The sequence below is a fragment of the Aliivibrio sifiae genome (genome assembly GCF_002954705.1).
Taxonomy (GTDB): Bacteria; Pseudomonadota; Gammaproteobacteria; order Enterobacterales; family Vibrionaceae; genus Aliivibrio; species Aliivibrio sifiae_A.
Genome location: NZ_MSCO01000002.1, coordinates 99,856 through 210,930 on the forward strand (window position 1 = coordinate 99,856; position 111,075 = coordinate 210,930).

83 protein-coding genes, 4 pseudogenes and 1 riboswitch are annotated in these 111,075 nt (G+C 37.4%); of the genes and pseudogenes, 48 read left to right on the forward strand and 39 right to left on the reverse strand.

Going from position 1 to position 111,075, the window contains the following annotated elements; genetic code table 11:
* Positions 1–589 precede the first annotated feature (589 nt).
* Positions 590–2,869, forward strand: coding sequence for a hypothetical protein (locus BTO22_RS11560; RefSeq protein ID WP_105055663.1), 2,280 nt, complete (start codon positions 590–592; stop codon positions 2,867–2,869).
* 209 nt (positions 2,870–3,078) lie between these two features.
* Here the strand turns inward: BTO22_RS11560 and BTO22_RS11565 are convergent.
* Positions 3,079–3,858: pseudogene (locus BTO22_RS11565) on the reverse strand (ISAs1 family transposase).
* A gap of 483 nt (positions 3,859–4,341) precedes the next feature.
* On the opposite strand from BTO22_RS11565, the gene BTO22_RS11570 reads away from it, so the two are divergent.
* The 5 genes from BTO22_RS11570 to BTO22_RS11590 are packed head-to-tail and all read left to right on the forward strand — an operon-like array spanning position 4,342 to position 8,578.
* Positions 4,342–5,109, forward strand: coding sequence for a 1-(5-phosphoribosyl)-5-[(5-phosphoribosylamino)methylideneamino] imidazole-4-carboxamide isomerase (locus BTO22_RS11570; protein WP_105055664.1), 768 nt, complete (start codon positions 4,342–4,344; stop codon positions 5,107–5,109).
* On the forward strand, positions 5,099–6,133 hold the full coding sequence (locus tag BTO22_RS11575; RefSeq protein ID WP_105055665.1) for a hypothetical protein: 1,035 nt from the start codon (positions 5,099–5,101) through the stop codon (positions 6,131–6,133). The genes BTO22_RS11570 and BTO22_RS11575 overlap by 11 nt, the downstream gene beginning before the upstream one ends.
* Before the next feature lie 44 nt (positions 6,134–6,177).
* The gene (locus tag BTO22_RS11580; RefSeq protein WP_105055666.1) at positions 6,178–6,858 is read left to right on the forward strand and encodes an HAD family hydrolase; all 681 of its coding nucleotides are present in this window, start codon (positions 6,178–6,180) and stop codon (positions 6,856–6,858) included.
* Positions 6,840–8,150 carry an adenylosuccinate synthetase gene (locus BTO22_RS11585; RefSeq protein WP_105055667.1) on the forward strand — a complete coding sequence of 437 codons (1,311 nt, stop codon included), beginning with the start codon at positions 6,840–6,842 and terminating at the stop codon, positions 8,148–8,150. Before BTO22_RS11580 ends, BTO22_RS11585 begins: the two co-directional genes overlap by 19 nt.
* Positions 8,147–8,578: an NUDIX domain-containing protein gene (locus tag BTO22_RS11590; RefSeq protein WP_105055668.1), complete on the forward strand. Its 432-nt coding sequence runs from the start codon at positions 8,147–8,149 to the stop codon at positions 8,576–8,578. The genes BTO22_RS11585 and BTO22_RS11590 overlap by 4 nt, the downstream gene beginning before the upstream one ends.
* Positions 8,579–8,598: 20 nt before the next feature.
* Here the strand turns inward: BTO22_RS11590 and BTO22_RS11595 are convergent, their stop codons facing one another.
* From BTO22_RS11595 to BTO22_RS11605, 4 genes are all read right to left on the reverse strand, one after another.
* Positions 8,599–9,018 carry a transposase domain-containing protein gene (locus BTO22_RS11595; RefSeq protein WP_258132569.1) on the reverse strand — a complete coding sequence of 140 codons (420 nt, stop codon included), beginning with the start codon at positions 9,016–9,018 and terminating at the stop codon, positions 8,599–8,601.
* A 119-nt stretch (positions 9,019–9,137) separates the two neighbouring features.
* The gene (locus tag BTO22_RS11600) at positions 9,138–9,686 is read right to left on the reverse strand and encodes a disulfide bond formation protein B (protein WP_105055669.1); all 549 of its coding nucleotides are present in this window, start codon (positions 9,684–9,686) and stop codon (positions 9,138–9,140) included.
* 8 nt (positions 9,687–9,694) lie between these two features.
* A complete protein-coding gene (locus BTO22_RS20080; RefSeq protein ID WP_219843872.1) occupies positions 9,695–9,850 on the reverse strand; it encodes a DUF5993 family protein in 156 nt (51 codons plus the stop codon).
* A 499-nt stretch (positions 9,851–10,349) separates the two neighbouring features.
* Positions 10,350–10,823 carry a hypothetical protein gene (locus BTO22_RS11605; protein WP_105055670.1) on the reverse strand — a complete coding sequence of 158 codons (474 nt, stop codon included), beginning with the start codon at positions 10,821–10,823 and terminating at the stop codon, positions 10,350–10,352.
* A gap of 394 nt (positions 10,824–11,217) precedes the next feature.
* On the opposite strand from BTO22_RS11605, the gene speF reads away from it, so the two are divergent.
* On the forward strand, positions 11,218–13,410 hold the full coding sequence (speF, locus tag BTO22_RS11610) for an ornithine decarboxylase SpeF (RefSeq protein WP_105055671.1): 2,193 nt from the start codon (positions 11,218–11,220) through the stop codon (positions 13,408–13,410).
* A 53-nt stretch (positions 13,411–13,463) separates the two neighbouring features.
* On the forward strand, positions 13,464–14,789 hold the full coding sequence (gene potE, locus BTO22_RS11615; protein ID WP_105055672.1) for a putrescine-ornithine antiporter: 1,326 nt from the start codon (positions 13,464–13,466) through the stop codon (positions 14,787–14,789).
* Positions 14,790–14,940: 151 nt separating this feature from the next.
* Here the strand turns inward: potE and BTO22_RS11620 are convergent, their stop codons facing one another.
* Both BTO22_RS11620 and BTO22_RS11625 read right to left on the reverse strand, forming a co-directional pair.
* Positions 14,941–15,552 (reverse strand): toxin-antitoxin system YwqK family antitoxin, encoded by a 612-nt coding sequence (locus tag BTO22_RS11620; RefSeq protein WP_105055673.1) that lies wholly within the window; start codon positions 15,550–15,552, stop codon positions 14,941–14,943.
* A gap of 212 nt (positions 15,553–15,764) precedes the next feature.
* Positions 15,765–16,634, reverse strand: coding sequence for a LysR family transcriptional regulator (locus BTO22_RS11625; RefSeq protein ID WP_105055674.1), 870 nt, complete (start codon positions 16,632–16,634; stop codon positions 15,765–15,767).
* Between the two features lie 113 nt (positions 16,635–16,747).
* Between BTO22_RS11625 and BTO22_RS11630 the strand changes: the two genes are divergently transcribed.
* Entirely contained in the window at positions 16,748–17,941 is a 1,194-nt protein-coding gene (locus tag BTO22_RS11630; protein WP_258132570.1) for an MFS transporter, read from the forward strand.
* A 9-nt stretch (positions 17,942–17,950) separates the two neighbouring features.
* On the opposite strand, the gene BTO22_RS11635 is transcribed toward BTO22_RS11630, so the two are convergent.
* The 3 genes from BTO22_RS11635 to BTO22_RS11645 form a co-directional block, all read right to left on the reverse strand.
* Entirely contained in the window at positions 17,951–19,537 is a 1,587-nt protein-coding gene (locus BTO22_RS11635; protein ID WP_105055676.1) for a diguanylate cyclase domain-containing protein, read from the reverse strand.
* A 340-nt stretch (positions 19,538–19,877) separates the two neighbouring features.
* The gene (locus BTO22_RS11640) at positions 19,878–20,429 is read right to left on the reverse strand and encodes a cobalamin adenosyltransferase (protein ID WP_105055677.1); all 552 of its coding nucleotides are present in this window, start codon (positions 20,427–20,429) and stop codon (positions 19,878–19,880) included.
* 53 nt (positions 20,430–20,482) lie between these two features.
* Positions 20,483–21,070 carry a hypothetical protein gene (locus tag BTO22_RS11645; protein ID WP_105055678.1) on the reverse strand — a complete coding sequence of 196 codons (588 nt, stop codon included), beginning with the start codon at positions 21,068–21,070 and terminating at the stop codon, positions 20,483–20,485.
* 278 nt (positions 21,071–21,348) lie between these two features.
* On the opposite strand from BTO22_RS11645, the gene BTO22_RS11650 reads away from it, so the two are divergent.
* From BTO22_RS11650 to BTO22_RS11660, 3 genes are read left to right on the forward strand one after another with little or no spacing between them, the layout of a single operon-like run.
* Positions 21,349–22,266 (forward strand): ABC transporter substrate-binding protein, encoded by a 918-nt coding sequence (locus BTO22_RS11650; RefSeq protein WP_105055679.1) that lies wholly within the window; start codon positions 21,349–21,351, stop codon positions 22,264–22,266.
* Positions 22,266–23,306, forward strand: a complete 1,041-nt coding sequence (locus BTO22_RS11655; protein WP_105055680.1) for a FecCD family ABC transporter permease — start codon at positions 22,266–22,268, stop codon at positions 23,304–23,306. Before BTO22_RS11650 ends, BTO22_RS11655 begins: the two co-directional genes overlap by 1 nt.
* Complete coding sequence (locus BTO22_RS11660) at positions 23,303–24,100, forward strand: ABC transporter ATP-binding protein (RefSeq protein WP_258132571.1); 798 nt, start codon at positions 23,303–23,305, stop codon at positions 24,098–24,100. Before BTO22_RS11655 ends, BTO22_RS11660 begins: the two co-directional genes overlap by 4 nt.
* Positions 24,101–24,182: 82 nt before the next feature.
* Here the strand turns inward: BTO22_RS11660 and BTO22_RS11665 are convergent, their stop codons facing one another.
* The 3 genes from BTO22_RS11665 to BTO22_RS11675 form a co-directional block, all read right to left on the reverse strand.
* On the reverse strand, positions 24,183–25,553 hold the full coding sequence (locus BTO22_RS11665; protein WP_061004115.1) for an L-serine ammonia-lyase: 1,371 nt from the start codon (positions 25,551–25,553) through the stop codon (positions 24,183–24,185).
* A 224-nt stretch (positions 25,554–25,777) separates the two neighbouring features.
* A complete protein-coding gene (gene nfsA / locus BTO22_RS11670) occupies positions 25,778–26,500 on the reverse strand; it encodes an oxygen-insensitive NADPH nitroreductase (protein WP_146107536.1) in 723 nt (240 codons plus the stop codon).
* A 140-nt stretch (positions 26,501–26,640) separates the two neighbouring features.
* On the reverse strand, positions 26,641–28,407 hold the full coding sequence (locus BTO22_RS11675; RefSeq protein WP_105055682.1) for a sodium:solute symporter family transporter: 1,767 nt from the start codon (positions 28,405–28,407) through the stop codon (positions 26,641–26,643).
* Positions 28,408–28,633: 226 nt separating this feature from the next.
* Between BTO22_RS11675 and BTO22_RS19980 the strand changes: the two genes are divergently transcribed.
* Positions 28,634–28,798, forward strand: coding sequence for a hypothetical protein (locus BTO22_RS19980; RefSeq protein WP_181044635.1), 165 nt, complete (start codon positions 28,634–28,636; stop codon positions 28,796–28,798).
* On the opposite strand, the gene BTO22_RS11680 is transcribed toward BTO22_RS19980, so the two are convergent.
* From BTO22_RS11680 to BTO22_RS11690, 3 genes are all read right to left on the reverse strand, one after another.
* A complete protein-coding gene (locus BTO22_RS11680) occupies positions 28,795–29,418 on the reverse strand; it encodes a bifunctional 4-hydroxy-2-oxoglutarate aldolase/2-dehydro-3-deoxy-phosphogluconate aldolase (protein WP_060993235.1) in 624 nt (207 codons plus the stop codon). The genes BTO22_RS19980 and BTO22_RS11680 overlap by 4 nt on opposite strands.
* A gap of 76 nt (positions 29,419–29,494) precedes the next feature.
* Complete coding sequence (locus tag BTO22_RS11685; protein ID WP_105055683.1) at positions 29,495–30,433, reverse strand: sugar kinase; 939 nt, start codon at positions 30,431–30,433, stop codon at positions 29,495–29,497.
* A 34-nt stretch (positions 30,434–30,467) separates the two neighbouring features.
* Positions 30,468–30,803, reverse strand: coding sequence for a cupin domain-containing protein (locus tag BTO22_RS11690; protein ID WP_017019726.1), 336 nt, complete (start codon positions 30,801–30,803; stop codon positions 30,468–30,470).
* Between the two features lie 338 nt (positions 30,804–31,141).
* On the opposite strand from BTO22_RS11690, the gene BTO22_RS11695 reads away from it, so the two are divergent.
* The 4 genes from BTO22_RS11695 (at position 31,142) to BTO22_RS11710 (ending at position 38,300) form a co-directional block, all read left to right on the forward strand.
* Positions 31,142–33,310: a heparinase II/III domain-containing protein gene (locus BTO22_RS11695; RefSeq protein WP_105055684.1), complete on the forward strand. Its 2,169-nt coding sequence runs from the start codon at positions 31,142–31,144 to the stop codon at positions 33,308–33,310.
* Position 33,311: 1 nt separating this feature from the next.
* Complete coding sequence (locus BTO22_RS11700) at positions 33,312–35,462, forward strand: heparinase II/III domain-containing protein (protein ID WP_105055685.1); 2,151 nt, start codon at positions 33,312–33,314, stop codon at positions 35,460–35,462.
* 443 nt (positions 35,463–35,905) lie between these two features.
* Positions 35,906–36,787 (forward strand): NAD(P)-dependent oxidoreductase, encoded by an 882-nt coding sequence (locus BTO22_RS11705; protein WP_061004126.1) that lies wholly within the window; start codon positions 35,906–35,908, stop codon positions 36,785–36,787.
* Positions 36,788–37,265: 478 nt separating this feature from the next.
* The gene (locus BTO22_RS11710; RefSeq protein ID WP_105055686.1) at positions 37,266–38,300 is read left to right on the forward strand and encodes a polysaccharide lyase family 7 protein; all 1,035 of its coding nucleotides are present in this window, start codon (positions 37,266–37,268) and stop codon (positions 38,298–38,300) included.
* A gap of 171 nt (positions 38,301–38,471) precedes the next feature.
* On the opposite strand, the gene BTO22_RS11715 is transcribed toward BTO22_RS11710, so the two are convergent.
* Positions 38,472–40,067: a hypothetical protein gene (locus tag BTO22_RS11715; RefSeq protein WP_105055687.1), complete on the reverse strand. Its 1,596-nt coding sequence runs from the start codon at positions 40,065–40,067 to the stop codon at positions 38,472–38,474.
* Between the two features lie 376 nt (positions 40,068–40,443).
* On the opposite strand from BTO22_RS11715, the gene BTO22_RS11720 reads away from it, so the two are divergent.
* From BTO22_RS11720 to BTO22_RS11735, 4 genes are read left to right on the forward strand one after another with little or no spacing between them, the layout of a single operon-like run.
* Positions 40,444–41,685 carry an efflux RND transporter periplasmic adaptor subunit gene (locus BTO22_RS11720; protein ID WP_105055688.1) on the forward strand — a complete coding sequence of 414 codons (1,242 nt, stop codon included), beginning with the start codon at positions 40,444–40,446 and terminating at the stop codon, positions 41,683–41,685.
* A 2-nt stretch (positions 41,686–41,687) separates the two neighbouring features.
* A complete protein-coding gene (locus tag BTO22_RS11725) occupies positions 41,688–43,709 on the forward strand; it encodes a MacB family efflux pump subunit (protein ID WP_105055689.1) in 2,022 nt (673 codons plus the stop codon).
* 46 nt (positions 43,710–43,755) lie between these two features.
* Positions 43,756–45,186, forward strand: coding sequence for an ATP-binding protein (locus BTO22_RS11730; protein WP_105056550.1), 1,431 nt, complete (start codon positions 43,756–43,758; stop codon positions 45,184–45,186).
* A 22-nt stretch (positions 45,187–45,208) separates the two neighbouring features.
* Positions 45,209–45,907 carry a response regulator gene (locus BTO22_RS11735; protein WP_105055690.1) on the forward strand — a complete coding sequence of 233 codons (699 nt, stop codon included), beginning with the start codon at positions 45,209–45,211 and terminating at the stop codon, positions 45,905–45,907.
* A 73-nt stretch (positions 45,908–45,980) separates the two neighbouring features.
* Here the strand turns inward: BTO22_RS11735 and BTO22_RS11740 are convergent, their stop codons facing one another.
* A complete protein-coding gene (locus BTO22_RS11740) occupies positions 45,981–47,270 on the reverse strand; it encodes an MATE family efflux transporter (protein WP_061029092.1) in 1,290 nt (429 codons plus the stop codon).
* A gap of 123 nt (positions 47,271–47,393) precedes the next feature.
* Complete coding sequence (locus BTO22_RS11745; RefSeq protein ID WP_061004141.1) at positions 47,394–48,113, reverse strand: FadR/GntR family transcriptional regulator; 720 nt, start codon at positions 48,111–48,113, stop codon at positions 47,394–47,396.
* Between the two features lie 404 nt (positions 48,114–48,517).
* On the opposite strand from BTO22_RS11745, the gene BTO22_RS11750 reads away from it, so the two are divergent.
* From BTO22_RS11750 to BTO22_RS11760, 3 genes are all read left to right on the forward strand, one after another.
* Positions 48,518–49,228, forward strand: coding sequence for a FadR/GntR family transcriptional regulator (locus tag BTO22_RS11750; protein WP_105055691.1), 711 nt, complete (start codon positions 48,518–48,520; stop codon positions 49,226–49,228).
* A gap of 117 nt (positions 49,229–49,345) precedes the next feature.
* Complete coding sequence (locus tag BTO22_RS11755; RefSeq protein ID WP_105055692.1) at positions 49,346–51,211, forward strand: DUF294 nucleotidyltransferase-like domain-containing protein; 1,866 nt, start codon at positions 49,346–49,348, stop codon at positions 51,209–51,211.
* Positions 51,211–51,927 carry a 3'-5' exonuclease gene (locus BTO22_RS11760; protein ID WP_061004145.1) on the forward strand — a complete coding sequence of 239 codons (717 nt, stop codon included), beginning with the start codon at positions 51,211–51,213 and terminating at the stop codon, positions 51,925–51,927. Before BTO22_RS11755 ends, BTO22_RS11760 begins: the two co-directional genes overlap by 1 nt.
* A gap of 267 nt (positions 51,928–52,194) precedes the next feature.
* Here BTO22_RS11760 and BTO22_RS11765 read toward each other — a convergent pair whose 3' ends face one another.
* Together BTO22_RS11765 and BTO22_RS11770 are read right to left on the reverse strand one after the other, a co-directional pair.
* Positions 52,195–52,872 (reverse strand): oligogalacturonate-specific porin KdgM family protein, encoded by a 678-nt coding sequence (locus tag BTO22_RS11765; protein ID WP_060993246.1) that lies wholly within the window; start codon positions 52,870–52,872, stop codon positions 52,195–52,197.
* A 41-nt stretch (positions 52,873–52,913) separates the two neighbouring features.
* Positions 52,914–54,176, reverse strand: a complete 1,263-nt coding sequence (locus tag BTO22_RS11770; RefSeq protein WP_060993247.1) for an alginate lyase family protein — start codon at positions 54,174–54,176, stop codon at positions 52,914–52,916.
* Positions 54,177–54,971: 795 nt separating this feature from the next.
* Between BTO22_RS11770 and BTO22_RS11775 the strand changes: the two genes are divergently transcribed.
* Together BTO22_RS11775 and BTO22_RS11780 are read left to right on the forward strand one after the other, a co-directional pair.
* On the forward strand, positions 54,972–56,744 hold the full coding sequence (locus BTO22_RS11775; RefSeq protein WP_105055693.1) for a sodium:solute symporter family transporter: 1,773 nt from the start codon (positions 54,972–54,974) through the stop codon (positions 56,742–56,744).
* A gap of 438 nt (positions 56,745–57,182) precedes the next feature.
* Positions 57,183–58,943, forward strand: coding sequence for a sodium:solute symporter family transporter (locus tag BTO22_RS11780; RefSeq protein WP_105055694.1), 1,761 nt, complete (start codon positions 57,183–57,185; stop codon positions 58,941–58,943).
* 85 nt (positions 58,944–59,028) lie between these two features.
* On the opposite strand, the gene BTO22_RS11785 is transcribed toward BTO22_RS11780, so the two are convergent.
* Positions 59,029–59,586: a TMEM165/GDT1 family protein gene (locus BTO22_RS11785; RefSeq protein WP_181044636.1), complete on the reverse strand. Its 558-nt coding sequence runs from the start codon at positions 59,584–59,586 to the stop codon at positions 59,029–59,031.
* Positions 59,587–59,679: 93 nt separating this feature from the next.
* A riboswitch (yybP-ykoY riboswitch) is annotated at positions 59,680–59,805 on the reverse strand.
* Positions 59,806–59,964: 159 nt separating this feature from the next.
* Between BTO22_RS11785 and BTO22_RS11790 the strand changes: the two genes are divergently transcribed.
* Positions 59,965–60,891, forward strand: coding sequence for a LysR family transcriptional regulator (locus tag BTO22_RS11790; protein ID WP_105055696.1), 927 nt, complete (start codon positions 59,965–59,967; stop codon positions 60,889–60,891).
* Between the two features lie 61 nt (positions 60,892–60,952).
* Positions 60,953–61,717, forward strand: a complete 765-nt coding sequence (locus tag BTO22_RS11795; protein ID WP_105055697.1) for a class I SAM-dependent methyltransferase — start codon at positions 60,953–60,955, stop codon at positions 61,715–61,717.
* 60 nt (positions 61,718–61,777) lie between these two features.
* On the opposite strand, the gene BTO22_RS11800 is transcribed toward BTO22_RS11795, so the two are convergent.
* The 3 genes from BTO22_RS11800 to BTO22_RS11810 form a co-directional block, all read right to left on the reverse strand.
* On the reverse strand, positions 61,778–63,208 hold the full coding sequence (locus tag BTO22_RS11800; protein WP_061029102.1) for a 6-phospho-beta-glucosidase: 1,431 nt from the start codon (positions 63,206–63,208) through the stop codon (positions 61,778–61,780).
* Positions 63,209–63,282: 74 nt separating this feature from the next.
* Positions 63,283–64,746, reverse strand: coding sequence for a PTS cellobiose/arbutin/salicin transporter subunit IIBC (gene ascF / locus BTO22_RS11805; protein ID WP_105055698.1), 1,464 nt, complete (start codon positions 64,744–64,746; stop codon positions 63,283–63,285).
* A 112-nt stretch (positions 64,747–64,858) separates the two neighbouring features.
* Positions 64,859–65,473 carry a bifunctional 4-hydroxy-2-oxoglutarate aldolase/2-dehydro-3-deoxy-phosphogluconate aldolase gene (locus BTO22_RS11810; RefSeq protein ID WP_060993255.1) on the reverse strand — a complete coding sequence of 205 codons (615 nt, stop codon included), beginning with the start codon at positions 65,471–65,473 and terminating at the stop codon, positions 64,859–64,861.
* Between the two features lie 153 nt (positions 65,474–65,626).
* On the opposite strand from BTO22_RS11810, the gene BTO22_RS11815 reads away from it, so the two are divergent.
* Complete coding sequence (locus BTO22_RS11815) at positions 65,627–66,181, forward strand: gluconokinase (RefSeq protein WP_105055699.1); 555 nt, start codon at positions 65,627–65,629, stop codon at positions 66,179–66,181.
* On the forward strand, positions 66,178–67,974 hold the full coding sequence (gene edd / locus BTO22_RS11820) for a phosphogluconate dehydratase (RefSeq protein ID WP_105055700.1): 1,797 nt from the start codon (positions 66,178–66,180) through the stop codon (positions 67,972–67,974). Before BTO22_RS11815 ends, edd begins: the two co-directional genes overlap by 4 nt.
* A gap of 55 nt (positions 67,975–68,029) precedes the next feature.
* On the opposite strand, the gene BTO22_RS11825 is transcribed toward edd, so the two are convergent.
* From BTO22_RS11825 to BTO22_RS11840, 4 genes and pseudogenes are all read right to left on the reverse strand, one after another.
* Positions 68,030–69,037, reverse strand: a complete 1,008-nt coding sequence (locus tag BTO22_RS11825) for a substrate-binding domain-containing protein (protein ID WP_105055701.1) — start codon at positions 69,035–69,037, stop codon at positions 68,030–68,032.
* A 66-nt stretch (positions 69,038–69,103) separates the two neighbouring features.
* Entirely contained in the window at positions 69,104–70,015 is a 912-nt protein-coding gene (locus tag BTO22_RS11830) for a YjjW family glycine radical enzyme activase (protein ID WP_105055702.1), read from the reverse strand.
* A gap of 12 nt (positions 70,016–70,027) precedes the next feature.
* Entirely contained in the window at positions 70,028–71,554 is a 1,527-nt protein-coding gene (locus tag BTO22_RS11835) for a YjjI family glycine radical enzyme (protein ID WP_105055703.1), read from the reverse strand.
* A gap of 140 nt (positions 71,555–71,694) precedes the next feature.
* Positions 71,695–72,887: pseudogene (locus BTO22_RS11840) on the reverse strand (ISL3 family transposase).
* Between the two features lie 289 nt (positions 72,888–73,176).
* Between BTO22_RS11840 and BTO22_RS11845 the strand changes: the two are divergent.
* The 4 genes from BTO22_RS11845 (at position 73,177) to BTO22_RS11860 (ending at position 80,965) form a co-directional block, all read left to right on the forward strand.
* Positions 73,177–74,784 carry a hypothetical protein gene (locus BTO22_RS11845; protein WP_105055704.1) on the forward strand — a complete coding sequence of 536 codons (1,608 nt, stop codon included), beginning with the start codon at positions 73,177–73,179 and terminating at the stop codon, positions 74,782–74,784.
* Positions 74,785–74,876: 92 nt separating this feature from the next.
* Positions 74,877–76,070, forward strand: a complete 1,194-nt coding sequence (locus BTO22_RS11850; RefSeq protein ID WP_105055705.1) for an RHS repeat-associated core domain-containing protein — start codon at positions 74,877–74,879, stop codon at positions 76,068–76,070.
* Between the two features lie 83 nt (positions 76,071–76,153).
* The gene (locus BTO22_RS11855; RefSeq protein ID WP_105055706.1) at positions 76,154–79,867 is read left to right on the forward strand and encodes a hypothetical protein; all 3,714 of its coding nucleotides are present in this window, start codon (positions 76,154–76,156) and stop codon (positions 79,865–79,867) included.
* Between the two features lie 357 nt (positions 79,868–80,224).
* Positions 80,225–80,965: an IS6 family transposase gene (locus tag BTO22_RS11860; protein WP_105055707.1), complete on the forward strand. Its 741-nt coding sequence runs from the start codon at positions 80,225–80,227 to the stop codon at positions 80,963–80,965.
* 265 nt (positions 80,966–81,230) lie between these two features.
* On the opposite strand, the gene BTO22_RS11865 is transcribed toward BTO22_RS11860, so the two are convergent.
* The 5 genes from BTO22_RS11865 to dsrO all read right to left on the reverse strand — a co-directional run bounded on the left by BTO22_RS11865 (position 81,231) and on the right by dsrO (position 88,048).
* Complete coding sequence (locus BTO22_RS11865) at positions 81,231–82,274, reverse strand: c-type cytochrome (RefSeq protein ID WP_105055708.1); 1,044 nt, start codon at positions 82,272–82,274, stop codon at positions 81,231–81,233.
* An 11-nt stretch (positions 82,275–82,285) separates the two neighbouring features.
* Positions 82,286–82,906, reverse strand: a complete 621-nt coding sequence (locus BTO22_RS11870; RefSeq protein ID WP_105056551.1) for a c-type cytochrome — start codon at positions 82,904–82,906, stop codon at positions 82,286–82,288.
* A 195-nt stretch (positions 82,907–83,101) separates the two neighbouring features.
* Complete coding sequence (locus BTO22_RS11875) at positions 83,102–86,194, reverse strand: tetrathionate reductase subunit A (protein ID WP_105055709.1); 3,093 nt, start codon at positions 86,192–86,194, stop codon at positions 83,102–83,104.
* A gap of 10 nt (positions 86,195–86,204) precedes the next feature.
* A complete protein-coding gene (gene nrfD, locus BTO22_RS11880; RefSeq protein WP_105055710.1) occupies positions 86,205–87,275 on the reverse strand; it encodes an NrfD/PsrC family molybdoenzyme membrane anchor subunit in 1,071 nt (356 codons plus the stop codon).
* A complete protein-coding gene (gene dsrO / locus BTO22_RS11885; protein WP_105055711.1) occupies positions 87,272–88,048 on the reverse strand; it encodes a sulfate reduction electron transfer complex DsrMKJOP subunit DsrO in 777 nt (258 codons plus the stop codon). Before dsrO ends, nrfD begins: the two co-directional genes overlap by 4 nt.
* A 191-nt stretch (positions 88,049–88,239) precedes the next feature.
* Here dsrO and BTO22_RS11890 point away from each other — a divergent pair, with 191 nt between their 5' ends.
* The 4 genes from BTO22_RS11890 (at position 88,240) to BTO22_RS11905 (ending at position 93,954) form a co-directional block, all read left to right on the forward strand.
* Positions 88,240–90,069 (forward strand): sensor histidine kinase, encoded by a 1,830-nt coding sequence (locus BTO22_RS11890; protein WP_258132575.1) that lies wholly within the window; start codon positions 88,240–88,242, stop codon positions 90,067–90,069.
* Positions 90,070–90,090: 21 nt separating this feature from the next.
* Positions 90,091–90,690 carry a response regulator transcription factor gene (locus tag BTO22_RS11895; protein ID WP_105055712.1) on the forward strand — a complete coding sequence of 200 codons (600 nt, stop codon included), beginning with the start codon at positions 90,091–90,093 and terminating at the stop codon, positions 90,688–90,690.
* A 136-nt stretch (positions 90,691–90,826) separates the two neighbouring features.
* The gene (locus BTO22_RS11900; RefSeq protein ID WP_105055713.1) at positions 90,827–91,990 is read left to right on the forward strand and encodes a sugar ABC transporter substrate-binding protein; all 1,164 of its coding nucleotides are present in this window, start codon (positions 90,827–90,829) and stop codon (positions 91,988–91,990) included.
* Positions 91,987–93,954, forward strand: coding sequence for a GGDEF domain-containing protein (locus BTO22_RS11905; protein WP_105055714.1), 1,968 nt, complete (start codon positions 91,987–91,989; stop codon positions 93,952–93,954). The genes BTO22_RS11900 and BTO22_RS11905 overlap by 4 nt, the downstream gene beginning before the upstream one ends.
* 72 nt (positions 93,955–94,026) lie before the next feature.
* Here BTO22_RS11905 and BTO22_RS11910 read toward each other — a convergent pair whose 3' ends face one another.
* Entirely contained in the window at positions 94,027–94,917 is an 891-nt protein-coding gene (locus tag BTO22_RS11910) for a LysR family transcriptional regulator (protein ID WP_105055715.1), read from the reverse strand.
* A 141-nt stretch (positions 94,918–95,058) separates the two neighbouring features.
* On the opposite strand from BTO22_RS11910, the gene BTO22_RS11915 reads away from it, so the two are divergent.
* Positions 95,059–95,505 (forward strand): DoxX family protein, encoded by a 447-nt coding sequence (locus BTO22_RS11915; RefSeq protein ID WP_105055716.1) that lies wholly within the window; start codon positions 95,059–95,061, stop codon positions 95,503–95,505.
* 259 nt (positions 95,506–95,764) lie between these two features.
* Positions 95,765–97,627 carry a methyl-accepting chemotaxis protein gene (locus BTO22_RS20195; protein WP_258132576.1) on the forward strand — a complete coding sequence of 621 codons (1,863 nt, stop codon included), beginning with the start codon at positions 95,765–95,767 and terminating at the stop codon, positions 97,625–97,627.
* Positions 97,628–97,708: 81 nt separating this feature from the next.
* Here BTO22_RS20195 and BTO22_RS11925 read toward each other — a convergent pair whose 3' ends face one another.
* Positions 97,709–98,242, reverse strand: a complete 534-nt coding sequence (locus tag BTO22_RS11925) for a DUF3332 family protein (RefSeq protein ID WP_105055718.1) — start codon at positions 98,240–98,242, stop codon at positions 97,709–97,711.
* A gap of 237 nt (positions 98,243–98,479) precedes the next feature.
* Between BTO22_RS11925 and BTO22_RS11930 the strand changes: the two genes are divergently transcribed.
* From BTO22_RS11930 to BTO22_RS11945, 4 genes are all read left to right on the forward strand, one after another.
* Entirely contained in the window at positions 98,480–99,502 is a 1,023-nt protein-coding gene (locus BTO22_RS11930) for a response regulator (RefSeq protein WP_105055719.1), read from the forward strand.
* 10 nt (positions 99,503–99,512) lie between these two features.
* Positions 99,513–103,973, forward strand: a complete 4,461-nt coding sequence (locus BTO22_RS11935) for an ATP-binding protein (protein ID WP_105055720.1) — start codon at positions 99,513–99,515, stop codon at positions 103,971–103,973.
* Between the two features lie 291 nt (positions 103,974–104,264).
* Positions 104,265–105,002: a glycerophosphodiester phosphodiesterase family protein gene (locus tag BTO22_RS11940; RefSeq protein WP_060992761.1), complete on the forward strand. Its 738-nt coding sequence runs from the start codon at positions 104,265–104,267 to the stop codon at positions 105,000–105,002.
* Between the two features lie 38 nt (positions 105,003–105,040).
* Complete coding sequence (locus tag BTO22_RS11945) at positions 105,041–106,339, forward strand: MFS transporter (protein ID WP_105055721.1); 1,299 nt, start codon at positions 105,041–105,043, stop codon at positions 106,337–106,339.
* Between the two features lie 97 nt (positions 106,340–106,436).
* Here the strand turns inward: BTO22_RS11945 and yidA are convergent, their stop codons facing one another.
* Positions 106,437–107,246: a sugar-phosphatase gene (gene yidA, locus BTO22_RS11950; protein ID WP_181044637.1), complete on the reverse strand. Its 810-nt coding sequence runs from the start codon at positions 107,244–107,246 to the stop codon at positions 106,437–106,439.
* A gap of 100 nt (positions 107,247–107,346) precedes the next feature.
* Between yidA and BTO22_RS11955 the strand changes: the two genes are divergently transcribed.
* On the forward strand, positions 107,347–108,024 hold the full coding sequence (locus BTO22_RS11955) for a tRNA (adenine(22)-N(1))-methyltransferase (RefSeq protein ID WP_105055723.1): 678 nt from the start codon (positions 107,347–107,349) through the stop codon (positions 108,022–108,024).
* Positions 108,025–108,179: 155 nt separating this feature from the next.
* Complete coding sequence (locus BTO22_RS19990; RefSeq protein ID WP_181044638.1) at positions 108,180–108,329, forward strand: hypothetical protein; 150 nt, start codon at positions 108,180–108,182, stop codon at positions 108,327–108,329.
* A 211-nt stretch (positions 108,330–108,540) separates the two neighbouring features.
* Here BTO22_RS19990 and BTO22_RS11960 read toward each other — a convergent pair whose 3' ends face one another.
* Complete coding sequence (locus BTO22_RS11960) at positions 108,541–109,482, reverse strand: YeiH family protein (protein ID WP_181044639.1); 942 nt, start codon at positions 109,480–109,482, stop codon at positions 108,541–108,543.
* Between the two features lie 281 nt (positions 109,483–109,763).
* On the opposite strand from BTO22_RS11960, the gene BTO22_RS20200 reads away from it, so the two are divergent.
* Together BTO22_RS20200 and BTO22_RS11970 are read left to right on the forward strand one after the other, a co-directional pair.
* On the forward strand, positions 109,764–109,922 hold the full coding sequence (locus BTO22_RS20200) for a hypothetical protein (RefSeq protein WP_258132577.1): 159 nt from the start codon (positions 109,764–109,766) through the stop codon (positions 109,920–109,922).
* Positions 109,923–110,285: 363 nt separating this feature from the next.
* A pseudogene (locus BTO22_RS11970) lies at positions 110,286–110,418 on the forward strand (IS6 family transposase); the annotation flags it as partial.
* A 224-nt stretch (positions 110,419–110,642) separates the two neighbouring features.
* Here BTO22_RS11970 and BTO22_RS11975 read toward each other — a convergent pair.
* A pseudogene (locus BTO22_RS11975) lies at positions 110,643–111,075 on the reverse strand (hypothetical protein); the annotation flags it as partial.

The following is a 111,075-nucleotide window of genomic DNA, read 5'->3' on the forward strand; positions in this document are numbered from 1 at the left end:
TACACTTAATAAATAAAAATTATCTGTTATAAAACTTTAGGAGTTTATGTCAAGATGCTTCATATATCTACCTGTAAAATAAGGCATCTTTGGCGCAGTATTATGTATTTACTAGATTTATTAAGGCAGTTATTATTAACTAATGCCGATCAGTTAGTCACTTTATTGAGTAATTATGCACTATTTATTCAATGTCTAATAGATATGGCAAAGTACCCGTTAAGAGAGTGAAAGATAGATACAACAAGGGCTCCAGAATGATTGTAATAAATTCGTCTGAAGCCCTTGTTTTTATTGATGTTCGCTTAACTGACTGGCATTAGTTATTATTAACCTTTTTCTTGATTTTTCCAATTACCAATACGCGCTTCGATTTAGGGAGAGTCATATTACAATTAGTTTAGGTCTGATTTTTACATTAGAGTTAATGGTTATATTTAATTAAATGGAAAAGAGGTAACGCTTGCCGTGTATTGGCAGAGAGCTGATTTACTAAACCCGTTAAACATATCATGCATTTATTTAGGTCATTAAATTGTCACATATCTAATCGTATATTATGTGCGGGCTTTAAGTTTAGGTAAGTGAAATGAGACTAAAATTAGTAATGAGTTTATTTTTTATAGCCTTACCAGTATTTGGTAATTTGAGTAGCTATCATTATTCAATAGAGAATTATCAGTCATATTTATATTCTCGTAATATAGATATGAATGACTTTCTCGTCGATTTTGGGAATAAACTTGATTTAAGTGATGAATTTGTTCAGGTGGAAAGAGTGGCTCAAAATGCAGTCTCTAAACCAGCCCAAAGCTCAGCATTTAAAGCGGCAGCAACCAGTTTTAAAACGACAAACTCTATGGTAGGGGCATTAAAAGACACAAGTGAAGGCTCTCTACTTATCCTAGAGCAATTAAATTCGGATGTTTATCAAGAATACAAACAGGCTCTTTCTTTTCTTCCTGAGAACCAACGAGCTAGTGCATCAGAAATGCTTGATCGACTTAGGGCGGCTGAAGATAAATTTAAAAGGGCTAAAGTTAGCGCTGAAGAGGCGAAGATTACAGGAAAAAAACTGTTTAAACTTCAACGAATAGAACAAAATACTATGCCTTTACTTCACAGTTGGAAGTCAGAATCTTTAAATGTAAAGAGTGAACTAACCTCTGCTTTTGAAGAGCTTAAGGATATTAAAAAACAACATGCTCAATTACAGAAATCATTGTCTGTAGCAGCAAGAGGGGAAAAAAATACATTACGATTAAAGTCGTTAATGAAAAGTATGAAAATGCTAAAAGGGATTACTGCTTCATTAGGCGCATTAGGTGATGTTATGTCAACGGTAACCGCAATTGTTGACGCTGTTGATCCAAAGGAGAGTCGAGTTAACATCTCAGGTTCATCTGATAATGATGATTTAATACAAGCAAGTAACCGAGCGATAAATTTAAATACGGCAATGGTTGAGTATTATGTTGAAACGGCAAAATTGCGTACAGAAGCTATCTATCGATTAAACGATCGCTTAAGTAACCCAAGTATACGATGGCTTAATTTAGTCTATCTAATTGAAGAGGCGCATGCTCTTTATGGCGATGGGGATTGGCCAATTTTTGGGGCTGGAAGTTCGAGTCAATTTACTTCTGTTTCTATCAATTTTGCAGATGTTAATATTGGGCCTCTTATCGGTGAAATTAATCATTTAAGTGTGACTACGCCTATTTTATCTGAAAGTACCTTCCCCGCTCTTTTGGCTGAACCTTTTGTTGGTACTGGAGGTATTGTAACCAATCAGCTTTTTTTAGCGAATCTAGCCGGAAAACAACAAGCACAGTTAAGTAAACTTAGCGCAAAAATAGAAGGTAATAGTGCGGCTACTTCTGATGTTATTAATCATTCGGTTTATAATTTTATTAACACTGAAAAATCACTATCATTTGAACTTGAAAAATACCGAGAAGCGGTCAATCTTCTCTCTCACAGTATATTAAATGTATTCGAAGAATTAATGAAAGAGAGTAATGTAGAAAGAGGCCTTCCCTTTTTTTTACTTCATGAGGATGACAAGTGGAGCGTGCTGCAACGCTTAATTCAATATGCCAATGCACAATCGAATACTTATAACCGACATGGTGCTTTTTCTCTTTTTTCTCCTATTAGTTATGATATTTTTTTAAATGAAGAACGTATTCTTGAACAAACGACGGCGGCTTTTTTCTTTCTTATTCAAAAAGTAGGAGAGGAAGGGAGCGATTTTGAGCGGGAAACTTATCGGCGAACAGAGAGCATTAAAGAGTCAATATTTGAACACTGGGCTCTCTCTGAGTCAGTAAGAGTTGGGACTTCATATATCCATCCCCATTTGGTCTTTTCTTTTTTGAACTTCAGTATTGCGACGGCCCCTGGCCCATTTTATGAAGATGCTGTCAAGATGGCAGAGAGTTTGTTTTCTCCCGAGAATCCTTTTTTAGAGATTGTTGAATATTATGAACGCTACCGAGAAGAGAGAGGTTTAAACATACCACCTATAAATATAGCGGGTCCGATTCTAACAGGAGACTCATCTTTTAGCTCAACGACAGAATTTGGTGTAAAAAATATACCTAGTCATAACTTACGATCTTACTTTAATAGTGAGTGGGAACCATCACGCACTCCTGACAACAATTTTCTTTCACAGTTCCGTCATCAGTTTTCTAGACATTTTTATGAAAGTTGGTCTGGGGCAGGGTTTGATGAAGTTCAGGATCCGATAAGTAAAGAGTGGGCATATGTATATGGAGCAACAAGTACTAGTTATTACTCCCCTTTTTATATATTCCGTTCAAGCTATTATCGTGACTGGGAAAGTCATATTACAACGAAATAAACAGGTTAACTATTTTATTATCTTAACGAGTAAAAGTAGCTATGGATTAATAATAAAGTAAGTGAGTCTTAAGTTTTGCGCCCTTTTCAGGGCGCGATCACACTTTATTTTAAATTCCTAGAAAATTAAGCGTAACTCTATTTTTATATAGCAGTAATAATATCTCAACATCTCGTCGTGCCATTGCATCAGGGCGACCGCATGAGTGTTTAGATTTTAGCCATACTATTAAAACCAGCGTTCAATACTGCCTCTAACATAGAAGTATTCATCATGCAGCGTTTCTGCTTTCCGACAATACTAAGTTTAGTTGGCTCTTCTCGAAGCATATTCAGACTAACATCAAGTACCCAATGCATAAATTCAATACCCCAATGCTCTCTAACCGCATTAGCAGCCTGCTCTGCACTCAGTTTAACGGTACTCTAAATCTAGTTTCTTTCCTTCCTCAAAACGAAAATTTTCAACCATTACTATGCTTTTTAGGCTAGCCCAACGACTGAAGTCACCCTCAAGTTTTTTACTCCCTACTACATAACATTGACGTGATTCGATGCGTCCATGACTTTCTTTAAAAACAACAGTATCTGCTAGGTTTGCTCGTTCTTTTGAAAATGCTTTTTCTACTGCTTTACGAAGCTTTCCTTGATTGCTTTTTACTGCAAGTAAGTAGTCTCCGCCCTTGTCAGTAATGACTTTTGCTATCTTGGTTTGACATGCCATTGCATCGATAGTTATCAATGCTCCCTTTATGTCGAGCATCTTTATTAGTTCAGGTATTGCCGTAATTTCATTTAAAACAATCCATTGCGTTTAAACCAGTCATGATGGCCAAGGATGTATTCACGAATATCGAACCACCCTTTAGCTTCAGCGATTACCGAGCATAAAGAGCCAAATAGAACCTCAAACAGGCAATAAGTAGTTTTCGCACTTTGGCGTTGGTCAGTGACCGTGTGAAAATGCTTTTTAAAATGGTCAATATGCATGATGCTCTCCCTAAAAAGGGAGTATATGATCACAGCTAAATGTGATCGTCAAATCGATCTTTAAATTGACTAAAAAACGTTCACGATCTCACCCTGGCCATTGCATAGCTTAAGAAAATGTTTATTACATATACTGAGGAAGATATAAAATCAAACTTGCATTTATTACTAATATAGCAAATGTCTCACAATAATTATAGATATAGTCTATAGCTAAAAAGTATATATATATGATATACATTACCTACTAATTAAATAAAGTGTTTGAAATTCCCTAATAACATTTCTAGTATTCATACTTTAAATATCTGTGTATCTGATTTTTTTAGGATGTGATGCTTATTAATGTTATTGATACTGCTTCCTTTAATATAAATATACTAACTGATGATAAACTAGGTAAGTATGGTTTTTTGTCATTTATATTCTAAGTATAAAAATAGAGGTCAAGTAATATAAAAATTATTTAGATGAGGAAAATTAATGAGCACCTTTGAATTATATCCATCGTTAGACATAGTTTCAGGAAAAGCATTAACGTCTAAATCAGCAATAGAAATAACACAAAAAAAAGGGAATAGAATAAAAGAGATAGGAAGCCCTATAGATATAGCTTTTGCTTATCAAAATTTAGGCGCTGATTGGGTCCATATAGTAGATCTTGATGCCGCATCAGGTAAAAAAGATAACAGTGATATTATTGTCAGTATTATTGAGAGCAAAAATATTAAAATGAAAACACAAATATGTGGCGGAATTAGAACAATTGAACAATTAGATAAGTATATAAGTGCAGGATGTACAAGAGTAAACATTAGCTCAATGGTCTTTGATAAACCAAAGCTATGTGAGTTAATTTTAAAAGAATATGGGGATAAAGTAGCTATCGCATTAGATGCTAAACTAGTCGGTTTTGACTATCAACTAACGACTCAAGGCTGGAATAAATTACAAGGTAGTTTGTGTTCTACTATTGAATGGCTTGAACAATGCGGATGTACTCGCTATGTAGTTACCGATATAAATAGAGGAGGGATGATGAATCACCCCAATATAGAGTTACTTAATAAAGTACTAAAAATGACTAATAAATCCATTGTTTCTGGAGGTGGTATATCAAATCTAAGTGATATTAAAAATTTACAAGCTATTGGGGTTGAGGGGGCAATTCTAGGGCAAGTAATTCATACTAAGAAGCTTCCACTTTGTCAATTTATTAATGAAGCTAAAGTATTAAATTATGCACATTAGATTATCAGATGTTGGTATTTTAGGTGATGTAAGGTTTCCTAAAAACTTAATAATCGCTGATGACGGTTTTTTAGAACGTCATTTAAATATAAAGATAATGGATGGTTTTTTATTATCAAGAGGAAAACGATACTATTCTGAATTAATATGCAATGACTTAGTTATGGATGTGAAAAAATATCACAATGAATACAATACTACAAATTGCCTACCTTATAAGTACATATTACTTGATCACGCATTAAATGGAATGGTTCGTTTATTGGATATTTTAGCATCTTTCAATGAAGTTAAATTAATCAATTATTATATTGATAAAATAAAAGAATTATCCGTTTTAATTGTTAATTTTTTCATAGGGAAAAGGCTGTCTTCTCTGTCTGATTATTCTATGGATTTCCCTAAGTATCTTGGACTAAAAAAAACAAGGACGTATCTAGAAGGTGATAATCACCTTTTATCATTACTGTCTGTAATGCAAATGCCAGCATCAAGTGTATGTGTAGGTGTATTATTTGGCGGTGCAGTAAGTGCTTCGATTTATTCTGCTTATCATCATTCTCAACTCAATTATGTGAAACTGTCTTGTTATGACGATGCGAGCTTTAACAGTGAAAATTTATGGGGGGCAGAGATTAATAGTAATACATCCGTGCTTATCTTAGATGATAACTGTGGCACCGGTAAGACTTTGACGTTGGCACAACAAATGTTAAAAAATAATTATCAGATTAATGCCAAAATTGCAGCAATAGAACTTCACTGGGAAAAATTATTAAGGGTCAAAGGGTATAGGCATCAAGATGTTGTTTTTGATACGGGTTCTTTAGATTATTTAACCCCCTTGAGTGTTAGGCATCATCATTTATTAAATCAACTTGTCACCAAAAATGAACACATAACAATGCACCAAACAAGTGTTAAGGAATGGGTTGAATACTCACAAATTATTCTAAGTTTATTAGCCGATTTAGGAGAAGTGACTCCGGATCTAGAACAATTTAAAAATGCTTGGATTAGGTGAAGGTAATCAGTACATATTAAAAAATTCGATTCTAAAGGACTTATATGAAAGCTCACATTATTTGGGACTGGAACGGTACGCTTTTGAATGATTTCCATGTTTCTCTTTCTGCTACAAATCAGGCATTAATTGGTATTGGTTGCTTACCTCTTACACCTGATGAGTATCGTTCAAATTATAGCGTACCTGTTCATGATTTTTACTATAACGTGTTAGGTAGAACTCCAACCAGCGAGGAGTGGAGAAAAATTGGTCAAATATTCAATAATATATATAAACTAGAAATTCTTAATGCTTTACTCGCTGATGAAGGAATGGAGTTACTTAAAAGCAGAAAACATCAATCAATATGCTCATTAATGGAACATAATCTTTTAGTTCGTATGCTAAACAATTTTAAAATTTCCCATTTATTCTTAGATGTTCACGGAAGAATCGATCCTTTGTCAAAAGAAGGAAAACATAAACATTTGGAGCAACATGTTCATAATTTATTGAGTAAACACTCTGTAACGAGAGAGGAAATTGTAGTGATAGGTGACACAGAAGATGATGCCAACTCTGCATATTCATTAGGAATTCCTGCAATTCTTTATTCTGGAGGTACCTATAGTTATGAACGTTTGGTCAATACAGGGAGCCCTGTAGCTAAGACATTGAAAGAAGCAGTTTATCTTGCTGATAATATAATAAAAGAGAGAAATTTATGCTTAAAGCCGTTGTAGGACTTCAATTTGGAGATGAAGGAAAAGGGAAATTTGTCGATTTTTTAGCCTGTGACTACCAACATATAGTGAGGTTTAATGGTGGAGCAAATGCTGGTCATACTGTTATCGTTAATGGGGATCATGCTGCATTTTCACAAATACCAGCCACAGTTACTGATGGTAAATCTTTATATATTTGCCAAGGAGCTTTAATCAGTATGGAAAGAATGATCCAAGAGATCGATTTTATTCATTCAGTATGCCCAAATAGTAAAATTTATATTGACCCTCGATGCCATATTGTCATGCCGATTCATGTTCAACTAAATAAAGCCTCAGAAGTATATAAGGGAGAAAAAAAAATAGGATCTGTTGGTGTTGGTGTCGGTGCTTGTTTTGAAGATAAATCGAATCGTGTTGGTATACGACTAATAGACCTTATTGATGAGGAAACACTAAAAGATAAATTACAAACTCTTTGGGAAATAAAAGACAAACAGATTTCCAATGTTTTTGGTGGGGAATTAACACTTTGTTTCTATCAGGAATTAAATCGTTTATCTCTATTGGGAAAACGGCTTCAACCTTATTTTTGTTTTACTAATGACCTTATCAAAAAACTTCTAGATAATGGTACTGATGTATTATTAGAGTCTTCCCAAGCCACTTTTCTTGATAACAGCTTTGGCACTTATCCATACACAGTCGCTTATCAAACATTAATTCAGAGCTGTTTTACATCAATGGGGGTTCCAGCTGAAAAACTTAATGTATTAGGAGTAATGAAGTCTTACATGATTAGAGTTGGTAATGGACCATTGCCAACAGAGATAAATGATGAGCAAGCTCTCTATATTAGAGAAAGAGGGAATGAGTTTGGCACTGTTTCTAATCGTCCTAGAAGGTGTGCATGGCTCGATTTAGCGCTTATTGAGCATGCAATTGAATTAAATGGTGTTAATGAAGTAAGTATAACAAATGTAGATGTACTATCTAACATACAAAACTTGAAGATATGTGTCGGATATCGCCTTAACGGGTTAGAAGTATGTATAAATGAAGCTTTATTACACTTCGACCATGTTGAGCCTATTTATGAACAGTTTGATAGCTGGCCTGAACTTTATGGCACTTATTATTGCATAGATGATTTACCATTTAATTTAATAAAGTACCTTTCGTTTATCCAATCGAAAATAAGTGCAGATATACGGTATATATCTTATGGACCAGATAGAAATAAAACGCTTAGAATTAATTTTGGGGAATTTAAAGCACAAGTAAAAATTATAATGGAGACAATGGTATGATTTCGTATGTTACTGGGTTAATGTTTTCTCAAAATATTAAACATGTCGCATTAATTAAAAAAATAAAACCGACATGGCAAAAAGGGCTATATAACGGTATCGGGGGGGAAGTAGAGTGTAACGAGACAACATCAGAGGCAATGGTTCGTGAATTTGAAGAGGAAACAGGAGTAAAAACACACCCTGATGAATGGACGTTATATACCATCATTACTTGTCAAAATGAATATGAAGTATCCTTTTTCTTTATGATAAGCAACCAAGTTTACACCGTTCAAACCATTGAAAAAGAAGTTGTTTCTATTTTTCAAGTAAATCAACTTCCTGAAAATATCATTTGGAATCTACGTTGGCTAATTCCACTTGCGCTAGACCCCAAACTGACTTTTCGAGCTCCCTTAATATTAAACGAACTTTCAAGAACATAAACAATGATTATAGAAGATAGTTACAAATAATAAACTGTATTAAGCAGCTTCAAACCGCAAACTTCATCAAAGTCTGACTGTTGCTCCCACTGTTGCGCTGTAGTTTTAAATAAGTAGCGCATAGGTTTATCACCGAGACGTTCTTTTCTCTTGATAATACTGCTTGTTGCCATAGGCGTGAATTTGCCATCCACATCAGGGAATGCCAACTCCAACTTGTCACAGACATCTTGAATAGAGCGATTACGCTGGAGCCCAATCCCTAGAACTAGCCAAACAGCTTGATCTGCGGGTAGTCGGCGTTTTCGGAGCGATGTTCGTTCCGTTTGTTGAATCGCCTCTTCAACCCACTCCAAAGGAATATGTTTACTGAACACATCGATTGGACGTTCGTGGCAAAACTCTGCGGTCACTTGTAACTCTTTTGAAAATTCAGACATAAAAAATCGGCCGTAACTTACGTTACGACCGATTATGAGGCCTATGGAGGATCGTTCAAGTAGCTAAACGGTCGGCATTAGCTAATTAGTGCCGTTTTATTGTTTGCTAGTTACTAAGATTAGCTAAACATATCCAATAACCAGTAGCTTACAGGGTTGTCTGGACATTGATATGGACCGCATTCAATGAACGTAGAGAGCACATTGATTAACACTGCTACAATCGCCAAGATACAAGCAAATTTACCAAATGTACCCATTTGATAGACTTCAGATGACCATTCTTTATTCCAAAGCATAAGTAAGACGGCTACACCAACAATTGTCATCATAAAGATTACAAACGCCCATGTGTAATAATGCATACCTAGGATTGGGCTACCAAAACCTGGAGTTCCAGGTATGACGTGTAAAGATACTTGGCGTAGTGCAGTTGCTGCGCCGAATAATGCACCAATTAGGATTACACCGTAGTGTCGCTGCTGTGTACCATAAATAATGTTTAGCATGAAACCAAACATCACCATAACAAAGCCAATACGCTGTAAAAGACAAAGCGGACAAGGCAGTTCATTCCAAGCAACTTGAAGTACAGAACCCATCAGTAATACAAACGTAATACCAAGCAGTCCCAAAATATTAAGTAAGGTTACGTTTTTACTATTCATATGTTCACCTACAGTAAGATAGACAGAGGATCTGTCGCGTGATGATGAAACCAATACAAGCCAATAATGACAGAGGCGGTAAATAAAACGTAACTGAGACTTTTTTTGCCACTAAACGCGCAGAGCATCGCAACGAGTAGAAGCAAGAAGATTAAACTCATCATAAGTTAACACTTCCTTTAGTTAAGGTTTAATTGATTACCCTAAATCCTATATTGGATTTATGAGTACCTGACTTTAGTTTTACTTTCGAGATCTTAAATATAGGCTGAAAATGATATAAATTCATATAATTAAATGTAATGTTCAGACTGATCTACTTTTCGAGAACTAGTTTAAGAGATGTTAAGGGAAAAGGAGAGCTTTTTTCTAAGAGTTAAGTGTTTATTTCTTAGTGATAGATAAATAAAAGATGATACCATAACAAGGATAAATAAAAGGAGAGCGTCACATTCAGTGAGGAGTCAATGATTAACGTTTTAATAAATAAAATAGTAATCATTAACTCTGGTAAAGTCTAAGTGAAATAAATAATGATAGGATTAAATTAACAATATTAAATTCAGAAAGGTAAAATTATTTTAATTACCAAAAATGGAATGTAATTTTTATGTTTTAGTATTTTGTTTCTTGCTTTTTATAGTCTTTATTTATAATTCAGCTCTATTTTAAATCAATTGGTGTTTGTTTTTTTGTATATAAATAATGAGATAAATAAATTCCTCTATTTTGCCAGGAGTAATATCTTACGGCTGAATCTTTACTTGAATACATTGTTTTTTTACATTTCATACATTCGATAAAATATATTCCTTCTTTTATTTTCATAACATGAAGCTTTCTTGAATGACATTTAGAACAACTTAATCTGTTTATTTTTGATGCTTTGTCTATTTTTCGACAAAAACTTTCTAGATCATCATTTTCTAATGATTTATATATACCTTTTGAATTTTCCTCTTGTGAAATCAAGTTGTTAAGGGCGTATGAGTAGAACGCTGGTATGTTACAAGTATTAGCCTCCATCCTATTTATTTTTGATAACGGTACTCCAAATAGTTTTGAAAGATATGCAGTATTCAATTCAAGTAAAAATCGAGCAGCAATGAATTTATAATGGGTATTAATATTATACATAGTCATATCCCTATAATATTTAAATTAACTTTAATTAAAGTAATATATTTAAATATAATTTATTTTTAATCTTTAGCCATTTATCATGTGGCTTTTTTAAGAATATAAATTACAGATTAAAAAGATGCAACCGTATATTTACAGGATGCCATAAGTGTATTTTTTGTTAATTCTGGTTAGTTTTAATAACATGAGCAATAGTGTTCATTATTAATATGCGTTCGCGATCAACACTTTTTAATTAATAATGAAAGTAATCTGATTGGACATTTATGATTGTCTTTTTTATTAATGTAATTAGTGTGAGTTAGATCAACAAATTACTCTCTATGTTGTTTTTAGTATTTTAAATATTTTAATTTTCTCCCCGTCATTCAAACAGAAGAAATTAATTATGAAAAATTTAAGCATTGCGATAAGTAATAATCTTGGTGATTACTTCATGCCTCTCGCTGATATGTTAGTTGAAACGTTTAATCGAGAATTAAGACCTATTGATACAGTGGCGCTAACAGATGTTAGCGCAGTGATTTTGTCAATTGAGGATGTGTCGGGAAACGTACATAAGCAAATTGAAGAAACGTGTTATGGCATTCCAGTGTTTGTTATTTGTGGTAATGGAACACGCCAATTGTGTTCTTGTGATTATGCGAAAGTAACCAGTGTGATTGACTTAACTCAACAATCTATCTCGTATTATTGCCGTCAAATTAACGAAGCGGCGCATAAATACGAATCAAAAGTATTACCTCCGTTTTTTGAAAAAATTACTCGATATGTTGATCAAGGGAATGCGGCGTTTGATTGTCCGGGGCATCAAGGTGGTCAGTTCTTTAAAAAACATCCAGCAGGTAAGCAGTTTTATGATTTCTTTGGTGAAAACTTATTCCGAAGTGATTTATGTAATGCGGATGTCGCGTTAGGTGATTTATTGATTCACGAGGGACACGCGTGTGCTGCACAAAAACATGCAGCAAAAGTGTTTAATGCAGATAAAACCTATTTTGTTCTTAACGGAACATCGGCATCGAACAAGGTGGCTTGTAACGCTATTTTAACCCCCGGGGATTTAGTGTTATTTGATAGAAATAATCATAAATCAAATCACCACGGTGCATTATTTCAAGCGGGTGCAATTCCTGTCTATTTAGAAACCGCTCGTAATCCTTATGGCTTTATTGGTGGTATTGATGAGCATTGTTTTGATGAAAGTTATATTCGCGATCTCATTGCAAAGACAGATCCAGAGAGAGCAAAAGCTGAGCGTCCATTCAGAATGGCGATTATTCAGTTAGGTACATACGACGGTACTATTTATAACGCTCGTTTTGTTATGGATAAAATTGGTCATCTATGTGATTACATTTTGTTCGACTCTGCGTGGGTAGGGTATGAGCAATTTATTCCTATGATGAAAGACTGTTCACCGTTGTTATTGGATTTGAAACCAGAAGATGCAGGGGTACTTGTTACTCAATCTGTTCATAAACAACAGGCGGGTTTCTCTCAAACGTCCCAAATTCATAAAAAAGACAGCCATATAAAAGGACAAGCTCGTTACTGTAATCATAAACGTTTCAATAATGCCTTTATGATGCACGCATCAACCAGTCCATTTTATGCGTTGTTCTCAGCATTAGATGTGAACGCAAAGATCCATGATGGTGCCTCTGGTCGCAAGCTATGGCATGAATGTGTGAAAATCGGTATCGATACCCGTAAAGAGTTATTGAACAGTTGCGAATACATTATTCCGTTCATTCCTGAAAAAGTAGATGGGCAATTATGGCAAGAATACGATACCGAACTCATTGCTAATGAGAAAAAATTCTTCTTATTTAATCCAGAAGATACGTGGCATAAGTTTGAAGGTTATGGAAATGAACAATACTTTGTTGACCCTTGTAAGTTATTGCTAACAACGGCCGGTATTAATGAACATGGTGGTTATGCTGATTTTGGTATCCCTGCAACCTTATTGGCTAACTTCTTACGTGAAAATGGGATTGTCCCTGAAAAATGCGATTTGAACTCAATTCTGTTCTTACTGACACCAGCAGAAGATATGGCAAAAATGCATCAGTTAGTGGCACAAATTAATCGTTTTGAACAATTTGTTAAAGACGATGCGCCATTACAAGTGGTATTGCCAACCGTATATGAAGCTAATAAAGAGCGTTATAGAGGATATACGATTCAACAATTGTGCCTTGAAATGCACAATATGTATCGAGAGCTAAACGTGAAAGAGTTACAACGTTGTATGTTCCGAGAAGCCCACTTCCCAGAGATGAAAGTGGTTCCTCAACAAGCGAATACTCAGTATTTCCGTGGAGACTGTGAATATGTTGAGTTAAAAGAAGCGACGGGCCGTATAGCAGCAGAAGGTGCTCTTCCTTACCCTCCAGGTGTTTTATGTGTGATCCCTGGAGAGGCATGGACTCCAGAAGTCACTCAATACTTCTTAGCGTTAGAAGAGGGGATTAACCAGTTCCCAGGATTCGCTCCTGAAATTCAAGGTGTTTATTTAGAAGAAGTAAATGGCCTAACAACCGCATTTTGTTATGTCCTTAACGAATCAAATTAATAACTAATGAGCGCGGTAGGAGCCTCCTCCCGCGCCACTTCAGTGGTGAATTTATGACACAAAAATCAAAAATGGGCGTAGTGCAACTTACTGTCCTAACTTTCATTAATATGGCCGGATCCGGTATTATTATGTTGCCAAGTAAATTGGCACAAGTAGGCTCGATTTCGATTATTTCATGGCTTGTGACTGCTATTGGTTCTATGAGTTTAGCTTATGTATTTGCTAAGTGTGGTCGATTTAGTAAACGTCCTGGTGGTATGAATGGTTATGCTTCTTATGCCTTTGGTGATTCTGGTGCTTTCATGGCAGGGTGGACTTATGGTCTATCTTTACTAATAGCGAATATTGCCATTGCCATTACTTCAGTTGGTTACGCCCAAGCTTTTTTTGAAGTTTCGCTAACGCCAATTCAAACTTGTATCGCTACAATTGGTGTTTTATGGTTATGTACCGCTGCTAACTTTGGCGGTGCAAAAGTGACTGGTCAGATTGGTACGTTTACAGTGTGGGGGGTGATTTTACCTGTATGTAGTTTAGGGATTATTGGTTGGTTCTGGTTTAGCCCTGAGATGTACGTTAACTCTTGGAATCCACATAGCTTACCATTTGGTGAGGCGGTTAGCGCTTCAATTGCCATGACATTATGGGCATTCCTTGGGTTAGAATCAGCCTGTGCTAACAGTGATTCAGTTGAAAACCCAGAGAAAAACGTACCTATCGCGGTACTTGGAGGTACGTTAATTGCGGCTGTGGTTTATATTATCTCTACTAACATTTGTGCGGGTATTGTTGAGAATGGTGCTTTAGCTGCGTCAACCGCGCCATTCAGTTTAGTATGGCAAGTAATGCTTGGCTCTTGGGCCGGTAAAGCAGTGGCCGGTTTAGCTGTAATCGCATGTACAGGGTCTTTATTAGGTTGGCAGTTTACTATCGCCTCTGTGTTTAAAAGTTCGGCTGATGAAGGCTTCTTTCCAAAGGTATTTTCTGAAATTGATCAACGAGGAACACCAGTAAAAGGGATGATCATTATTACGGTTATTCAAACGGTATTATCGCTAATGACGATTAGTCCTACATTGAATGAACAATTTGAATCGCTAGTCAATTTAGCGGTAGTGACTAACGTAGTGCCTTATATTCTATGTATGGCTGCTATCTTCATTATGCAAAAGTTTGCTCATGTAGATAAAAAAGAGATGAGTAAAACAAACTTTATTGCGGTCATTGCTGCGGTATACAGTTTCTATGCACTGTATGGTTCTGGTTCTGGTTATGATGCGATGATGTGGGGTTCTATTGTTACCTTCTTTGGTTGGACTATGTATGGTTTTATCGCATACAAGCATGAAGATGTAGAAACAGAAGAAGCTAGATAAAAAGTGAATAATCAATAAAACCCCTATTTCGACAGTGGTTGAAATGGGGTTTTTGATTATGTTATTTATAACTACGTAGACATAGAAAAGCCCTTAGCATGATACAGCGTAAGGGCTTTGATAAGGTTATTCTTTGTTAAGTAAGAAAGAATTAACTCTCTGGCAACCATGTTTGTTCAGAAACGATCTTCTGGTTTTTGAACGTCAATTGTTCAACTTTATCACCATGATTGTTCCAATGAGTGACTGAACCATCTTTGATTTTACCGTCATCATAATTGGCTTGGGTCGCTTTTTCCCCATTAGCATAGTAGCTGGTGTATTGACCGTATTTTTGTCCATCATCGTAGCTGATGGTTAAATTCTTCTCGCCATTGTCATACCAACGGGTAGCTTGACCATCTAGCTGATTATTCTTGTAACTAAATTCTGTTTTCTTCTGACCGTTTGCATACCAAGTTTGCATTTGGCCGTTTAACTTACCGTCTTTGTAATTAAGTTTTGAAGCCATTTGGCCATTTGGATACCAATTACTTTCGGTGCCAACTTCTAATCCTTTGTTGAACTGCACTTTGGTTGAGATTTGTCCATTATCGTATTTTTGAACGAATGCTCCTGTGTACGGGCTTTCTTGGTTCACTTGATAAGCTACACCATTACGCATTTGTAAATAATTAACAGAACTGTCTTTTGGTGCTGTTGCTGCGTAACTGGCACCAGACACTGCACTTAGAGCAAGTAGAACAGGGATATATTTCTTCATAGTGGTACCTCATTTTTTGGCTAACATTTCACATTGAACGGCTGTGGTTTGGCCTATATTACTTTCATCATTTTTATTTTTTTGATGTTAAAAGCTAAGCTGGTATTCAATATTTCATTTATTTTTATGAATGTCAGTACCGAATTTTGTACTCATACATTTCATTTATGAGGTGTAAATTTAGGGAACTTTTCGTGCTTCTTAAGGTAGTACTAGTAGCTTTGTTTTACAAAGTCTAAGAAGGTTCTGTCGGCTTTAGATAGGTAACCGTTCTTTCTCCATGCAATCGAAATATCAAGAAAAAGAGGTTCACTAAAAGGGATAGAGACAATATCTGGCTCGTTTTCGGTGGCTAACTCTAACAAGGCACTAATGGCGAAGTCTCGTTTTACAATTTTTAAAATCACAGGTAATAAGTTGGTTTCAAAAGAAAAATTTGCGGTCAGATTTTGCTGTTGGCAAATGGTGTCTAACCTTTCACGATGAAAATATCCTTGCTTAAACATAACGAGTTCTTGAGAGAAAAACTCTTTGAATGATAATGTTTTTTTGGTTGAAAACTCATGTTCAGGACTGACTACTGCCACCATTTGAGAACGTAATAAATGGTCAGAATCGAGGGCGTCAGGCAAATCTCTTACTTGAGTAATACCAAGGTCAATTTCCCCATCAAGTAACATTTTTTGAATTGATTGAGCGCCTGCTTCTACCATTGTGAGTTTTAATTTAGGATAGCGGCTTTTAAAGGCCATCAGTACATCAGGAAAATAATAGGTTCCCATTATGCTAGGCACACCCAATCGAACCTCTCCTTTTTCTAGTCCTCTTAATTCTTTCATAGCTAAAGTTGCATCATCCAACTGCTGTAGGATAAGTTTGGCGTGTTTAAGTAGGGTTTCTCCTTCATGAGTAAGGGTTATTCTGCGTTCATGACGACGAAGAAGTTCGAGTTCTAGCTGACCTTCAAGTTTTTTGATAGCAACACTTAATGCAGGTTGGGCAATGTATAACGCATTTGCTGCATGAGTAATGTTTTGGTGCTCGGCAACCGCAACAAAATACTTCAATAATCTTGTATCCATCTTAATTACTCACCATAACTAAAAACTATCAAATCAATAATTATTATATATTTTCACTATTTCAATGAACTTGCTACTGTTTTGATATTGTTTTCCTGATGATGATCACTGAGATGATTGAATTTCGTAGCCGAGCTTATTACCAAGTGAGTGCAGGATTGGCCTTTGGATCGTTTTTGGTATTTTGTAACCTATATTTATTTCAGCCTATGCTACCTGTTTTAGCTGTTCATTTTTCTGTTTCAGCAACTCAAATTAATTGGTTATTAGCAGCAGGTACATTTACTCTCGCTTTAATGCTATTACCTTGGGCTATTGCTTCTGAGATAATAGGCAGACGTAGAGTATTATTGATTAGTTTATTTTTACTGCCCGCGATTGGTTTGACGTCATTGCTTACGGATAATCTGATATTACTCATCATAAGTCGCGCACTAATGGGCTTTGCTTTAGGTGGATTTACTGCGGTGGCAGTTGCTTACATGGCTGAAGAGTTTTCGGCAAAGGCATTTAGTCATGCGATTGGTGCTTATATTAGCGCTAATTCATTAGGTGGGATCTCGGGACGTATTTTTGGGGGAATGATAACCGATCACTTTGATTGGCAGACCGCAGTTATTAGTATGGCAATACTTAGCTTCGTAGGCGCTATTGTGGTCGCTTTTGTTCTTCCTAAAGAGACACAATCTAGCACTAAAATGCCGGAACTATCTCAATATCATCGAATTATTTTTCAACATCTTAGAAATAAAAAGATTCTGTTTGCTATGTTGATTGGTGGGGTGAACTTTGCTTTATTTGTTAATCTATACACAGTGACAGGTTTTCGTTTAGTCGGTGCGCCTTATATGTTACCTATTAGTATTGCTTCTATGATTTTCCTCTGTTATTTATCTGGTACTGTTAGTTCTCGATTCGTAGGGCTGTGGTGCCAACATTTTAGTTCGGTATCAGGGATGTTTGTTGGGTCATTATTAAGCTTATTGGGGATGTTCATTGCTAGTAATGAGTCACTTATTATGATCATTATAGGGCTGAATGTACTTAGTTTTGGTGCTTTTTTTACTCACTCTTTAGCTTATGGTTGGGTTAGTCAGCAAGCGGAAACCGCAAAATCTACAGCAACGGCTTTATATCTAGTTCATTATTATGTTAGTGGTAGTTTAGGTGGCTTTTATTTGATGTATTTCTGGCAACACGGTGGATGGGAAAGAGTGATATTAGGTGCTGGTGTATTATATGGTGTGATTTTTTGGTTATGTTGGCGTTTGTATCATTATACCCACACCAAGACAGTGTGGGCATAAAGGAAAAGATTAAGCGTTAAATATTTGGAACCCATTTTTACCTGAACGCTTAATGTAATACATGGCTTCATCTGCATTATGCATTAAGTCATTAATGTTTGAACCATGCTCAGGGTAGAAGGCAACACCAATACTTGTGTTTAGCATGTGTTGTTCACCATCAAGAGTTAGTGGTCGATGAGATAAATACAGATAAGCCTCAACTTGTGAAATAATGTTTTTTGTATCTTCAAAATCATAAATGAGGATCGCAAATTCATCTCCTCCAATTCGAGAAACATACGCATTAATTGAAAATGCATACTCTAGATTCTTAGACACGGCTTTTAATGCAAGATCTCCGACACTGTGGCCAAAGCTGTCATTAAGATCTTTAAATCCATCCAGATCAATATAGATCAACGCGAGTTTTGTGCCAGTTCGTCGTGCGTTTTGCATTTTCCAATGGAATAATTTCTTAAAGTAACCACGGTTAATTAATCCCGTTAAACTATCGTGATGGGCTAATTTTCTAATTTCATTATGGTCGATAGATTTTTTTAGTTGTAATCGAGCAATAATATAGGCCATCACGAATGAGAATAAGATGATACTTAATGAAATATACAAGTCATTGGCTGATACATTTTTTAATGACCATTGATTTGAATGTGGAGCGAAAGTGATTAAACGCCAACAAGTGTCTTGTTTTATTATATGAACTTCTTTTAATAAATCTATATTTTTAGGGTAAGAAAAAACAGAGTTAAATGTTAATACACCGGTATCTAGCGTGAATTGGCCATAATCTTTATTATTTATACAATCATATGTTTTTGGGTAAATATCAGAAAACTTTTTATGCTCATGATTAGGGAACATAAAGGCAAATTCAAGCTCAGGACGACGGTCATAGAATAGAAAATAATCATTATTATTAATGAGCATGTGGTGATCTTTATCATTTAGATTAAAGATTTTTAAACCATCAAGTAGATGCTCAGCTAAGTAATTTAAAATCACGATGCCACGCTTGCGGCCTTCTTTATCATACACTGGAGTTGCAAGGCGGATCATAGGCTTATGAGGCAATTCAATTTCACCATGCTCGACATTAAGATCAAGCGCAGAGATATAAACGTCGCCATCATGCAATTTTAAACTGTCTTTAAAGTAGTAACGATCAGCTTTATTTTGTAATTGTTTTTTTGGAACAATTGAAGGGATACCGTCATTATAGTTAATTCTAATAATTTCATTACCTTGAAGATCAAGATAACGAAGCTGATCATAGAGCCCCTTACGTAAACTTAAGGCAAGGGTATTTAACTCTGCAAGTTCGGTAAGTTTTTTATTTCGGCCACTGTAAGCGTGATGGATTTCAATAAAGTCAGACAGCAACAGTAAATCTTGTCCAATACTATCAAGTGTCATTGAAATATATTTCTTCTGTGCAGAAATAATTGCTTTTTGCTCAGATTTTATTTTATTAATAGAGATTTCGTTTTCTGAATACTTATAAAAATAAAAAGCAGAGAATAGCAATGTAAAAAACAGTAAGAATAAAACGATAAAGCGTGGCCAAAAAAAGAATTTAGTAGGCTTATTTAATTTCATTACTTCATTCACTTACAAAAAATTAACAAATATTAAAGAACTTAGTGAAAACAGGCTCGATTTTGAGGCGGAAATCACTAAATTTGGAAAATAACCGTGAGAGGAACTTTATAATATATAATGATTGCTATCAATGCTTATAGAATAGTTAAGTGAATATTAATTGAGCTTTATTACTATGAAAGTAGGGAATATTCTAAATTAAACCTTACTTTTAACTGCAGTTACATATCTTGCACAACTGTAACAATAATCATTATTAATTTTATTGTTATTAAGGGTTGAATATAAGCATTGGCTTTCTTATTTCTATTTAGTCTAGAAAGCGAATGCTTTTAATTTAAATTGAAGTGGATTTTGATGGCATTGGGTAATTAATGCTAATGTATTCTGGTTCTTCTATACCTGCATCTTGGTTTAATACGCGTGTTAGTACGAAATAGTAGTTAGCTAATACATTGGCAAAGCGAGGTAGGGTTTCTGGTATCTTCTTTGTGGTTAATTTATCGACTTGAACCAAAGCGCGAACTACTTTTTTACTTAGGCTACGACACTGGTGTAATTGGATCACAGCCCCAGTCCCTCTTGGAAGGACAAAGCGTTTTCCTTTATCTTCTACTTGTTCTTTAAAAACGAGCATTTCAGCGAGTAGTTCTTGTACGTCTTCTTCAAAAATACCGCATTTTCCACGTATTGAACCATTTAAATGAAATATCTTTGGTTGTAAACGCTCTAGAGATTCTCTTACTTGTGCATGAGTGATTTGAGAGAGTGCTAAGCCTGTATAGGCACATAGCTCATCGGTTAAAATCTCAAAATCACACAATGGACTGTCTTCAAAAATAAAAGGGTATGAAAGCTCACCAACCACACCTGATGCTTTTAGTGCCATAATTAAATCACTTAGTTATCAATAAAGAATGAAGGTACTTTATCACGTCTACTCTAGGATTGATTATCCTTTTCTTGGCCTAGTAATTGTAAAATGTTGTCGTGATTTTTATTGGTCATTTCAAGAGATAGGGCTGAATTCTCGATGGCTTTTGCCATGGTTGAAATATTAGTAGTCGCTTGTAATAAGGTGTTTTGTAACGGACGAAGGATAAACCAATAGAAGCAGGCAATAATCGCGACTAAAGCAAGTACCACGATAGCGAGTAACAAAATGACTTTAAAAGTGAGGTCATCAAAGAATTGTGTGCTGGTTGTAGAAAGAGTCTCTTTTGATTCTTTAAAAAAAGTGGGTAACGATTGAAGAGAATTAGATGATACATCGACAAGGTTATTGATGTTTTCTATCGTCCTATGAATATTTTGTTGCTGTTCTGGGGTGAGATTTCTATTTTGTGCGATGAGTTCAAGAGAGTTTGCCATCTTTTGCATTGCTTGGGCGCCTTGTTCTGCAGACTGCTCAATGCCTTTAATATCAATCATGGCGTTAATACTGATAAGAGGTGGGGTAATTTTCTCTTCGGTATTGGCAAAACTAACAGAAGTAAACAGGGTGAGTAGAAGCAGTAGCGTGTATTTCATTTTTAATCCTTTGCACAATATATCCCATAGGAGAGTAACTATAGAAAGAAATTGCTTTTATTACCATGGTTTAACTCTAATAAAAAAGGGTTTGAAAGTATAAAGATAGAATATATCGCGACAGCAAAGTACAATACCGCTTATCTTCGGAATACGGTGAAAGTCCGTAACGGGCGCGCCACTGTGAGAATACCTAGGTGTATTTAAGTCAGATACGAAGGTCATGGTTTACAATGACGTAAGCCATTTTATTAGGTACGCGATTTACAGGAGTAGCCATGCATTGGCCGGCGTTTAAGTATTTTTTTATTATCTCATCTTTACTTGTATCGTTACCCTCAATAGCAGAAACAGTGTATCCACTGTCTTTAATTGATGGTTTAGGAAAACAAGTCATTATCGAACAAGAACCAACAAAAATTTCATCTAAAACTCTTTTTACCGATGCGGTGTTACTTGAGTTGGTGGATGATAGCTCACTATCTAGTTTGACGGATTTAGCCAATAACCCTAATTATTCTGCGGTAAAAGACATTCTTCCAAAATCAGTCCCGTTGTTAGCACTGAATGTTGAAATGATCATCGCAAATCGTCCTGACATTGTGTTTGCGGCCAATTGGAGTGACGCATCAAAATTAGCCATTATTGAAAGTGCGGGTATTCCTGTTTATCGAATTCAAACCCCAAAGACGATAACTGAGATTGAAGCTGAGATCTTACGTGTTGGCGAGATAGTTAACAAAAACAAAGCGGCTAAAGAAGTCGTTGCTAAAATGAAAGCGCGATTAACTCAAGATGTGATTAAGCCAAAACAAAGATTAATAGCGTTAGATTACAACCCTTGGGGAACCTCTAGTGGACAAGACTCAACATGGGATGAAGTATTAGAACAAGCGGGTTTGGATAATGCGATTGAAGGGTTAGTCAGTGATAAGTACGGCCAAGTACCAGTGTCAAAAGAAATGGTCATTGTGCTTAACCCTGATGTCTTGTTTATTCCTGCATGGGTTTATGGTGATAAGAATGGCGCAGAGCAGTTCAAGCAAGAAGTAATGTCTGATCCGTCATTGCAATCGGTCACTGCAATTAAAGAAGGGCGTGTGTATCAAATGCCTCATGTATTAAGAAGCGTTTATAGTCAGTATATTGTTGATGCTGTTCTTTTTGTTAATCATTCTGCGTATAAGAAACTCTAATGCCTTTTTATCGTTTAACATCATTTCAAATTATTACTTCAGTCAGTCTGTTTATTGGTCTGTTTTTGGCATATCTCAGCCTTGGAGCAGTGCATATCCCAGCTCTCGATATATTGGCAATGTTTAAGAGTTATTTACTTAATGGTAGCGAATTCGCCGCTAAAGAATACCCATTAGCCTCTGCGATTGTCATGCACATTAGATTACCTAGAGCGTGCGCCGCTATTCTGGCTGGTGGTGCATTGGCGCTGGCAGGGGCTTGTACTCAGGGGTTATTTAAAAACCCATTAGCGAGCCCTGATGTACTAGGTGTGAGCTCTGGCAGTAGTTTTGGGGCTGTCATCGCTATTGTATCTGGCTTCTCGTTTATGAATCCGATGTGGTTACCTATTTTTACTACGGTTGGCGCATTGGCGGCATCAGCATTTATCTATGTTTTAGCCTCTCGCAGTTCGTCGTCTCAAATTTTGTTTTTGATCTTAACTGGCTTAGCACTTTCTAGTTTATTAGGTGGTGCTCGAATGGGCTTGTTATTAATGGCTCAGCAATACGAAGTCAGCCAATTTGTCTTTTGGGCAATGGGGGGCTTAGATGGCCGTATGTGGCAACATTTATTATGGCCAACGCCTGTGATTATCATTGTATCGTTCTTGTTATTAAAAGAGAGCAGAGCATTGAATTTATTAGCATTAGGTGAAGAAAGTGCGCACGGCATGGGGCTTAATGTAAAGCAGACTCGATTCAAATTACTGATGTTCGCTACCTTGCTTACCGCAATGTCGATAGCGATAGCCGGACCAATTGGCTTTATTGGTTTAATGGTTCCGCATTTGATGCGGTTATTGGTTGGGCCTGCGCATGAAAAACTGTTGCCGTTCTCTGCTATTTTTGGTGTTATTTTCTTGCTTTTGTGTGATTTGTTAGGTCGTTGGATTATCGCGCCAAATGAGTTGAAAGCGGGGATCATTACATCGTTTATCGGTGGTTGTTACTTTATTGGTTTAATTATTCGATTCCAAAGAAAAGGGCGTTTAGCATGAGAAAGATGAATTCAACAGAGACGCTACTAAACGTATTAAATCTAAGTTACCAAGTTGGTTCAAAAACACTTTTAAAAGACATTTCTTTTTCTGTGAATGCGGGTGAGTTAGTCGGTATTATTGGTCCTAATGGCGCTGGTAAAAGTACCTTGATGAAATGCATCAGTGGCTTTCAAGCATATTCACAGGGTGAAATATCAATTAAAGGTGAGTCGCTATCGACTCTTTCTCATATTGAACGTGCATTAAGCATGAGCTACTTACCCCAATACAGTGAAGCGGCTTTCCCATTCAGTGTAATGGAGACTATTGGTTTAGGGTTTCATGCAAGACAACAACAAGAAGTCATTTCGCCTATAGTCATTAAAGAAAAAAGCAAAGCGGCGTTAGAGATGATTGGAATTGGGCATTTAAGCTCCAGAACCGTGACTGATTTATCAGGTGGTGAGAAACAGCTGGTTCATTTTGCTCGGTCGCTAGTTCAAGGCACGCCGTTAATGTTATTGGATGAGCCAACTGCCAGTTTGGATATTGGTCACGAATCTCAGTTAGTGAACGTGCTTTACAAAGAATGTCAAAACGGTAAGTCAGCCTTGGTTGCGATTCATAATCTAAATACCGCCGCTGAGTTTTGTGATCGCCTAATCTTGATTAATCAAGGAGAAGTGATGGCAGAAGGTAAACCCAATGAAGTATTGAGTGAAGAGAATATCCGAGCTTTATATCAAGACTTAGTAATGGTGTCCCACCATGCGGTGACAGGGAATACGATAGTGTCGCCGTATAAGAAGTAATTCAACATTTAGAGAGTAACCATAAAAATCCAGAGTCTCGTTTGAGTCGTTCTGGATTTTTTTATTTATTGGTTAGATGAAATTATTCACACGGTGGTGCCATGTGAATTAATGCCAAGCCACCAAGTGATGTCTCACGGTATTTACGGTTCATGTCTTTACCCGTTTGATACATGGTATCGATCACTTTATCTAACGAGATTAAACATTTACTAGTGCGCTTTAATGCCATGCGAGAGGCGTTAATTGCTTTCATTGATCCCATTGCATTACGTTCGATACAAGGCACTTGAACAAGGCCCCCAATCGGGTCACAGGTCATGCCCAATGAGTGTTCCATTGCAATTTCAGCTGCCATACAGATTTGCTCATTACTGCCACCGCGAAGCGCAGTTAAGCCTGCTGCTGCCATTGAGGATGAAACACCGACTTCACCCTGACAACCTACCTCAGCACCAGAAATCGACGCATTGGTTTTGTATAAAATACCAATCGCACCAGAGACAGCTAAGAAGTCTTTTAGCTGTTTAGTGTCAAGCTCTTTAATGAATCTATGGTAATACATTAACACGCCAGGAATGACTCCGGCAGCACCATTGGTTGGTGATGTTACTACTTGGCCACCTGCGGCGTTTTCTTCACTTACTGCAAAAGCAAATAAATTAATCCAATCCATGATCTCCATTGGATCATTCTCAATAGAGGCGTTTGCTTCTAGTTTTTTTAATAATGCAGGCGCACGGCGGACCACGTTTAAGCCGCCATCAAGAATGCCTTCGGTTTGAAAACCACGTTCCATACACAATGACATTACTTTCCAGATTTGATCGGCTTTCGCATCAATCGCTTCCATCGGTTGGAAGGCTACTTCATTACGCAGTACAAAAGCGCCCAAACTTAATCCTTGAATTTCTGCTTTTTCTAGCATTTCATCCGCGGATTTGAAGGGAAACTCGACTTCAACATCAGCGGTGCTTTTACCATTGATTAATTCATCTGCGGTTGCAATAAAGCCACCGCCAACAGAGTAATAAGTTTCGATGGCAAGTTGTTGCCCTGTTGCATCAAAAATTGAAATCGTCATGCCATTTTCATGCAATGGTAAATTGGTTTTATGGAAAAGCATGTCAGTGTCATAATCAAAGGTAATTTCATGATCACCCGCAATATGTAATATCTTATCTTCGATGGCTTTTTTCATAGCCAAATTTGCACTAGTAATCTTAATGGTGTCAGGGCGGTTACCTAATAAGCCTAAAATGGTTGCGCGGTCAGTGTGGTGGCCGATCCCAGTTAAAGAAAGTGAACCATATAAATCAACCTGAACACGAGTAACTTTCGCTAAATGAGGTTGGATTAATTGTGTGAAATTGTACCCAGCAATCATAGGACCATTTGTGTGTGAGCTTGATGGCCCAACGCCAATTTTGTAGATATCAAAGATAGACAGCATAAGACATTACCTATTTAAATGCAGTAAAACCAAAATCATAAACGTGTGAGCATCGTTTATTGGTTTACTATTATAATTATTAAGTTTAGTTGTTTTGTAGATTTGTGCTTAAAAATGACGAATCCCAAGCACTAACAACTAGAACTCGGGATTAAGATAGTGAAACGTAACATAAATGAATGAGGACAAATACCCCAAAAAAGAAGGGGTAAAGGATTTATTGATTACTTAATCGCTAGGCCTTTGTTATTCAAGTACCCCTTGATATGAGGGCGTGACTCTTGTGACAACTTACCTGTGATTTGTTCTGACCATGAACTTTGTTTTTGATTACTGCTACGTGTTGCATAGTATGTCGACATGGTGTCGTCGTATTCATGGATTTTATTTTTATCGAGTGGCTGATAGGTATTTTCATGAACGATAACATCTGGGCTTAAACGAGGTTTCTTCTGTGGTGTTTGAGCAGGGTGACCTAAACACATGCCAAATAGAACGGCGGTGTAATCTGGCAACTCAAGTAAATCATCCACTTCTTGTGCGTGAGTTCGTAAGCCACCAATATATACGCCACCGAGGTCCATTGATTCAGCCGCTAATAAGCAATTTTGCGCCATGATCCCGGCATCAACAGCACCAATCAGTGTTAGTTCTGTATATTCCGCTTTTACTTCTGGGTTCATTTCATGGTGACGTTGAAAATCAATACAAAAAACCAGAAACTCCGCGGCACCTTCAACATAAGGTTGACCGCCAGAAAGCTCAACTAATGCTTTTCGTTTTTTACTATCAGTAATTCGAATAATTGAATTGACTTGGAGCAAGCTAGAAGAAGAGGCTGCAATACCAGCGCTGATGATGGTATCTAATTGCTCTTTAGAGATAGGTTCATTAGTGAAAGAACGAATAGAGCGGTGCTCTAAAATAGTATCGATAACAGGGTTCATAAGGCAGTCCATTATTAAGCAAAGAGAGCAAAACGCTAATTATAGCGTGATTAGTTCTATCTATTATTAGCATAAAATCAGATAAAAAAAAGCCTTGCTAGGAGCTGCAAGGCTTTTGATCTTAGGGATTCTACTAGTAGTTAGTCATTTACTGTTGCGGTTTTAGTACCTGTACCATTTTTAGATGCATTTACAAGTAAAATACCAATACTTAATACGATTGAACCACATAGAAGGAAAAGTAATCGACCTGTTGGTTCGTTTGGAATCAGTGCCATTGCTAAGATACCAAAACCTGCTGTACTGATAAGTTTACCAAGCATAGAACGTTGTTTTGTATCTAGATTCTGCTGTTCTTCACCTTCAGAAACTAATGGGGTGTTCCAGTTCGTAAATAGTGTATCCACTTCTTTTTCACGTTCAGCTGATAAAGGCTTGTAGAAGAACTGCGTTGCTAAGAAGAAGCCACCAGTAAAGACTACGTGTGCTGCTAAGCTTAAGCCAACTTTAAGATCTGCCCACTCACGACCAGTCAATTGTTGCTCTAAACCAAATAGGTGTTCAATATCTTCTGCTTGTAGAGAGATACCAAAGATGTAAGAAACAAAACCACCGACAATCAATGTTGTCCAAGCTGACCAATCTGGTGTTTTACGGACAATCATACCTAGGAAGATTGGAATAAGCATAGGGAAACCAATTAAGGCACCAACGTTCATTACAATATCAAATAGGCTCAAGTGACGTAACGAGTTAATGTATAGGCCAATCGCGATAATGATTATACCCATTAGAATCGTCGTTAGCTTACTTACAATCACTAGCTCTTTTTGCTCAGCATTCTTACGAAGAACTGGGCTATAGAAGTTCATTACAAAAATACCAGCGTTACGATTTAAACCTGAATCCATAGAAGACATTGTTGCTGCGAACATCGCTGACATTAATAGGCCAACCATACCTGCAGGCATCACGTTTTGAACAAATGCTAGGTAAGCTGCATCACCGGCTTTATCACCCATTGACGCGTACTCTAATGCAAAGTCAGGCATAAATGCACTTACATACCAAGGTGGAAGGAACCAAATAAGAGGACCTACAACCATTAGGATACAAGCAAGACCAGCAGCTTTTCGAGCATTTTCACTGTCTTTAGCACATAAGTAGCGGTAAGCATTGATACTGTTATTCATTACACCGAACTGTTTCACAAAGATGAAGACAACCCATAGTACGAATACACTTACGTAGTTGAGGTTATTCCCCAACATGAAGTCACCTTGGAAGTTATCAACAATGTTCGTAATACCACCACCGTGGAAGTAAGCGGCAACAGCACACGTAATCGTAACCGCCATGATAACGAGCATTTGCATGAAATCAGAAGCGACAACGGCCCAAGACCCACCAGTTACCGACATGATGACTAACACAGCACCGGTGAAGATGATGGTCGTTTCCATAGGGATATTAAATACAGCAGCAACAAAGATTGCTAGACCATTTAGCCAAATACCTGCAGAGATTAAGCTGTCCGGCATACCGAACCAAGTAAAGAACTGCTCTGAAGTTTTACCAAAACGCTGTCTGATTGCTTCAATCGCGGTTACAACACGAAGTTGACGGAACTTTGGAGCGAAGTACATGTAGTTCATGAAATAACCAAATGCATTGGCTAAGAACAGAATTACAATAACAAAACCATCGGAGAAAGCGCGTCCTGCGGCTCCAGTAAACGTCCATGCTGAGAATTGAGTCATGAAAGCGGTTGCACCAACCATCCACCATAACATTTTGCCGCCCCCTCTAAAGTAATCACTAGTAGAGGTTGTAAACTTTCTAAACATCCAACCAATTGCGATTAAGAAGAAGAAGTAGGCAAGAACAACGAGAGTATCAATAGTCATTTTTTTCAGCCCTTTTTATATCATAATTAACTGATATCTAGATTACCCTTTTTTGGTTTTATTTGTACTACAATATGTCTTTATCGTGATCTAATTCGCATGTTTTCTGATCTCAATAAGAGTGTTACTTTATGTTTCAATTGGCTTTAATCTTATTTTTCATTGGTTTGTAATATTTTACGTTGTAAGCTGTTGATGTTTGTATTTGGGTATATAGTAATACAAAATGAATTGGTGGCGGTTGTTAACTACAAATGATGGTGTCTTTATTTTGAAAGGTGAGTATGGCGTAAAAAATAAGAAGTGGTTTGTTTTAGATCGTAAAAATGACAAAAGCGAGCCATTGGCTCGCCTAATAAAGAGTAAGAAATTATTAATTAAAGCGGATTAACTTACACGCTCAACGGCATCACGAACTAATGCGCCTAATTCATCCCATTTACCTTCATCAATAAGGTTTGTTGGTACCATCCAAGTGCCACCACATGCTAAAACTGCAGGGATAGATAGGTAATCATCAATGTTCTTCAAGCTTACACCACCAGTTGGCATAAATTGTACCGGGTAAACCGCAGTTAATGCTTTTAGCATATTAATGCCACCAGAAGGTTCAGCAGGGAAGAATTTAAGCGTGCGTAAGCCCATTTCCATTGCTTGCTCTACTAAGCTTGGGTTGTTTACGCCAGGAACGATAGGCATATTTTTATCTAAACAATACTGCACTGTACGTGGGTTAAAACCAGGGCTAACGATAAAATCAACACCAGCTTCAATAGCTTGGTCAACTTGTTCGTTAGTTAAAATCGTACCAGCGCCAATCAGCATTTCAGGGAACTCATTACGCATAGCTCGAATCGCTTCTGCAGCACACGGTGTTCTAAATGTGATTTCCGCACATGGCATGCCATTTTCAACTAAAGCTCGGCCTAGAGGGATCGCATCTTCCGCTTTGTTGATTGCGATTACAGGAATAACTTTAAGGCTTGCCAATTGTTCGTTTAAGGTTGTCATGATTACACTCTCATGTTGAATTTGATTAACGACAGGCACCTAAATAAGAGTAACTATTTAGGTAACATATTAAAAATTATAAAGATAAATCTGGCATTACATTACTTGGAATGATCGCGCCTTTATATTGGATCACTGTGCCAGCAACAACGTGCCCTGCATACGCTGCTTCAAGCGTATTGCCACCACAAAAACGTTTGGCTAAAAAGCCTGCACTGAATGAATCTCCAGCAGCCGTTGTATCAATGATCTTTTCTTTTTCAACGGGATAAGGGGCAACATAGTTTGCCTGGTCGTTTTGTACGACTAAGCAATCCTTACTTCCTCGTTTGATAATGAGTTCATTCACACCAGATTTTGATGTTCTTTCAATGCATTGTTCAAGATGATCATCACCATAAAGGGCTTGCTCATCTTCAAAAGTAAGTAATGCAGTGTCTGTCAGTGCCAGTATCTTTAAATACCATGACATGGCTTCTGATTGGTCATTCCAAAGCTTAGGGCGGTAATTATTATCAAAAAGAACTTTTCCGCCTTGAGCTTTGTATTGTTCTAAAAATGCCAACAGTACGTGACGACCGTTATCAGTGAGGATAGCAATAGATATCCCACTTAAATAAATTGCATCAAAAGAAAACAGGCTATCTAAAAGCGCTGTTGTCTCTTTTTGGTCGAACAGATATTTTGCCGCGGCATCGTTACGCCAATAGTGAAAACTACGTTCACCGGTGTCATCGGTCTCGATGTAATACAGGCCGGGTTGTTTATTGTCTAATTGAGTCACCAAATCGGTATTGATGCCTTCTACTTTCCATTTTTCTAGCATATCAAGGCTAAAAGGGTCATTGCCTAACGCGGTAATATAACTGACGTTAACGCCTTTATTTTTTGTTAAACGCGATAAGTAAAGTGCTGTGTTTAATGTATCTCCACCGAATGTTTGCTCAAGCCCGTTTTCTTTTTTTTGTAGCTCAACCATGCACTCGCCAATGACCGCGATGTTTAATGATTTCATATGCTTACCTTAGCAACTGAGGTTGCGCTAGTGATTATTTTAAGAAGTCTTCTCGTGCTGGTGAAAACATATCAAGTAAAATGCTGTCTTGCTCAAGAGCCACGGCACCATGAACAAAGTGTTTAGGGGCAATATAAGCGTCACCTGCAGTAAGCACGTGTTTAACGCCATCGACTTCGGCTTCAAAACTACCACTTACGACATAACCAATTTGGTCATGGATCTCATGAGAGTGAGGAGCGCCGATTGCGCCTTTATCAAAGCATAAGTGAACAGCCATCAGTTCATCAGTGTAGCCAACAATTTTACGTTTGATGCCACCGCCTAGCTCTTCCCAAGGATTCTCTTGTAATTTGAAAAAATTATTCATAATGCTTCCCCTAATAAAGGTATTAACTAAATTTAATGTCTCGATGGGAATAACTATAAGCTAATAATTTAATTTGTAATACAATATAGTTTATTTTGTGTGATGTGAATCAAATAAGAATTTACTTTATCTCTGTTTTTACGATTATTTAATGACCTGTCACAAAACTCATATTATTTAAAATCAATGTCTTATATTGTTTTGTGTGATTGTCATCATTGTTTGATAACGCTAAGGTGTTACTAAAGCTAATATTGTATTACTTTATATGCAGTTTGATAATTTAGTTACGTTTAGAGATTAAATACTCTTTATTGAGATTGAGGGTGAAAAAGAATATGACGACACAACCAATTTTACTTACGGATGCAGAAATTGAACAGCTTCACCTAGAAGTTGGACGTTCGACTTTAATGGGCAAAACCATTGAAGCACATAAAAAAGATGTTGATGCATTTATGCAACTTCCATTGGATGTTCCTGGTCACGGAGAGGCGGGTGGTTATGAACATAATCGCCACAAACAAAACTACACCTACATGAATCTTGCTGGTCGTTTATTTCTGGTTACTAAAGAAGAGAAATATGCCAACTTTGTGAAAGAACTATTAGCAATTTACGCAGATAAATACCTAACATTTGACTTCCATGTGCAAAAAAACACAAACCCAACAGGTCGTTTATTTCACCAGATCTTAAATGAACATTGTTGGTTACTATTTACAAGTCTTGCTTATTCTTGTGTTGCATCAACCATGACCGAAGAGGAGCGAAGCACGGTTGTTGAGCGTATCTTTGAGCCAATGCTTGATATGTTTACCGTTAAATATGCACACGACTTTGACCGTATTCATAATCACGGAATTTGGGCAGTGGCAGCGGTTGGTATTTGTGGTCTAGCAATTGGTAAGCGTGAATATTTAGATATGTCAGTTTATGGCATTGAACGTAACGAAACTGGCGGTTTCTTAGCGCAAATCTCTGAATTGTTTGCGCCTTCTGGTTATTACATGGAAGGGCCTTATTACCATCGTTACGCGATTCGTCCAACATGTGTGTTTGCTGAAGTTATTCACCGCCATATGCCAGAAGTGGATATTTATAACTTCAAAGGGCAAGTGATTGGTAATACAGTACAAGCTATGCTTTCAACCGCATACCCAAATGGTGAGTTCCCTGCATTAAATGACTCATCTCGTACTATGGGCATCACGGACATGGGGGTTCAGGTTGCGGTGAGTGTTTACAGCAAGCACTATGAACTTGATGAAAATATCTTAGGCATGGCGAAAATACAAGACCGTGTTTGGATGCACTCTTGTGGTTTAGAATTATCAAAAGCGTATGAAGAAGCATCAGAAAAGCATGAAATCAATATGCCTTTTTGGCCGAGTGTTGAACTAAATGAAGGTCCTGATGGCCACTTTGGTGCACAAGGCTTTATTCGTATGCAAGATAAAAAAGGCGATGTATCTCAACTTGTTATGAACTACGGCCAGCATGGTATGGGTCATGGTAATTTTGATACGTTGGGCATTACCTTCTTTAATCGCGGTCAAGAAGTGTTGCGTGAATATGGTTTCTGTCGTTGGGTTAACGTTGAACCAAAATTTGGTGGTCGTTACCTTGATGAAAACAAATCTTATGCTCGTCAAACTATCGCTCACAATGCAGTAACTGTGGATGAACAATGTCAAAATAACTTTGATGTTGAACGTGCAGATAAAGTTCATGGTCTTCCACATTTCTTTAAAGTAAATGACACTAACATTAATGGTATGAGCGCATTTGCTAATGATCATTATGATGGTCTTGATATGCAACGCAGCGTCTTTATGCTGAAGCTTGATGAACTTGAATCCCCATTGTTGCTTGATCTTTATCGTGTTGTCGGTGAAGGAGAGCATCAGTACGATTACTCTCACCAATATGAAGGACAGATAGTACGTACTAACTTTGAATACAAAGCTAATAAAGAACTTAATACGCTAGGCAGTGATTTTGGTTACCAACACTTGTGGAATGTGGCAAGCGGTGCAGCAAACGATACAGCACTGGTGAGTTGGCTACAAAATAATACGTATTACACATGGTTAGGCACAAGCTCTAACACTAACAATGAAGTGATTTTCACTCGCACTGGTGCGAATGATCCAAGCTTTAATTTGCGTAGTGAACCTGCGTTTATTCTTCGTAGTAAAGGTCCATCAACGTTATTTGCATCAGTGCTAGAAACACACGGCTATTTTAACGAAGAATTTGAGCAATCTGTTAACGCTCGTGGTGTGGTGAAAAATATTCAGGTTATTGGTCATACAGTAGTAGGCTCGGTTGTTGAAATTCAGACAGAACACTCTAATGTAACCGTTATGGTAAGTAATCAGTTTGGTGCAACAGAAAGTACCGCGCACACCGTAGAATTAAATGGGAAATCATACAATTGGACAGGCTTCTATTCGCTAGAAACGTCTTCATTAGAAAAAAACACGATTAAGCAGGAGAAATAATATGAGCTATCAACCACTTTTACTGAATTTTGAAGAAGCTGCTGAGCTTCGTAAAGAACTTGGCAAGGATAGCCTATTAGGAAAAGCCCTTACTCGTGATATTAAACAAACAGATGCTTACATGGCAGAAGTGGGTATTGAAGTTCCGGGTCACGGCGAAGGTGGCGGTTACGAACATAACCGCCATAAGCAAAACTACATTCATATGGATCTTGCAGGTCGCTTATTCTTAATCACAGAAGAAACTAAATACCGTGATTACATTGTTGATATGCTAACAGCGTATGCAACGGTATACCCGACACTTGAGAGCAATGTTAGTTTAGATTCTAACCCTCCGGGCAAACTGTTTCACCAGACATTGAATGAAAATATGTGGATGCTTTATGCTTCTTGTGCGTACAGCTGTATTTACCACACGATTTCAGAAGAGCAAAAACGCTTAATCGAAGATGATCTTCTAAAGCAAATGATTGAAATGTTCGTGGTAACTTACGCTCACGATTTCGATATCGTACACAACCATGGTCTATGGGCGGTTGCTGCTGTTGGTATTTGTGGTTACGCAATCAATGATCAAGAATCAGTAGATAAAGCATTATATGGTTTGAAAATGGACAAAGTGAGTGGTGGTTTCTTAGCACAACTTGACCAACTGTTTTCGCCTGATGGTTACTATATGGAAGGTCCTTATTACCATCGTTTCTCATTGCGTCCAATTTACTTATTTGCTGAAGCAATTGAGCGCCGTCAACCAGAATTGGGTATCTATGAATTTAATGATTCAGTCATTAAGACAACATCGTATTCAGTATTTAAAACGGCTTTCCCTGATGGCACATTACCAGCACTGAATGATTCATCGAAAACGATTTCTATCAACGATGAAGGCGTTATCATGGCAACATCAGTGTGTTACCACCGTTATGAGCAAACAGAAACGTTACTTGGTATGGCAGATCACCAACAAGATGTTTGGGTTCATAGTTCAGGTCAAACATTATCAAATGCGGTTGAACAGGCTGATGAAATCAAACCATTTAACTGGGGCAGCTTATTTGTTACTGATGGCCCAGAAGGCGAAAAAGGCGGCGTAAGCATTCTTCGTCACCGTGATGAAAAAGACGACGATACCATGGCGTTAATTTGGTTTGGTCAGCACGGTTCTGATCATCAATACCATTCAGCATTAGATCACGGTCACTACGATGGTTTACACCTAAGTGTATTTAACCGTGGTCATGAAGTCTTGCACGATTACGGCTTTGGTCGTTGGGTAAACGTAGAGCCTAAATTTGGTGGTCGTTATATTCCAGAAAACAAAACGTATTGCAAGCAGACAGTTGCTCACAACACCGTAACAGTGGATCAGAAAACACAGAATAACTTTGATACGGCATTGGCAGAATCTAAGTTTGGTCAGAAGCACTTCTTTGTTGCTGATGATCAATCGCTGCAAGGCATGAGCGGCACGATTTCTGATTACTATACTGGCGTAGATATGCAACGCAGTATCATCCTTGCGGAGCTCCCTGAGTTTGAAAAGCCATTGATGATTGATGTGTACCGCATTGAAGCAGATGCAGAGCATGAATATGATTTACCTGTTCACCATTCAGGCCAAATCATCCGTACCGATTTCGATTACCAAGTTGAAAGCACATTGAAACCTTTGGGTGAAGATAATGGTTATCAACACCTGTGGAATGTCGGCTCTGGCAAGGTAGAGGGTAGCTCTTTAGTCAGCTGGTTACATGACAGCAGCTACTACAGCTTAATAACAAGTGCAGTAGAGGGTAGCGAGGTGATTTTTGCTCGCACTGGCGCAAATGATCCAGACTTTAACCTGAAGAGTGAACCTGCATTGATTTTACGCCAATCAGGTCAAGACCACGTGTTTGCATCAGTATTAGAAACACACGGTTATTTTAACGAATCAATTGAAGCGTCTGTTGGTGCTCGTGGGTTGGTAAAAGCGGTTTCAGTGGTGGGCCATAACAGTATTGGGACTGTTGTTCGTATTGAAACAACGTCTGGTAATACTTACCATTACGGTATTTCAAACCAAGCTGAAGATGCACAAAAAGCGTTACACACGGTTGAATTTAGTGGAAATACATACACATGGACGGGATCGTTCGCACAGCTTTAATCTAAACGAATGATTTAATTTACAGATTGGGAAATAAGACCAAACCGGATACTTTCGCATAGAGTATTCGGTTTTTTTATGGATGACACAATTATTATCTCTCTATGTTAATAAGTAATACAATTGTGCGTATTTTTTTGTCGTTATGGTTACGAATGAGTTTGTTATCTCTTCGTAATTAGCTTTATTTACTGAAAAAACAAACGATAAAGAGTAAATTTACATACGTGTATTGTCACTATTCAATAAGTTTAACACCTTATAATTAAGTGCTTTTTTGATTGTAAACACCTTGGATTTATTGGTGTGAGTGATAAATTATAGGGCTACATCACACTTCATCATTAACATGTGAATAATCGCCTTAAAACTATTGATCAAATTCGAATGGCTCGTTATTATAATGAGCATATAATCATACAATAACATATTTGGAGTTCAACATGACTAAACCTGTAATTGGTTTCATCGGCCTAGGTCTTATGGGCGGCAACATGGTAGAAAACCTACAAACACGCGGCTACCACGTAAACGTAATGGATCTTAGCGAAGAAGCGATGGCACGCGTTACAGCTCGTGGTAATGCTACAGCGTTTACTTCTGCAAAAGAATTAGCAGCAGCAAGTGACATCGTTGAGTTTTGTCTTACTACTTCAGCTGTTGTTGAAAAAATTGTTTACGGTGAAGATGGTGTTCTTGCAGGTATCAAAGAAGGTTCAGTATTAATTGATTTCGGTACTTCTATTCCAGCTTCTACTAAAAAAATCGGTGCAGCACTTGCTGAGAAAGGCGCAGGCATGATTGATGCTCCTTTAGGTCGTACACCGGCACACGCTAAAGATGGTCTTTTGAACATCATGGCTGCTGGCGATATGGATACGTTCAACAAAGTTAAACCTGTTCTTGAAGAGCAAGGCGAAAACGTATTCCACCTAGGTGCTTTAGGTTCAGGTCACGTGACTAAGCTTGTGAACAACTTCATGGGCATGACTACAGTTGCAACGATGTCTCAAGCGTTTGCTGTTGCTGAACGCGCTGGTGTTGATGGACAACAACTGTTTGATATCATGTCAGCAGGCCCATCTAACTCTCCGTTTATGCAGTTTTGTAAGTTCTACGCAGTAGATGGCGAAGAGAAGTTAGGCTTCTCTGTTGCAAACGCAAATAAAGATCTTGGTTATTTCCTTGCGCTTTGTGAAGAGCTAGGTACTGAGTCTCTAATTGCTCAAGGTACTGCTGCCAACCTACAAGCCGCTGTTGATGCTGGCCTAGGTCAAAATGACGTACCAGTTATTTTTGATTACTTCACTAAACTAGAGAAGTAATAACACATAGCCTTACTAGGGCACTCAAGGCAACCAAATCTTAGAGTGTTTTAGTAGGGCTAATTTCTTATCTCCTTTCTTATTTTTTATTCATCTACTCTTCGCGTTAGGCTTGTTAATTATCTTCGATAGCACCTCATTATCTTATTGCTTACCCTTCAAACTTTATCTTTACCATTATATTGATTTATCGTCATGTTCTTAAATGAAATGTATGATTAATCTTGTGGTTTTTAACATTTTCAATATCTAAAATATCGATGTTAAAAACGGAAGTTTTCTTATTTATAATTGTAAATGTTATCAATATCTAAGTTTTATCCCTATTTTTAAGCTCAATCATGATTAACTTCTCACATCTACAACCCCTTAATTTCTCCTTTTTCATATGTGTTAAAATAATACAAATAAAAGCGCTAAATAACTCTCTTTTCACTGAGGTATAACTCAGTACTCATTACCAATAAAGGATTGAATAATGTTAAAGAAAAATAAGCTAACCGCTGCATTATTGGCTGTTGTTCCAATGGTTACTTTTGCGAATAATGGTGTTGTAGAACCAGTTCCCGCTGATAATTTTGATATGCGTAATTGGAAGATAACCATTCCATCTGACATTAATGAAGATGGTCGTGTTGATGAGATAGAAGGAGTCGCGATGATGAGCTACTCACATAAGGATTTCTTTCATTTAGATAAAGAAGGCAATCTTGTATTTGAGGTTCAAAACCAAGCGATCACAACCAAAAACTCAAAAAATGCACGATCAGAGCTTCGTGAGATGCCACGCGGTGCTGATTTCTCGATTGATACTGCCGATAAGGAAAACCAATGGGTGTTATCAAGTCACCCTAGCGCGAGCGCATACAGTGCAATTGGCGGTACGTTAGAGGCAACGTTAAAAGTAAACCATGTTCCGGTCAACGCTAAGTTTCCTGATAAATACCCTGCATATTCCGTTGTTGTTGGTCAGATCCACGCGAAGAAACACGATGAGCTTATTAAAGCCGGTACTGGCTATGGTTATGGTAACGAACCATTGAAGATTTTCTATAAGAAGTTCCCAGGACAGGAAATGGGCTCGGTGTTTTGGAACTATGAACGTAATTTAGAGAAGAACGATCCTAATCGTGCAGATATCGCTTACCCTGTTTGGGGTAACACTTGGGATAATCCAGCAGAGCCGGGTAAAGCTGGTATTGCACTAGGTGAAGAGTTCAGCTATCGCGTTGAAGTAAAAGAGACCATGATGTACTTGACTTTTGAAACAGCACGCCATGATAAGGTCACTTATGAAATTGATCTTAGTAAAGGGATCGACAAACTAGATTCACCTACTGGTTACGCAGAAGATGATTTCTACTTTAAAGCAGGTGCGTATGGTCAATGTAGTGTGAGTGAATCTCATGCTGTTTGGGGTACAGGTTGTGCCGGAACTGGTGATTTTGCAACTGACAAAAAAGCGGGCAACTACAGTAGCGTTACGTTTAGTCAACTTGAGTTGAATAAGTAAGTTAAGTAAAAGCTAGAATGATAAAAAAGACCGCTAAATTATCAGTAATGCCAGTCAGTTAAGCTGACTGGCTTTTTATTTTCCCAAAAAGGGTACTTCACGGTTTTTACTTTAACTCTTTATGGATAACTAAAAGAAAGGCTGAAATTAATTAGCCTTTCGTCTTGGTAGTTACTCTCTGTGTCGTAGTATGTCGAAGTAAGTCGTTTGAGCTACAACACCTTCACCAACAATAGGATTCATAAAGAACGGTTTAATTACTCGTAAACTGTCACCATTACTACCGTCTGGTTTCTTACTATCGAATGTATAACGAATCGTATAGTAGTTTGGTGTCTTGCTTTGGTCGTTAAATGCCGCCTTCATTTCATTATACCAATCAAGAGGAGCGCGAACACGAATCGGTTTCTCCGCAGAGAAATGATAACCCCCTAAATCCACAATACCTTCAGGACAAACAGCTAATGGTGCTTTATCGTAACCACAGTTATCAATCCAGTCTTTACCACCGAATGAACCTCCTTTACCAGTACCTGTGAATGCAATATCTTTCATTTCCACGGTCTTAACAGGGTTAGTTAGGTTTTTAGTATCATCGGTAGCGTGTACAAAGAACTCAACTTTAACTGAGATAATCTCCTTATCAGCTTCTACAGATGCCTTCACTAATTCTGTAACCTCTTCTTTAAAAGGAACAATAGAGGTACTATGGTGTCCATCATTTAACGAGAAGAACGGATAGAATCCATGAGACGGGTACATGGATAGACCGATAGGACGCTTACCTTTAGGGTATGCATTGTACGGGATAGATTGTTCATCACCTCCTAACCCTGCGCCATTCATAAAACCAGGTTCTCCACCGTATACCATCCAAGTGTAAGCGTATCCGTGAGTCATACTTATCCCCACATCTTTCTGTCCCCAATTCATAGCGGCGTTACGGTGTCCGATAGAGGATATGTTGCTATGGCTACTTTCATTCCAAACAAAAGATAGTCCGAAATTACCACCAAACGAAAACTTTGTTGCATTAACGTAGTCCCCGTCCTTTTTAGGACACTCACCCCAAAGGTTTGAGGTCTCTCTTGCTTTGTGAGCATAGTCGTACATTACGCGAGAGATTTTCTTCTCTTGTGCTTCTTCCCATTTTGGGTCGTGGTTATTACTCAAACCAGACCAAGCCGCCGTTTGCGCTAGTACTTGCTTATAACCAGACATATAAACACGGGATAAGCCTGATAAGCCACGAACAAAGTTATAATAGCTTAGGGTGTTTTCTAGGTGCTCTTTGTTAATTAGGCCAATGTAGTGCTCCCCTTCGTCCCATACTGGAACTTCATCGTAAATCGGTTTCTTTAGGTCATATTCTTTCTTAAGGTTTTTAACACCACCTTGAGAGTGAGGGATAGAGTCATACCAAGTAATTAGGTCATGCTTCTTAGTACTACCCTCGTCACCACCTGTAACTGAAGCGTCGTTGTAAGAGTTTGTAGGTTCATGCGCAAATATTACAGGGTCACAAGGGAATACTGGTAGGTTAGTAAGCAACGTCTCTTTGTTATAGAAGTCAGGCACAAAAGGAGTAGACGGCTCAAGACCTACTAGAGGTGGTATTACAGGAATACTAGGCTCAAGCGGAGTTGATGGCTTAACATCAATAACAGGCGGAATGGCATCGTTATGGCTGATATCAATTTTTTCATTTTTGCATCCAACTAAAGCTAGGCAAACAGATACAGCTAAGAACTTTTTATTATGTAACATTGTATTATCATTGAGCGTAGGAAATAAATAGCAAGAAGTATACAATTTTTTTCTACAAAGGAGTATCAATAGTAAGATAAGTGATGCTACTGGAAAATCTCGCTCAACTATAAAGCGAGTTAAATCTGCCATGGGTAAGAGTTAGCTTGAACTGGGATAACAACAACATCATTACGATAAGATTAAATACCAATGGTTGGTAATGCCTGTTATTTTAAGCTGACTGGCTTTTCTATAGCCACACATTTACTACACAATTCAAATTAATTTATCTAATACCATTTATTATCAAATGGTTATAAATACTTCTCACCTCAAACTTCCCTCACATTTGTTCGTTATTCTAGCTACAGTTAGGCAATTAGGATATTTGAGCATGAAAAACATCAAAAAATTAGTGATGGTCACTTTACTTGTTATCGCTACTGGTACTGTCGCCACGTATTTTTATATAAAGAATGATACTCCAATGGTGGCTTATTCTACTGAGCCCGTTCGCGTTGGAGACATTGAAGATGTCGTGCTTACTAATGGCGTGTTATATCCCTACAAAATGGTGAATGTGGGGGCTCAAGTGTCAGGAAAATTAGAAACGATAGCCGTTACGGTTGGCGACACACTTAAAGCTGGTGATCTTATTGCTCAGATTGATAACCTGTCACAAGAAAATGCGCTAAAGGAAGCACAAGCATCACTGACTAACATTAATGCTCAATATCGCGCAAAAACAGCACAGATTTATCAATCAAAGCTTGCCTTTGAAAGACAAAAGACGATGCTACAAAAAAACGTTACTTCGCAATCTACGTATGATGCGGCAGAAGCTGAACTCCTTGTTTATAAGGCCGAACTCGACCAATTGGTTGCTGAAAAAGAAAAAGCACTGATCAGTGTGGATGATGCTCAGTTAGATTTAGGTTATACAACCATTGAATCGCCGATTGATGGTACGGTTGTTTATGTCTCAGTTGAAGAGGGACAAACGGTAAATACTAACCAATCGACGCCTTCGATTATTGAAGTGGCTCAACTTGATGTTATGACGATTAAGGCGCAAGTGTCTGAAGCAGATATCATTCACATTGCGAAGGGACAACTGGTGTATTTTTCGATTTTAGGAGCACCACAACATAATTTTTATGGTGAACTTAAATCAATTGAGCCCGGCCCAACCCTTCTTACTGGCGATGATAACGAATTAAATATTGGTGACAACGACGCGATTTATTACAACGCATTATTTGATGTCGACAACAGTGATGGACTGCTGCGTTTTGGTATGACAGCGCAAGTGTCAATTGTGCTAGATTCAGCAAAAGAGGCGTTATTGGTTCCATCTCAAATTCTTACTCGTAAGCTTAAGGGTGAAAACCGTTATCGCATTCCTGTACTAGTTCGGGGTACGCTAGAAATGCGAAACGTTGAAATTGGTATCGACAATAAAGTGTATGCACAAGTATTGAGTGGATTAGAGCAAGGCGACCAAGTGATTATTGGGCAAGCGAATATCAAATCATCATCAAGTTTTGATATGTCATCAACTTTAGGGCAAGACAAAGGCGGACGTGGTAACGGTGGCCCTGGAGGTCGTGGTCAAGGCAACGGCGGGAGATCTTGACCATGAATGAGGTACTATTAGAAGTCTCAGGTCTGAGTCGTCGTTTTCCTGCAGGCGATGAAGAGTTAACGGTATTAAACAACGTTAATCTCACCATACGTCGTGGAGAAATGATCGCGATAATGGGTGCATCCGGATCCGGTAAATCGACCTTAATGAACATTTTAGGTTGTTTAGATACTCCTAGTGAAGGTGGTTACTTCGTTAATGGTCGAGATACATCGTCAATGAACTCAGAAGAATTAGCCGAGTTACGACGTGACTATTTTGGTTTCATATTTCAGCGTTATCATTTGTTAGATGATCTTACCGCTATCGGTAATGTTGAAATTCCGGCACTTTACTCAGCAGAGAATAAATCGTCTCGTCAAGCACGAGCAGAGCAGTTGTTAGATAGATTGGGATTAGCCGATCGCATGGGTCATAAGCCAAGCCAACTCAGTGGTGGTCAACAACAGCGAGTCAGTGTCGCTCGTGCTTTAATTAATGGTGGTACGGTGATCCTTGCCGATGAGCCAACGGGTGCGCTTGATAGTCATAGCGGTAGAGAAATGATGAACCTGCTACGTGAGCTACACCAGCAAGGACATACCATTATTCTGGTTACTCATGATCCTAAGATCGCCGCCTCAGCAGAGCGTGTTATTGAGATCTCTGATGGAGAGATTGTTAGTGATAGAACTAGTGAGAACAATAACAACACAACCTTAAATGAACATGCTGAAACGGATATTCCAGAAGCAAGTGTTCCAAAAATAAGCGCTTTAGAGATAAGTATTAAAGAAAAACAAAGTACAAATGCATTCACCTTCAAGCCATTTTCTGTACAGTGGTTTAGCGTTGTTGAAGCGTTCAAAATGTCGCTGTCGGCAATGAGAAGTCATCGCCTAAGAACATTTTTAACCATGTTGGGGATTATTATTGGTATTGCTTCTGTGGTATCAGTGGTGGCTATTGGTAATGGTTCACAAGCACAAGTGTTGTCAAGAATAGCTTCAATGGGTACCAATACCATTGAAATCAAACCAGGGTCAGGCTTAGGTGACCGACGTGCGGGGCGAGTAAGAACACTGACGGCAAGTGATGCGGATGCTTTAAAAAATCTATCCTTTGTCGATAGTGTGACGCCGACCGTGCGTGCTAATGTTGCAGTGCGTTATGGTAATGAGGCAGTAACAGCAGAAGTGCAAGGCGTTGGTCCTGACTACTTTCGTGTTCAAGGTTTTGAGGTAGCGCAAGGTCAATTATTTGATGATGAAAGTGTCGATACTTTAGAGCAAGTAGCGGTCATTGATAACAATACTTTAAATGATCTTTTCCCAGATGGTGATGTACTTGGAAAAGTCATCTTCTTAGGCCGTTTACCTGTGCGTATTATTGCGGTCACTGAAGCAAGGGAAATGGCGTTTGGCAACAGTGATGCTTTGAATGTATGGTTACCTTATAGTACGGTGAATTCTCGTATTTATAGCCAAAATTACGTTAATGATATTACGGTCAGAGTGAGCGATGAGGTATCCAGTACCGCCGCAGAGCAAGCGATTATTAACTTGATAAAAATGCGTCATGGTGTAGAGGATTTCTTTACTGTAAATACGGACACGGTAAGAGAGAATATAGAGCAAACCTCGTCAACGATGACCTTACTTATCTCATCCATTGCCTTTATTTCACTGGTGGTTGGTGGTATTGGTGTTATGAATATTATGCTGGTGTCGGTAACTGAACGAACACGAGAAATTGGCATTCGTATGGCGGTTGGCGCAAGGCAAACCGATATTTTAAAACAATTTTTAATTGAAGCTGTTTTGGTATGTTTGTGTGGTGGTGCTTTAGGTATTGGGTTAGCTTATGTTGTAGGGTTGATTATTTCATCGACGAGCAGTGACTTGGATATGATTTATTCGACAAATTCAATTGTTGCGGCGTTTATTTTCTCAACGCTGATTGGGGTTATATTTGGTTTCTTACCTGCCAGAAATGCAGCAAAATTAAACCCTGTGGATGCGTTATCACGAGGATAAGGAAAGAACGTTGAAGATAGCTCACAAGTGGAAAATAGCTCATAAATTGAAGATAAGTTATAAGTTGAAACTCATTCATAAGTTCTTCTTCGCTTTTTGCATCACAAGCTTTGTGGCGGTATGCATTATGCTTGCACTGATCATGCAGAATTTGTCATCAGGTTTTCATGATTTTATTAAAGAGGCTGAATCGAGCTATATCGAACAAGTCAGCCAAAAGTTAAGTGAGCATTACCAAGCGAATGGTTCGTGGCAGTCGTTAAAAGAAGATGAGAAAAATTGGCGACGTTTGGTTGGTACTCGAAAAGGCCCTGAAGAAAATAAGTCACTATCTCTACCGACCGATACAACAGGAATGAGCCAATTACTTCAAACACAGAGAAGACTCAGTTTGTATGATGTTAATAAAGAGGTCGTGGTAGGAAAACCTAGAATGGATGAAAGAGTTACCACTCAACACATCATGTTAGAGGGGGAGGTGATTGGGTGGTTAAGTTATGTCCCTTCACAATTGGCTGATCAAAGCCCTGCCAATGCGTTTTTGGCTGAGCAATACCAAAGTTATATAGCGATTACGTTCGCTGTTATTGCCCTTGCGTTTGTGACTGCTTGGCTTGTTTCTCGTCATTTAGTCGCTCCTATTTTTAGGGTAAACCAAGGCACGACTCAGTTAATCCAAGGTAATCTTTCTACCAGAGTAGCGAGCAGTAGCAGTGATGAACTTGGCGTTTTGACAGACAATATTAACGTTCTCGCTGAGACATTGGAAAAGAACAAAACAGAACGTTCAAAGTGGATGTCAGATGTGGCTCATGAGCTGAAAACCCCCCTCACCGTAGTTCGAGGGCAACTTAACGCTATTCAAGATGGGATTTTTAAAGCGGATGAAAAACGCTTGCAGGTGATGATTGATCAAATTGATGGTATGAGCCATTTAGTGGGAGATATTTATCAATTGTCTATTACCGATATTGGTGGTTTGTCTTACCAAAAATCATCATTCAATCTGGTTGATCTTCTCAAAGACATTTCACTTGGTTTTAAAGTTAAAACGGATGAATTGGGGCTGAGCTTGGTGTGCGAGCCCTTGTATAGAGCAGAGAATACGGCGTGTGTTGTCATGGCTGATCGAGAGCGTTTAACGCAGTTGTTTACCAACCTATTGGAAAATAGCTGTCGTTATACCTATGCTTCGGGAAAAATCGCTTTATCCGTTAGCAATGACAATAATACCGTTGAAGTCGTTATTGAAGATACGTCGCCATCCATACCAGAGCACGATTTTACACGGGTATTTGAACGTTTTTATCGAGTTGAACAATCTCGCAGTCGCGAGCATGGTGGTTCCGGTATTGGTTTGGCATTGTGTAAGCAAATCATCGAGGCACACCAAGGCACTATTTGCGCTAAAAAGTCAGAGTTAGGTGGTGTTAAAATGGTGATAACCTTACCGAACCATAATAGTAGATCACGATAAGACTTCGATAGAGGAAAAGAAAATGAAGGCGCATATTTTGATTGTGGAAGACGAGGAGTACATTGCTGAAGTCTTAATTGCGTATTGCCAAAATAGTGGTTTTGAAGTAACTCATCTCGCATCCGGTGCCGAGGTAGTCGCTACGGTAAAATCACAGACCTTTGATTTAATGCTGCTTGATCTCATGTTGCCTGATATGGATGGTATCGAAATTTGTAAACAGGTACGTCAGTTCTCTCAATTGCCTATCATCATGGTGACCGCAAAAAGTGAAGAAATTGATCGGTTGATTGGTTTAGAGTTGGGAGCCGATGATTATATCTGTAAACCGTTTAGCCCAAGAGAAGTGATAGCGAGGATAAAAACGGTACTGCGCCGAGCTCTGGTGATTCACCCTAAGCTTATGGCACAAAGCCCTGAGTTAATTTTGGGATCATTTGTGCTGAAGCCAGATGAGTATGAAGCGCGATTTAACGGTCACTTTCTCGATCTCACACCGAAAGAGTTTATGTTACTTCGAATGTTAGTTGAGCATCCGGGACGAGTCTATACCCGTGATGATATTCTCAATGCGCTTTACAGTGATTTTGCCGATGTATCGGACAGAAATATTGATACTCACATTAAGAATATTCGTAAAAAAATACACGCGGTTTCGCCAGTATCGAACCCTATTCGTTCCGTTTATGGCGTAGGTTACAAACTCGATATGTCAGATTAATGTTTTCTTTGCTCCTCTATTCTCTAATAACAAATAGAAGATAGATAATATTACGAATAAAGAACAATAAAAATTAGTCGTACATGAGCTTACTGGCTTTTTGCATATCAAATTCTTTTAATGACTTTCTGGCGAGATGTCTAAACGGCAGAGCTTTAACCACTTCTTCAAAAGGTTGAATTGCAAACGCCCAAAAAATAGAACCATCAAAGCCAAAAATAATCAAAGCACACAATGGGATAGAGATAATCCATTGCCCAGTGAAATTTATTTTAAATACATCCGTCGTTTTACCTAATGCTCTTAATACATGACCGTGAACGGTGTTGTAACCACGCACAATAGGCAAAAATATATAGAGTGGCGCAATAACAGAAAGTGCATGATAAGTTGATGGGTCTAAATCTGAATACACGCCTGAAATAATAAAGCTAAGCCCGAAGAAAAACAGAGCGCAAACAAAAGAGATCCCAACAGCAACATCAATACTGACATTTACGTTTTTGGTTAAATCATTCATCTTTTTAGAACCAATGGCTTGGCTGATAGTAATGGCTGATGAGTGGGCCCAAGCGGTAATAAACTGCGTACCAGCACGTATCCACGGCATAATTAAGGTAATTGCTACATAGGCATTAATGTTTAATTGTGAGTACAGCAATTGATAAATGGTTGCGCCGATTGAAAGCATAACAACATTAGCGGCAACAGGAAAAATCTCAATAAAATGGTTTTTAATATTGGTAAGAAATAGGGTTTTGGTTGTTTGCAGTTTGATGGTGACATTAGCATCATAATGGACGCACAACATTAAATATATCAATCGAATAGTAATGGCAATCAGGCTGCCTAATGCTGCGCCTTCAACCCCAATACCACCAAATGAAGCCACGCCATGAATAAGTACGTAAGATAAAATCGCATTAATCGGCAGTTCAATTAAATAGCCTTTGAAAGGAATGTTGGTGCGTCCAAGCCCATTAAATAACGCAATAATGACTTGGGTTAACGCCGTAAAAATCACCAAGTATTTTGAAAAATCAAGATAACTGCTGATCTGTAAATGAAGTGATTTATCTTCAGTTAGGGCTTGAATTAAAGATTGTTCAAAAATGCTCAATAACGCCAAAAAGAATAAGGCGACAGCGGTATTAATAGCCAGACCTGCCCAGAAAGCTTTTGCCAGTGATGATTTTATTCCTGAGCCTACGGCTCGACTTAACACCAATTGCGTACCGTTTGCCAGCGCCATTTGAATACCAAGGATAAAGGCGATTATCGTTGTTGCAATCCCCATTGCTGCAAGAGGAATTTCACCTAAAGGAGAAACCAGCAGTGTATCTATCATTAGCATTGATTGCATGAGTAATGCATTAAAAGCTAAAGGCCAAGCAAGTGAAAAGTTTTTTCTGACGTAGGATTGGGAAGACAAAATAATACCTTCTAATAATGGTAAGCCCCCTCTAATAGAAAAGGGGGCTAAGTGTTAGGCTGTTAGTTTTAATTGAGCTAACTTTTGATTTTCATCATCTAATAGCACGCGAGAGGAAGTACGCGCTTGATTTGCATTTCCTGACATAATGGCATCGTAAATCGCTTTATGTTCATCTAGGCAAAAACGACCACCTTCTGCTGAGTGGTCAATAAATTGCTTAAAAATTGTAGATAATATTTTACCAAATGGAATATAAAATTGGTTACCCGTTGAGAGAAAGATAGTTTGGTGAAACAGATGATCATTAACGGTCCAATCTTCATAATCAAAAGTGTGTGCAGCAAGAGACATTTTTTGAAATAAGACCGAGAGTGTTTTACGTTGCTCAACGGTAGCGTTGGTCGCAGCTAACGCACAAGCTTCGGGTTCAATTGCTTTACGTAGCCCGAGAAACTGTGACAGGAAAGGCTTAGTATCCTCTATGTCTTGGATCCAATCTAATAGTTGAGGATCTAAGAAGTGCCATTGTGAGCGCGGTTGAATACGAGTTCCTACTTTAGGTTTTGATTCAATTAACCCTTTCGCAGATAGCAATTTGGTGGATTCTCTAAGTGCGGTTCTACTTACACCAAAAACCTTACAAAGCTCCATTTCGCTTGGTAACTTCTCGTTTTCTTGAATATCGCCAGATAAGATCTTACGAGCGATTTGCCTCGCCACTTGGACATGAATGCGGCAGCTTGAATCATCCACCAATGAAAATATTGACATGTACACCACCTGAAATTTAAAGATGAAAATATAAGAAAAAGTCAGTTAATATCTGGCTCTTTGGTATTTAGTGCATACGTTTATTGAAAACGACACGTTAAGTAAGCGATTGGTTATTATTTTTTATACTTACTTGTTATTATAATACAATAATACCTTGCCTATTCAAGGACGTAAGAAGAGAAACGGCTGGTTGAAGGGAATAAATGAACAAATTAAGATTCATTTTGTGATTTTGCTCATACAAAAAGTGAGAAGTATTTGTATTAATAAATAAACAAGTTGAATGCATGAGATCTTAGAGTTTAAGGGAGTTCACGTTCTTATTGTACTTATTTGGTGCATTATAAATTCAGTGCTATAGTGCAGTTAAATAATACATATTAATGAATTGAAGTGAAAATATGTCTGGTTCTTTTAATGTAATCTCTGGCTCAAAACGAAGCCTACACGTACAAGTTGCTCGTGAGATCGCTCGTGGGATCTTATCTGGTAAATTACCTCAAGGTTCAATCATTCCGGGTGAAATGGCATTATGTGAGCAATTTGGAGTAAGTCGAACGGCACTTAGAGAAGCCGTAAAACTTCTTACATCAAAAGGTTTATTAGAATCACGCCCTAAAATTGGTACCCGTGTGGTAGACCGTGCATATTGGAATTTTCTTGATCCACAATTGATTGAGTGGATGGATGGATTAGCAGATGTTGACCAGTTTTGTTCTCAGTTTTTAGGTTTACGTCGAGCGATTGAACCAGAAGCATGTGCACTTGCGGCTAAATTTGCAACGGCAGAGCAACGCATTGAACTGTCTGAAACTTTTCAGAAAATGGTAGAAGTGTCTGAAGCAGAAGAGTTTGTTCAAGCTGACTGGACATCAATCGATACTAAGTTTCACAGTCTTATTTTTAACGCGACGGGTAACGACTTCTATTTACCTTTTGGAAATATTCTTACTACGATGTTTGTTAATTTTATCGTCCATTCTTCGGAAGAAGGCAGTACCTGTATTAATGAGCACCGCCAGATTTATGAAGCGATTATGGCTGGTAATAGTGACAAAGCACGTCAAGCATCAGCGAATCATTTGCAAGAATCAAAACATCGATTGGCATAAAAGATAGAGTTATTTCTTAAAAAGCATACTTAGGTATGCTTTTTTTATGCCTGAATAAATTGTGCTTCTCTTTATAAGTTATATAATAATACTAATTAAATCATGGAGAGTATTATTATGCCTCAATCCCTATTGCCAAATATCATTCAATTCATAGGGCAGATAGACCCTTTTGATAAAATACCAAAAGAAGCATTACGAGAATTGGCTGCATATATTCAAATCACGTATTTAAGTAAAGGCGAAGTGGTGGATATGTGTGAGGTAGGGAAAGAGAAGTCCTTATATATTATCCGAACTGGCTCGATGGAACAGAGGAAGTCCGATGGTGTGTTACGAGCAAGGTTAGGCTCTGAAGACTTATTTGGTTTTACTTTTCTTGATTCAGACATGGATGATGAAAAAGGGTATCGAGCAACCGCAATCGATAATACGTTACTTTATATAATTCCTCATTCTGCTCTACAAACCTTGTTTAAAACATATCCAACTTGTGCAGAGCATTTTGCATCGCAAGCTCAGGTTCGTTTGAAATCAGCTTTGGATGTTGTGTGGTCAAATAAAGAAAAAGGCTTGTTTATTCGTAAAGTCGAGGACGTTGCTAGTGGACGAGTTGCTGTAGTGACTTCAGATCAGAGCATTAAACAAGTGGCGCATGAAATGCGAATCGTGCACCGTACTTCATGTGCAGTTATTTATGAAGACGACAAGATCATTGGGTTAATAACCGATAGAGATATGACTAAAAGAGTGATTGCTCACGGGGTATCTTATGATCGACCAATACGTGATGTGATGACGCATTCCCCATTGACTATTAAGCCTGATGATTTGGTGTTACATGCAGCATCGGCCATGATGCAATTCAATATTCGTAATTTGCCCGTGGTAAAAGACAATAAAGTGGTTGGTTTACTTACGACTTCTCATCTGGTTCAAAACCACCGTGTGCAGGCTATTTTCTTAATCGAAAAAATTAAGTATGCCGGAAGTATCAAATCATTGGCAAGTTTTACGCCTGAACGCCAAGCTATTTTTGAAGCGTTAGTCGAAGGAAAAGTATCGCCAGAAGTCATTGGTAAAGTGATGACAATGATCATGGATGCGTATACTCGCCGTATTATTCAAATTGCGATGGATAAATTAGGCCCGCCGCCATGTGATTACTCGTGGATAGTAGCAGGCTCCCACGCTCGAAACGAAGTACATATGTTGTCTGATCAAGACAGTGCGATTGTGCTTGCTGATGATGCAACAGAGAACGATAGAATTTACTTTAAACATTTAGCGATGATTGTGACTAATGGGCTAGCAAGTTGTGATTATCCGCTATGCCCAGGGAAATACATGGCAGCAACACCAAAGTGGTGTCAGCCTCTCAGTGTATGGAAACATTATTATAAAAAATGGGTTGCTAATCCTGAGTATGAACGCTTATTGAATATCAGTGTGTTTTTAGAAATTCGTACTGTTTACGGTAACAGTGAGTTTGAATCAATCTTAAGAGATGAGCTTCATAGTAATATTCGTAATAATCGCGAGTTTTTAAGTACATTAGTGAGAGATGCAGTCAATACAAACCCTCCTTTAGGGATCTTTAATAGTTTAGTGCTAGAAAAATCCGGCGAGAATAAGAAAACATTAAATGTAAAAAAATACGCAATTAATTTAGTTATCGATCTTGCTCGAATATACGGATTAGCCGTTGAATGTGATTTATCGGCAACGGATGAACGCTTTACTGCAGCTAATAAAAAAGGGATGTTGAGTGATGATGCGTTTAAAAATATTTTAGGCGCGTATGAATTTATACTGTCTTATCGTTTTAGTCATCAGTTAGAAGCATTGAAAAGAGGGGAAGAGCCAAATAATAATATTGACCCGAATAGCTTTGGTAGTTTTGAACGTAAACATTTAAAAGATGCCTTTAGAATTATTGCCGATCTTCAAGAAGGTGCAAAAGTACGTTTTGGGAGTCGATAATGAAAGCTTTATTAAAATATTTGCACCCTTTAGAGCAAATGAAAAGAAAACGAAAGCAATATATTACAACGGTTAATTTACCTGAAATATTAAACGAGTTAGTTGAACAACCTTGTCCAGAGCTGACTGATTTAGCCAAAAACAGTGATTATATTGTACTTGATTTAGAAACGACGGGATTAGACAGCGAAAGTGATTTGATTTTATCAATGGGGTGGGTCGATGTTATCAACAGTAAAATTGATTTAGCTTCTGCACAACATTTGTATTTAACTAATGATTCTCAGATTAAACCTGAGACGGCGATTATTAATCACATAACGCCACAAATGTTAGAAAAAGGAGCTTCTATTCATGATGGAATGGCGGCGTTTTTTAAAGCTGCTCAAGGCAAAGTAATTGTTGCCCATGCGTGCGTAGTTGAGCGCAATTTTATCAATCACTACTTGTTTCATACTTATGGCTTACGTGAATTGCCATTACTTTGGTTAGATACATTGTGTATTGAGAAAAAACTAGAAAATGCCATTAGTCATCATGAAGATATTGATCTCACCTTATCGTCTACTCGTAAACGATATGGCTTACCGGAATATAATGCACATAACGCATTAGCGGATGCCGTTTCTACTGCGGAATTACTGTTAGCCCAACAGAAAAGAATTACACCAAATTCAGATGTTACTATCGGAGTTATGTATAAATTAAGTGTGTAATTTATACATAACTATAGATTCATATAAATAAAGCCAGCGTATTTGCTAATGCCGATCAGTTAGTCACTTTATTGAGTAATTATGCACTATTTATTCAATGTCTAATAGATATGGCAAAGTACCCGTTAAGAGAGTGAAAGATAGATACAACAAGGGCTCCAGAATGATTGTAATAAATTCGTCTGAAGCCCTTGTTTTTATTGATGTTCGCTTAACTGACTGGCATTAGCGTATTTGCTGGCTTTATTTTTATTAAGAACGTTTTCGTTAGAAGCTGTACGTTACCCCTACACGGCTTCGAAGTTGACGGTCATCTGAGGTTGAAGAGACAGATACGTTACCGAACTCTACATATGGACGCCATGCCCAATCAGATTCTTTGTAACCAATCTTAAGGTTCATATCCCAGTTCATGTCTTTATTATTAAAGTAGACTTGGTCATCTAAGCCTTTTTCATAGTTTGCTTCAAAGCCAAATTGTAGATTCTCATAGTTATAATCTATGTTACCTGTGACTTTACTTTTTTGTTCCGTGCTTTCACCACTTTCATCGGTGTAATCACGGATTTCATGACGGTAACGAAGTTTTGCTTTTATGCCAGAATCAAAGGCATATTGAACTCGAACTTGTGGTTTATAGGTAACTTTATCACCACTGAATGTGATCGGCATACTTGGTTGTATTAACCAGTGTTCGGTTACTTGAAATCTATACCCGTATTCAAACTCATTATCAGCAGATTCCCATTCAGAGAAGGGTTGACCTTTTTGTTTTGCTTCAAGGCCAAAATAATGGTTTCCTGTAGAACCACCGATTTTTATACGACTCGCATAGCTTTCGCTTTCATGCTTATATTCTTGACGAACATCTAGCGAAGCAGCCGCTAGGCTTCCTGCAAAAAGAGTAGATACGACTGCTAATGCTATTTTATTGTATTTTTTCATTATTTTATTCCACGATTTAATGATTATAATAGATGTAGGTTTTATTTCTGTTTCAAGTAAAGTAATTCGATGTCACGTTGTGCCCATACTTCAGCGAGATTTTTTTTCACTGTGAATTGGCTAAAATCGGTGTCTGTTGCAAGGTTTACCCATTCAGGTTTATCCATCGCAATCCCTGCTTTCAGATAAATAGGAGTCATACGTTCAACACGGCGGCGTTTGTCTTTTTGTGAGTATGGCCATGTTTTATCTAAATCTTGATAATTCGCCATTAATTGAATACCTGCCTCTAAAGAACCTCCTTTTTTATTGGTGTAGTGCCATAGATCAATGCCAACTTTATCGCCAATTTGTGCAATACCAACTAATGGATCTAAGCTAAAGTAGTGGTAGTGGTATGCGCGGGTACGCTCAATTTCATGAGGTTGAGAGCCGTCTTTTTCAAATTGTGTATCAACGCGCATTTTTCCTTTTTGTACCATCTGTTTAGCTAATGCATCGTTACCTAAGAAGTAAGAAATGCCTGCAATTTGAAAGTCGTACCAAGTGCCGTGATTATTTTCAGAATAGGCTTCGCCTTTAGGACCACCAGATAAATCGTCAACAATCATCCAATCAAGGTAATCGGTATACCATTGAGTAATTTGTTGCTCATCGTTTTCTGTCCAATGAGGGGATTTAGATAAAATAGCAAAGGAATCAAGCATACGATCAGCAAGAGTTCGTGTATCTATAATGCCACTTCGACGGCCGTCAGCTCTGCCTGGGACACCTTGAGCAAAATTAACGTTTGGATTCATTTTAGTATCGTCATTAATGAACCAAGTTCTTACGTATTCAATACCTTGTTGTGCGTATTTTTCGTCTTGACTGAAATAATAAGCAACAGCAAGAGCACGGACTGAACGGGTAAAATGCCCAATTCGTTTTGAGTCAGTCTCGTCTGTTTTAGAGGCTGGATTTGTTTTTCCATCATGGCGGATCCACGGAAGACCATCTGATTTATTCTTATCTGGCCACCAATAAGGACTAATACTTAAATAGTCATGTTTGTCACCACTAGGTGGCACCATTCCTTTTGCGGTTACGGTAAAAGGACCATCTTTCATTGCAAGTTCTGCTTCTTCAATGGTTTTTTTATATGCATCCGTCATTGATGCTGGTGCATTATCTGAATTGAGTAGTGTGCGGTTTGCTTCGAGTGTTGCTTCTTCTAAAAAGACAAAGTTAGCGGCTAAAGATTGAGTACTAAAAGTGATAACACCGATACAAGCAGCAAGGGGTAAGAGCTTATTAGCTTTCATGTAACTACCTTTTATTTGAATTAAAATAATACAAATATGGTATGTATTCTGTTCTTAATGATCTGTGAAATAGATCTAGTTGTGGATATAAATCGACCATACTTTAAAGTGTAAGGATAAGCCAATTGCTATATCTTGTTGATTTTTATTGGCTTTATCTGTTTTTGTATCGTACTGTTTAATTAATGTTTGGCTTAAAATGTGCGCTATGACATGAAAATAAAATTTAGCATTGTTATTTTATTTGTAATACATTATCATTTTTGTGGGTCAGGTGACTTGTGTATTGGGTGAGAGGAGTTTGAACTCGCACAAGTGCTACACCAATATGTAAAAAGAAACTATTCAGGTGCTAAATTTGCCTTTTTGTTTCTAGCTCCTAACTATTCTAATTATAGCTTTCTATTCACTTTGTAAGAGATGGAAGGCGGGTAGTGGCTGAACTACCTTTGCGCTCATACTGAACAGGCGGTATGAGCGTATTTTTTTACCTGTTACTTATTTAATAATACAATTGATTGAATGTTTTTTTGCTTTAGGTGGTTGTTTTTATTGATTGGGGGTGTGATTTCTTGTGCTTGTTTGTAATCACTTTTCTCTTATTGTCGTGTTAATCTGCCTTTAATAGCGAATAATGTTGATTTTTGGTTATAATATGAGCCAGATCACTTGTATGATTATATATTTATTAAATAAACAATCTCGATCACCAATTTGAGGTATTGTACTACAAATAAGCGTCGTCATATTTATACTGTTTTGTAACAAATCATAATTACAAAAAAGGTTAAAAAGATGGAACTCAATACTCTGATTGTAGGTATCTATTTCTTATTCTTAATTGCAATAGGTTGGATGTTTAGAAAGTTTACAAGTACAACAAGTGATTATTTCCGTGGTGGCGGTAATATGCTGTGGTGGATGGTTGGTGCGACAGCCTTCATGACTCAGTTCAGTGCATGGACATTTACGGGTGCTGCGGGTAAGGCCTATAACGATGGTTTTGCCGTTGCCGTTATTTTCATTGCTAACGCCTTCGGCTACTTCATGAATTATGCGTATTTTGCGCCTAAATTTCGCCAACTTCGAGTTGTAACGGTTATCGAAGCCATTCGCATGCGCTTTGGTGCAACCAATGAACAAGTATTCACTTGGTCTTCAATGCCTAATAGCGTTGTATCTGCAGGTGTATGGCTAAATGCATTGGCCATTATCGCATCGGGTATTTTCGGTTTTGATATGAATATGACGATCTGGGTTACTGGACTCGTGGTATTAGCAATGTCGGTAACTGGTGGTTCCTGGGCAGTAATTGCATCAGACTTTATGCAAATGGTTATCATTATGGCGGTAACAATAACTTGTGCTGTCGTGGCTGTCGTTCAAGCCGGTGGTGTTGGCGAAATAGTAAATAATTTCCCTGTACAAGAAGGTGGTTCATTCCTTTGGGGGAACAATATTAACTACTTAAGCATCTTTACTATTTGGGCGTTTTTTATCTTTGTTAAGCAATTCTCTATTACTAATAACATGCTTAACTCTTACCGTTACCTAGCGGCAAAAGATTCTAAAAACGCGAAAAAAGCAGCACTGTTAGCGTGTGTGTTAATGCTAGGTGGTGTATTTATCTGGTTCATTCCTTCTTGGTACATTGCTGGTCAAGGTGTTGATTTAGCTGCCGCTTATCCAGAAGCGGGTAAAAAAGCAGGTGATTTTGCTTACCTATACTTTGTAGAGAAATACATGCCAGCAGGTATGGTTGGTCTACTCGTTGCCGCAATGTTTGCTGCAACAATGTCTTCAATGGATTCTGGCCTTAACCGTAACTCAGGCATTTTTGTTAAGAACTTCTACGAACCAATCGTTCGTAAAGGTCAAGCGTCTGAGAAAGAGCTTGTAACCGTTTCTAAGATCACTTCAGCGATATTTGGTTTTGCAATCATCCTTATCGCACAGTTTATCAACTCACTGAAAGGCTTAAGCCTGTTTGATACGATGATGTACGTTGGTGCGTTAATCGGTTTCCCAATGACGATTCCTGCATTCCTTGGCTTCTTCATTAAGAAAACACCAGATTGGGCAGGTTGGGGTACACTAGTTGTCGGTGGTATTGTCTCTTATGTCGTTGGTTTTGTTATCAATGCTGAGATGGTTTCAGCCGTATTCGGTCTTGATGCACTAACCGGTCGTGAATGGTCTGATGTTAAGGTGGCGATTGGCTTAATTGCTCATATTGCACTAACGGGTGGTTTCTTTATGTTATCAACGTTGTTCTATAAGCCGCTAACAGAAAAGCGTCAAACAGATGTCGACAAGTTCTTTGGCAATCTATCTACTCCGTTAGTCGCTGAATCAGCAGAGCAGAAAATACTGGATAACAAACAGCGTCAAATGCTAGGTAAATTAATCGCAGTGGCTGGTGTGGGTATCATGCTTATGGCGTTACTAACTAACCCTATGTGGGGACGATTAGTCTTTATCTTATGTGGTGTGATTGTTGGTGGTGTCGGTGTCCTACTGGTTAAAGCCGTTGATGATAAAGTAGAACAGCAAGTAGTTACTGAATAGCTATTCTTTTTAATCAAAAGTAAATACAAAACCAATCGTGCATTATGTACGGTTGGTTTTTTATTAGCTCAATCTTTATCGTTCAACTTTAATTTATACTACAAAATAGATTGTTTTTTATTGTTTAAATGATATTCCCTTCATTTTAAAGTGATGATTACTCATCATATTCTCGCCTATATCTATTTTTTTTATGATTCTTATTTTTTATTTCCACTTTCATTTCAGTTTCTTAATGGTTTTTTTACCGCAATCTACTCCTTTTTTTAATTTTGTCATTATGTTTGTTTATGATTTTGTGAATAGTATCACTTGTCTGATTATGTAAGTTTCAATTTAGCAATTACCATCACCCTTTTGAGTTATTGTAGTACAAATGTTTTTATTGCTATCTATAATCAGCTTCAATAAAAACATAATTACAAAAAGGTCAAAAAGATGGAACTTAATACTCTTATCGTAGGTGTCTATTTCTTATTCTTAATTGCAATAGGTTGGATGTTTAGAAAATTTACAAGTACAACGAGTGACTATTTCCGCGGGGGCGGCAATATGCTGTGGTGGATGGTTGGTGCAACTGCATTTATGACGCAGTTCAGTGCTTGGACATTTACCGGTGCAGCAGGTAAAGCGTTTACTGATGGTTTTGCGGTAGCAATTATTTTTATTGCGAATGCATTTGGTTATTTGATGAACTATTTATACTTTGCGCCTAAATTCCGTCAACTTCGCGTTGTGACGGTAATCGAGGCAATTCGTATGCGTTTTGGTAAAGTGAATGAGCAAGTGTTTACTTGGTCTGGTATGCCAAACAGCCTGATCTCGGCAGGAATATGGTTGAATGGACTTGCAATTATTGCATCTGGAATTTTTGGTTTCGATATGACAACAACAATTATCTTAACAGGGTTAGTTGTATTGGTTATGTCGGTTACGGGTGGTTCATGGGCCGTTATTGCCTCTGACTTTATGCAGATGGTTATTATTATGGCAGTAACTGTTACTTGTGCGGTTGTTGCGGTTTATCACGGTGGTGGTGTAACCAATATTGTTCATAACTTTCCAACGGATTCGTTTATTACTGGTGGTAACTTAAATTATCTGAGTATTTTCGGTATTTGGGCGGTATTCATTTTCTTAAAGCAGTTCAGTATCAATAATAACATGCTGAACTCGTACCGTTATCTTGCGGCGAAAGACTCTAATAATGCTCGTAAAGCGGCGTTACTTGCTTGTATTTTAATGTCTATTGGCCCTGTCATTTGGTTTATGCCTAGCTGGTTTATTGCAGGGCAAGGTGTTGATCTTGTTGCTCAATATCCAGAGGCAGGAAGTAAAGCGGCTGATTTTGCTTACCTTTACTTTGTTGAAGAATACATGCCTGTTGGTATGGTTGGTTTACTTATTGCAGCAATGTTTGCGGCAACGATGTCTTCAATGGATTCTGGTCTTAACCGTAACTCTGGTATTTTTGTTAAAAACTTTTATGAAATCATTCTTCGACCTCAAGCTTCTGAAAAAGAATTGGTATTAGTTTCAAAAATATCATCAACAGTATTTGGCTTGGTTATTATTCTGGTTGCGTTATTTATTAACTCACTAAAAGAACTGAGTTTGTTTGATACCATGATGTATGTAGGAGCGTTAATTGGGTTCCCAATGACTATTCCTGCTTTCCTTGGCTTCTTTATTCGAAGAACCCCTGATTGGGCAGGATGGGGAACATTAGTTGTTGGTGGTATTGTTTCTTACTTCGTTGGTTTTGTTATTACAGCAGAGATGGTGCAAAACTTATTTGGATTGAATGAATTAACAAGTCGTGAATGGGCTGATTTAAAAGTGGCAGTCGGCCTGATTGCTCATATGGTGTTTACTGGCGGGTTCTTCTTGTTATCAACGTTGTTCTATAAACCGTTAGCGGCTCATAGAGAAAAAGACGTCGATAAGTTTTTTGAAAACCTAGCGACACCATTGGTTTCTGAGAGTACAGAGCAGAAGATATTAGATAATAAACAACGTCGTATGCTTGGTTCATTAATTGCTGTGGCGGGTATAGGTGTGATGGCAATGTTTACACTACCAAACCCACTATGGGGACGCATGGTGTTTGTCTTCTGTGGTTTGATTGTCTTTGGTGTTGGTCTATTGTTGGTTAAAGCGGTAGATGACAAGTTAGAAAAACAGGTTGTTGCAGAATAAATTTTCTTTTTAATTAAATAAAAAAACCAATCGTACATTATGTGCGATTGGTTTTTCTTTATGACTTACTTTGATGCCTAACTAGCTACATCCCAAAGAAAGTTCCAACGGCCAACCCTAAAAAAATCACCGCAGTTATACGACGAATTAAGGTTAGCTGTAATTTATCCGCAGAGAATTTTCCAATTAATACGACCGGAACATTTGCCAGTAACATACCTACTGTTGTACCTAAAATAACCCAACTCAGAGCATCTGAATATTGAGCGCTTAGGATAGACGTTGCGATTTGAGTTTTATCTCCAATCTCGGCAATGAAAAAGGCAATGAAGCTAGCAACAAAAGGGCCTCTGCTTGAGATGGTTTCATCGTCATCTAATTTGTCAGGAATCAACACCCAACCAGCCATTGCCACAAAACTAACAATGAGAGCCCACTTTAAGGTTTCAGGGGTTAAAAAATCAGCGACAACCACGCCTAAATATGCCGCTAAAGCATGATTTAAAATAGTCGCAAAAAAGATCGCGGCAATAATAGGGATTGGTTTTCGGTATCTACTGGCAAGCAGCAAAGAGAGAAGCTGGGTTTTATCACCGATTTCAGCTAGTGCGACGGTGGTTATTGATATTGCTAATACACTCACGACATTACTCACTTGGGCGGGATTATAATTATAAGATCAATAGAAAAACCTCACGCCCACCCAATGGTCGTGATGTTAATCTAAGGTCTTGCCGAACAAGCTGCTCAGGCTTGTCTCGCACACCATGGTGATTTTGCACCAATTATGTTGATGTACGAACTCTCTGTTTATTTTTGATTATTAAAACGAGAAAGCGGGCTACTCCCCAAAGAGTAAGGGTGTGATAATAGGGGAATCATCACTCAGGTTCAAGTCAGGGTATTGTTAGGAAATGTGAATGCTGTGATTTTCAGACTTAATTACTGATATTTTACGCATCTATTTACTCTGGTTCGTATTATAATTTGTGTTACACAATCGCTTTATTCATCAGGTATTATGGATCTTATACAACTCTCTCGTATTAACTTTAAACAACTAACGGCTTTACACGTCATGCTATCTACTCATAGCGTTACGAAAAGTGCTGAAGTGTTGTGTATGAGTCCATCAAGTGTGAGTAAAACATTATCCCAATTACGTATTTTATTGGGTGATGAGCTGTTTTATCGAGATGGAACTCAGCTTATCCCTACACCATACGCACTAAAAATTGGTTCAACCGTCCATCAAATTCTTAATAATATGAATGGATTACTAAACCAATCGATTTTTGAACCTCAGGCGTTTTCGGGTAAATTTTCTCTTTCTATGCGAGAGAGTACCTTTGAAATATTCTCTTATATCATTAGTGATATTTTATCTACTCAAGCCCCTAATTCTCATATTGAAATTCACTCTAAAGAGCAATTAGGGTTTGATGCTTTATTAAATGGTCAGGTTGATGTCATTTTGTTGCCTCATGATAGAAGTCAGCCTCCAACGACAGAAAAGCAATTAGTGTGGGAAACCGTACTTGATGATGAGATGGTTTGTTTAATGGGCGCGGATCATCCGTTAGTTGATAAAGAATTAACCGTTGAAGACTATTTAGCATACAAGCACGTAGGTATTTTTGATAAGGAATTAAATGTGCCTTATTTTGAACAATGCTTAAGTCAACAATTTACACCGAGAGAGGTTGTGATTTCAGTGGCTGATTTTGGTAGTGCAGCGATTCTTTGTCATCAAACTGAATTTTTATTTACTTGTTCTAAAAGATGGGCTGAAACGGCAAAGCAAGCTCAAGGATTGGTTATTAAAGTGTTACCTTTTGATTATGGTCAGGTTGCTTATAGCATGGTTTATAACAAATTAAGTTTGAATGATCAGTCGCTAAATTGGTTATGTGAGCGTATGAAAAAGCCAAATAATGTTACTATCTAATCCTCACTCAATATGAGCATTACCATTACTATTTTTAGACGTCATTTATCAAGGTATTTAAATGGATTTCATAAAAGAAAAGATAACAGCTGAGCATTCTCTAGAACGAATTTACCCAAAACAGCTGAATCAAGATGAAAAAAGTCATCAAGATGTATTAGATATTCATTTAGAACGCTATGATTTTGCTTCAAAGCAATTATGTGGAACTCATATTTTAGATATTGCTTGTGGTTGTGGATATGGCACGGCTTTAATGGCAGAGGCTCATCCCGATAAACAATTTGTAGGCGTAGATGTTGATCCTCTAGCAGTCGAGTACGCGAGAGAGCATTATCAATCGGATAACTTACGCTATGAATGCGGTAATGGGATGGATTTTCAAATATCACTTAATGATGGTGGATACCAGCAGTTTGACACTATTATTAGCTTAGAAACGATTGAGCATGTACCTGAACCTCAAAAAATGGTTACTCATTTATTAACTCAACTGAGTAAAGAAGGGATTATGATTGCGTCTGTCCCGACAACACCAACGGTTGATGGTAATCCGCATCATTTACATGATTTCACGGTTGCCTCTTTTTGCCGTTTGTTTTCACAATCAAATTATCAGCCGAATGAAACTTTTGAACAGATCCAATATTGGGAATTTAAAGGGTTGTTTTCGAAAAAAGAATCGAAAGAAAACCGCTCTCAAGGCGTGGGGCGAAATATCGTTAAACACTATGTTAAAAAGCCAAGTGCGCTGTTCTTTAGAGTGCATTCGATATTAACGAAAGGGCTAAACAATCGTTATCTCACCGCTGTTTTTTCTAAATAAAGAATAAAAAAATAGCCAACCTCTGGAGGAAGAGGTTGGCTATTTATTATTAGGATTCTTTTATTCTAAATCTTCGCCATTAGTCGCGATGACTTTTTTATACCAGTAAAAGGATTTTTTAGGCATTCTATCTAATGAACCATTACCTAAATTATCTCGGTCAACATAGATAAAACCATATCTTTTACTCATTTCACCCGTCGAAGCCGCGACTAAATCAATGCTTCCCCATGGGGTGTAGCCCATTAATGGAACGCCATCAGAAATTGCATCCTTCATCGCTTTAATATGTTCTTTAAGATAGTTAATGCGATAGTCGTCGTTTATCTCGCCATTTTCATCAATTGTATCTACCGCACCTAATCCATTTTCTACTAGGAATAATGGTTTTTGATAACGGTCATACAAAGTATTCATTGTGATCCGTAATCCAACAGGGTCAATCACCCAGCCCCAATCACTTGCTTCTAAGTGAGGGTTCTTGATGGATTTAACCACATTGGCTTCACTGGTATTATTATCATTCATATCTGCAGAGGCACAACGAGAAGCGTAATAACTGAATGAGATGAAATCGACCGTATTCTTTAAGATCTTACGATCTTCATCAGTGATATCGATAATCACATTTTTATCATCAAAGACCTTTTGAGCATAAGATGGGTAGTAACCACGAGACTGAACATCAATAAAAAACAGGTTTTCTCTGTCTTTTTGCATTGCGGTTAATACGTCTTCTGGTTTGCATGAGTATGGGTAAAAATTCCCCCCGGCTAACATACAACCCACTTGGTTTTGTGGGTTAATGTCATGTGCGATGCGTGTAACTAATGCACTAGCAACTAACTCATGGTGCGCAGCTTGATATTTAACTTGTTCTTTATTTTCTCCTTCTTTGAAAAGAATACCGGCCCCTGAAAATGGGCTGTGCAGTAAGATATTAATTTCGTTGAAAGTAAGCCAATGTTTTACTAGTCCATCAAATTCAGTAAAACAGGTTTTTGCATAGCGTTCAAAAAATGAAATCATTTCTCTGCTGCGCCAAGAACCGTATTCTTTGACTAAATGCATAGGAACATCGAAGTGGCAAAGTGTTACTAAAGGTTCAATACCGTACTTTTTACATTCTAAAAAGAGATCACGATAAAAACGAATGCCTTCTTGGTTTGGCTCTAACTCGTCACCTTTAGGGAAAATACGACTCCATGCAATAGAGGTTCTAAATACTTTGAATCCCATTTGGGCCAGTAGGGCGATATCTTCTTTATAGCGATGGTAAAAATCAATGGCTTGATGGCTAGGGTAATATTCTGATTCATCTAATGAAACACTTTCCAATAAACCTAATTTTGTTGCCATACGATTTTCACCGTAAGGGATCATATCGACTGTGGTTAATCCCTTCCCACCTTCTAAGTGTGCGCCTTCTGCTTGGTTTGCAGCAATAGCTCCGCCCCATAAAAAGTCTTTAGGAAATACATTATTAGACATTTTGTTATCCTTTAAATAGCAAAGTACCAAATAGAATTGGCACTTTGATTTTATGATATAAATTGGTTTATCAGTTACGCGGTTTCAGGTTTTGTATTGATGTTAGCTGGCATAGTTTCGTTCTGAACTTCTTTCTGCTCAATGTCAGTTTCATCTTCCGGTATATCTTTGAAACCAATAATTAACGTTAGAGCAAAGGAGAGGACGACAGAAAGCACCATTATCCCAAATACCCATACGATACTCATCGGATTATCAACATCGAAAAACTGTACACTGGTGAATAATCCTGGAGCAGCCATTGAATGACTAAATAATCCGGCCATTCCCGCCAAGGCACCACAAATGAACCCACTGATGACACTTGCAATTAATGGCGTCTTCAATCGAACCGCAACACCATAAAGTGCTGGTTCTGAAATACCAGCTAAAATAGCTGAAGCTGCGGCTGCTAATGAAGTTTGACGTAATTCACTGTTTTTAGTCTTGTAGGCGACAGCTAATGATGAACCACCTAGTGATAAGTTAGCGCCAATTTCTGATGGCATAACCATGCCTTCACGACCTGTTTCTGCTATCGTTTGGATAATTGTGGGTGTAAATACTCGATGCATACCAGTAAGAACAAGCAGAGGCCAAATTGCACCCATAATCGCTACGGCTAACCAACCAAGTGTGTCATGAACGGTATAAACAATTGCTGAGATACCTGTACCAATCCAAATGCCAACAGGGCCAATCACAACAATAGCGATAGGTGCAGCAATAAGGACAATTAACATTGGTTTAAGGAAGTTTTTAGTTACCGCGGGGGTAATACTATCAACCCAACGTTCAATGTAAGAAAGTACCCACGTCATACATAATACTGGGATAACCGTATATGTATATTTTACAGCAGTAATGGGAATACCAAAGAAATCGGTTTCAACTCCTTTTGCTGCTTGCGCCATTAAGTCAACAAATGCGGGGTGAACAAGGACACCTGCTATCGCAATAGCCAATGACATATTGGTTTTAAATTTAATAGAAGCAGAAGCGGCAACCATAATTGGTAAGAAGAAGAAAGCACCGTCGCCTATGGTATTTAAAATAATAAGGGTTGAATCTGTTTTTTCAAATACTCCAGCCATTAGGAGGATCATGCTTAATAGTTTTACCATTGAGCCACCGATGATCGCAGGGATCAGTGGAGACATGGTACCAATTAAGGCATCTAAAATTTTTGCACCAATGACTTTTGGTGTCAGCTTTACTTTAGTCGTCTCGATATCTTCTTGACCACTTAAATTACAAAGCGCAGTCACTTCTTTAAATACGTAAGAGACAGTATTGCCAATAATTACTTGGCATTTATCACTGTTATGAACAACACCCATTACGCCTTTTATTGCTTTTAGGGAAGTAACATCAATCAAACTTTCGTCTTTTACAACAAAGCGTAATCGTGTCATACAGTGAGTTACTGCGATAACGTTGTGTGAACCACCGAGTTTTTCAACGACGGATTGTGCAGTAGCGCCATAATTCTTTGACATGCTTAACTCCAAGTTTACTTTCCATGTGTGAGAACAGACGAATGAATCATTGATTAAATAACCAACAGAGTACTCATCGCTCGCCTTGTTATTGTTTTGTTTTTGTCAGAATTTAATTATTTACGTCTTTTACTAGCTGAGTTAAACCTTTCCAATCACCGTTGTTGATCATGGCATTTGGCACCATCCATGTTCCACCACAAGCGACAACAGAGGGTAAAGCAAGATAATCAGAAACATTCGTTGGACTAATGCCGCCGGTTGGCATAAAGCTGACAGGATAAACTGCAGATAAAGCTTTTAGCATCGATAGGCCACCAGAAGGTTCCGCAGGAAAGAATTTGACGGTTTTTAATCCTAAAGACATTGCTTGTTCAACTAAGCTTGGATTATTAACTCCTGGGATAATAGGAATGTTTTTCTCTTGGCAGTAAGTCACTGTGGTTGGGTTCAAACCTGGACTGACAATGAAATCGGCACCCGCATCGATAGCGTCATCAACTTGTTGGGTTGTTAATACTGTACCTGCACCAATCAACAGTGTTGGGTATGCTTCTCTCATTAAACGAATAGATTCAACAGCAGCCTCGGTTCTGAAGGTTATTTCAGCACAAGGTAATCCATTTTCTATAAGTACTTTAGCGAGTGGAACTGCATTATTCTTATCTTCAATTGCGATAACTGGAACGATTTTGATTTCTTTTAATTGCTGTTCGATAGTTTGCATTTTTTATCCCTTAATTGGTCGAAGCTTGAAGAAAATAGTTTCACAAACCTCTAAGTTACGGGTAACATGTTACCAATAACATTTGGGAAATAAACTAAATTCTTCACGATGTTTGAAAAGTGAGATCTAGCTCAAAAAACTTAGGGAGTAAAAATGTCAGGAAAAAGCATCATTATTATGGGTGTCTCAGGCTGTGGTAAAAGCACGATTGGTGAATTGCTGGCAACACGAATTTCAGCGAAATTTATCGATGGGGATGACTTACACCCAAAATCGAATATTTTAAAAATGTCACGTGGTGAGCCATTGAGCGATGAAGATCGCTTGCCTTGGTTGGAGCGAGTACGTGATGCGGCATTTAGCATTGAAAGTAAAAACGAAACAGGTGTAATTGTTTGCTCATCATTGAAAAAAAGCTATCGCGATAAAATCCGAGAAGGGAATAAAAACGTCAGTTTTGTTTTTCTGGATGGAAGTATTGAGCTTATCTTACAAAGAATGTCTTCTCGTTCTGGCCATTTCATGAAAGAGAATATGGTAAAGAGTCAGTTTGATATTTTAGAGCGTCCAGTGAGTGAGAAAAGCGTTATTACCATAAATATTGATGCGACGCTGAATGACATTATTGAAAAAACAGTTTTAGAATTAGAAAGCCTTTCTCGCTTTAGCAACCTAAGTAATACACAACAAAATAAGGTAGTAGCATGACTCACTCAACCATCTTAGCGGTAACGAAACGAATCCAAGAACGAAGTGTTGATAGTCGTCAGGCTTTTTTGAATAAAATTGAAGAACAAGAAAAGGCGGGTAAAGGTCGAGCTCAAATGTCTTGTGGTAATTTAGCACATGCAGTTGCTTCTTCTTGTTCTAGTGAAAAATCGACGATATTGAATTTAACACACGCAAACGTTGCGATTATTACTGCATACAACGACATGCTAAGTGCACATCAAACATATAAAGACTATCCAGATCAAATTAAATCAGCACTAAATGAGCACGGTCATACCGCACAAATCGCGGGTGGCGTTCCTGCTATGTGTGATGGTGTGACGCAAGGTCAAGCAGGCATGGATATGTCTCTTTTCTCTCGTGATTTAATTGCTCAATCTACCGCGTTTTCGTTAAGCCATAATGTATTTGATGCGACATTACTGCTTGGGATTTGTGACAAGATAGCCCCGGGACAGTTAATGGGGGCACTAAGTTATGCTCATTTACCGACGGCATTTATTCCTGCAGGACCAATGTCTACTGGTATCACCAATGAAGAAAAAGTCGATGTTCGACAAAAATTTGTAGCGGGCAAAGTCGGACAAGATGCGTTGCAGAAAATGGAATGTAATGCTTATCACTCTTCTGGAACTTGTACTTTTTATGGAACCGCAAATACAAATCAGCTTGTATTTGAAGCGATGGGGTTAATGTTGTCAGGTTCCGCTTTTGTTCATCCAGAATCGCCACTTCGTGCGGCATTAACTGATTATGCATCAGTACGTTTGGCATCAATGACTGCTGATACCCCATCGTATAGACCGTTAAAAAAGGTGTTTACAGAGAAGAGTTTAGTGAATGGCTTAATTGCATTATTAGCCTCTGGTGGCAGTACAAATCACAGCATTCATATGATTGCCATCGCTCGTGCAGCAGGTTTTATTTTAACGTGGGAAGATTTAAGCGACTTGTCTGATATTGTTCCACTTTTAGTGAAGATTTATCCAAACGGGCCAGCTGATATTAATGAATTTCAAGTCGCTGGCGGTGTTCCAGCACTAATGAAGCGTCTGCATGAAAGTGAATTACTGCATACTGATGTTACTCCAGCTTTTGGCGATTTCAATCAACAGCTAATGTCACCAACCTTGGTTGATGGGCAGCTTGAATGGTTCGATGTCATAGGCACTGCAAACCCTAATGTTATTGCATGTAGTGGCGAAGAGTTTCAAAGTACTGGTGGAACAAAAGTGCTACACGGTAATTTAGGTAGCGCAGTGATTAAAGTGTCTGCTGTGGCAAAAGAATACCGATTTATAGAAGCGCCAGCGAAAGTATTTACTTCACAACATGATGTGGAGACAGCGTACAAAAAAGGCCTGTTAAATCAAGATTGTATTATTGTCGTGACCCACAATGGACCCGCAGCGAATGGAATGCCTGAGCTACATAAGCTAATGCCTATTTTGGGAAATATTCAGAAAGACGGTTATAAAGTTGCCTTGGTTACTGATGGTCGATTATCTGGCGCGTCAGGCAAAATTCCAGCGGCTATCCATATTTCTCCTGAAGCCCTACGTGGTGGTGTGATTGGACTGATTCAAGAAGGAGATATTGTTCGTCTTGACAGTGAAAATGGAAAGTTAGATTTATTAACCTCGTATGAGGGGCGTCAACCTATGGTCATTGATACGGAAAAAGAGCAGGTCACGTGGGGACGAGATATGTTCAAAATTATGCGAGACAATGTTTCGAGTGCAGAAGAAGGCGCTTCATTCTTGTATTAATAGATTGGCTTAATATCTAAGGAGCAGGAATAAAGCGCAATAGAGAAAGCTGAAATTACAAGCTTTCTCCTTGTGTAATCGTAAAGCCCAGATCAAACACTTTTTGTTCTGGGCTTTTTCCTGCCAGAGAATCTAACAGTAATTGTGCACTTTTCTCTCCAATAGCATATAAAGGCGTATCTACGCTGGTTAGTTTTGGTGACATTGCTTGGCCTATGTCTAATGAGTTATATCCAACGATACTAATTTGTTGTGGTACTGGGATTTTTCTTTCTTGGCAAGCCATGATTGTTCCGATAGCAATATCGTCATTAGTACAGAAGATCCCATCTACAGTAGGGTGCATGTTTAATGTTTGTTCAAGAAGTTTTTGACCTAAGGTAAAGCTTGAGTGAGCTTCGGTTAGGATGTGGATTGGCTCAAATCCAGCTTCTGTAATCGCTTTATCGTAACCATTCATACGTAGTTGTGTTCGGGTATCCAGTCGGGCACCAAAGTAGACGATGTGTTTTTTCCCTTTATTGAGCATAGATTTAATGACAGTATAAGCCGCTAATTCGTGATCTAATCCGACAGCAATATCAATTGGGTTTTCAGGTAATTCCATCGCTTCGATAATTGGTACGCCAGCGGTTTTTATCATTTGTAATGTACGCGGAGTATGCTCTGAACTGGTTAAAATAAGTCCATCTACCTGATAAGAAAGTAGGGCCGCTATCTTGTTTTCTTCAATATCTTTGCTGTAACTAAAGTGGGCAATTAAGGTTTCATAACCACAAGCATTGGTTACCGCTTCAATACCTTGTGTGAAGTTTGCAAATACTTGGTTAGATAAAGAAGGTAATAATACGCCAATGGCTTTACTTGAGGCTTTTGAAAGCATTGCTGGTGCACGATTTTGAATGTATCCAAGCTCTTCAACTACCGCTTTTATTTTGACACGCGTTGGCTCTGCAACCGAACTTGGATCTCGCATATAGCGGCTGACCGTCATTTTGGTGATGCCGATTCTATCAGCAATGTCTTGTAAAGTGGGGCGTGATTTTCGTGTATCGGTAGTCATAATAAGCCTTAGTTAATGTTACAGTAACATTATAGCTGAGGCTTTCTTTATGAATCAATGGTTTGTTTAGGTATAAACGGTTGGTGTGATAACAGAACGGCCTAATCGTTGAACCAAACTGTGTTCAAATTCTTCCATTTGCACTTTGCTGCATTTATCCCAATTTAAGGCTTCACCAACGACGCCATGATGTTGAAAGGCATTTAAGCGAATGCTGATATGATCTGGTAATGTCTTTAAATACTCACTAACAGCATCAATTTCACACAATAAGTCGGTTTTATTGGGTATATGTAATAAACGAACTTCGTGTAATTTGTCGTGTTGAGCTAATAGGTTTATAGATCGTAAAACGCGATGATTTTTTCTGCCGACTAACCATAAATGGGTGTCATTTTGCCAAGCCTTTAAGTCAATCATAGTGCCATCAAGATAAGGTAAAACCTTGCTCCACCCTTGCTCTGACAAACTGCCATTACTGTCAATAAAACAAGTCAGGTGACCTAATGCGTTGTTTGATTTAATTGCTTTAAAGTATTCAATAATAAACGGTAATTGTAAGGTCGCCTCACCACCAGATATTGTGACACCACTTAAAAATGGGGCGTGTTTCTTGGTGAATTCAAGCAGCTTTTCTACCGAATATGTCGTTATTTTTGGATTGGATTTGCTTGGGCAGACATCAATGCATTTATCACATTGAGTGCACAAGGTTTCGTCCCAAATGACTTTTCTGTTTGGAGAATTATCAAAGGTTAATGCACCTGTAGGACAAGGTTCAATGCAATCACCACAGTGATCACAATGGTTAATGGTATGAGGGTTATGACAAGTTATACAATTGTAATTACAGCCTTGTAAAAAAATCACAAGGCGATTACCGGGACCATCGACACAAGAAAAGGTCAGTATTTTACTGACCAATCCTGTTTTGTCATAGTTGATGGTATTGCTCTGTTGAGTGATAACGTCAACCATAGATTATCTAGCTTATTCTGCGTACGTTGGTGTGATTTCTAATGCCGCAACACGAGGTTTACGCTCTAGAATACCTGTATTTTTAGCCGCTTCAGCACCTAAGAATGTGGTATTAGTGCGAGAACCTTCATTGTCGTATTTTGCAATATCAGACAATTTAATCATGTAACCAGTCACTCGTACCAAATCGTTTGACGCAACATTAGCCGTAAACTCGCGGTAACCTGATTGCAGTGCGCCTTTTGCCAAATTAAACATCGCTTCAGGGTTTGATTTAACGGTTTCATCAATCGTTAAAATATCACTGATACCTGATGTGTAGTATTGGTGGTGGCCAGCGGTTGCTTGTACATATGAAACAGGGTCTGGTTCTGTACCATAAGGAATACGAACGCCTGGAGTAACATCAAGATCTAAGCTGATGCCACCTTGAGCATGAAGTAGTGCTTTTTTGTGGTAACCGTATTTTACATCAGTCGCATCAACGATTTTAGAAAGCTGCTTAGAAATAGCATGACCTAATAGATTTGCTGCTTCGTCATGGCCGTATTTTGCTTCAACACCCTCTTTCTCCATTAGGATATTTACCGCTTCAGCCATGCCGAAAATGCCGAACATTGGTGCAAAGCGGTCTTCGTTGATTAAGCCTTCTTTTGTTAAGAAGCCTTCAAAGAAATTTGATTTTTCATGTAAGAACTCACTACGAGTGTCCATCAAACCAAGCATTACGCTGCAGTAATGAGGAAGAATATTCTCAACAAAATCGGCTTTATTTTGTGCTTTTTTTGCTACTTCTTTTAGGTTCATACGAACTAGCGTATTTGAACCACCAGCAAGTGGCAGAGAGTTGTAACAACTAACAATGCCAAAACCAGTGTTGTTATACGCTTTTGCATGAATAGGATAGTTAGCAATGTGTGGCTTGCTGCATTCACAGATATTTGATGCCGCTTGGCGAAGTAAGTCATCAGGCGTAACGTCAGCATCGTACATAAAGGTTAAGTTAGGTGCGATTTGCTTTAATTCGGCATCAACACGCAAGATAGTGCGACAAATGATGTTATCTGTAGGGCCAATATTTACGTGCATGAAAGCATCTGGAAGGGTGCGATCTAGCATGATCCAGAAGCGTTTTACTTTTTGGTAAATTTCTTCATCACTAAGGGCACCAACGTAAGGCATAAGTACAGTATCAAGTTGGCCAAGGTAAACAGGAATAGAAGTAACGGAAGGGACATGATGATAGATAATCGTCAGTAAGTTTAATGCATCATCAAAATTTTCGGCCGCAGATAGCTCTAGGTATTCAGAACCTTGAGATAAAAACTTTGCGTAATCAGGCAATACATAGCGAGGTTTAAAAGGGGCGTGACCTTCAAACATGTCACATAATACGCCATCATTTAAGGCTTGTTGGGTTTCTGAGTCAATCTCCATGTAAGGTAGACTTGCCTCTGCTTCTAACGCTAAATATTGTGATTTTTGTTTTGGCGATAAGCTGGCGTCAGTAATGATGCTATAGAAACGTTCTTGACTCATGATAAAACCCTTTTAATTAGTATGGGTTTATTATGAGCCAAGAATGTCATTTCAGTTAGTGAAATTAATTCAATGATTCTTTTCCATTTTGGAAAATTTAAATGCTCACTTTATGTAATGGGGGCGGCCTTTTTATTGGTTCATCGCGGCTTTCCGGGGAAAGCCGCTTTTATCTTCATAAAGAAATAGTCTGTATCTCTGTAGCCATACCCCATTCTTTTGATCAGCTTAATTTTGTTATTTATTCCTTCCAGTGTACATGTATTTAATCGATATAAAGCCGAACTAACAATTCCGTGAAGGTATGGTTTTAACTTTCGTGCAAAACTGATTAATGGTTGGTCCCACTCTCATTTACCTGTTGTCACCATACATCCCATAGTTCTATTGCCTGCGTTTCTGAGTCACAATACCAGAGCTCTTTTAATTGCTCTCCTAGCAAATGAGTCACCATTAAATCGTGGTTTACCGAAAGTATTTCATCTAGATAACTCTGTTGATTTGCGTCTAGGTTGTCTCTATTTTTCAAAAGGATCCAGCGTGAACGCTTAATCCAACGACGAGCTTTTTTGTCTTCTTTGAGTTGATTCGCTTGATCTACCCTAACTCTATCCATTACCTCTCGTCCATATTTGGCTACCACATGAAAAAGATCGTATACAATACGTGCATTAGGGCAATGAGCTTTCACTTCGAGATCGAAAGCTGTATTCATATCCATAGCTACTGCTTCGATATTTTCGGCATGCTCACCAAGCTCTTCAAAGAAAGGCCTGATATCAGTTCGGCTTCTACCTAAACCAATCCAAAGCACTTGATGTGTCTGCGCATCGGCAATCACTGTTGCATATCGATGTCCTTTAAATATGGCAAACTCATCCATCACTAGTTGACGTAATTTATCCCATGGTATGTCAGGGATAACTCGTTTAAGTCGTTGTTTATCAATGTTCTTTATCGTGTGCCAATGTACTCCAGTCAGTTCTGAAATATGTTTAATCGGCAGCAAAGGCAGCAGTTGTTCAATATATTCTATCAATCGATTAGTCAGGCGTGAGTATGGTTTAAGCCAAGATATTGCTTCCGTTTTTGTACCACATAGCGAACATGTAATGCGCCTAGTCTGAATCAAAAGTTCAACTGGAGCTCCTAATATCATAGCGTCTTTAATAGTTCGCCACTGAGTATCGTGAGTAAATTCAGAGAGTCGCCCGCAAGAGCAGAATGCTGGGGAATCAGGCTTTAAGGTTATAGAGATTAATGAATCAGTTTTATGAGACTTTACGATCTGAAAACCTTTCCAGAATGATGATAAAAAAGTATTATTTGGCATGAAAACGGCAGTTTGTGAAAAGTTGTGTTTGGCGATGTAACTTTACCACTAACTGCCGTTTTTGTTTTCAATTCCCGCTAATCTGCGATGAACCTTAAAAAAGGCAGTCAAATATCCTAATAAACATGCCACTCGCCCTTAAGCGAGTGGCATTAGTCAATAGTAGGGCTTATTTATCAACTCAGATTATTTACAACAGCCCTCTGTAAAATACAACAGGTTTACTTAAAAAATAAAATCAACTATAAATTTATCGTTTACTCTAAATCATATAAGGAATTTATTAGTCATGAAGTATATTCAAATAAAAGTCACTATTTATGCATTATTCTGTTTTATTAGTAGTCAGAGCGCTGCAAATACGACTGATGTGGAAATTACCAATGATGCGATGTTAGTTAGTTATCATGGAGGGGTATGCCCTTCGGATTATACTATTATGCCAGTAGAAACAGCTAGGGAAAATCGGTTATCTATTGGTAATAATTTAATGGGTCAATATGAAATACTAAAACTCGCGGGTGGATATGTTATTACTGGATCTGGACATGGATATGATATTAAACTTGGTTCCGCTTATCATCCTGTATGTGTAGCAAATAAAATATCGAATATCGCTCCTAGTAATATCAATCAAAATGCTATACCTGATAATATAGAAGATATAAATAGTGAATTATCTAATTCTGTAATTACTGATTTAAGCAATGTATATATTGATAACTATGAAATTTATCCAGAAGGGGCTGGAGGTGCTATTCCTAATCAAATATATGCTAATGGTATAATGCAAAGCCAGGTTACTGTAAGAGCGAGGTTGAAGCATAATAATGAATCTGGAGCTCTTATTACAACGCCAATTACAGATATTAATTCAGCTATAAGTACCGATGGGAAAAAAATTAATTTTATCCGTTTATACACGAAGTTAGGCGAACCATACGATCCAAATAAAAAAATAGAAATTGCTATTGATGGAGAGCATGTTGGCCTAGAAAGTACTTCTTGGAAAGCTTCTCGTCAAGAAAATAAATATGAAAAAAGCATTCTCAGTATTCGAGAGGGAAATCAGGAGAGCTCTTATTTAGAGCCTGAAATATATACACTGGATAATGGGTGGCATACATTTACGTATTGGGTAACTACCACAAAAGCGACGGCTTCAGGTCTTGATATGCAAATTTGTGCCAGAATAGGCAATGAAAATGGAGTAAATTTAGCAGATACATGCAGAGGAAAAAATTATGAACACATAAGCTATGCTCCTATTGCCGCAATTCCTATCCCAAATTATATAAAAAGTGATTTTATAATCTCAGATAATCGATTTTATCATAATGACCATCAACGTGTTGATTTGCGTGAAATAACAATAACGCCTAAAAAACCGAATATAAAGATAGCGGATATTTATATTAATGCGATTCCTTATAATCAACCAAGAGCTAGCACAACTCGTATAGAAAATATGTCACTTGTTGCAAGGTATACTGAAACTTATAACGCGCAACCTGGACAACGTAGACTAAAAGGAGCATCTTTATTTGTTATGAATAAATATGGTAATGAATCTTACAAAGATGTTCAGTTAAAAGGATATGATTATTGGAATGAAACAAACAGTGAGTTTTACCCATCGTCTGTTGAGCTACATCCTAACGCTAACAATATAACATTTTTATCTACGACGTTTTATAACCATTTTATAGCCGCACATAGCTATATTGGGTGGAATTTAGATCCTCTTCGTTATGGTAATAATAATTACTTTTCCCCAGAACAAAAAAACAATGTAAAAGCAAGAGATCAGTATGGAAATGCATTTGATATTAAATTTAATTATTCTAATGATTATTTTAATATCGATGATATTCATACAATAAATTCTATTTGGTAAATAAATTATATTGATAATAGTGTAGGCATGTGTTTTTGAATAGCATATGTCGACACATTTTAATATATTTATAATATAAGTTTTGGTGAATTATGAATAAGAAAGAATTAATAAATTCCGGACGTAGATGTTTTATTATTAAATCTTGCATTGTTGCTGGTACCTCATCTATATTTTCAATCTCCACTCCTGTTAATGCTTTATCATTTATTAATGATTTAGATCATGGAAGTAAACGATATTCTAAACTTTATATACTAACTAATAGTATTGGTTTTAACGGTGAAAGATTAGATCCAGTATTAAAATCTTATCATTTAGGTAATGGATATCGGGTATATATTCCGAGTATGATGAGATTTAATAGTCCAGATAGCCTTAGTCCATTTTCGCAAGGAGGAATAAACACTCACGGGTATTGTTTTGGAGACCCAATAAACCTTTCTGATCCTAGTGGACATATAAGTGTTGAAGCTGGGATCGGAATTGGTTTGGGAATATTAGGTGTACTTATATCAATCGCAACATTAGGGATTGCAGTTAAAGGAGGGATCGCACTTATTGGAACTGGTGCGAGTTTGGCTGCTGGTACGAAAATCGGATTATCAGTGACATCGGGAGCGATGGGAGTGGCATCAGCAGCAACTGGTTTAGCATCAGTTGCAGTCGGTGAAGATAATGCTCATGCTGAAAATTTGTCTTATGCTTCTTTAGGTTTAGGTATCGGCTCTCTGCTTACGGGGGCTATTGGATCTCGTATTTCACTAGGTGTGTCAGGCTCTAAATATTACCCTATTGATAGTGCAGTCGTTAATAGTCTAGGAAAAGATTGGTCTGCGAATATATCTCATTTCGGAAGTAAGTTGGAACTCCATGGACATGGTGGCTTGGGACTAACCTCCACAAAGGGTGGGCTAAAATCAGGAGCTGAACTTGCAGAGTATCTTAGAGAACAAGGCTTTAGGCCGAAGAAAGTAATGAGTAAAGCTGACTTTCAAAAAGATAAAGATTTTACGAGTGTAGTACTCGAAAGTTGCTATGGAGCATTCGGCGGAAAGGCGGGCTCACAAGCTCAAGTATTAGCAAATGAACTAGATGTTAATGTTACAAGCTATGTTTTTCGATATACCAATAATATAAATAGTATACACCGCAGTAAAATATTTGAACGAACGTATAAACCGCAGTCTGGTGCGGCTGCTGCTAACTCTTTGCGAACTAATAATGGTTTGTCAGTCTTAACAAAGGGGGCTGTTTATTTAAAGGGTTTATCAAGAAGATTATAAACTTGATTGGTTTTATTTCATCTATTTGCGAAATTGTAAATTATTTATTCAGTTTAAAATTATTAAAATTACGGTAAAAAATTATGGTTAATTTATCAAATGAAATTACAAGTAATGCTTTTAACTTTGGTAATCTTTATAGAACAGGTGTCGATCCAAGAACCGGAACATTTAATTTATCATTGACTATTGGTAATTTAAAAACTTACGGCGGAGAGATTTTTTCTGCGACGATAGGGTACAACTCGTTAAGTGATTCTAATACTGGCTTTGGTAAAGGTTGGTCTTTAAATGTATCTTATTATGATAAACAAAGTAAGAAGCTTTCATTATCAAATGGAATGAGTTTTCCTGTTAATATATCTGGAAATAGTGTCACGTGCCGATACCTAAAAGATAAAGATATCGTTGTTTCATTAAAAGGTGGTCTTCTTTTTATTAATCATAAAAATGGTACTACTGAACAATTTAACATAGAAGGAGGTATAGAGCAGATTACTTATGTGAATGGCCATTTTCATAAGTTTCACTATAAAAGAGGCATCCTTTCTAAAATATCAAACAGTACAGGTAAAGAAATTGTTTTTTTATACACTCTAAACAGTTTTGAAGTAAAAAACATTTTTGGAGAGAGCCTTTGTCAAGGAACGATTAGTAACGGTAGTTTAGTCAAAGTAAGCTTACCTGAGCATCAATTGATAGGTATTAAGTATAAAAATATCTCTGGTTTAAGCATGATATCGGAAGTCAAGCATCCAGTAGGTTATAGTGATATTGTCGATTATTATCCAGAGGAGCTCAAACTTCCAACATCAGGCCCTATACGAGCATTACCCGCGGTTTCTCTACATAAAAAAGTTGGAAACGACGAGATAAAATTTAAACGATATGAGTACTCGAGTAATAACTATCTTGGTAATAATCTTCCTATTTTTCGTGACGGTATTGATGCCTTATATGAATTAAACGGTAATTATGAGTATTCGTGTACCGAGTTTGATGAATTATTAGAGAAAACAACGGTATATGATAAATATCATTTAGTTATTCGTCAGACAATAAGAGAAAAAAGTAGCAATAAACCAATCAATAAAAAAGAGTATGTTTATTATACAATATCTAATGTGGATTTTTCTAAACAACCTAATCAGTTTCAGAATTTGAGGTTAAATAAAGAATATTTTTACAATGAAGTAGGAGAGGTAAGGATTAGTGAAATAGCTACAGAGTTTGATACTTATGGTAATTTGACTATGCAGAAAGACAACTTCGGTATTGAAAAGTATTTTACTTATTATCAGAAGCAAGATTTAGCCTTGACGGATAATGATTTTTATATTCCTCATTTAATTAAAGAGGAAATAACAGCACCTTCCAAGAAATATATAAGAAATAACGAAGAAAATTATATATTAACTCATCAATATGAAAAGTTAAATTGTTTATTTAATAAAGGCCAGTTTTTTTTACTATCTAGACAAGATTATAAAACAAATGATGGGCAGATTTTATTATCCACTTCATATCAATACTGTAATGATGTTAATGATGTGTTGTTTTTTGGTTTGGTTAAAACGGTAAATTACTCTGGTGTAACGAAAAAAAAATTAGAAAGTTATAGATATACTAATAATGGAAATACAATAAAAGTTGACGTTGATTCATTGTTTTTTGATGACATATTAATGTCTAATTCATTGATATATTGTAGTGAAAAAATAAATAAATTGAGTGAAATAGACCACCTCGGTAATGTTATTACTTATAAATATGATCTACTAGACCGATTGATTAGAAAAACATTTAACCAAAACTCAGACTACCAATATATCAGTGAATATGTTTACTCCATTGATAATAAAACATTAAAAAATATAAATAACGGATTGGTTTTCGAAAAAATAAACTACGATGATTTTGGACGTGAAAAAAATATATACAAAATTAGTGCTGATGGTGATCTTTGTTTATCTGAAGTTTTTGATTATGATATTTATGATCGTGTTATCAAAGTTACTTACTCAGATTTTATAAACGGTAAAATACTCAGTCAATTTGTTAGGACAGTGTTTGATTTATGGGGGAAAACAACCGAGATAAATGAAAATGGTGTAGAAACAATTATAGAAATAGATAATGTAAACATGACAACAACATCGTATGTTAGTTATTCAGGTATACGATATAATGAATTGGTAGTTAAGAGTAATGAAGCTGGAAGTGAAGAATCATCTACATATAACTCAATTACCTCATATAGTATTTACGATGGTTACAATCGTTTAATAACTAGTATTAATAGGAATGGTGTTCAAACCACACGGAATTTAGACGTTTTTGGTCGAGAGCTAAAGAAAGTGATTGGTAGTGGTGAGAAAGCTATTACGATGAGTAGCTCTTATGATATAAATTCAACGGATGAATCCGTCACTGAAATACGAGTCAATGATATTATTATTGGTAAACGTACTTATGATGGTATTGGACGGATAACGTCGGAGAAGAAAGTCGGTGGTATCGTAACTTTTGAATTTAACACATTAACGGATATACCCTCGAAAGTAACGAAGCCTAGTGGCTCTTTTGTTGAAAACTTAATTGATATTAAATTAGAAAAAGTGTTAGGAGAAAGGACTTCTTCAGGTAATTCAATTAACATATTTACGTATAAAAAAAATACAGGTTTATTGATAAATGAAAATAATGAGTATTTTTCTACTGATATTGAATATTATCCGAATTATTTAGTGAAGACGGATTCTCAGCATGGTAAATACGGTAAATATACTTACTCTTCATCTGGGTTACTTACAAGTTACACAGATTACTTCGGTGGTATTGAAACAAGAGAATATGATAAGTTTAATCAATTGACTGAAGTTAGTAATGATGGGGTTTTGGTTTTACTTGATTACGATTACTTTGGTCGATTGAAAAGTGAAACAATTTCATCAAAGATGTCTAACGATGGAACCGTTACTCATGAGTATTATTATTCAGATAAGCATTTTAATAAAATAGAGAGTAAAATAACCTTACGTAACTCTATTATGTTTATGATTCAACGTTATAGTTATGATAATGTTGGTAATTTGGTTTATAAGGAGATTATTGATGAAAATAATCAATCTTATGAAGAGCATTATACGTTTAATACTTTTAACCAAATGGTTGGTTATCAAGTTGTTGGACTCACACGACCGAGTTTTAATGGTGTAGGTCATATTTTGAATCAAGAATTTATATTTGATGCACTTTCAAATATAAATCACGTAAATACTATATTTACAGATATTAGTGGGAATGAACAGTTAGATAATTCAGAACATATCTATAATGACGACTTTTTATTAGTTGAAATTAGACATTCTAATCCACTATTAGAGAATGAACATTTTGAATATGATTTAAATGGTAATTTATTGGTCAATGTCGACAATCAAATGTTGAATTACGATGATTTCGAGAGATTAACTTCAGTAACCTCTAAGGAGCAGATCATATTATCAAGTTACTTGTATAGTGCTTCAGGTCGTTTGACTAAACAAACATTTGATAATCAACCTCCAATTAATTTATTTTATTTTTCTGAACAGTTAATTCATGAAGAACAAAATACCTATCATAGTAGAGCTTTGATCGTGAATGGTAATCAGTTAGGACGTTTTTTGATAGCAGAAGGAACCCAATTGGAGTTGAGCGTAACTGATTATAAAAATAGTCAAATAGGCTTAATTTCGGATATTAATCGTAAGTATATACAATATTCCGCTTATGGTTCTACTGATGATATTTAGGTGATAGCCACCAGTTATTAAGCTTTACAATTAGGGGTTGAACAATAGGCGCCTACGGCGAAAATCAAAAGGATTCAACCTCTTCCATTGTTGCCAATAAATCGTTTATCCTATCGTTATGCACGGATATAAGCCCCTCCTTTACTTTTATGTAAGTTTCATCGAGTTGCCAGAAGGCCATTTTTGCCCATCCCCCGATATTGTTAAATCTGGAAAATGCTGATTACGATAAAGGTTTTCTGGATGCCTCAATGTACTTATAGAGTGTTGGTTTCGAAACGCCCATTAGTTGGGTCTGTTGCAAAAAATTCAATTTAACGTCAAGATCCCACAATCCTTCATACCATTTCGTAGCTAATGACCAATTCTGAATTTAAATGGAAACACTTTGCACCAGAAATTATACTTTGGTGTTTACGTTGGTATGGTTCAACGCCAATGAGTTACGCAAATCTCAGTGACATGCTCGCAGAACGAGGCATTTCAGTGAATCGCTCCACGATTTACCGTTGGTTTATTGAATATTCTCCTAAATTACGTAAAAAGTTACGTCGTAATTATCAGTTCATCAAAACCGACTCATCCTGGCAACTTGATGAAGCCTACGTCAAAGTGAAGGGGAAATGGCATTACCTTTACCGTGCCATTAATAAGCAAGGTGAGACATTAGATTTCTATTTTTCCCACAAACGTAATAAAGAAGCGGCCTACCAATTCCTTAAGCGTTGCTTAAGATATTACGACATAGACAATCAACCTAAAACGTTAAGCACAGACAAGCATTCCTCATACGCCAATGCTATTGCCCGATTGAAGAAGGAAGGACGACTACGAGAGGATGTCGAGCAGCGGCAAGTTAAATGCCTCAATAATGGCATTGAGTCCGATCATGCCCCCATTAAGAAATTGGTTGTGCCCACTGGTGGTTTCAAATTGAGGAAGCGAGCTTGGTCAACCATCCAAGGATTTGAATCTTTACGAATGTTGAATAAGGGACAATTTGATTTCTGGTTACGTAATGATAAACGTAAAACCGTAGTGCGGGAGAGATCCGCCTTCATAAACCGATTATTCAATGTTGAGGTTATTTTCGAATAATAATAAGTCTATTGTAGGACTTATTTACTGACTCAGATTAGTTGCAATAGCCCCTAAATTTAAAATTCAAAATAAATCTTTATCAACACATGCAAAGAAACTACTTAAAGAGATTGAAGAATTAAGATTAAAGCCGTATGACGATCAAAACGGAAATGAAATTAATCACCATGTAGAGGGAGCTACGATAGGGTATGGGTATTTAATCCCAAAAAGTGAATGGGATATATATAAAAATGGTATAACAAAAGACCAAGCTGATAATTTATTTCTTAAATCTCTTGACCCATTTGAAAAATGGGCCATTTACTTCTTTACCGTAGTAACCTTGGTGGTTATGATATTTTTCTTTATTTGCTTTTAAGTCACCTTTAAAGCGAGGATCTTGAGGGCGTTCATGGCTGTTCATGAAGGCAGCCACATCCCATGCTTCCTGTTTGGTGATCTGAATGCTTTTCCCAAGTGGCATGTTTTCATAGATAAAGAAAGCGGCGGTATTAACACGGTGCATGCCCGCGCCCCAGTTAAATGAGTCTTTGCCCCATAGTGGTGGGAAAGATTGCACGCCGTGATCTCTAATGCCTTCGCCATTGGCACCATGACAACTTGCACACGTGGTGTTATAAACAATTTCCCCACGATTTATAGAAGGCACTTGCTCTGGTTTATCTAACTTAGGAAAACTACGACCAGCAAGTTTACCTCGTTTACCAGCGGGTAAATCTTGCATCATTTCAGTAGGTAGGATGAACGTTTCATCATTACCACCAAGCTGAACCGCAGCATCTGATAACTCAGGAATAGGAGTATCTTGCATTCCATATTTGTCTAATAATCCCCCCATGGCTAACCAATAAGAATACGCACTTAATGCGACTAATTCAGGAGAGTCTTTTGGTGGCGGAGTTCCGTTCATTGAATAAGTGAAACACCCTTGTATACGCTCAGCGTAGGTGTTTACTTTGTCATTTTTTTTACGATAAGCAGGGTAGGCCATGAAGGCCCCCCACAGTGGAGCGGAGTCGGCTTTCATGCCGGCTTGCATATGACAATTCACACAGTTTTGTTGGTTATTTACGTATTTACCTTGCAAGGTTTGCGTGTTTACAAATAAAGAATAGCCTTGTTTAACTTTCTCACCAAAAGGGGTATTTGGAATTGTACTGAAATCACGTGGAACCAAGTGATCCGACTTTTCTGTTTTGGGATGTGCAGGTAATTCTGCTTGTTTGTCTGGTAAATCTGTATTTGCTAAAGCGTTATTTGATAATAATGCAGCGACAGCCAAAGTAATTAGGTATTTTTTCATTGTCATCATCCTTATTTCACGTTGGCAAAATATTGAGATAATTGCGAGATTTCAGTATTTGTGAGCTGTCTGGCAATACTGCCCATAACATCATTGTGATCCCCTGAACGTGTTTTGTTTTTCCATGCTTTTAATTGTTCTTCAAGATAGTCAGGGTGTTGATTTGCTAACCGTGGGAAATCTTGATCACCGATGCCATTTGCGCCATGACAAGTAGAGCAAGCGGGAATATTACGACTCCAATCGCCTTGGTAGACCAGCTTTCGAGCGGGATCTGAGATGATGACATGGTCGCCACGTTGTTCTGGGGTTTTAATTTCAGGAGCAGATAAAGAGGCGAAATAGCTAATGGCTTCGGCTTTCTTTTTAGGATCAGCAATGAGGCCTGCCATTGGGGTCATTAAAGGATCATTGCGCTCACCTGCAATGAATAAATCGATTTGGCGAGTAAGGTATTCTGCATTTTTTCCTGCAATCATAGGGGCCATGTTGGGTAAGCCCATGCCGGTGGGCATATGGCAACTGGTACATACGGTTGCAGCAGGTGGGATTGGTGCTGCAAAGACTGAGCTGATGGATAGAAGTAATACTCCTAACTCTAAGCTGCCTTGAACTATTTTTGTTAATGACATATTTGCTCCACAAAATTGCTTTATTTTTAGAGGTGCTTTCTTTTTATTATCAATATTATCAATATTATTTATAGACTTTGGTATTGTGGTTTTCCACATTTATTATGCAGTCTGTGATATTAATGAAGTGAGTTTTATTCATTGAAGTGAATAGTGGCGGATACGTAGAATCGCATCCGCCAGTGTTTTTTGTTATTAACTTAGACTAATTTGGGCTGGCAGAGCTTGTCTTGCAGCAGCGCCAACTACCCAATCAAGTAAAACGCCTTTGCCTTTACGAGTTGGGTCTATTAAGCCAATGTCATTGATATTCACGCCGTCGTTTGATTTCATTTTTACTGGTTGTTGAGTATCGCCAATCCAATGGGCACGTTCACCTAACTCTTTATGACCAAACCCATGTTCAAAGCCTAGTGTGCCACGTTGAATACCATCAACTAACATCGCTAACGCTTTGGTTGAGCCGCTTGGTGTGGTTATTGTGAATACATCGCCAGTTTTGACGCCGAGTTTTTGTGCATCTGTCGGATGAATATAAACAGGGTTTACGCCTTTAATTGAATTCAAGCGAGGAGATAAGTTAGACACCGCACTGTGAATGTTGGATTTAAAGTTAGTTAACGTAAATGGCCATTCTGATTTTGGGTACTTATCACTTAACGGTGTGCCATCAGCGAGCTTTTGTGGATACCACGTAGGGCAACCACTGTATTGCTCACCTGTCATGGTGTTGTGAGAGGTGCCGAGTTTCTCGTTCCAAATCGCTAATGGTTTTTTCCATTTGTATTTCATTTCATCGTTTTTGTACGTTTCTGTTGCGTCTTCAAACCGACCCCCACGAGCAAAGATGTAAGCGACTTTGCCAAACTCTTCTTGCGTTAATACTCGCTGCATATCAGGGACTAGGCGCTCTAATCCTGAAAGAACAATGTCTTCAGCCGTAGCGGTTGGTGCGCCATTAGCCGCATACGCTAAGTTTGCTGCTGAACGTAAATAGAAATCTTCCGCACAATGAATGCCATGCCAGTTGCCGTTAGCATCGGAAATCGCGTTATTCCCAAAACCACCAAGATCGATCTGTTTGGCAATATCAATAACGAAGTTTTCAAGATTGATAGTGCGGCCATCAGTCGTTTTTTCTGTTAATGGTTCAACAATAGGCCAACGAGCTGTGACGGCTTTTGTTGGTACGCCATGCCAAGGTGTCGCCATTCCCCAACTTTCATAGGTGACAGTGTCGGGTACTAAGTAATCAGACAGGGCGGTGGTTTCGTTAATGAACGCATCAACAGAGACAATCAATCCTAATTGTTTTGGATCTTTGATTTTATCGCTTAATAAATTATCTAATCCAGGAACGCCATAAAGCGGGTTTGCCATGTGGTTTATCCATGCTTTTACACGGTATGGATAACCATCAATCGCCGCTGACAAATGCTCTGTCAGTAACGGAGCAGAAATAGGGTACCAAGGTGAGCGAGTTGGGTAAGGCGACTGCCCTGACGCTATTTTACGTTTGTACTCACTGGTTTTCTGGTATGGGAATTTACTGCGAGATAAGAAAACGCCTTTTGGTTTCACTTTACCTTTAAAGTTAGCGAAATTATAACGAGGACCTTCCGCCGACGTAGGATATCCGCCGGCTTTTGCCATCGTTCCGCCTTTTAGATTAATGTTACCGATAAGGGCGTTCAACATTAAAATAGTATAAGCATTATAGAAGCCATTACTGTGCATGTTACCGCCGTGAGTATCGACAACGGCTTTGGTTCCATGACTGGTAAATTTAGTAGCTAAAGCAATAATATCTTCTTGTGAGATACCACATTGTTCACTGTAGAACGCCAAGTCATATTTAAACGCTTCTTCTTTTAAGCGTTGCAATGAGGACTTAACCATTACTGTACCGGTGGTGGTTTCTACTTGTTGGTTAACAAATAATATTGCAGGTTGGTCTTGTATGTTGATGGCTAATTGGTTTGTTTCAGCATCAATAATCACATAAGGATCTGAATCAGACAGTGCTTCGCCTTCGTATGGTAACCCCATTTCAGAGGCACGTAAAAATGCCCCATTTCTAGGATGGGATTCATCGCTTATAACAAGGTGAGTGGCATTACACCAATGGGCTGTGCCTGCGTTTTTCATTGCATTCGCACTTGGTTGCGCTAAGAAGGTTTTATTATAACGCTTATTCGTGATCATCCATTGGATCATACCTAACACTAAGGCGGAATCCGTGCCTGAGTTAATTGGCATCCAACGGTTGTTATCACCTGCTGCTAGACTTGATGAGCCTGCCGGTAAGCTTGGTGTGATAATGGTGTATTCAAAATTATCACGAGTACGAGCCGCCGCTAATTGACGAGCTTGACGTTTAAATGGATTACCGGCTTGTGCGGGAGACATACCAATAAAGATCGCAAATTCGGTGTGTTCTAAATCCGGTTTTACGTGGGAGAATTTGTCTAAGTCATTCATTAATGCGCCAGATCCTGCGCGGAACGCATAACCACAATATGAACCATGATGACCAAAGTTACGTGTACCATAACTGTTGAAAGCAAAGCGTTTTAAAATATCATCACGACCTTCGTTACCCGCGTTGGTGACTAACAGTTGATTGGCCTTTGGGCCGTATTCTGGGTTATTAGGATCAACAGGTGTTTTTAGATCTCGAATAGCGCGTAATCCTTCAACATGACCTTCACCAAACAGATCACCGCCTTCTACGACTTCTTTTAGTAGTTGCTCATAGCTGATTGGCACCCATTTACCTTCACCACGTTTACCGACACGTTTTAATGGTTGAGTAATACGATATGGGCTGTTACGAATTTCCATCATGCCATTACCACGGGCACATGCCGTTGAGCGACCAGCAATGCCTGTTTCTCCGGCTAAGCCAATGTACGCGTCTTTTACCGACGTATTAAATGGGATTTGCTGCTCGTGTGATAACGGGTGATAAGGATTGCCAGAGATACGTAAGATTTTATCGCTGTCATTATCAATACGAACACGTAAGCCACATAATGTCCAACAGCCAAAGCACATAGAGGGTGCTACGCGTTGCTTTGGATTTGCAATCAACTTGCCATTTTCTGTTACTGTGTATTCTGGCTCTAGTGAATTACCATGATGAATATGATTGGTCTTCTTACCTGCGGTACCTTCAATCATCCCATGGGCTATGTGTTTCGCTGTTGTTGCATAGCCTGCTGCAAAAGCACCAACACCACCAACAGCAAGACCTGATTTTAAAAACTGACGACGTTTGTTATCCATGTTCAATTCCTTACTTGGTTGATTTTGTTGTGTTGATGAGTTCAGATGCAGCAAGCGCTAATGCCATCCATAAGCCAAACATGCCAATAATACCCAGCAGCCCAGAGCCACCCATTGGCAGTTCGTATGGATAAGCACCGACATCAAATTTTGGAATGGTTTGTACATCCATCATGGTGACCCAGCGTAAATAAAAGCTCGTACATAAAGTGCTGAATGCAATCACCGCGAAACTCAATCGATGCAGTTTTTTGATGTTTTGAGCCACAATAAAACAAAGGACAAAACCCATGCTGACAATGCTTAATCGAGTGATCCAATCGCTGTTTTCGTACAATGAAAAGTACGGGTTATTTGAAGCCCAAAGCGGCACAAGAATAAAAGCAAGCAGTGAGCTTAATGTCGTCACGCGTTTGATGAGGGATAAATCCCCGCTCTTCATGACGTCGTTATTTTCTGATGGGAACAGCCACAATAAAATTGCAGAGAAACCAATCGCACCTAAGAAAGCGGTGATAAACCAAAGTAGAGGAGAAGCGGCTTGATTCCATAATGGACGGCTTTCTACAATGGCAATTTCAGCGCCCGTATAAAGCGCGATACTTAACCCTGATAAAACCGTGATCGCCGCGACGATTTTCATTTGTACGGCACTTATTTTCCAATCACCCAGAGTGAGTAAGCCCACTAATTTTGCGATTGGATTGGTGCTGTTTTTCAATTGGGCAATGTCATCACGTAAATACAGCCATGCTGTGAGTACAGCTAATCCTGAGAAAAGAGGTAAGAACAACGAACCAAGAGACATCCAAGACCAAGGCGTAAGATGGAAGAAGAAATGCCAAGCGCGACCTGGTTGATGCAAATCACCAGTTAATGCTAACGGACCAACAATCGCGCCAATCGCAAGGGTTAATACCAATGCCGAGCGCATTTTATGGCTGGTGAATTGTTGAAATACCAAGCTCAGTAAAAATAAAATAGCAGCAGCGTAAGCAGAGCCAATGTATAAGAAATATTGCACGGCCCACGGAAGCCACGCGGTTGCTTGTGGTTGAATTAAAACTTCAGTGATGTTCATGCATTTTCTCCTTTTGGATCATAAATCGCCGCTTTACCCTCAATGTGAGAGGTAAAGCGCTCGTCCATGCCGATATAAAATACGTGCGGTTGTGTTCCTTCTTCTGGTTTTAGTACGTTAATGTCTGCTTGATTTTCTGCCATTAAACGCACAATTTCACTGCTAGGATCGTTCAAATCCCCAATCACACGCGCGCCACCCACACAAGTTTCGACACAAGCGGGCAATAAGCCTTTTTCTAAGCGGTGAGCACAGAAGGTGCATTTGTCAGCGGTTAGGGTTTCTTCATTAATGAAACGGGCATCGTAAGGACAAGCCTGAACACAATAAGCACAGGCTACGCAGCGTTCGTTATCCACCATGACAATGCCATCTTCACGTTGGAAGGTCGCTTGAACTGGGCAAACTTTAACGCAAGGGGGATTTTCACAGTGGTTACACAAACGCGGTAACATGAATGATTTGACGTTTTGAACTTCAGTATCGCCATTATCTAGCGTGACTTCGTATTGTTTTACGGTCGTTCTAAATTGCCCAATAGGGGCTTGGTTTTCGATGGAACAACCCACGGTACAGGCTTGGCAGCCAACACATTTTCGTAAATCAACGACCATTGCATAACGTTTACCCACCATGCCTTTGCGGTCTGGCTGGTTATTATTACGGATAATGGTATTGGCTGATAATGTGCCTGCGCCAGCGACAGGAATAATGGCAGCGCCTGCGGTAAGGGTGCCAAGACGACTGAGAAATCGACGTTTGGTATTGTCCATAAAACACCTTTTTGGTTAGGAGTTAGAGTGCATTTCATAATATGAATGGATTATTGGAAATTATGTCAGTTCCGCCTATTGTGGTTTTCCACATAGCGTAAGGTGGGTTGATCTAAAACAAGAAAAAAGAGTTGGGAAAAACACTGAAGTTGCTATTCTTGACAAGTATTTCAAATAAGAGCGAAAAGATAATGAACAATGGATGGCAAATTCAGGGTCGTAAAATCAGTCTATCGCTGTGGGTCGGGTGCGTGTGTTTGTTATCTCATGCAGTCTTTGCTCAAGCACAAACCGTTAATGTAGATGTCGGAGTGTTGGCCACTCGTGGCGGAGCAGAGGCGCAACACCGTTGGCAGCCGACGTTGGATTGGTTGAGTGAACGCGTTCCTAATACTCATTTTGTTTTGCATCCTTTTACACTTCAACAAATGGAACAAGCGGTCGAGAACCAAACCGTTGACTTTGTTATCACTAACCCCGGTCAGGCCGTACGATTAGGCAGACAATACCCATTCTCTTGGCTTGCGACATTAAACAGCGCGAACACCACTCGTAAAAATGGAACCACTCATGCAATTGGCTCGGCGTTAGTGGTTCGTCGTGATTCATCGTTTATGACTATTGAATCATTAAGCGGACAGTCCTTAGCGGCGGTCGATGAAAATGCCTTTGGCGGTTATCTGACGTTACGATTTGAGGTTAATAAACTCGGATTAAGTCAATCAACGTATTTTTCCGATACTCAATTTTTAGGGTTCCCGTTGGATGCTTTAATTTATCAATTACGTAATAAACATATTGATGCCGCGATTGTGCCAGTGTGTTTAATTGAAAGAATGAACAAAGAGGGCCTGATAGGTTTCTCTAACTATCGAGTGATCAATAATATCGCTCCTGACGATTTCTCTTGCGCCACTTCAACACCACTCTATCCAAATTGGTCATTTGCTAAAACAGGGAAAGGGGATGAACGATTAGCAAAGCTGATCACCAGAGCATTATTATCATTACCGAGTCATGAGGATGCGGCTCTTGCTGCTAATTCGCTGGGTTGGACATCTCCCATTAGCCAGCTTTCGGTGGATAAATTGTACCAAGGTTTGGATATGCATCCACTGCAAAAACCGTGGTGGCAGGAAGCTGTCGCATGGTTAAAACTGAATCAACAGTGGGGATGGATGTTATTTATTTTAGTGCTTTCACTTAATGCCTATCATTTTTTATTGGAGTATCGATTCAGTCGTAGCAAATGTGACCTAGAAAGTACTCTCCATAGTTTAAAAGAGAAAAACTCAATGCTAGAACATGCTCAAAGAGTAAGTATTGTTGGAGAATTAGGAAGTAGCTTGGCCCATGAAATTAATCAACCATTAGCCGCTATTCGTAATTACAGTCAAGGGGGGTTATTACGCCTTAAAAAAGGGCAATCAGCTCAAGAGTTAATCCCTATTTTAGCAAAAATAGATCAGCAGGTTATTCGCGCAGACAGTATTGTTCAACGTTTACGAAAACTGATTAATAAGCGTCAAATAGCCAAAGTAGAATGTGAAATCAATAGCATTATTAGTGATACTTTAGCGTTATTAGAATATGACTTTCAAAAGAAAAAAATTCATATTACCCGAGATCATTCCACTGAAATTTATACTTTATGGGGAGACGCGGTAGGGATACAACAAGTGTTACTTAATATCTTTAATAATGCAGCAGATGCGTGTCTACAACGTGAAGAATTGCCGCATCATATTGATATTGATGTACAGTGTAACGATTCTACAATCATGATTAAAATACGAGATAATGGTATTGGGCTTGAAGAAGATAGCGAGTCATTATTTAAAGCCTTTTTTACCACAAAAGAGAACGGGTTAGGATTGGGACTTGCGATTTGTCGTGACGTGATTGAAGCGCACCAAGGGAAATTTTTATTGGAACCCGCGTCACCACAAGGGTGTTGTGTCACAGTAATATTTCCACGGTTAAGTACACTATTGCCTAATAAAAAAGAGAATGAGAAATAATGCGTTGGATAAGGGAAGTAAATGTCTGAGTTAGTCGTGCCAGTGTATATTGTTGATGATGATGAATCTGTACGTGATTCTTTAAGCTTTATGTTGGAAGGATATGATTTTTATGTCGTTTCTTTTAATGATGGGCAAGATTTTATTGATAAGATTGACTTGATGAAACCCGGTTGTGTGATTCTGGATAGCAGGATGCCAATCCTTCGCGGTCAAGAAGTACATGCTTTACTGAATCAGCAAAAAAGCCCCTTATCAGTGATCTTTCTAACAGGGCATGGGGATGTTCCAATGGCAGTGGATGCTTTAAAATTAGGCGCGGTTGATTTTTTTCAAAAACCCGTTGATGGCGAACAATTAGCGTTGGCAATTAGTAAAGCTATTGTCGCTTCTATGAGTCTTTATGATAAGCAAGAAAGTAAAAAAGTATTTGAGTCTCTTACAGAAAGAGAAGCTGAAATCTTACATTTAATTGTGGCTGGAAAACGAAATCAACAAATTGCGGCAGAACTATTCGTTGCGGTTCGTACAGTAGAAGTGCATCGTTCTAGTTTAATGAAAAAACTGAATGCTGAAACGGTTGCAGACTTGGTGATGACTTATGCAAAAATACACGTATAAGAATCATATTAGTGGTATGACCATTTATGGGTAGCCAACGTTTATCGCTCTTTTTTCTGATATAATTATTGGTTCGTGACATATATTGGAAGCTTGTGTCTCTCTTTTCATTTCAAATAGATATTATTTAACTGTCATGCGTAAATTCTTCGTATTAATTTTTTTTATTGTTTCGTTCTCATCTGAAGCTGGAGTACTTGAATTTTGGAGTGCTTTTGGAGATAACGTCGATAAAAAACTTGCTGATGAATTCGAAAAAAGAACGGGCAATCAATTGATGATCCGTAAGTTTTCTATTGATGAAATGAAAGCAGAATTACTATTAGCATCACGCTCAAAAAACTACATGCCAGATGTTGCATGGGTTCCTTCAGATTTTTTAGGTTTACATAAGTTTATAGGTTTAAAGACAATTCCTAAAGAATGGATCAAAGAAGATCAACTTGAAACTGAAGCGAAGCAAAGTGCAATGGTGGGTAATGAGTATATGGGCTTACCTCTCTTTCTTGGTAACCACCTCATGCTTTTTTATGATAAAAGCAAAATTAAAGAACCAATAACAAGCTGGGAGCAATTACAAGCTCTCTCACAACAAGAACCATCTAAAACACATATTGTTTTTAGTGTGAAAGACATGTACTTTTTTTCGTCGTTTTTTAGCTTATTTCATCCAGAGACTTCGTTCGATAAGATTATCTTTGATGATGAAAAAAGCATGGATACCTTGCAATTTTATCATGATATGGCGGCACTTAATAATATCGGCGTTGAATGCAGTAATGTATGCGGACGCCAGCAATTTATTGAGCGTAAAGCAACTTATTTAATTGATGGAGACTGGGCTGTAAATAGTTTAACGGAAGCGTTTGGTGATAATCTTGGAATTACTTCATTGCCGAGCTATCAAGGTATTCCAATGAGATCATTATCAGGCGGGAGAATCTTAACTATTACAAAAGGCGGTTACCAAAACCCAGAAAAAAGAGAAATGATTAAGCAATTAATGTTGATTTCTCAAGATGAACAATTCTTAACTCAATTGATTAATGAACACCAATATATTTCAGCTTCCGCCAAAGTGAATCATACTTCAATGTCACCGAAGAAAGCGGTGATGTATTCTGTATATCAACAATATTTACGTTCTCAACCTATTCCTACTAGCTTACGTGTTTCATTTATTTGGGAAGCACTAGCAAGAGGGGCATCTCGCCATTCAGATGGAATGCCTAAGGAAGAGACTATGGTATATATTGAAAACTTAATTGATCGATTCTCGAAAAAAGTGGAGGAGCAATGATCCGTCGTCCATTTTTAAGTTTACGTAAAGTATTTACTTATGTTTTGTTGATTACAACATTAGTCCCACTGCTGTTTATTAGCCATTTTTTGACAAACAGTATTGGTGAAAAACTATTAAATCAAAAAGAACAAGAAATACAAAATGCGGTATCAACGATTGCTCAAGAGATCGTGGTTGAATTTGATCGCATTCAACAAAGCCTAAATTGGTTATCGCGTGATCGCTTTAATATTCAAGCACTTGATAACATTCTATATTCTAGCGTAGTGATGCATAACCTCACCCGCTTTAGCGAACTATCAAGCTTAATTAATAGTGTTTATATATTAAATGATGAGTGGGAACCATTATATGACTTAAATGGACGCTCATATTATTTTGAAAACAGCAAATTACTGCAAGAGATCAGTGAAGATAAATCGATTTATGAGCAAGGATTAACGACAGCAAGATTTTACACAGAACCTAATTTAATTAAAGGAATACCTACATCAAACGGCGTTGCTTTAGTGACTCCCATGCTACCTTATAACTTAGAAGGTTCTGGTCGTTATCGTGCTTCTGGTTATGTTGTGGTATTGATTTCATTTAATACAATTGAAAAGCATTTCCAGCACTTTCTACTTAAAAATGAAAGTTTTAGCGTTAAAGAACACGTAGACGAAAATCTAGAAATAAATTCTGAAATCGATGACAGTGACAGCATTGAACGTTTGTTTGTGTTAAATAATCCGTTTTTTTCATCGCCATTAAAGTTAGATATAGCTTATCAATTTTCAGATTTTTCTCGTTTAAAAGAGATGAAATCAACGTTAGTTGCATTGTTTACTGTGATTGGGTGGACATTGGTCACGGTTCTTTTTATCTCAATGGGGATTACTCGTTGGATATCAAAAGCTTTTCTTGAGATAGAGAAAACGATTGTTAGCTATGCATCAAATCAAGAACCGAAAGAAAAACAGTTTCAATTTACTGAATTCAATCGCATGGCAATAGTGCTTAGTAAAATGAGAATAACGATTCAAAATCAACTGCTAGAATTAAAAAATACCAATGATGAACTTAATAAATCTCAAGAGTTAATAGAGCGAAATAATGACAAGCTTTCTAGTTTTAACCAAGAGTTAGAAGTTCAAGTAACGAAACAGACTGCTCAACTTAGTGATGCGTTACTTAGAGAAGAGCAAAATAAGAACAACTTAGCAGCAGTAATAGAATTTGGCTCAATATATAAGACACTAAGTTACCGCGAGTTACCAAATAAAGTAGAGCAGCAGCTGCAACAGCTTTTCCCTGACATTGATTGGCAGTTGAGGTTTAGAGCACTAGGAGAGTACTCAGGAATTGAAATATTATCGAGTAAGGATAAGTTGCTTGCAAGCTTGCGCTTTATATCTACACCTCAATTAGAGGAGCATCAGTTAGTATTTAAACTTTTTGTGAAGCAACTGTCGTCTTGGTTAGAGTTAGTGGATGTAGCAAGAAGTGATGGCTTATTAAAGTGTGGAAATAGAAAAGCGTTTGATGAAGATTTAGCACACTATCAAAAGCGTTACCGAGACACTGAGGCTGAGTGGAACTTTGGATTGTTCATCTTAGACGTGAATGGATTAAAAGCGGTTAATGACCAATATGGACATGATTTAGGTGATGAGTTGATCAGGGTAAGTAGTCGCCATATCTCAGAGTTATTAACACAAAATGAAACATTTTATCGCATAGGTGGAGATGAATTTGCTCTTTTGAAAAAAGGAATGACTTGGAAAGAATGTGCATCATTAGCTGAAAAGTTACAGTTACACCAAAAGAGCTTAGTTTTTTTTGACAGAGAGGGGACAAGCTATGAAGCTCATTACTCCCTAGGCTGGTCATGCTCGGATACTACGGAACTATTTAAGATGTTTACCGTTGCTGATGAGCATATGTACCGAGAGAAGAAGGCTTATTATCTGAATGTCTAAACAGGTGGTTTGTTTTTATTACGACGAGTGGATTGTAAAAAGTAGTAATAAAGATGCTACATTAAGAAGTATTTACAACCATTTCTTAAGTGCTAGTTCTCTTGTAAACCACTCACATGCTTTGCCATCATTGCTTTTATGCCAGCCAATAAAGAGCGGGGGATTTACTCGTGGAACTGAACATTTTTTTTCAACTAAATCTCCAGAGTTGAGGTAAGGTTGAATTAAATGCCTTGGTAAAAATCCAGTTCCGACACCAGCTAATTGTGCCTGTATTTTTGCTTGCATAGTATGAAAACGAATGCGTTGTTTACTTTTAAATAACCCTGTATCTCGAGTAGGTAATAAAAGTGCAGAATCAGAAACAATAATTGAAGGGTATTTAAGTAAATCATCAGCTTCAATGATTCGTTCTAATGAAGCTAATGGGTGGTGTTTAGCAACGGCAAAGAGAAAATCCACGCGTCCAATTTCGGTTATTTGATATTCGCCTTTTGGTAAGTGGTCAGAAACGCCAATTGCAATATCGGCACGGTTGCTGTGGAGAGCATCCCAGCCTCCACTGAGTGATTCTTCTGAAATGGTTATCTCAGTCTCTTGTTCTAATTTATTAAACCCAATAATGGTCTCTAAGAGGGGATTAAGAGGCATAATCGTATCCCTTACTATTTTTATTTCTCTTTCCCAACCAGAAGTCAGTTGTTTCACTGCTGATTCAAGTCTATCCGTCGAAATTAAAATCTCTCTACCTTGCTCTAAGATTAGCTTACCTGCTGGGGTGAGATTTGCTTTTTGTTTTGAACGGTCAAATAGAGCAACATCAAGATCTTCTTCGAGCTTTTTAATGGTGTAAGTGAGAGCCGATGGAACTTTAAATAATGATTCAGCAGCTGCTGCAAAGCTTCCTTTTCTGTCAATAGCATCTAAGGCACGTAAAGCATCTAGGGTAATGAGGGAATTCATGTATATCCTTATTTTGTGTATTCAAAAAAATTGAACTACTTGCTCAAATTGTTCCAATTTTCTTTGAGGGTAACATATTTATACTAGCTCACAACTAGGGGGGGAAACCTCATACAAATATATTTGCTTTAGGACATTATTATGAAACAAAAAATTGCACAATTATTATCATCTAATGCTGGTTTTAGCACACTTGCTCTACGTATTCCTATTGGTATCATTTTTATGGCTCATGGTGCTCAAAAATTATTTGCATGGTTTGGTGGCTATGGCTTAGAAGGGACTGGTCAGTTTTTTGAATCGATAGGTTTGGCTCCTGGGATAGCAATGGCATTTTTGGCTGGTAGTGCTGAGTTTTTTGGTGGCTTATTTATCTTATTTGGTTTATTAACACGCCCTTCAGCATTTGTACTTGCATTTACAATGTTAATTGCCATTGTAAGCGTACACTTGTCTAATGGTCTATTTATGTCTAATGGCGGTTATGAATTTGGTTTAGCGTTATTTGCAGCAAGTATATCATTAATGTTATCTGGATCTGGTAAAGTGGCGTTAGATATTTGGTTAAATAAACAAATAATTAAATAGACTAACTTATTCAGTAAATTCTTCCCTATGCAATTATTGATCCTATCGATAAGTAATTAAAAATCATATACAGATTTTGTATGTATTTATTGTTATTGATAGGTATCATAGCTAAATTTGGCTTTTATTTTATTTTATTATTATATTTGTTCTATATTTCTTATTGACCTTATTGTTATTTACTTTTTGTTTGGGTAGTCTTTACTTACTTATTAATGAAAATGTTAAATTATTTATGAAAACGTTAAAAGGGAAATTAATGCTTATTTTTATAAGCATGAGTGTTGTGGTTTGCTTTGGATTATCAGGGTTTGGATATTTCAATTTTAAAGAAGAAAGTCTTTCTTCTTACAATCGAACAATGACAGAGAAAACAGATTTAATTTCAACGAATTTAACATCAAAAATAACCGAGTATTTTAATATAATAAATTCAATTTATCTTGATGTTGACTCTAGTGGAAGATTGGTTGATATTGATAGAACATCAAATATATTATCTAATATTAACAATGAGTTGGGTGTTTTTGATAATATATTTTATGCAGATAAAACTGGTTTGACGGTTTCTTCTGATGGAAAAGGTATAATTCCTAATTTCAATGGTAAATCGAGTGAATGGTATAAAAGAGTTTTTTCTGGTGAAAATAAAGTAATTACTGATGTTTATACTGATACTGAGAATGATCAAGTTTTTTCTTTCGCTATACCAGTTAAACGAAATAACCAAATTGTTGGTGTTCTTGCTGCATCCGTTCCTCTTTCTATTTTTTCTGATTTTATTCGCGAGTTAACGAATAGTAATCAAGTTTATGTATATAGAAAAGATGGTTATATTTTATCATCAAAAAAGTCAGAATATATCGGTAAAAACATGCATGATGTGAGACCTCAATATTCTGTTTTATCACCAACTAATAGAACAATGACTTACGATTCTTATAGTCAGGACGATACTATTTATGTCGTTTCATCTGTAGAAAAAAGTCAAAATTGGATGGTGGCATCATTTGAATATAATGAGGTTATTCTTGAACCAAGTAATAACACCTTATTTATTTCTATGTTGATCACTTTGGTGTCTATTGCATTATTTTCTTCTATTATCTATAAGGTAATTATGGATTATATATATAAGCCATTAGGTGGAGAACCAGAACATATTGAACATATTATCAAGTGTATTTCTCAGGGTGATTTAAGTATGGAGTTAACTTCATCTAGCAAGAATACGGGGATTTATGCTAGTGCGGTTGTTATGATACAAGAGTTAAAGCGTGTAATTGAAGGTAGCCATCAGATATCTGAAAATGTCTCGACGGCTTCAACTGAACTTGCTTCTGTGATGACGCAATCTGAAGTGAATGCTCAACAAGAGACTGCACAAATAGAGCAGATAGCAACGGCAGTAAGCGAGTTATCGAGTACCGCTTCTGAGGTGAGTATAAATGCTTCTAATGCTGAGGGTGCTGCAAGTGCTGCTCAGAGTAATGTAGCCTTAGGACATGAAGCGTTATCTAGTTCTACAGCAATAGCGGCTAAGATTAGCTCATCAGTAGAAGATTCAGTGGTAATTGTTAATCAACTAAAAGAATACTCAACAGAAATTGGTGGGGTTATTGATGTTATTAATAGTATTTCTGAGCAAACCAATTTACTAGCGTTAAATGCGGCAATTGAAGCGGCAAGAGCAGGGGAGCAAGGTCGTGGCTTTGCTGTTGTTGCTGATGAGGTTCGTTCTTTAGCTGGAAAGACACAACAATCTACGGTTGATATTCAAGAGATTATAGCTAAGTTGCAAGAGCAATCAGATAAAGCTGATATCTATATGAGATCGAATGCTCAATTACTGAACGAGTCACAAGTGGTTGCAGAGAAGGTTGCAAGTGCATTTACGGGAATTGCGAGTTCTGTTACTGACATTTCAGACATGAATACATTGGTTGCTGCAGCATCAGAAGAGCAATCGAGTGTGACGAATGAAATTGCACAAAATATCAATATTGCCTCTGAATTAGTGACTCAAAATGTGAGTGGTATTTATCAAAGTGCGAAAGCAAGTGAGGAATTGTCGGAATTATCGATAAGGCAAAAAGATATCCTTTCCTTTTTTAAAATTTAGCATTAATCCGGTATTTCTGTACTGTAAGTAATATCAAGTCACCCAATATAAGGGTGACTTTTTCACTTTAAATTATCACTCTTAACTCTCTTGTAGATATTCTAATCGGGCGATAGTTGTTTGAGAAATAAGCTCCCCATCAATATAGTAATTTACATTTTTACCATCACGTATCCCTCGCAAAATTCCTGTTTCTCCTGTGTTATAGGTGATGTTCATTTGAATGGTATTATTGTCAATCTTTTTCATTTCACCAGTAGAAATAGTTCTTTGGTTTACCAATGGGTCAATAGGCGCATTACGCAATGATGGGTCTAATTCATCATTTACTTTAAAATGAATGTCTGTTTTTGAATCAAAAATATGTGGACGACCAGAGATTGGATTTTTACCTGTCCAAAATTCTAATGAGTTAAATACAACATAATCAACCGCAGTTGTAATTCCGTAAACTGGTGCAAGAAGTAAATTTACCCCAACTCTAGCATAGCGGTTATCAACCACCTCAACATTGAATTTCATTACTTTCCCTGTTACTGCGTTGCTACCAATACAACCTGTTAATGTTGTCGCTAGAATAATAATGCCTGCAGTTTTAATAAATGTTTTTTTCATAATTGAGACCCAAAAAGTAAGTAATCAGTGATGTGTTTTCTTGGCACTATTATGCTTTTCGTTACAGAAGAATACTTACCATTTTGTGCCAGATAATATTTATCGGATGTATATTTCAAATAAATACTGGTTCTGAATGTTTGCTCAAAGGGTAATAAACACGAAAGAAATTAATGATTATTACTGATATGTCTTCTATATTTAATTAATAGGTAGGGCAATATTTTTTGGAGAATTATGGAAGATAAACCAATTATACTTGTTGTTGATGACAGTCCCGATAATGTTGATGTACTGACAGGGATTCTAGGTTCAAACTATCAAGTAAGAGTTGCTATTAATGGTCCGCTCGCGATTAAGCTTGCAGAGAAAAAGCCACAACCAGAATTGATCTTATTGGATATAATGATGCCAGTGATGGATGGTTATCAAGTATGTAAGGTATTAAAATCTCAACCTCAAACTCGTCATATTCCTGTTATTTTTGTGACTTCAAAAATATCATCACAAGATGAGCTCAGAGGGCTAGAATGTGGTGCGGTTGACTATATCTCAAAACCTATTACACCTGCGGTAACATTACAACGCGTTAAAACTCAACTGAGTTTATATAATCAACAGCGATCTCTTTACTATAAAGTGAAAGAACAAACAAAAGAAATTAATCGAGGGCAACTTGAAACATTATCTAGCCTGGGTCGTGCCGCCGAATACAAAGATAACGAGACAGGAATGCACGTAAAAAGAATGGGATATTCTTGTTATGTACTAGCAAAAGCTTTTGGATTGAGTGAGGAAGAGTCTGAAAGATTAAGAAGTGCAGCGCCAATGCATGATGTAGGAAAAATTGGGATCCCAGATTCAATTTTGTTAAAACCGGGTAGGTTAACTGTCGAAGAATTTGAGGTGATGAAACAGCATGTGGATATTGGCGTTGAGATCCTAGGTAAAGAAAGCACTTCACTATTAATGCAAATGGCAATTGATGTCGCAAAAAATCATCATGAGAAATGGGATGGTTCAGGATATCCACGAGGAACTGCTGGACGTAATATCCCTTTAGTCGGGAGAATATCTACTATTGCTGATGTTTTTGATGCATTAATATCCGAGAGACCTTATAAAAAAGCATGGAGTATTGAAGACGCCGTCGCTCTATTGAAAGAAGAGAAAGGAAAGCACTTTGATCCTGAACTTGTCGATTTGTTTTTGGCTAATTTACCCCAGATTATAGAGTATAAACAGAAGTTTAGAGATTAAGGAAGGAAGCATGATTAGGATAATTATTTTATTATTTACTCTAATGAGTTGTAATGCTTTGTCTGAAAATAAAATGTCTCTGACAGAAAGTGAAAATAAATGGCTTGAGTATAATCCGACCATTACTATTGTCGTATTATCAGATAATTATCCTTATTCCTATTTTGATAATGCTCATAAATTAAAAGGGATAATAAAAGAATATGCTGAACTTCTACGTATTTCTTATGATTTAAATATACGATTCCTTAGAGTTAATACACGTGAAGAAGCTAATAAAGCATTATTAAATAATTTAGGGGATGTTTATTTATTTGGTCGAGGCGAGCAAGCTCAATGGTTAGATGTAAATAGCAGTATATCGTATCTTCCTTTTCAACATTCTTTGATTACGTTATCTCAAAGAGCTAGTTTTAATAGGATAGATCAGATACTTAATCTTAAAATCGCTTTGATTAGAGGTGAAAGCAAACCTGATTGGAAAACACCAAATACTCATTTTTTTCATTACTATCCTACTCAGTTAGAAGCATTGAAAGCCCTAAAGGAAGGGGAAGTAGATACCGTCTATACCGAGCCTATTTCGGGAATGGATACTGCTCAGCGCTATTATCTAAATGATGAATTTAAAGTAAATAGTGTTGTAGCCCGATGGCAGAATTCCGAAGCATCTATGCTAGTTGTTAAGAGTAAGCCTATATTGCTCTCTCTTATAAATAAAATGCTTACTAACTTAGAAGATGATAAAAAAAATCATATATTTAAAGAGTATTTTAGCCATAGCAAACATCGAGTGCCTTTGTCTGGTATTTTTGGGTATGGGAACCCACCATATATGTATGCAGAAAGTCCATCTGTAGGGCTTGAGTTTAGTTTGATTCAAAAATTGCTAAACGATATGGGTTATAAAGTTGGTGACGTATCACGTTTACCTCTTTCAGTTCGGCAGAATATTCTTACCACTCACTCTAATATCGCATTTATTTCGGGAATTACAAGTAAGCAGTCACTTGACCACTTTTATAGCGAGTCATTAATTGAATTAGAATATATTCCTGTTAGTTATGCATCTAATAAAATAGATCTTAGTAAGAATCGAAAAGATCTTATAGTAGGTTCCTTATTACAAGAAGGGAGCTCTCCAAGTCGTTTAGCTTTATTAGAGATAAATAAGTCATTAAAATCAAAAGAAAATAAGGTTTATTCTAACCTTTCTGATGCTTTTTTGGATTTAGAAGATAAAACTATTGATATATTAGTTATTGAACGACGAGTTTTAGAGTGGTACCTATCAAGTCAATTAGGTATGACCTTATCAGATATACATGTTCATCGTAATATTTCATATATATCTCCAATTTATGTTGAATTTAATAACGAAAAAATCAGAGATAGATTTAATGCAGCACTTTCTCATCTTCGTCAGGATGATGACCATTATGAGGATTTTATTAATGAGCGAGTTTATGCAGACTATACCAATGCTTTGAAAAAAGCGGATATTTTATCTCAAATCGCGGCTTATTTATTAGTTCATGATGATATTGAAAAATTTGAAGGTATTGTTACCATCTTTGATATTAGAGAAGCTCTTAAAAAAATAGAAATATTTACTGAAACATCCATAGAGCCAATTAAGGTATTTAATTTTTATCATCAAAATGATGGTAATAAAGAGGAGTTGAACTATTCATATGTTGAGTTAGCGGCTAATTATCGATCTCAGATAAGGACCTCAAAAGTTGGAAAGGTTAAGTATTATTATTATGGAAATAAAATAAGAAAAGGGTATATTTATATGCCATCCCTGCAATTATTTGAATACTTACCTCCTCCGCTTTTTTCTTATATTTCAAAGTTATATAAAGATAATGGTTTTCACGGACAGTTATTAAATTTATCTCCGAAGGAGTTGGCATGGATCAAAAATAAAAAACAAGTATTTATAGGCATTGATCCTTCAGCTATGCCTTATGAGTTTATAGATAATAAAAAAAATTACACTGGTATCATTAATGATTTTTTGCAGTTAATTCAGAATAAAACGGGTCTTAAGATTATCCCAAAAGTTGTAGATAGTTGGACTGAAACAAAAGATCTCATTTCTCAAGAGAAGGTAGAGTTAGTTTCAGCTGCAGTAGAAAACAATACATTAAGTTATTCTTATCATCCAGTAGATCCTCTTTTTTCAAATAAACTTGCTCTTGCTTCTAATCTTGATGTTCACAGTGTTGAGTTAAGTGATATAACGAATTGGACGATAGGTATTTTGCGTAATGGGGCAAATACGCCAGAAATTTTAAAAAGATACCCAAATATTAGTTGGGTGCTCGTTGATAATACAGAAGAAGGACTTGAGCTTGTTAATAATGAAGAAGTTATGGGGGTCATTGATACCGTTCATGTTCTAAATTATTTAATTTCAACTAATGAGTATCAAAGTATTGATCTTGTTGGTCGCCTTGAGCAAAAAATAAGTCCTACTTTTCACGTATTAGATTCTGAGCCTGAACTATATTCAATTATTAATAATGTAGTAAGTTCAATTTCTGAACAAGAAAAAAAACGTATTTTACTTAAATGGAGTGCTCCAAAGTTAATAGAAAAAGTAGATTATGAATTAGTATATACCATTGGTTTTTCCTCCACCTTTATTCTTATTGCGATTTTTATTTGGAGTCGAAAATTAAGGAAGCTTAATATTCAACTCGAAATTGCAAAGAAAACAGCTGATGAGGCCAGTAAAGCAAAATCTGATTTTTTGGCGAATATGAGTCATGAAATACGAACACCAATGAATGCTATTCTAGGGATGTCTTATCTCGCTTTGCAAGAGGTTGAGAAGCCGATAGTCGCTAACTATATTAGAAAGGTTCACCGTTCGGCTGAATCTTTATTGTTGATTATTAATGATATTCTAGATTTATCAAAAATTGAAGCTGGTCAATTACAATTAGAATCCATCCCTTTTTTATTATCAGATACGCTAGATGACGTAAATGATATTTTATCTATTAAGGCACAAGAGAAGGGGCTTGTACTTGAGATAATATTAGACGAAGCCTTGAGTATGACACTAATAGGAGACCCCCTAAGGTTATATCAAGTCATCCTAAACTTAGCAGGAAATGCCGTTAAGTTTACCCCTGAAGGCAAAGTGATTATTTACCTTTCAGCTATTAAGTCAACCGATACAGATGCTACGTTTGTCGTTCGGATTATTGATTCAGGAATAGGCATGACTCCTTCACAAGTTGATGATTTATTTACCGCTTTTTCTCAAGCTGATAGTTCGACAACAAGACGTTTTGGTGGAACAGGGTTAGGCTTAAACATTAGCCAAAATTTGGTTTCCTCAATGGGAGGACTCATTGAAGTAAGAAGTGAGTTAGGTAAAGGTAGCGAATTTTATTTTAAATTAACATTGTTAAAAAGCTTAACGCAAATAAAGCCGAAAAATCATGACGATGGGAAACGCGCTGTTGTTGAGTTTGAAGGGCAAAGTGTATTACTCGTTGAAGATAATGAGTTTAACCAAGAGGTTGCGACGGCGATGTTAACGAAATTGAATTTACGTGTTGATGTTGCAAATCATGGAGAAGAGGCTCTGGAGTATATTGATAATTATACTTATGCATTGGTTTTAATGGATCTTCAGATGCCAATAATGGATGGCTACCAAGCGACAGAAGCAATCCGTAAAAGAAATATAACAACGCCTATTATTGCCCTTTCTGCTAATGTGTTACCAGAAATAAAGCACAAAGCAATGTTGTGTGGTTTTATTAGTTTTATCGAGAAACCGATTGTGTTTGATAAACTAGCGATACATATTGCTAATGCTTTTGATGGGTTACCATTGGATATGTCTTTTACTTCAACGTCTTCGGGTCATGAGCAATCTCACTATAAGTCTACATTCTCTAAAGATGATGCAATGCTGTACAGCAATAATGATCCTGATTTATTACAGCGCTTAATTAAACGCTATATGGAAACCGCTGAGCTAATGTTGGGTGATCTTCAATCTGCTTTGAAACAAAGTGATATGGGGTTACTTGAGCGTACTGCACATACATTGAAAAGTATGACTGCAAATTTAGGTGGTCGTAAGCTTGCTGCACTTTTACAGCAAGTTGAATCAAGCGCAACTTATAGTAGTAAGAGTGATATTGTGGAACTACTTACGCAGAGTGATGCTGAGTATTTATTATTCTTTGAGCAATTATCTTTGCTGGCGACAGGAAGTGCTCAAAAAGAGAAAACTACGATAAGTAGACAAGAATTACAGGATCTGAAAAATAAAGTAGAAGAATATGATAGTAATGCTTTAGATTTAGCCACTCATCTTTTTCCTGAACAAGTCAATTTAGATTGCGATGAGCAACAATTAATTAAGGCGTTACAAGCGTATGATTTTGATCGTGCTCTAACGATTATTAATCGTATGTTACCTTCATCTTTGCCGTAATTGCCATTTCAATACATAAATAATCTCGATGTATTTATTGTTATTTATTCAGTTATTAATTGTAATTTAAGAAGATAAATTCTGAAGGGTGGTAACTTGTTTGATTTCTGCTCTCTTTAATATCGAAAAAATTAAAGTTAATGATATTAATATTGTTAACCCATAGGCAAAAAATGAAATAAGTTCCTATTCGAACGTTCGAATGCTCATTTTATCTGTTCTTGTCACATTTATGAAATGATCTAAGCGTTATCATCCTTCACATCTTCTAACACGTAAAATAGGTTAACAATGAAAACATTAATAGCTCATCGTGGTATGTCTTCTCTGGCTCCCGAAAATACGCTTTCTGCTTTCTCATTATGTAAAGACCATGGTGTTCAATGGTTTGAATGTGATGTTGATATTCTACAAGATGGCACGGTGATTATTTCTCATGACGATACGTTAGATCGCTGTACAGATAAAAGTGGCCGATTGTGTGATATTAGCCACGCCGATTTGAACTCTATTGATGCTGGAAGTTGGTTTAGTGATGATTATATTGATGAGCGTTTACCAACTGTTCAACAATTGATCAAATTAGCGAACGAAAAAGAATTGAATTTAAATATTGAAATTAAATCGTGTTCGGCAAGTGCTAAATTAAGTCATTTATTGATCGATAATTTGATCATGGCACTTAAAGAGTTAAACCCTGAACGTGAGCTTATTATTTCAAGTTTTAACCACTTAGTATTGTCTGAATTCAAACGTAAAAGCCCTGAAAGTAAAGTTGCTTGTTTGTTTGAAAGTCATAACTTATGGGATGATTGGAACTCAATCATTGAATGGTGTCAAGCCGATTACATTCACCCTGAAGAGAAGGGCTTAACTCGTGAAATGGTAAATAAATTTAAAGCGTCAGGAATTAAAGTAAATGTGTGGACGGTAAATGATTTGGCTCGTGCAAACGAGTTATTTAATTGGGGTGTTGATGGTATCTGTACTGATATCGCACATAAATTCCCATCGAAATATAAAGCTTAATATAATAATTAAAACAATAACGTGAAAGGATTACCACTATGAACTTGTTTGAAAAAATAGGCTTCACGAGTCGAAACCAGCTGTTTGGTTTTTTCTCTGTCGTGATGTCAGGACAAATCATTTACTCTGCGTTTGAAGCATTTAAAGGTACGTTTTATAACTTACTTTTAGAAGTGCTACAAATAGACAACACCCAAATGGGGATCTTATTTACCCTAATTGGTTCTGCAATGTTTTTCTATATACCAGCAGGTTGGGTCAATAACCGTTTTTCAGTAAAATCCATTTTAATTACCAGCCTGACGATACGTTTTTTGAGTATGATGACCATCATTTTCTTAGAACCTGGATTCAGTATTTTGGTTGTGATTGCCGGTATTTGGGGGCTAGTAGATGCAGCTTTCTGGCCATCAGTCGTTAATGGCGTTACCTTAATGTCTGGCGATAAAAACAAAGGCATGGCGTTTGGGTTACTAGAATCAGTGCGCCGTGCTGCTGAAATGAGTATGAATGCTGTTATCGTTGGTATCATGGCGTTGGTTGGTGGTTCAATCCTTGTATTCCAAGGCGCAATTGTTTTCTATACGTTACTTATCCTTCCAATGATTTTCTGTGTATGGAAATTTGTACCAGATAATCACATGGAAATTAAGCAAGGTGAGAGCAAAAACAAAGAAGCATTAAAAGGGTTAGTTCATGTACTAAAAATGCCAACAGTATGGTTAGCTGCGATTACTTCTCTAACAGTATATTGGATTTATATTACGCTAATTTATACAGTACCTTACCTACAAGCCGTATTTGGTTTATCAACAGCACAAGCCGCTATCTTCGGTATTATTAATACAGGTGCAATGGGAGTAGTTGCTGGTTTAGTTGCCGGATCTATTGCTGATTTCGTATTTAAATCTTCCATTAAAATGATGTTTTTTGCTTTGGGTTTAACGGCAATTTGTTTGGGTGTGACGATTGCACTGCCTAAAACAGAAGGCATGCTAATGATGAACATGGTGTTGTTAATGTGCTTCTCTTTCAGTATCTTCTTAGCTAAAGGAATTATCTTAGCACCGGTAGCTGAAGCGGGTGTACCAAAGGACTACAGTGGTTCAGCAATGAGTGTTGGTTCATTTGCTGCTTATGCATCAGTGTTTTGGGCATATGCATTAAATGGTTGGATTATTGATACTTACCCTGCGATTCAGGCATATCAGATGATCTTTGGTATTGGTTTAACTGTTGCGGTACTTGGTATGATATGTTCATTGATCCTTATTTCTCTGAAAAATAAAAACAGCGGTGATGATCAAGAAGAAAAATTGCTTGAATCAGAAGCGTAGTCTTATGATGTAATACAAGATATTTGTAGTAATTAAAAACCCCAGTATATGTAATTTATACTGGGGTTTATTTTGTTATGAGTCTGTTCGTTTAGAATTAAACGTTTAATATAAACTCTTCGATGATTTTTGCTACACCATGTTCGTTATTACTTACGGTAATGTGGTTAGCGATCTCTTTGATATCATCAGTGGCATTTTCCATAGCAATGCCAAGACCTGCATATTTAATCATATGCCAATCATTACCCGCATCGCCCATACAGATGACTTCATCGGCAGTAATACCAAGATGGTCTGCTAATGCTTTTACACCTACGCCTTTATTACTGTTTGGGTTTAAAAATTCTAAGAAGAAGGGAGCGCTTTGTACTATCGTAAATTGCTCATATAAATCGGAAGGTAATTGTTTGATAGCAGCAGAAAGTAGCTTAGGCTCATCAATCATCATCGCTTTCATTATTTGTTCATCATCTGATAGCTCTTCAAAATCAATCACAGTGATTGGCATGCCAGTGATTGTAGATTCATGCTCAGTATAATGACTTGATGCAGGGGTGATTAGACCTTTTTCTTGAGAGAAGGCGTGAATGTGAACTCCGAGTTTTTTCGCTAATTTAGCAAGAATTTTTGCGTCAGTACCGGTAATTATTTGGCTACGGATAACTTCTTCGCTTTTCACTTTTTGAACGAGTGAGGCATTGTAACTAAGAACGTAATCGTTCTCTGTTGTCATGCCTAATTCTTCGAGTTGTGGTTTCATGCCATTTAGGGGGCGACCAGAAGCTAAAACAACGACCACTCCTTGTTCACGAGCAGCGGCAATAGCGGCTTTGTTTTCGGCTGAGATTTGCTTATCAGAGTTAAGCAGAGTGCCATCCATATCCAATGCGATCAGTTTATACATAGTGCTTACCATTTGGTTAAATTATCTTGAGCTAGCTTACCTGATTTTTATGAAAAAAATACTATATACTGTGCCTGATTTTCACTAATAATATTGAGCCATGAAACTAAGTTCTCGTTTAGACACCATTAAAAATAAAGTCACTAGGCAATATGATCATATTTGGGATTGCTGTTGTGATCATGGTCAGTTAGGCATTGCTTTATTGGCTTCGCAGCCCAAAAGTCTGATCCATTTTGTCGATGTCGTCGATGAGTTGATGGTTGAATTAGAGTCTCAACTGCAAAAGCACGCCTTAAAAGTCAGCTCTCAGTGGCAAGTGCACTGCATGGATGTAGCTCAACTGCCTCTCGTCCCAGATAAAAAGAATCTAATTATTATTGCTGGTGTAGGAGGGGATTTATTAATTGAATTGGTTCGTGCCATCCAGACACGTAATCAAGGTATTGAATTAGAATTTATCTTGTGCCCTGTATTGCATCATTACAAAGTGAGAACTGAGTTAATTGATATGGGCTTTGGTTTAGTGTCAGAAACGTTAGTTAAAGAGAATAAACGCTTTTATGAAATTATTCATGTCAGTAATCAAGCTATTGTTCCTTTGAGTAATATCGGTTCTGAAATGTGGAATTTATCAGAGGTAGATCATCAAGAATATTTGCAAAAAACGATTTCTCATTACCAACGAATGGAAGAAAATACTAAAAACTCGAGCAAGGTGAGTGATTTGTATTTAAAGCTAAGGGAAGCTATGGATGGCTTTAGCATATTGAATTGATTAGTATTTCAATATGCTATTGGAATACTTCGTTAAAGCTATAAACTTACATTATTCATTTTTAGGGTATGCCCTACATAAATTGTATTTAGTACTTTTTATATTTAGAGCACATTCTAGTCGTTAAATGAGCATGTTAGTGTTTGGAGTTCAGTATGCAAAGTGAAAGTTTGAGAAAACAAGTGTTGCTCAAGACGATAAAAAAAGACGTAGAAGTTGCATTAACGTTACAAGAAATAAGTAAGTCAGATCTTATTAAAATGATCCGCTATTTTGCGATGAAAGCAGAGGCACTGAGTGAATAATTAGCTAACGACAAGTGTCGTTAGCTAGGCGAAATTATGAATTCTTATTAAGGCGATGTACTTCAATACCAAAACCTAGCGCGCTATAAGCGAGCAAAGAATAACCTAGTAGTTCAGTTCCTTCTTCTGCTAGGCTAGTTAGGTAGAATAGTATGTACTCATTTATTGGAAATAGGATTTCAGAAATACGGGTAGTTATTCTGTAAATTTTTTATTGAATATAATTTATGATATAGAGTAAAGACGTAGTAGAGATAACGACCCAAAGAAGCACACCGAAGATTAAAGGTTTAGCTCCTGCTGATTTGATTTTTTCAATAGAGATACCGCAACCAATAAAAAAGAGACACAAGACTAATAGCTTTTTTGATATATCAAAAATACCGTTATAAACCATTTGGAATTGTGGCAAGTTATCGTTGATTAAAATCGCTAAGCAGTAAAAGAGAATAAAATAAGGAATGGTGACTTTTTTACTATTACTACGGAAGAGTAGAGCGCTAATAAAGGCAACAGGAACAATCCATAATGCACGAGCTAGCTTAAGTGTCGTTGCTGTTTTTAACGCTTCTTCACCATAAGCTGAAGCGGCGCCTACAACGGATGAGGTATCATGAATCGCAATTGCAGCCCAAGTCCCAAAGGCGTGTTGACTCAGCTCTAACGCATGCCCAATGACAGGGAAGATAAATAGTGCAATAGAGTTTAAGACAAATACGGTAGCTAAGGCTAAGCCTGTTGCTTCTTCATCAGCATTTATTGCGGGAGCAACTGCAGCGATTGCACTTCCACCACAAATAGCCGTACCGGAAGCGATTAAATGACCGGTTACTTTATCCAGTTTCATCTGTCTTGCTAGTAACCAACCAAGTACCAACGTACCAAAAATGGTTGATAAAATAATGCCAATACCATTTGAGGTTGCTTCAATGGCTTCGTTTAGTTGGATCCCAAAACCTAGCCCCACAATAGAATAGGCGAGTAATTTTTTAGTCACTTTGCCGAGAGAAAAGTTGGTTGGAACAAAACCGAAACTCGCTAAAGCGAAACCCATGACTAAAGCCGTAGGTGAGTTAACCCAAGGGGTTAATGTGAATAAGGCAGCAATATAAAAAGGGAAGTAATGCTGTAAGTGTTGTTTATTAAAAGTCATGTTTATTATTCTTGGACACAGGAAAGAGAACGATAGCATTTTTCTTTGATTTAGTAAGTTTAATAATTCAATATATAGAGTTAAAAAAACTTTAACGATATGATCATGAAGTGTCGTTTATTTGAAAAGCAAACGTTTGCTTTGCTCTGACTTTATCACATGGGAAGAGTATATAGTGCGTGCAAATTTATTTTATCAATAATGGAGTTTATATGCGTTCTATTAAGACTATTTTTCTTTTCTTTTTTATGTTGTCAGTGAGTTTTTTTTCTATGGCTTAAATGAAAAGTGTAATAGTGAAGGGGAACTCTCAATCACCGTCACAACCAATTATTATTCAAGGATCTATGCCTATTGAAGCTCAACATTTTGCCGCATTATTAGATAATGTTGTTATTGAGAAGACTGGTTTGTTTGTGTTTTATAAAGGGACACTATAATGGTTACCCTGTAATCGTTAGTCAAACAGGAAAGGGGCTTGAAAATACATCGGCGGCAACAGCTATTGCTATAGATCAGTTTTTCTTTGTTTAATTTTTTGCAACAAGCCCCTCATTATCAAATGTTGAAATAATCACATGGAGAAAAAATATTCGAATGACTCTCGGTAGCACATATTCACTGTGTGTTTTTAGTTTAAATTTAAGCTCGGTAGGGGGAATATCTTTAGTCGCTAGGTATCTTTTATCATCTAGCTAAAAGTGAACTTTATGAAGGTGAATTTGAGGGGGGTGTTGCAAATAATCTGAGTTGATAATAGGACTTATTTATCAATTCCAGATTATTTTTAACAGCCCTGGTCATTTGAATCATTACGAATGTTAGATAAAGGCCAGTTTGATTTCTGGCTTCGTCAGGATGAACGTAAAAACCTTGTGCGGGAGAGGTCCGCCTTCATGAATCACATTATTCAATGTTGAGGTTGTTTTTCAATAATAATGAGTCAATTGTAGGACTTATTTACCAACTCAAATTATTTGCAACAACCCCTTTCCAAGTGATGATTCAGCAAAAAAAGTGATATACCTTGCGATTAAAGCGGCTTCGAAAAAGTGGTCGAAACCAATCCATAGCTAGAGAGCTGCTATTAATCGGTTTATAATCAAATTTGAAGACCGCTTGAAAAAACATCTGTAAATGGTAATTACACCGTATAATTTTTATTTACTTAATATCTTTATTGAACTAATTTTGTCCCTTAGTTCAACATCATCCCCTCGTCCGCCTTGACGTGTCCAAAAGTTACCCTGAAAATTGGCATCTTCATAAAAACGAACAGTCCAACCAGTTGGTATACTCCATGCTTTGATACGATTATTGATATACGACATATCTTCAGTATTCAAATCGGCAATATCTGATGTTGTTAAAATAGCCAAACCTTTATCAAGAAAATTATTATTAAGAACATTAGCGTAAAGAACTACATAGTCAGTCTCAATATAATTATATGTACCCGCAGGTTGAACCTGACTATGAGGTGCATTGAATATCGTTCCCCAAACATCCCACTGCATTTGATTTATATTACTGTTAGAATTAAACCATTTATTTTGTAAAGGATATATATAGTCGGTTACAATAGGTTTCCCA

Excerpts from the sequence above, each read along its gene's own strand:
- BTO22_RS11595 (WP_258132569.1), bottom strand. The coding sequence starts at position 9,018 with ATGTCTGAATTTTCAAAAGAGTTACAAGTGACCGCAGAGTTTTGCCAC.
- BTO22_RS11635 (WP_105055676.1), bottom strand. The coding sequence starts at position 19,537 with ATGAAATTAAATAAGCCTACTAAATTCTTTTTTTGGCCACGCTTTATC.
- BTO22_RS11870 (WP_105056551.1), bottom strand. The coding sequence starts at position 82,906 with ATGTCATTAACAAAAATAGTTCAAGGCAGCTTAGAGTTAGGAGTATTA.
- BTO22_RS11640 (WP_105055677.1), bottom strand. The coding sequence starts at position 20,429 with ATGGCACTAAAAGCATCAGGTGTGGTTGGTGAGCTTTCATACCCTTTT.
- BTO22_RS11745 (WP_061004141.1), bottom strand. The coding sequence starts at position 48,113 with ATGTCAATATTTTCATTGGTGGATGATTCAAGCTGCCGCATTCATGTC.
- BTO22_RS11795 (WP_105055697.1), top strand. The coding sequence starts at position 60,953 with ATGGATTTCATAAAAGAAAAGATAACAGCTGAGCATTCTCTAGAACGA.
- BTO22_RS11930 (WP_105055719.1), top strand. The coding sequence starts at position 98,480 with ATGGAAGATAAACCAATTATACTTGTTGTTGATGACAGTCCCGATAAT.
- BTO22_RS11855 (WP_105055706.1), top strand. The coding sequence starts at position 76,154 with ATGGTTAATTTATCAAATGAAATTACAAGTAATGCTTTTAACTTTGGT.
- BTO22_RS11630 (WP_258132570.1), top strand. The coding sequence starts at position 16,748 with ATGATTGAATTTCGTAGCCGAGCTTATTACCAAGTGAGTGCAGGATTG.
- BTO22_RS11765 (WP_060993246.1), bottom strand. The coding sequence starts at position 52,872 with ATGAAAAAATACAATAAAATAGCATTAGCAGTCGTATCTACTCTTTTT.
- BTO22_RS11700 (WP_105055685.1), top strand. The coding sequence starts at position 33,312 with ATGAGCTATCAACCACTTTTACTGAATTTTGAAGAAGCTGCTGAGCTT.
- BTO22_RS11760 (WP_061004145.1), top strand. The coding sequence starts at position 51,211 with ATGAAAGCTTTATTAAAATATTTGCACCCTTTAGAGCAAATGAAAAGA.
- BTO22_RS20195 (WP_258132576.1), top strand. The coding sequence starts at position 95,765 with ATGCTTATTTTTATAAGCATGAGTGTTGTGGTTTGCTTTGGATTATCA.
- BTO22_RS11710 (WP_105055686.1), top strand. The coding sequence starts at position 37,266 with ATGTTAAAGAAAAATAAGCTAACCGCTGCATTATTGGCTGTTGTTCCA.
- BTO22_RS11725 (WP_105055689.1), top strand. The coding sequence starts at position 41,688 with ATGAATGAGGTACTATTAGAAGTCTCAGGTCTGAGTCGTCGTTTTCCT.
- BTO22_RS11660 (WP_258132571.1), top strand. The coding sequence starts at position 23,303 with ATGAGAAAGATGAATTCAACAGAGACGCTACTAAACGTATTAAATCTA.
- nfsA (WP_146107536.1), bottom strand. The coding sequence starts at position 26,500 with ATGAACCCTGTTATCGATACTATTTTAGAGCACCGCTCTATTCGTTCT.
- BTO22_RS19980 (WP_181044635.1), top strand. The coding sequence starts at position 28,634 with ATGAATTGGTGGCGGTTGTTAACTACAAATGATGGTGTCTTTATTTTG.
- BTO22_RS11790 (WP_105055696.1), top strand. The coding sequence starts at position 59,965 with ATGGATCTTATACAACTCTCTCGTATTAACTTTAAACAACTAACGGCT.
- BTO22_RS11570 (WP_105055664.1), top strand. The coding sequence starts at position 4,342 with ATGAGCACCTTTGAATTATATCCATCGTTAGACATAGTTTCAGGAAAA.
- BTO22_RS11620 (WP_105055673.1), bottom strand. The coding sequence starts at position 15,552 with ATGAAGAAATATATCCCTGTTCTACTTGCTCTAAGTGCAGTGTCTGGT.
- BTO22_RS11905 (WP_105055714.1), top strand. The coding sequence starts at position 91,987 with ATGATCCGTCGTCCATTTTTAAGTTTACGTAAAGTATTTACTTATGTT.
- BTO22_RS11960 (WP_181044639.1), bottom strand. The coding sequence starts at position 109,482 with ATGACTTTTAATAAACAACACTTACAGCATTACTTCCCTTTTTATATT.
- BTO22_RS11750 (WP_105055691.1), top strand. The coding sequence starts at position 48,518 with ATGTCTGGTTCTTTTAATGTAATCTCTGGCTCAAAACGAAGCCTACAC.
- BTO22_RS11800 (WP_061029102.1), bottom strand. The coding sequence starts at position 63,208 with ATGTCTAATAATGTATTTCCTAAAGACTTTTTATGGGGCGGAGCTATT.
- dsrO (WP_105055711.1), bottom strand. The coding sequence starts at position 88,048 with ATGGACAATACCAAACGTCGATTTCTCAGTCGTCTTGGCACCCTTACC.
- BTO22_RS11655 (WP_105055680.1), top strand. The coding sequence starts at position 22,266 with ATGCCTTTTTATCGTTTAACATCATTTCAAATTATTACTTCAGTCAGT.
- BTO22_RS11705 (WP_061004126.1), top strand. The coding sequence starts at position 35,906 with ATGACTAAACCTGTAATTGGTTTCATCGGCCTAGGTCTTATGGGCGGC.
- BTO22_RS11580 (WP_105055666.1), top strand. The coding sequence starts at position 6,178 with ATGAAAGCTCACATTATTTGGGACTGGAACGGTACGCTTTTGAATGAT.
- BTO22_RS11590 (WP_105055668.1), top strand. The coding sequence starts at position 8,147 with ATGATTTCGTATGTTACTGGGTTAATGTTTTCTCAAAATATTAAACAT.
- BTO22_RS20080 (WP_219843872.1), bottom strand. The coding sequence starts at position 9,850 with ATGATGAGTTTAATCTTCTTGCTTCTACTCGTTGCGATGCTCTGCGCG.
- BTO22_RS11775 (WP_105055693.1), top strand. The coding sequence starts at position 54,972 with ATGGAACTCAATACTCTGATTGTAGGTATCTATTTCTTATTCTTAATT.
- BTO22_RS11680 (WP_060993235.1), bottom strand. The coding sequence starts at position 29,418 with ATGACAACCTTAAACGAACAATTGGCAAGCCTTAAAGTTATTCCTGTA.
- BTO22_RS11685 (WP_105055683.1), bottom strand. The coding sequence starts at position 30,433 with ATGAAATCATTAAACATCGCGGTCATTGGCGAGTGCATGGTTGAGCTA.
- BTO22_RS11850 (WP_105055705.1), top strand. The coding sequence starts at position 74,877 with ATGAATAAGAAAGAATTAATAAATTCCGGACGTAGATGTTTTATTATT.
- BTO22_RS11720 (WP_105055688.1), top strand. The coding sequence starts at position 40,444 with ATGAAAAACATCAAAAAATTAGTGATGGTCACTTTACTTGTTATCGCT.
- BTO22_RS11645 (WP_105055678.1), bottom strand. The coding sequence starts at position 21,070 with ATGAAATACACGCTACTGCTTCTACTCACCCTGTTTACTTCTGTTAGT.
- speF (WP_105055671.1), top strand. The coding sequence starts at position 11,218 with ATGAAAAATTTAAGCATTGCGATAAGTAATAATCTTGGTGATTACTTC.
- BTO22_RS11935 (WP_105055720.1), top strand. The coding sequence starts at position 99,513 with ATGATTAGGATAATTATTTTATTATTTACTCTAATGAGTTGTAATGCT.
- BTO22_RS11575 (WP_105055665.1), top strand. The coding sequence starts at position 5,099 with ATGCACATTAGATTATCAGATGTTGGTATTTTAGGTGATGTAAGGTTT.
- BTO22_RS11830 (WP_105055702.1), bottom strand. The coding sequence starts at position 70,015 with ATGGTTGACGTTATCACTCAACAGAGCAATACCATCAACTATGACAAA.
- BTO22_RS11890 (WP_258132575.1), top strand. The coding sequence starts at position 88,240 with ATGAACAATGGATGGCAAATTCAGGGTCGTAAAATCAGTCTATCGCTG.
- BTO22_RS11625 (WP_105055674.1), bottom strand. The coding sequence starts at position 16,634 with ATGGATACAAGATTATTGAAGTATTTTGTTGCGGTTGCCGAGCACCAA.
- nrfD (WP_105055710.1), bottom strand. The coding sequence starts at position 87,275 with ATGAACATCACTGAAGTTTTAATTCAACCACAAGCAACCGCGTGGCTT.
- BTO22_RS11650 (WP_105055679.1), top strand. The coding sequence starts at position 21,349 with ATGCATTGGCCGGCGTTTAAGTATTTTTTTATTATCTCATCTTTACTT.
- BTO22_RS11560 (WP_105055663.1), top strand. The coding sequence starts at position 590 with ATGAGACTAAAATTAGTAATGAGTTTATTTTTTATAGCCTTACCAGTA.
- BTO22_RS11690 (WP_017019726.1), bottom strand. The coding sequence starts at position 30,803 with ATGAATAATTTTTTCAAATTACAAGAGAATCCTTGGGAAGAGCTAGGC.
- BTO22_RS20200 (WP_258132577.1), top strand. The coding sequence starts at position 109,764 with ATGAAAAGTGTAATAGTGAAGGGGAACTCTCAATCACCGTCACAACCA.
- BTO22_RS11665 (WP_061004115.1), bottom strand. The coding sequence starts at position 25,553 with ATGCTGTCTATCTTTGATATCTACAAAATTGGCGTTGGGCCATCAAGC.
- BTO22_RS11955 (WP_105055723.1), top strand. The coding sequence starts at position 107,347 with ATGAAACTAAGTTCTCGTTTAGACACCATTAAAAATAAAGTCACTAGG.
- BTO22_RS11895 (WP_105055712.1), top strand. The coding sequence starts at position 90,091 with ATGTCTGAGTTAGTCGTGCCAGTGTATATTGTTGATGATGATGAATCT.
- BTO22_RS11810 (WP_060993255.1), bottom strand. The coding sequence starts at position 65,473 with ATGCAAACTATCGAACAGCAATTAAAAGAAATCAAAATCGTTCCAGTT.
- BTO22_RS11940 (WP_060992761.1), top strand. The coding sequence starts at position 104,265 with ATGAAAACATTAATAGCTCATCGTGGTATGTCTTCTCTGGCTCCCGAA.
- edd (WP_105055700.1), top strand. The coding sequence starts at position 66,178 with ATGACTCACTCAACCATCTTAGCGGTAACGAAACGAATCCAAGAACGA.
- BTO22_RS11945 (WP_105055721.1), top strand. The coding sequence starts at position 105,041 with ATGAACTTGTTTGAAAAAATAGGCTTCACGAGTCGAAACCAGCTGTTT.
- BTO22_RS11605 (WP_105055670.1), bottom strand. The coding sequence starts at position 10,823 with ATGTATAATATTAATACCCATTATAAATTCATTGCTGCTCGATTTTTA.
- BTO22_RS11845 (WP_105055704.1), top strand. The coding sequence starts at position 73,177 with ATGAAGTATATTCAAATAAAAGTCACTATTTATGCATTATTCTGTTTT.
- BTO22_RS11675 (WP_105055682.1), bottom strand. The coding sequence starts at position 28,407 with ATGACTATTGATACTCTCGTTGTTCTTGCCTACTTCTTCTTCTTAATC.
- BTO22_RS11865 (WP_105055708.1), bottom strand. The coding sequence starts at position 82,274 with ATGAAAAAATACCTAATTACTTTGGCTGTCGCTGCATTATTATCAAAT.
- BTO22_RS11780 (WP_105055694.1), top strand. The coding sequence starts at position 57,183 with ATGGAACTTAATACTCTTATCGTAGGTGTCTATTTCTTATTCTTAATT.
- BTO22_RS11695 (WP_105055684.1), top strand. The coding sequence starts at position 31,142 with ATGACGACACAACCAATTTTACTTACGGATGCAGAAATTGAACAGCTT.
- BTO22_RS11900 (WP_105055713.1), top strand. The coding sequence starts at position 90,827 with ATGCGTAAATTCTTCGTATTAATTTTTTTTATTGTTTCGTTCTCATCT.
- BTO22_RS11585 (WP_105055667.1), top strand. The coding sequence starts at position 6,840 with ATGCTTAAAGCCGTTGTAGGACTTCAATTTGGAGATGAAGGAAAAGGG.
- BTO22_RS11825 (WP_105055701.1), bottom strand. The coding sequence starts at position 69,037 with ATGACTACCGATACACGAAAATCACGCCCCACTTTACAAGACATTGCT.
- BTO22_RS11875 (WP_105055709.1), bottom strand. The coding sequence starts at position 86,194 with ATGGATAACAAACGTCGTCAGTTTTTAAAATCAGGTCTTGCTGTTGGT.
- ascF (WP_105055698.1), bottom strand. The coding sequence starts at position 64,746 with ATGTCAAAGAATTATGGCGCTACTGCACAATCCGTCGTTGAAAAACTC.
- BTO22_RS11735 (WP_105055690.1), top strand. The coding sequence starts at position 45,209 with ATGAAGGCGCATATTTTGATTGTGGAAGACGAGGAGTACATTGCTGAA.
- BTO22_RS11755 (WP_105055692.1), top strand. The coding sequence starts at position 49,346 with ATGCCTCAATCCCTATTGCCAAATATCATTCAATTCATAGGGCAGATA.
- BTO22_RS11740 (WP_061029092.1), bottom strand. The coding sequence starts at position 47,270 with ATGCAATCAATGCTAATGATAGATACACTGCTGGTTTCTCCTTTAGGT.
- BTO22_RS11715 (WP_105055687.1), bottom strand. The coding sequence starts at position 40,067 with ATGTTACATAATAAAAAGTTCTTAGCTGTATCTGTTTGCCTAGCTTTA.
- BTO22_RS11910 (WP_105055715.1), bottom strand. The coding sequence starts at position 94,917 with ATGAATTCCCTCATTACCCTAGATGCTTTACGTGCCTTAGATGCTATT.
- potE (WP_105055672.1), top strand. The coding sequence starts at position 13,464 with ATGACACAAAAATCAAAAATGGGCGTAGTGCAACTTACTGTCCTAACT.
- BTO22_RS11860 (WP_105055707.1), top strand. The coding sequence starts at position 80,225 with ATGACCAATTCTGAATTTAAATGGAAACACTTTGCACCAGAAATTATA.
- BTO22_RS11815 (WP_105055699.1), top strand. The coding sequence starts at position 65,627 with ATGTCAGGAAAAAGCATCATTATTATGGGTGTCTCAGGCTGTGGTAAA.
- BTO22_RS11925 (WP_105055718.1), bottom strand. The coding sequence starts at position 98,242 with ATGAAAAAAACATTTATTAAAACTGCAGGCATTATTATTCTAGCGACA.
- BTO22_RS19990 (WP_181044638.1), top strand. The coding sequence starts at position 108,180 with ATGCAAAGTGAAAGTTTGAGAAAACAAGTGTTGCTCAAGACGATAAAA.
- BTO22_RS11600 (WP_105055669.1), bottom strand. The coding sequence starts at position 9,686 with ATGAATAGTAAAAACGTAACCTTACTTAATATTTTGGGACTGCTTGGT.
- yidA (WP_181044637.1), bottom strand. The coding sequence starts at position 107,246 with ATGTATAAACTGATCGCATTGGATATGGATGGCACTCTGCTTAACTCT.
- BTO22_RS11835 (WP_105055703.1), bottom strand. The coding sequence starts at position 71,554 with ATGAGTCAAGAACGTTTCTATAGCATCATTACTGACGCCAGCTTATCG.
- BTO22_RS11770 (WP_060993247.1), bottom strand. The coding sequence starts at position 54,176 with ATGAAAGCTAATAAGCTCTTACCCCTTGCTGCTTGTATCGGTGTTATC.
- BTO22_RS11915 (WP_105055716.1), top strand. The coding sequence starts at position 95,059 with ATGAAACAAAAAATTGCACAATTATTATCATCTAATGCTGGTTTTAGC.